General features: G+C 63.0%; 83 protein-coding genes. 37 read left to right on the top strand and 46 right to left on the bottom strand.

Annotated features, from left to right (window positions below):
• Positions 1 to 490: 490 nt before the first annotated feature.
• Together smpB and dapA are read right to left on the bottom strand one after the other, a co-directional pair.
• Positions 491 to 955 carry an SsrA-binding protein SmpB gene (gene smpB, locus AC1DV8_RS14875; protein WP_477151375.1) on the bottom strand — a complete coding sequence of 155 codons (465 nt, stop codon included), beginning with the start codon at positions 953 to 955 and terminating at the stop codon, positions 491 to 493.
• A 33-nt stretch (positions 956 to 988) separates the two neighbouring features.
• On the bottom strand, positions 989 to 1870 hold the full coding sequence (dapA, locus tag AC1DV8_RS14870; RefSeq protein WP_477151214.1) for a 4-hydroxy-tetrahydrodipicolinate synthase: 882 nt from the start codon (positions 1868 to 1870) through the stop codon (positions 989 to 991).
• Between the two features lie 299 nt (positions 1871 to 2169).
• Between dapA and AC1DV8_RS14865 the strand changes: the two genes are divergently transcribed.
• Both AC1DV8_RS14865 and AC1DV8_RS14860 read left to right on the top strand, forming a co-directional pair.
• Positions 2170 to 4275, top strand: coding sequence for a lytic transglycosylase domain-containing protein (locus AC1DV8_RS14865; RefSeq protein ID WP_477157995.1), 2106 nt, complete (start codon positions 2170 to 2172; stop codon positions 4273 to 4275).
• 12 nt (positions 4276 to 4287) lie between these two features.
• Positions 4288 to 5289 (top strand): alpha/beta fold hydrolase, encoded by a 1002-nt coding sequence (locus AC1DV8_RS14860; protein ID WP_477157994.1) that lies wholly within the window; start codon positions 4288 to 4290, stop codon positions 5287 to 5289.
• 2 nt (positions 5290 to 5291) lie between these two features.
• On the opposite strand, the gene AC1DV8_RS14855 is transcribed toward AC1DV8_RS14860, so the two are convergent.
• The 4 genes from AC1DV8_RS14855 to AC1DV8_RS14840 all read right to left on the bottom strand — a co-directional run bounded on the left by AC1DV8_RS14855 (position 5292) and on the right by AC1DV8_RS14840 (position 13719).
• Positions 5292 to 6581: a hypothetical protein gene (locus tag AC1DV8_RS14855; RefSeq protein ID WP_477157993.1), complete on the bottom strand. Its 1290-nt coding sequence runs from the start codon at positions 6579 to 6581 to the stop codon at positions 5292 to 5294.
• A gap of 129 nt (positions 6582 to 6710) precedes the next feature.
• Positions 6711 to 10076: an OmpA family protein gene (locus AC1DV8_RS14850; protein WP_477157992.1), complete on the bottom strand. Its 3366-nt coding sequence runs from the start codon at positions 10074 to 10076 to the stop codon at positions 6711 to 6713.
• 223 nt (positions 10077 to 10299) lie between these two features.
• Positions 10300 to 11646, bottom strand: a complete 1347-nt coding sequence (locus AC1DV8_RS14845) for a porin family protein (RefSeq protein ID WP_477157991.1) — start codon at positions 11644 to 11646, stop codon at positions 10300 to 10302.
• Positions 11647 to 11958: 312 nt separating this feature from the next.
• Positions 11959 to 13719 carry a tetratricopeptide repeat protein gene (locus AC1DV8_RS14840; protein WP_477157990.1) on the bottom strand — a complete coding sequence of 587 codons (1761 nt, stop codon included), beginning with the start codon at positions 13717 to 13719 and terminating at the stop codon, positions 11959 to 11961.
• A 102-nt stretch (positions 13720 to 13821) separates the two neighbouring features.
• On the opposite strand from AC1DV8_RS14840, the gene AC1DV8_RS14835 reads away from it, so the two are divergent.
• Both AC1DV8_RS14835 and AC1DV8_RS14830 read left to right on the top strand, forming a co-directional pair.
• A complete protein-coding gene (locus tag AC1DV8_RS14835; RefSeq protein WP_477151221.1) occupies positions 13822 to 14565 on the top strand; it encodes an SDR family oxidoreductase in 744 nt (247 codons plus the stop codon).
• A gap of 299 nt (positions 14566 to 14864) precedes the next feature.
• Positions 14865 to 15608, top strand: a complete 744-nt coding sequence (locus tag AC1DV8_RS14830; protein ID WP_477157989.1) for an outer membrane protein — start codon at positions 14865 to 14867, stop codon at positions 15606 to 15608.
• 56 nt (positions 15609 to 15664) lie between these two features.
• Here the strand turns inward: AC1DV8_RS14830 and nagA are convergent, their stop codons facing one another.
• The 3 genes from nagA to AC1DV8_RS14815 form a co-directional block, all read right to left on the bottom strand.
• On the bottom strand, positions 15665 to 16822 hold the full coding sequence (gene nagA, locus AC1DV8_RS14825) for an N-acetylglucosamine-6-phosphate deacetylase (protein WP_477157988.1): 1158 nt from the start codon (positions 16820 to 16822) through the stop codon (positions 15665 to 15667).
• Positions 16823 to 16929: 107 nt separating this feature from the next.
• Positions 16930 to 17940 carry an SIS domain-containing protein gene (locus AC1DV8_RS14820; protein WP_477158003.1) on the bottom strand — a complete coding sequence of 337 codons (1011 nt, stop codon included), beginning with the start codon at positions 17938 to 17940 and terminating at the stop codon, positions 16930 to 16932.
• 52 nt (positions 17941 to 17992) lie between these two features.
• A complete protein-coding gene (locus AC1DV8_RS14815; protein ID WP_477151224.1) occupies positions 17993 to 18766 on the bottom strand; it encodes a GntR family transcriptional regulator in 774 nt (257 codons plus the stop codon).
• Between the two features lie 272 nt (positions 18767 to 19038).
• On the opposite strand from AC1DV8_RS14815, the gene AC1DV8_RS14810 reads away from it, so the two are divergent.
• Both AC1DV8_RS14810 and AC1DV8_RS14805 read left to right on the top strand, forming a co-directional pair.
• Positions 19039 to 20313: a neutral/alkaline non-lysosomal ceramidase N-terminal domain-containing protein gene (locus AC1DV8_RS14810; protein ID WP_477157987.1), complete on the top strand. Its 1275-nt coding sequence runs from the start codon at positions 19039 to 19041 to the stop codon at positions 20311 to 20313.
• A 94-nt stretch (positions 20314 to 20407) separates the two neighbouring features.
• A complete protein-coding gene (locus AC1DV8_RS14805; protein WP_477157986.1) occupies positions 20408 to 21457 on the top strand; it encodes a Gfo/Idh/MocA family protein in 1050 nt (349 codons plus the stop codon).
• 1 nt (position 21458) lies between these two features.
• Here the strand turns inward: AC1DV8_RS14805 and AC1DV8_RS14800 are convergent, their stop codons facing one another.
• Complete coding sequence (locus tag AC1DV8_RS14800) at positions 21459 to 22508, bottom strand: acyltransferase family protein (protein WP_477157985.1); 1050 nt, start codon at positions 22506 to 22508, stop codon at positions 21459 to 21461.
• Between the two features lie 130 nt (positions 22509 to 22638).
• On the opposite strand from AC1DV8_RS14800, the gene AC1DV8_RS14795 reads away from it, so the two are divergent.
• The 4 genes from AC1DV8_RS14795 (at position 22639) to AC1DV8_RS14780 (ending at position 28003) form a co-directional block, all read left to right on the top strand.
• The gene (locus tag AC1DV8_RS14795) at positions 22639 to 24627 is read left to right on the top strand and encodes an acyltransferase family protein (protein WP_477157984.1); all 1989 of its coding nucleotides are present in this window, start codon (positions 22639 to 22641) and stop codon (positions 24625 to 24627) included.
• A gap of 59 nt (positions 24628 to 24686) precedes the next feature.
• Positions 24687 to 25172: a hypothetical protein gene (locus AC1DV8_RS14790; RefSeq protein ID WP_477157983.1), complete on the top strand. Its 486-nt coding sequence runs from the start codon at positions 24687 to 24689 to the stop codon at positions 25170 to 25172.
• Positions 25173 to 25263: 91 nt separating this feature from the next.
• Positions 25264 to 26085, top strand: coding sequence for an amidohydrolase family protein (locus tag AC1DV8_RS14785; RefSeq protein ID WP_477157982.1), 822 nt, complete (start codon positions 25264 to 25266; stop codon positions 26083 to 26085).
• Between the two features lie 376 nt (positions 26086 to 26461).
• Positions 26462 to 28003 (top strand): tryptophan halogenase family protein, encoded by a 1542-nt coding sequence (locus AC1DV8_RS14780; protein WP_477157981.1) that lies wholly within the window; start codon positions 26462 to 26464, stop codon positions 28001 to 28003.
• 207 nt (positions 28004 to 28210) lie between these two features.
• Here AC1DV8_RS14780 and AC1DV8_RS14775 read toward each other — a convergent pair whose 3' ends face one another.
• Positions 28211 to 28600 (bottom strand): DUF3224 domain-containing protein, encoded by a 390-nt coding sequence (locus AC1DV8_RS14775; RefSeq protein ID WP_477157980.1) that lies wholly within the window; start codon positions 28598 to 28600, stop codon positions 28211 to 28213.
• Positions 28601 to 28682: 82 nt separating this feature from the next.
• Between AC1DV8_RS14775 and AC1DV8_RS14770 the strand changes: the two genes are divergently transcribed.
• Both AC1DV8_RS14770 and AC1DV8_RS14765 read left to right on the top strand, forming a co-directional pair.
• Positions 28683 to 29006, top strand: coding sequence for a hypothetical protein (locus tag AC1DV8_RS14770; protein ID WP_477151233.1), 324 nt, complete (start codon positions 28683 to 28685; stop codon positions 29004 to 29006).
• 11 nt (positions 29007 to 29017) lie between these two features.
• On the top strand, positions 29018 to 29845 hold the full coding sequence (locus AC1DV8_RS14765) for an AraC family transcriptional regulator (protein WP_477157979.1): 828 nt from the start codon (positions 29018 to 29020) through the stop codon (positions 29843 to 29845).
• Between the two features lie 117 nt (positions 29846 to 29962).
• On the opposite strand, the gene AC1DV8_RS14760 is transcribed toward AC1DV8_RS14765, so the two are convergent.
• The 6 genes from AC1DV8_RS14760 to AC1DV8_RS14735 form a co-directional block, all read right to left on the bottom strand.
• Positions 29963 to 30391, bottom strand: coding sequence for a CBS domain-containing protein (locus AC1DV8_RS14760; RefSeq protein ID WP_477151235.1), 429 nt, complete (start codon positions 30389 to 30391; stop codon positions 29963 to 29965).
• 171 nt (positions 30392 to 30562) lie between these two features.
• Complete coding sequence (gene melA / locus AC1DV8_RS14755; protein ID WP_477151236.1) at positions 30563 to 31930, bottom strand: alpha-galactosidase; 1368 nt, start codon at positions 31928 to 31930, stop codon at positions 30563 to 30565.
• Positions 31931 to 31960: 30 nt separating this feature from the next.
• Positions 31961 to 33631 carry an ABC transporter ATP-binding protein gene (locus AC1DV8_RS14750; protein WP_477157978.1) on the bottom strand — a complete coding sequence of 557 codons (1671 nt, stop codon included), beginning with the start codon at positions 33629 to 33631 and terminating at the stop codon, positions 31961 to 31963.
• A gap of 8 nt (positions 33632 to 33639) precedes the next feature.
• Positions 33640 to 34785, bottom strand: coding sequence for an ABC transporter permease (locus tag AC1DV8_RS14745; RefSeq protein ID WP_477151377.1), 1146 nt, complete (start codon positions 34783 to 34785; stop codon positions 33640 to 33642).
• Between the two features lie 20 nt (positions 34786 to 34805).
• On the bottom strand, positions 34806 to 35819 hold the full coding sequence (locus AC1DV8_RS14740; RefSeq protein ID WP_477151378.1) for an ABC transporter permease: 1014 nt from the start codon (positions 35817 to 35819) through the stop codon (positions 34806 to 34808).
• Positions 35820 to 35925: 106 nt separating this feature from the next.
• A complete protein-coding gene (locus AC1DV8_RS14735; protein ID WP_477151238.1) occupies positions 35926 to 38013 on the bottom strand; it encodes an ABC transporter substrate-binding protein in 2088 nt (695 codons plus the stop codon).
• 162 nt (positions 38014 to 38175) lie between these two features.
• On the opposite strand from AC1DV8_RS14735, the gene AC1DV8_RS14730 reads away from it, so the two are divergent.
• Both AC1DV8_RS14730 and AC1DV8_RS14725 read left to right on the top strand, forming a co-directional pair.
• Entirely contained in the window at positions 38176 to 39102 is a 927-nt protein-coding gene (locus AC1DV8_RS14730) for a helix-turn-helix domain-containing protein (RefSeq protein WP_477157977.1), read from the top strand.
• A 61-nt stretch (positions 39103 to 39163) separates the two neighbouring features.
• On the top strand, positions 39164 to 39733 hold the full coding sequence (locus tag AC1DV8_RS14725; protein WP_477157976.1) for a LysE family translocator: 570 nt from the start codon (positions 39164 to 39166) through the stop codon (positions 39731 to 39733).
• Here AC1DV8_RS14725 and AC1DV8_RS14720 read toward each other — a convergent pair.
• From AC1DV8_RS14720 to AC1DV8_RS14710, 3 genes are all read right to left on the bottom strand, one after another.
• On the bottom strand, positions 39730 to 41460 hold the full coding sequence (locus tag AC1DV8_RS14720) for a PAS domain S-box protein (protein ID WP_477157975.1): 1731 nt from the start codon (positions 41458 to 41460) through the stop codon (positions 39730 to 39732). The two genes, AC1DV8_RS14725 and AC1DV8_RS14720, sit on opposite strands and share 4 nt — an antisense overlap.
• Positions 41461 to 41525: 65 nt before the next feature.
• Positions 41526 to 43376: a DUF5054 domain-containing protein gene (locus AC1DV8_RS14715; protein WP_477157974.1), complete on the bottom strand. Its 1851-nt coding sequence runs from the start codon at positions 43374 to 43376 to the stop codon at positions 41526 to 41528.
• An 11-nt stretch (positions 43377 to 43387) separates the two neighbouring features.
• Positions 43388 to 44425: a LacI family DNA-binding transcriptional regulator gene (locus AC1DV8_RS14710; RefSeq protein ID WP_477151243.1), complete on the bottom strand. Its 1038-nt coding sequence runs from the start codon at positions 44423 to 44425 to the stop codon at positions 43388 to 43390.
• A gap of 318 nt (positions 44426 to 44743) precedes the next feature.
• Between AC1DV8_RS14710 and AC1DV8_RS14705 the strand changes: the two genes are divergently transcribed.
• From AC1DV8_RS14705 to AC1DV8_RS14645, 13 genes are all read left to right on the top strand, one after another.
• Positions 44744 to 46105, top strand: a complete 1362-nt coding sequence (locus AC1DV8_RS14705; RefSeq protein WP_477157973.1) for an extracellular solute-binding protein — start codon at positions 44744 to 44746, stop codon at positions 46103 to 46105.
• A 336-nt stretch (positions 46106 to 46441) separates the two neighbouring features.
• Complete coding sequence (locus AC1DV8_RS14700) at positions 46442 to 47359, top strand: carbohydrate ABC transporter permease (protein WP_477157972.1); 918 nt, start codon at positions 46442 to 46444, stop codon at positions 47357 to 47359.
• A complete protein-coding gene (locus AC1DV8_RS14695) occupies positions 47356 to 48186 on the top strand; it encodes a carbohydrate ABC transporter permease (RefSeq protein WP_477157971.1) in 831 nt (276 codons plus the stop codon). The genes AC1DV8_RS14700 and AC1DV8_RS14695 overlap by 4 nt, the downstream gene beginning before the upstream one ends.
• Positions 48186 to 49298 (top strand): ABC transporter ATP-binding protein, encoded by a 1113-nt coding sequence (locus AC1DV8_RS14690; RefSeq protein ID WP_477157970.1) that lies wholly within the window; start codon positions 48186 to 48188, stop codon positions 49296 to 49298. The genes AC1DV8_RS14695 and AC1DV8_RS14690 overlap by 1 nt, the downstream gene beginning before the upstream one ends.
• Positions 49295 to 50710 (top strand): CehA/McbA family metallohydrolase, encoded by a 1416-nt coding sequence (locus AC1DV8_RS14685; protein ID WP_477157969.1) that lies wholly within the window; start codon positions 49295 to 49297, stop codon positions 50708 to 50710. Before AC1DV8_RS14690 ends, AC1DV8_RS14685 begins: the two co-directional genes overlap by 4 nt.
• Before the next feature lie 3 nt (positions 50711 to 50713).
• Positions 50714 to 51565 carry a sugar phosphate isomerase/epimerase family protein gene (locus AC1DV8_RS14680; RefSeq protein ID WP_477157968.1) on the top strand — a complete coding sequence of 284 codons (852 nt, stop codon included), beginning with the start codon at positions 50714 to 50716 and terminating at the stop codon, positions 51563 to 51565.
• Positions 51565 to 52647, top strand: coding sequence for a Gfo/Idh/MocA family protein (locus AC1DV8_RS14675; RefSeq protein WP_477157967.1), 1083 nt, complete (start codon positions 51565 to 51567; stop codon positions 52645 to 52647). The genes AC1DV8_RS14680 and AC1DV8_RS14675 overlap by 1 nt, the downstream gene beginning before the upstream one ends.
• Positions 52648 to 52884: 237 nt before the next feature.
• Positions 52885 to 54036, top strand: coding sequence for an extracellular solute-binding protein (locus AC1DV8_RS14670; RefSeq protein WP_477157966.1), 1152 nt, complete (start codon positions 52885 to 52887; stop codon positions 54034 to 54036).
• Positions 54033 to 54908, top strand: coding sequence for an ABC transporter permease (locus AC1DV8_RS14665; protein ID WP_477151252.1), 876 nt, complete (start codon positions 54033 to 54035; stop codon positions 54906 to 54908). Before AC1DV8_RS14670 ends, AC1DV8_RS14665 begins: the two co-directional genes overlap by 4 nt.
• A 1-nt stretch (position 54909) precedes the next feature.
• Positions 54910 to 55731: an ABC transporter permease gene (locus AC1DV8_RS14660; protein WP_477151253.1), complete on the top strand. Its 822-nt coding sequence runs from the start codon at positions 54910 to 54912 to the stop codon at positions 55729 to 55731.
• Between the two features lie 12 nt (positions 55732 to 55743).
• A complete protein-coding gene (locus AC1DV8_RS14655; protein ID WP_477157965.1) occupies positions 55744 to 56781 on the top strand; it encodes an ABC transporter ATP-binding protein in 1038 nt (345 codons plus the stop codon).
• 4 nt (positions 56782 to 56785) lie between these two features.
• On the top strand, positions 56786 to 57619 hold the full coding sequence (locus tag AC1DV8_RS14650) for a glycerophosphodiester phosphodiesterase (RefSeq protein WP_477157964.1): 834 nt from the start codon (positions 56786 to 56788) through the stop codon (positions 57617 to 57619).
• A gap of 725 nt (positions 57620 to 58344) precedes the next feature.
• Entirely contained in the window at positions 58345 to 59445 is a 1101-nt protein-coding gene (locus AC1DV8_RS14645) for a hypothetical protein (protein ID WP_477157963.1), read from the top strand.
• Between the two features lie 210 nt (positions 59446 to 59655).
• Here AC1DV8_RS14645 and AC1DV8_RS14640 read toward each other — a convergent pair whose 3' ends face one another.
• Both AC1DV8_RS14640 and AC1DV8_RS14635 read right to left on the bottom strand, forming a co-directional pair.
• Positions 59656 to 59961 (bottom strand): DUF433 domain-containing protein, encoded by a 306-nt coding sequence (locus AC1DV8_RS14640; protein ID WP_477158002.1) that lies wholly within the window; start codon positions 59959 to 59961, stop codon positions 59656 to 59658.
• Between the two features lie 846 nt (positions 59962 to 60807).
• The gene (locus AC1DV8_RS14635) at positions 60808 to 61113 is read right to left on the bottom strand and encodes a helix-turn-helix domain-containing protein (protein WP_477157962.1); all 306 of its coding nucleotides are present in this window, start codon (positions 61111 to 61113) and stop codon (positions 60808 to 60810) included.
• 199 nt (positions 61114 to 61312) lie between these two features.
• On the opposite strand from AC1DV8_RS14635, the gene AC1DV8_RS14630 reads away from it, so the two are divergent.
• Complete coding sequence (locus AC1DV8_RS14630; RefSeq protein ID WP_477157961.1) at positions 61313 to 61678, top strand: DUF6634 family protein; 366 nt, start codon at positions 61313 to 61315, stop codon at positions 61676 to 61678.
• A gap of 126 nt (positions 61679 to 61804) precedes the next feature.
• The gene (locus tag AC1DV8_RS14625) at positions 61805 to 63223 is read left to right on the top strand and encodes an AAA family ATPase (RefSeq protein ID WP_477157960.1); all 1419 of its coding nucleotides are present in this window, start codon (positions 61805 to 61807) and stop codon (positions 63221 to 63223) included.
• Positions 63224 to 63636: 413 nt separating this feature from the next.
• Here the strand turns inward: AC1DV8_RS14625 and AC1DV8_RS14620 are convergent, their stop codons facing one another.
• On the bottom strand, positions 63637 to 63825 hold the full coding sequence (locus tag AC1DV8_RS14620; protein ID WP_477157959.1) for a hypothetical protein: 189 nt from the start codon (positions 63823 to 63825) through the stop codon (positions 63637 to 63639).
• Positions 63826 to 63934: 109 nt separating this feature from the next.
• Here AC1DV8_RS14620 and AC1DV8_RS14615 point away from each other — a divergent pair, with 109 nt between their 5' ends.
• Both AC1DV8_RS14615 and AC1DV8_RS14610 read left to right on the top strand, forming a co-directional pair.
• Positions 63935 to 64321 (top strand): hypothetical protein, encoded by a 387-nt coding sequence (locus AC1DV8_RS14615; RefSeq protein ID WP_477157958.1) that lies wholly within the window; start codon positions 63935 to 63937, stop codon positions 64319 to 64321.
• Positions 64322 to 64399: 78 nt separating this feature from the next.
• On the top strand, positions 64400 to 64798 hold the full coding sequence (locus AC1DV8_RS14610; protein ID WP_477157957.1) for an HNH endonuclease: 399 nt from the start codon (positions 64400 to 64402) through the stop codon (positions 64796 to 64798).
• Positions 64799 to 64810: 12 nt separating this feature from the next.
• On the opposite strand, the gene AC1DV8_RS14605 is transcribed toward AC1DV8_RS14610, so the two are convergent.
• Positions 64811 to 65623, bottom strand: a complete 813-nt coding sequence (locus AC1DV8_RS14605; protein ID WP_477157956.1) for an inositol monophosphatase family protein — start codon at positions 65621 to 65623, stop codon at positions 64811 to 64813.
• A gap of 745 nt (positions 65624 to 66368) precedes the next feature.
• Between AC1DV8_RS14605 and AC1DV8_RS14600 the strand changes: the two genes are divergently transcribed.
• Positions 66369 to 67028, top strand: a complete 660-nt coding sequence (locus AC1DV8_RS14600; protein WP_477157955.1) for a glycosyltransferase family 4 protein — start codon at positions 66369 to 66371, stop codon at positions 67026 to 67028.
• A 129-nt stretch (positions 67029 to 67157) separates the two neighbouring features.
• On the opposite strand, the gene AC1DV8_RS14595 is transcribed toward AC1DV8_RS14600, so the two are convergent.
• The 8 genes from AC1DV8_RS14595 to AC1DV8_RS14560 form a co-directional block, all read right to left on the bottom strand.
• Complete coding sequence (locus AC1DV8_RS14595) at positions 67158 to 68408, bottom strand: O-antigen ligase family protein (protein ID WP_477157954.1); 1251 nt, start codon at positions 68406 to 68408, stop codon at positions 67158 to 67160.
• A 316-nt stretch (positions 68409 to 68724) separates the two neighbouring features.
• Positions 68725 to 69201, bottom strand: coding sequence for an acyltransferase (locus AC1DV8_RS14590; protein WP_477157953.1), 477 nt, complete (start codon positions 69199 to 69201; stop codon positions 68725 to 68727).
• A 68-nt stretch (positions 69202 to 69269) separates the two neighbouring features.
• Positions 69270 to 70454: a CgeB family protein gene (locus AC1DV8_RS14585; protein WP_477157952.1), complete on the bottom strand. Its 1185-nt coding sequence runs from the start codon at positions 70452 to 70454 to the stop codon at positions 69270 to 69272.
• Positions 70455 to 70477: 23 nt separating this feature from the next.
• Positions 70478 to 71539 (bottom strand): Gfo/Idh/MocA family protein, encoded by a 1062-nt coding sequence (locus AC1DV8_RS14580; RefSeq protein WP_439600208.1) that lies wholly within the window; start codon positions 71537 to 71539, stop codon positions 70478 to 70480.
• Between the two features lie 202 nt (positions 71540 to 71741).
• Entirely contained in the window at positions 71742 to 72983 is a 1242-nt protein-coding gene (locus AC1DV8_RS14575; RefSeq protein ID WP_477157951.1) for a hypothetical protein, read from the bottom strand.
• Positions 72984 to 73010: 27 nt separating this feature from the next.
• Positions 73011 to 74117 carry a DegT/DnrJ/EryC1/StrS family aminotransferase gene (locus AC1DV8_RS14570; RefSeq protein WP_477157950.1) on the bottom strand — a complete coding sequence of 369 codons (1107 nt, stop codon included), beginning with the start codon at positions 74115 to 74117 and terminating at the stop codon, positions 73011 to 73013.
• 175 nt (positions 74118 to 74292) lie between these two features.
• Positions 74293 to 75213, bottom strand: a complete 921-nt coding sequence (locus AC1DV8_RS14565; protein ID WP_477157949.1) for a GNAT family N-acetyltransferase — start codon at positions 75211 to 75213, stop codon at positions 74293 to 74295.
• Between the two features lie 224 nt (positions 75214 to 75437).
• Entirely contained in the window at positions 75438 to 76394 is a 957-nt protein-coding gene (locus AC1DV8_RS14560) for a GNAT family N-acetyltransferase (RefSeq protein ID WP_477157948.1), read from the bottom strand.
• A gap of 202 nt (positions 76395 to 76596) precedes the next feature.
• On the opposite strand from AC1DV8_RS14560, the gene AC1DV8_RS14555 reads away from it, so the two are divergent.
• Positions 76597 to 77715 (top strand): GNAT family N-acetyltransferase, encoded by a 1119-nt coding sequence (locus AC1DV8_RS14555; RefSeq protein ID WP_477157947.1) that lies wholly within the window; start codon positions 76597 to 76599, stop codon positions 77713 to 77715.
• Between the two features lie 49 nt (positions 77716 to 77764).
• On the opposite strand, the gene AC1DV8_RS14550 is transcribed toward AC1DV8_RS14555, so the two are convergent.
• The 9 genes from AC1DV8_RS14550 to AC1DV8_RS14510 form a co-directional block, all read right to left on the bottom strand.
• Positions 77765 to 78520 carry a class I SAM-dependent methyltransferase gene (locus AC1DV8_RS14550; protein WP_477157946.1) on the bottom strand — a complete coding sequence of 252 codons (756 nt, stop codon included), beginning with the start codon at positions 78518 to 78520 and terminating at the stop codon, positions 77765 to 77767.
• Positions 78521 to 78568: 48 nt separating this feature from the next.
• Positions 78569 to 79987: an oligosaccharide flippase family protein gene (locus AC1DV8_RS14545; RefSeq protein ID WP_477157945.1), complete on the bottom strand. Its 1419-nt coding sequence runs from the start codon at positions 79985 to 79987 to the stop codon at positions 78569 to 78571.
• A gap of 159 nt (positions 79988 to 80146) precedes the next feature.
• Complete coding sequence (locus AC1DV8_RS14540) at positions 80147 to 81565, bottom strand: lipopolysaccharide biosynthesis protein (RefSeq protein ID WP_477157944.1); 1419 nt, start codon at positions 81563 to 81565, stop codon at positions 80147 to 80149.
• 36 nt (positions 81566 to 81601) lie between these two features.
• Positions 81602 to 82606, bottom strand: a complete 1005-nt coding sequence (locus AC1DV8_RS14535) for a hypothetical protein (RefSeq protein WP_477157943.1) — start codon at positions 82604 to 82606, stop codon at positions 81602 to 81604.
• Between the two features lie 266 nt (positions 82607 to 82872).
• Entirely contained in the window at positions 82873 to 84990 is a 2118-nt protein-coding gene (locus AC1DV8_RS14530; RefSeq protein WP_477157942.1) for a GumC family protein, read from the bottom strand.
• Between the two features lie 43 nt (positions 84991 to 85033).
• Positions 85034 to 85861: a metallophosphoesterase gene (locus AC1DV8_RS14525; RefSeq protein ID WP_477157941.1), complete on the bottom strand. Its 828-nt coding sequence runs from the start codon at positions 85859 to 85861 to the stop codon at positions 85034 to 85036.
• Positions 85858 to 87081, bottom strand: a complete 1224-nt coding sequence (locus AC1DV8_RS14520) for an O-antigen ligase family protein (RefSeq protein ID WP_477157940.1) — start codon at positions 87079 to 87081, stop codon at positions 85858 to 85860. Before AC1DV8_RS14520 ends, AC1DV8_RS14525 begins: the two co-directional genes overlap by 4 nt.
• 188 nt (positions 87082 to 87269) lie before the next feature.
• The gene (locus AC1DV8_RS14515; RefSeq protein ID WP_477157939.1) at positions 87270 to 87962 is read right to left on the bottom strand and encodes a hypothetical protein; all 693 of its coding nucleotides are present in this window, start codon (positions 87960 to 87962) and stop codon (positions 87270 to 87272) included.
• Positions 87963 to 88749: 787 nt separating this feature from the next.
• Entirely contained in the window at positions 88750 to 88989 is a 240-nt protein-coding gene (locus tag AC1DV8_RS14510) for a hypothetical protein (protein WP_477157938.1), read from the bottom strand.
• On the opposite strand from AC1DV8_RS14510, the gene AC1DV8_RS14505 reads away from it, so the two are divergent.
• On the top strand, positions 88982 to 89836 hold the full coding sequence (locus AC1DV8_RS14505; protein ID WP_477157937.1) for a helix-hairpin-helix domain-containing protein: 855 nt from the start codon (positions 88982 to 88984) through the stop codon (positions 89834 to 89836). The genes AC1DV8_RS14510 and AC1DV8_RS14505 overlap by 8 nt on opposite strands.
• A gap of 455 nt (positions 89837 to 90291) precedes the next feature.
• Positions 90292 to 90777: an antitoxin Xre/MbcA/ParS toxin-binding domain-containing protein gene (locus tag AC1DV8_RS14500; protein ID WP_477157936.1), complete on the top strand. Its 486-nt coding sequence runs from the start codon at positions 90292 to 90294 to the stop codon at positions 90775 to 90777.
• Between the two features lie 149 nt (positions 90778 to 90926).
• On the opposite strand, the gene AC1DV8_RS14495 is transcribed toward AC1DV8_RS14500, so the two are convergent.
• On the bottom strand, positions 90927 to 91202 hold the full coding sequence (locus AC1DV8_RS14495; RefSeq protein WP_477157935.1) for a hypothetical protein: 276 nt from the start codon (positions 91200 to 91202) through the stop codon (positions 90927 to 90929).
• A 351-nt stretch (positions 91203 to 91553) separates the two neighbouring features.
• Positions 91554 to 92033: a hypothetical protein gene (locus AC1DV8_RS14490; RefSeq protein ID WP_477157934.1), complete on the bottom strand. Its 480-nt coding sequence runs from the start codon at positions 92031 to 92033 to the stop codon at positions 91554 to 91556.
• Positions 92034 to 92700: 667 nt separating this feature from the next.
• Between AC1DV8_RS14490 and AC1DV8_RS14485 the strand changes: the two genes are divergently transcribed.
• Positions 92701 to 92835, top strand: a complete 135-nt coding sequence (locus AC1DV8_RS14485; RefSeq protein WP_477157933.1) for a hypothetical protein — start codon at positions 92701 to 92703, stop codon at positions 92833 to 92835.
• Positions 92836 to 92873: 38 nt separating this feature from the next.
• Here the strand turns inward: AC1DV8_RS14485 and AC1DV8_RS14480 are convergent, their stop codons facing one another.
• The 3 genes from AC1DV8_RS14480 to AC1DV8_RS14470 all read right to left on the bottom strand — a co-directional run bounded on the left by AC1DV8_RS14480 (position 92874) and on the right by AC1DV8_RS14470 (position 96408).
• On the bottom strand, positions 92874 to 94097 hold the full coding sequence (locus tag AC1DV8_RS14480; RefSeq protein WP_477157932.1) for a glycosyltransferase family 4 protein: 1224 nt from the start codon (positions 94095 to 94097) through the stop codon (positions 92874 to 92876).
• 28 nt (positions 94098 to 94125) lie between these two features.
• Positions 94126 to 95103 carry an NAD-dependent epimerase/dehydratase family protein gene (locus AC1DV8_RS14475; protein ID WP_477157931.1) on the bottom strand — a complete coding sequence of 326 codons (978 nt, stop codon included), beginning with the start codon at positions 95101 to 95103 and terminating at the stop codon, positions 94126 to 94128.
• A gap of 726 nt (positions 95104 to 95829) precedes the next feature.
• Complete coding sequence (locus AC1DV8_RS14470) at positions 95830 to 96408, bottom strand: sugar transferase (protein WP_477158001.1); 579 nt, start codon at positions 96406 to 96408, stop codon at positions 95830 to 95832.
• A 774-nt stretch (positions 96409 to 97182) separates the two neighbouring features.
• Between AC1DV8_RS14470 and AC1DV8_RS14465 the strand changes: the two genes are divergently transcribed.
• A complete protein-coding gene (locus tag AC1DV8_RS14465; protein WP_477151277.1) occupies positions 97183 to 97632 on the top strand; it encodes a hypothetical protein in 450 nt (149 codons plus the stop codon).
• Positions 97633 to 97671 lie beyond the last annotated feature (39 nt).

The following is a 97671-nucleotide window of genomic DNA, read 5'->3' as shown; positions in this document are numbered from 1 at the left end:
AGCCTGGCACGCATGAGCCGGGCGGGAGCAAGGAAACGCGGTGCTGGCATTCCGGCCGCCGACCGAGCTGCCATCGTTCCCGCGATGCGGCAGGGGATGCGCCCCGGCACTGGTGGCATAGGCCCAAAACCCCGGCCGGCCGGCGAGGCATGAGCCTCTTTCATCTGCGGACTACCGCTACGGGGCAAACGCCTCGCCGGTCCCGCTTCGTTCCCCACCGGGAACGGCTCTTTGAAAACTCCGAAGCCCCTGGGGCTGTCGGATGCATCAGTGTGCCTCAGTCACTCTACCGCACCAGCCGTCATCCCGGCGAAAGCCGGGACCCACTGCTCAGACGGCTGGGTTGGTACGGGCCGCGCCGGTCTTTCGCGGCGAGGTGGCAAGGTCGGCGAGTTCCGAGCAATTGGAACGTGCTGTACACTGGGTCCCGGCTTTCGCCGGGATGACGGCCGGTGAAGGTGGGGCTTATGCCCAGGCGCCCGCCCGTCTTCTACCCGCGCCCGCCCTCTTTCATGATGCGCGACTTATCGCGGTTCCAATCCCGATTGCGCTCGGTCTCGCGCTTGTCGAAGCTCTTCTTGCCCTTGCCGACGCCGATCAGCAGCTTCGCCCGGCCCTGCTCGTTAAAGTAGAGCTTCATTGGCACGATGGTGTTGCCGGCACGCTCGACGTCCTGGCTCAGTCGGGCCAGGTCCTTCTTCTTCACCAGCAGTTTCCGCGGCCGCTTCTCCTCATGGTTGAAGCGGTTGGCCTGCAGGTATTCCGGGATATGCGCGTTGATCAGCCACAACTCACCGCGCTCCGGCGAGGCGTAGGCCTCGGTGATCTGGGCCTTGCCGATGCGCAGCGACTTCACCTCGGTGCCGGTCAGGACGATACCGGCCTCGAGCGTGTCGGTGATCTCATAGTCATACCGGGCCCTGCGGTTCTCCGCGATCGGGCCGGTGACGATCATCGCCGGTTTGTTGGGTGTCTTTGCCATAGGGAGTTAGTTGGGGAGCAACCCCGCATGCGACAAGGCGAGATCGATCGCCTTCTCGTTGTCCCTCGACACCGGCACCACTGGCAGGCGGAACTCGTTCTGGCAGAGCCCGAGCTTGAAGGCCGCGTACTTCACGCCGCCGGGATTGTTCTCGAGGAACAGCGCGCGATGCAGCGGCACCAGCTTATCCTGCAGCGCCAGCGCCTCGGCGAAGTTGCCCTGCTGGCAGGCATTCTGGAACAGCGCGCTGAGCCGCGGCGCCACGTTCGAGGTCACCGAAATGCAGCCGTGCCCACCATGCGCGTTAAAGCCGAGCGCCGTCATGTCCTCGCCCGAGAGCAGGATGAAGTCGGCGCCGAGCCGCATTCGCTGCATGCTGGCGCGTTCCATGTTCGCCGTGGCGTCCTTCACCCCGATGATGTTGGGATGAGCTTCGCGCAGGCGGACGATGGTGTCGACGCTCAGGTCGACCACGGTCCGGCCGGGGACGGAGTAGAGAACGATCGGCAGCGAGGTCGCCGAAGCCACGGCGGAGAAGTGCTGGAACATCCCCTCCTGGGTCGGCTTGTTGTAGTACGGCACGACCGAGAGCACCGCATCGGCGCCGACTTCCTCGGCAAAGCGGGCGAGCGACACTGCCTCCGCCGTCGAGTTCGAGCCAGCCCCGGCGATCACCGGAACGCGCTTGGCCGTCACCTCGACGCAGATTTCGATGACCCGGCGGTGCTCCTCGTGACTCACGGTCGGGCTCTCGCCGGTGGTGCCGACCGGCACAAGGCCGTGCGAACCCTCGTTGATTTGCCAGTCGACGAAATGGCTGAAGGCTTTCTCGTCCAGCGCCCCGTTCGCGAACGGAGTGATGAGCGCTGTGATCGAGCCTCGCAACATTTCAGGCAATTCCTCGTCGGTATGGGCGCCGCCCCTGGCGGTCGCGGCTGTGATGAACGGCCAATCGACTACATCGCTGGCCAGAATGTGGCCACATCCCGATCATCGGGGAGCCACAGTCGCGCACCATAGTTTTTCTCGTGCGGCGCGACAAGCAAGCTGTCGACAGAGGGCGCGACGCACACCCACAAGGACCGAGTGGCTAACCAAAAGTTCACGGGCACCGTGCGAACCTATGGCTGCTGCAAGGGTGGGGGCACCTTGTTGGACGTGTACCGAGGACCAACAGGACGGTTACCATGGTCGTTGCGCGGGGCGCTCGTCGCCTAGCCGCCGCAGGTATTCTCGCCGTAGGCGTGATCGGCGCTGCATTGCTGCCGATCCTGTTGTCACGCGCCAATGACAAGCCCACCGCCGACGTCGTCGTGCCGGTTGCGCGCCATGCCCTGCAGCCCGCCGTTGAAGCGTCGCTGCTCGACCCCGTCACCACCGGCTCGATCGAAGCCAAGCTGCCCGCCGCCACCACCGACAGCTCGACCCCGTTCAAGCAGGCCCTCGAACTCCTCGCCGACGGCAAGCATGCCGACGCCTATGAGCTCGCCCGCAGCTTCACCAACACGGCCGAGCGTCACGCCATCCAGTGGGCCGCGATCTATAACGGCGAAGGCGATGTTCCCGCCGCCGCAGTTCAGAGCTTCATTGCCGACGCACCGGATTTCGCCACCGCCCCCGTGTTCAAGACCCGTCTCGAGCAGGCGCTGATCAGGGAAAAGGCCGATAGCGCAACGCTGATCAAGCAACTCGGCGGCGCCATGCCCACCACGCTGTCCGCGCAGATCGCTCTTGCCCAGGCTTATGTCGCCGATGGCCAGAAGGACCGCGCGGCGCGCATCGCCCGCGCTATCTGGACCGAGAACTTCCTCGACAAGGCCACCGAGGCCCGGGTGCTCGACAAGCTCGGCAGCCTCATCGATCGCGATGCGCACTGGGCCCGTGCCGTCCACCTGATGATGCACGACCGCGCCACCGGCGTCGAACGCCTGCTCAAGTTCATGACCCCGGCGCAGAAGTCGCTGGCCCTCGCCCGCAACGCCGTTTCCCGCAACGCCAAGACCGCCAAGAAGCTGCTCGACGCGGTCGATCCGTCGATGCACTCGAACCCGGTCTACCTGTTCAGCCGCGCCCAGCGCGCCCGGCAGTTCGAACTGTGGGACGACGCCATCAAGTGGCTCGACAAGGCCAAGGGGGTCCCACCCGATTCCGAGGAATTCTGGTACGAACGCCGCACCCTGAGCCGCCAGCTGCTGGCGCTGGGCGAAGTGAAGCGGGCCTATCGCGCCGCCGACGGATATCGCGAAGGTCCGGACGGCCGGCTGGTGGAAGCGCATTTCCATGCCGGCTGGATCGCCCTGTCGTTCCTCCGGGACGCCAAGGCCGCCGCCCCGCACTTCGCAGCGATGGCCGAAAATGCGACCCTGCCCGACTCCGTCACCCAGGCCAACTACTGGCTGGGCCGTGCCCTGACGGCGCTCGGCGACGACAAAGGGGCCAAGACCGCCTACGGCAGAGCCGCCGCGTACGGCACCATCTACTACGGCCAGCTGGCCCGCTCCGCGCTCGGCCTCAAGCCCGTCGAGATCCGCGACATGCCAGCCTGGAAGGAAGCCGAGGCCGGCTTCGAGAGCCGCGAGCTGGTGCGCGCGGTCCGCCTCCTTGCCGATAACGGCCACAAGGACATGGCGATCCCGCTACTCGACAGCTTTGCCCCCGGTCTCGAGGACGGCGCCAGCATGCTGCTCGCCGCCCGCCTGGCGCAGGCACTCGGCTCGCATCACGTGGCCATCGCCATCGCGGACGCTGCCGAACGCCGCGGCACGCCGCTGGACCTATTCAACTTCCCCAAGGACGGCCTGCCCAGCACCAAGCTCGCCTCGATAGACCATGCCGCCATCTACGCGATCACCCGCCAGGAAAGCCGCTTCCAGGTCGACGCCATATCGTCAGCTGGCGCCCGCGGCCTTATGCAGCTGATGCCCGCTACCGCCAAGGAAACCGCAGGCAAGCTGGGGGTCAAATACTCAGCGAGCCGCCTCACCAGCGACGGCGAATACAATGCCCTGCTCGGCTCGACCTATCTCAAGGCGCAGCTCGAGCGCTTCGATGGCTCGCTTCTCCTCGCCGCGGCCGCCTACAACGCTGGCGCCGGCAATGCCCGTAAGTGGATCGCCACCTTCGGTGACCCGCGGTCGGATGCCATCGACCCGGTAGTCTGGGTGGAACTGATCCCGGTGCAGGAAACCCGCAAATACGTGCAGCGGGTGCTCGGCAACTACCTGGTCTACCGCGCCCGATTGGGCAAGGACGACCTCGGCATCGATAGCGCGCTCCGGAAGATCCCAGGCTAGCCACAGCAAGACGTGGAAGAGCTCACGACCCTGCTTGGGGTGCCTCGAAAGTCTGCTATCTCTCTGTCGATGATGTTCTCCCGCCCGCGCACCACGCCCGAAGACTACCGCAGCTTCGCGACCCTGCCGGTGACACGCTACGCGGTCGGGCCGGCCGATGAGCTGATGGCGGTGCACGTCTCGGGTCGCCTCGCGACGGGACGCATCCCGCTGGTCTGCGTGCCCGGCTACCAGCGCAACATGACGGACTTCGGCGATTTCGCGAACCATTTCCACCGCGTATTCGGCGACGACTGGCCGGTGGTCTTGGTCGACCTCAAGGGGCGCGGCCGCTCCAGCGATCGCACGGACAAGTCGCGTTACATCTCGACCGTCGATGCGCTCGATCTGATCCAGGTCATGGCTGCCCTCGCCGTCGACGGAGGCATCTATGTCGGCCAGGGCTATGGCGGCCAGGTGGTGATGGCGCTCGCTGCGGAGCGCCCCAACCTGGTCGCAGGCGCCGTGCTGATCGACGCCGGCCCGGTCTCCGATCCGCGCGGCCTGGTTCGACTGCGCAACAACCTCAAGGATTTGCAGGGCAACCGCTCCGAGGCGGGTTTCCGCGCCATGTCTCGCCGCATGCTGGCGCCAGACTACCCGGCGGCTACGGAAGGGCTGCTGGATGTGCTGGCGGCTCGGACCCACTATCTCGACAAGCGCAACCGGGTCCACGCGCTCTTCGATCCGCACCTGATGGGCCTGCTCGAGGCGTTCGAGCACGACGATATCCTCGTGCCGCAGTGGAAGCTCTACGATGCCCTGGGAAGTGCGCCGCTGATGCTGATGCGCACGCAGCTGACGGAGCAGGTGCGGCGTGAAACGTTCGAAGAAATGCTGCGCCGCCGCCGTGATGCCGAGGGCTATGTGATTGAGGGGTCGGGATCCCCTGCCCTGCTCAACACGCCCGAAGATGTCGGGCCGATCGCCGAATTCGTGCGCCGGCTGGTCAAGCGGCGAGCCAAGGCGGCCTGAACCTACCGCCCTGCTGCTTTCTTTGAGGTGGCTGCGGCCACCGCAAGCTCCCGTGACTGCTCGCGCCAGTGCTCGCGGCCTATCCGCCCGGCAATGCCAAGATGCACCTCGATCCAGCCGGCGTTCTCATCGGTCAACTCCGCCACCTGATCGAAGTGGTACAGCCCCAGCCGATTCAGCGCCGTCTCGATGATCGGCAGGATACCGATGACATGAGTCAAATCGTCCTTCACGCCGTGCCGGGGAGCGGCGAGGCCGATTGGCTTGCCCGGCATCTCTTCCGGCTCGGATATGATCGCCGCGCTTACCGCCTGAGTGGCTGCGTCAACGGCAACGCCGGATGCAGCAACCGCTTCATCGCCGGACGTTTCCGGAAGCGCGGCTTTGCGTGCCCTGCCGGCGGTGCTCCGACGTGGCGACCAGTTGCCCTCGATAGCCCGCATAGCCGCCGCCTCATCATCCTCCGCGGCGGCATCCGGCGCGGCAGGCTCAGGGACTGGTTGTTCAACGGAAATGGGCGCAGCAGCCACCGGCTCGGGCTCGGACGGCTCGGCGGCAATCGGCGCAACAACCGCAGGTGCTGGCTCCGCCGTAGTCTCCGGGATCGCCGCGACGACGGCTTGTGCTTGCGTGTCCGGAATCTCAGCGGCATCGGTAGTATCTTGGGCGACCACCACCTCCGGTTCCGCGACGGCATGGACCTGCTCGACCGGAGCTTCGACTTGAGGCTCCGGCTCCGCAGCCACCGAAGCGGACGGCTCTTCTGCCTTCTCGCCGACCTGCTTCTCAACCGGGAACGGGATCACGTCCGCCCCGGCACCGCTGGCTGTCTCCGTGCGCGCAGGCTCAGCCGCCACGTGCGGATGCGCAATCAGACGTCCGGACGTCGTGGCGCCAGCGGCACGCGCCGGCGCCATCTCTGCTACCGGCTTGGCAGCCTCGGAGCCGGGCAACGGTGCGAGCGTCGGCATCCTGATCGCCCGCAGAGGGGCCGCGCTACCGGGTTTGTCTCCGGCCAAGGCCAGCAACGCCTCGGTGAAATCGACCGCCGGGGTGTCAGCTGGTGCGGCCGGGGCTGCTGGCTTCGACATCGGCTCGATCACGGGAGTAGCGACCAGTGCGGGTGCCGCCGCCTCGACGGGGGCGACGCCCACCACCGGCGATGGCACTGCCACCTTGGGGTGGGTCAGCCGCAGAACAGCCAACCGCGCAACGGAGCCGATGCTGGCGCCGAGCAGGAAGGCGACCAGCAGAAGCAACGCGATTTCAAGGATGTGGGCCGGATTCAGCATGCAGCTCAGCCCTTCCGTCCGCCGACAGACAGCCAGCCGGTACCCAGGCCGATCGCCCCCGCCCCGAGGACGAACGGCCAATACACTTCGAGCAGATAGATCAGCGAATCGAGGGTCATCGTGCGGTCGTTACTCGTCAGCGAGAGTGAAGGCGATGCGGCGGTTGGCCTGCTTGCCGGCGCGCGTCTCATTGCTGGCAATCGGCAGGCTCTCGCCATAGCCGATGGCATACAAGCGCTCGGGGCCAATACCGCGCAGGATCAGCGCATCGACCACTGCCTCGGCGCGCGAGACGGAGAGCGCCAGGTTCGCCTCGTCATCGCCGTCGGCGTCAGTGTGTCCTTCGACGTTCACGGTCGCCTTCGGGCAGATGGCCAGATAGCCCGCCAGCTCATCGACAGCCGGCAGCGATTGATCGGCGATCCGGGCGCTGCCCGACTGGAACAGGATGGCGTTGCGAGCGGCAAACGCTCCGACCTTTTCCTGGCAGACGGCGAGCGCCGGTAGCAGCGTCACGTTGGTCTCCCACTGGTCCAGCGTCGGCACGGCAGCCAGGGCACTGAGAGCAGCCTGCCGGTCCGCTTCAGTCTCGGCGCGTCCTGCGAACACCCACTTATCACCGTCCAGCCCGAACTCGCCGTCTGCGAGCAGCGCCAGTGCGCGGCTGCCGGCATCGGCGCTGCCGACGAAATCGGCGGGCAAGCCGCTACCGATAGTGAGAGCCTCAGACGGCTCCCCACCGGTGATCACCGCAAGGTGCCGGCGCATCGGCTCGGCCGGCACGGATCCGGTGAAGGTGATCGGCCCGCCGAGCGGCTTCTTGGCGTCGAATACGAAGTTGCGAACCGTCGGCGCAACCTCGGGCGTGGCCGGAACTGGCTCGGCTGCGGCGACGTCGGTCTCCGCCGGCGCCGCTTCGGGCTCCGGCTCTGCTGCGGGCGCTTGCTCAGCGGGAGCCGCTGCAATTTCGGCCTCGGGCACCGGCTCTACCGCGACCTCGGGTTCCGCGGACTGCTCGGCCTCAGCAGGCGTCTCAGCGACCGCAGGCACCGGCTCGGCCACGGCGGGCTCGGGCTCGGGCAAAGCGGGCTGGGTCGGCTCGGCAAACGCCTGCTTCCATCCGGCACCACCGTTCGAGGTCGTCGCCAGGGCAGCCTTGGCAGCATCAAGGGCAGCAGTCGTCACCGGTTGGCCCGAAATCGACCACGTGCTCCCGTCGTATTTGACCTCGCCGCTTTCGAGGCTCAGCAACGCGTCGAGCCCCGCCAATGCGTCGGCGATGAACCCTTCCGGCTCGCCCGAACCGACCAGCGTGGTGTCCTTGCTGACCTTGCCCGCGCGCACCGTCGCGAAGCTGCGCAGCTGCTCGGTTGGCACATAGCCGGACAGGGTGAAGCTGCCGTCGGCTGCCTTGACCGCCGACCAGACAAACGGCGCGACAACGGGAGCCGCATCCGCGGCCTGGATTGCCACATGCCAAGCAGAAGTATCTGCCGCGCCACGAAGCGACTTCTCGACGCCGTGGCGGTCGGCGGTGGTCGGCACTTTGCCGGTCAGCGACCAGTTGCCGGCGGAAAGTGAGAAAGTCCCCTCGTCCATCGCCAGCAAGGCATCGAGCCCGCCTATCGCGGCGGGAATGAAACCTTCCGGCGCGCCGGCCCCAAGCGCGGTCCCATCGACGACGCTCGTGCCGGCGTGGCCGGCGAGGTAGCGCTTCAGTTGTTCGGTCGGCACGAAGCCTGCAAATGTGATGCTGCCGTTGGCCGACTTCTGGGCACGCCAGACATAAGGATCCACAACCGGAAGCGCGGCAACATCCGCGGCCCCTGGCAGGTTGACGGTGTAGGTCCAGCCTGCGGCGCGCAGTCCGGTGTCGGCAAAGGCCGACTCAGCCGCGAAGGCCTTCTGCGGCGTATCCACTGCGCCGGTCAGGCTCCAGCTTGCCCCGTCGTAGCTGACCTTGCCGCTATCGAGCAGCGGCAGGACGCTGAGCGCCTTGAGCGCCGCCGCCTCGAAATCGGCGGGGTTGCCGTCGGCGATGATCGTCGCATCTTTCGCCGCGGGCAACTTGTCGAGCAGCACCTTGCGAACTGCCGTGCTCGGGACATAGCCTGTCAGGGATAGCTGGCCATCGGCCGACTTCTCGGCCGCAAACGTGAAGGGCGTTGCGAGCGGCGGCTTGACGGTCGCGGTGGCCAGGATCAGGCCTTGCGGCGCTCCGAGCTCGAGCGTGGTTTCGATCGCCGTGAAATCCGCCACGGTCGCCGCCCGGCCTTCGAGCGTGATGATCGTGCCCTGGATCGCGGCATGACCCTCGCTCATTTGCCGAAGCGCATTGATGACGAAATCGACGCCGGACTCGAACCGCTCGGGTGCTCCCCGTCCGAGCTCGAGGCCAGCCGCATCGATGCCGTCCAGCGCCTCGAGCCGGTCACGCATGGCGGCGTCCGGGACAAACCCGTCCAGCACGATGCCACCGGCGCCGCGCTCGGCGCTGAGCCAATACTCCCCGACATGCGGCGGCCCCAGGTTGACCGTGGCGCCCGACGGGGTCATGGCCACACGCACCGCCTCCGCCGTAGCGGGGTCCGCTGGGGAGCCCGAAAGGGTTGACGTGGTATCGGAGATTGTGGCGCTACCACTCTCCAGCTTCAGCAGATTCTCCAACAGCACCTTCGCCGATGGCGCGAACTCGGCCGGCGCCCCGGAGGCCAGGACGAGGCTGGTTGAGACCCCCGTACCCGACGGAACAAGCGCCTCGAGCTCCGCAACGAGCTGCTCGCTGGGCGTGGCACCCGACAGGGTGACGCGCCGCCCGTCATATTCCGCGCGCCACTCGAATGGCGACTGCAGTGCCGGCTGTACATCGCGGAACGACACGTTCACGGCGGGCGGCGCCGCCTTCGCGCCAACTTTCATGAGCGCGTCGTAGGCTTCGCCAGACTTCGCACGTCCAGTAATCGTAAGATCGAGGTCGGCCAGCGCCACCTCGCCTTCGTCGAGCTGCGTGGCATAGCCCAGAGCGTAGTCGACCGCGACGATCCAACTCGCACGATTGGGCGCTCCCGACATAAGCCGGGTCTTGTCGCGAGCACCCTCTCCCGCTGCAGCCAGGAGTTCGGCGCGCGCCTCTTCGTCGGGCAAACCGCCGGACAGGGTAATCGTGCCGCCTTCTACCGTGGCGATGAAGGGAAATGGGCTAACATACTCAGCCAAAACAACATTCGAGGTGACTGCGCGGACACCATGCACGGCCGCGACCCTCGTGACCACCTCATCTATCATAGCCTGGGTGGTCGCCGTGCCGGCGACCGTCGCATCGCGCATGTCGAAACTGAGCTTGGCCCAGTCGTATTCGGGCGCGGCGATGACAGCTGCGGTACGGGTGGCGAGATCCGGCGGGATGGCGCTGCCGCTCGTCGCGATGGCGGCGACCGTGCCGCCGATCACCGTGACGAAAGCTGGAACACCCCAGCGCAGAAAGATGCCGCTCATGCCGCCCCCGGAAGAAGAATAGCGCCGGCGCCATGCCGACGATGAGCCATAGCGTCAATCAGTGAATCGGAGAAGTGCGACAACGCCACTGACGATTTCAGAATGCTCAGATGAACGGATAATTGAGGCCAGATGAACGGGGGCTGACCACATTGTGAACGTCTCAAAAAGCAGAAAGGCCCGGCTGACGCCGGGCCTTTCCATTCCGATTGGGCCGTAAGGCTTACTCGAAGGTCTTCTTGAACTCGGACTCGATCTTGTAGCCGTCTTCCGAAGTGACGGTGCCCTTGATCGAGGAGGTGTAACCACCGCCCGGAGCCCAAGCCAGCTTGGCCGAACCGTAGAACAGATCGTCCACCGGGCCATCGCTCGTGTCGTCGTTCAGGTAGCCGACTTCGCCGGTAAGCGTGATCGTCTCGGTGACGGCGGCAGCGACAGAAGCTGCAACCTGGTAGTTGTCGTCGCCGGTCGCGTCTTCGTGGTACCAGCGAGCGCCGAGGTTCAGGGTCACGCCATCGGTGACAGCAGCGCTGAGCGAGGCGCCCGCACCGTAGTCCGTGTTGACGCCGTTATCGACGGCTTCGAACGAGGCCGCGATGGTGAACATGTCGAACGTCGCCGAAGCCGACGCCAGAACGTTCCAGTAGTCTTCGTTGGTAGCGTAGTCGTCGTGACCGTAGGCGCCGGCGAGAACAACCTTGAAGTTGTCGAACGTGCCAGCAAAGCCGGCATGTGCACCCCAAGCTTCGATGTCGCCGTCGAGCACGCCAGCAGCAGCAACGGTCAAGTGAGCCGAGATGCCCTCACCAGCGTAGGAGACAACGCCAACAGCAGTGCCTTCGTGATCTGCGACAGAGCTATCATAGTCGAGCTTCTCGAGACCCGCACCAACGGAGAAGCCGTTGCCGAGATCGGAGACAACCTGAATGACGTGGCCGCCATCCGGAAGAACCGCACCGTCGTTCAGATCGCCGTCGGACTTCCAGTTGACACCAAGGTCGACCTTCTCAGAATTGAACAGGCCAAGCCAGTTCAGCGGCTCGTCGTCGCCCTTCTTCATGATCGAGCCCTTCTTGCCGGCCATGATCACGGTCGAGTCGCCGATCGAGACATAAGCCTCGTCGAGAACCACACCACCGGTATCCGAGCTACCGGTGAATTCGCTGCCTTCGTTGTCCACGCGAGCGTGGTCGACTTCCTTGAGCTTCAGGACGGCCTTGGCCGGACCAAAGTCGGAGTCGGCGGTCGCGACAAACTTGATCCAAGCGTCAAAGCGCGACTGCCAGTCGTTGAGGCCGTTGCCCTCGGGCAGGTTGAAGTCGCCAGCCATCGTCTCGACGTCGACGCGGTAGCCCGGGAAGCCGAGGCGGTAGTCACCCCAGGTGAACTTGTACTTCACTTCACCGGTGATCTGCAGGCAGTTGGTGTCGGACGAGATCGTCAGACCCGACAGGCCCAGAGCGTCGCAAACGTCAAGCGACGTCAGAACGCCGAGATCGGCCGCGTAGGCACCGCCGGTCGAGAGACCCGCAACCGCCAAAGAACCCAGAAGAAGGCTCCTGATTTTCATTATTGACCTCCAAAGTCAGTCATTCGTTTTTGCCAGTTGCCCGGCGGTTTGTCGAAACGCGACCACACTCTTGTGTGTGTTGTCGTCGCGTTTGCGACCGACAAACGATCCCATGCATGGATTCGCATTACCCACTCTACGCAGGAGTTTGGGAGGCGCAATCGCAGAATGGCTGAATTGGGGCAGCGCCAAGGTGGTTGCAGACTGGCTGTTGCAGATTCAGCACAGCTTTGGAAACCAACCCTTAACTCTTGTGAACCGGAGGCGCCGGGCGCAGTCCCCAGGCCCGTTGCGGAGAGGTTCGAAAGGGTCTCAACCCCAGAGCTGCGGACGAACCTCGCGCCACGCCGCCATGTGTTCGGCTCGATTGGCGGCGATGCGGTCACGGGACCAGTCGCGGTATTGAGGCTCGGAACGCGCCTCGGCCATGCACGCGTCATTCCAGGGAAGCCCGCAGAATTCCAGCAGTTTGCGGATTTCGCCCTGGCGATCGTGCGACAGGTTGCCCAGGTCGATATCATAGATGCCGCCCGGGAAGCGCGCGTGCCACCTGTCCATCATGTCCCGGAAGGCAGCATGGTACGATTGGAGTTCATCCATATCGCTCGAGTACTCATACCCGTTGCCGGTCAGGTGCTTTTCGAAGATCGCGACGCTGTGGTCGGCGGGCGGCCGCACGCAGCGGATGATCCGGGCATACGGCATGGCGAGGCGGATGAAGCCGATGTGGCGGTAGTTTGACGGCATGGTGTCCACCACCGTCTTCCCCGGCGGCACGAGGCTCTGAGCCTCGCGCATGTAGGCGCGCCCGAGTTCGGTGAAGCGGTCGGGCGGGATATCAGCCACCGCCACGTCGGGCTGCTGGAGCAGAAGCTCGCGCACCAGCCGAGTCATGGTTGGCAGCTCCCCTGCTCCCGCCACCGACGGATGGCGAGAGAGAATCGTCTCGACCGTGGTCTTGCCGGCACGCGGCAGGCCAACGACGAAGATCGGCATCGCTTCGCGAAACCCGCCATTGTTATGCGGACCCGCCACGCCGTCGAACCGATCGACATCGCGCTTCAGGTCGCCGATGGCCCGATCGAGCGAGAATGTGAGGCTCTGCCGGTTCATCCGGTTGGCTTCGGTGAACACGGTGATGGCCTGGTGGTGCTCGCCCAGATCGCTGAGTGCCTTGCCGAGGCCAAACCCCGCAAACACGCGATCCTCAACCGGAGCGCTGTCGGCGTGAAAGAGGGCCTGCATGGCGTCTACAGAAGCGTCGTGCGTTTCGTGACGAACGACATATGAGCGATGTAGGTGTGCCTCGCCGAAGGCCGGGTTCAGGGAGATAGTCTGGTCGAAGCTCTCGACGGCGTCCTCGAGGCGGTTCTGATGGTAGAGGGCACGGGCGCGCCGGAGGTGGAGCTGTGCGTCCTTCGGCTGGACGCGCAACGCGTCCTCGACCAGGCTCAGAGCCTCGCTTGCCCGCCCTTGGCCATCCAGCATGACGGCGAGGCCATTGATCGCGGCGCTGTAGTTCGGCCGCAGATGGACAGCGCGGCGGTAAGCGGATTCGGCGTCGAACAAATAGCCGGCGTCGCGCAGCGAGTTTGCGAGGTTGAAATGGAAGCCGGCCTCGTTCGGCTTCAGACGGACGGCGCGACGATAGACTGTCACCGCGTCGTCAAACCGGCCGAGGTTTCGGAAGGCCATGCCGAGATTGGAAAAGGCTTCGGCAAACTCGATGTTCTTCATAATGGCGCGTTGCAGCACATCGACAGCCTCGGCGCTCCGGCCGGCAGCATTCAGCGCGACGCCGAGGTTACCGAGATACTGCGCGTCATCGGGGCGGGCCTTTACGGCGCGCGAAATCCGCTGCACCGCGTCGGCCGCGCGTCCCTGTTGAAGATGGAACAGACCCAGCAGGTGGTTGGCCGCCGGCTGCTTCGAGTCGCGGGCCAGTACCTGCTCATAGAGCTTGGCAGCCTCGCCAGCGCGGCCGGACTGGTGCAGCGCCAGCCCCTTCTGCAGCAAATCCGAGATCGCCTGATTCTGCCCGCCTTTCGGCGAGGGCTGACGCGGTGAGGACATTGGGGGCCGTCTAGATGGTGGGCGGGTGTCGGCACATGGCTGCCTTGCCTATGCCGCAAGTAGTCGCCCATATGAGCGCAAACAAGGGCGGGTAACACTAAAATGACAGACGGCAAGGTGGCGGTGGTGACCGGCGCGACGTCGGGGATTGGGCGCGCGACGGCGATCGGGTTGGGGAAAGCCGGGTATCGGGTGGCGATTCTGGGGCGGCGCGAGGTGGAGCTGGCCGAGACAGCGCGGCTCAGCGGCGCCCGGTATAGCGGCACTTGCGACGTCACTGACCCGGCGGCGGTGCACCGCTACTTCACTGATCTCAAAGCGAAATTGGGTCGCGTCGATGTGGTGTTCAACAATGCCGGACGGTTCGCGCCACAGGCGAGTTTTGGGGATACCGACATCGGGACCTGGCAGGGCATGGTGGATGTGAACCTCAACGGGGCGTTCTATGTGGCCCGGGAGGCGTTCCGGGCGATGCGGGACCAGACGCCGCAGGGCGGGCGGATCATCAATAACGGCTCGATCTCAGCCTATGTGCCGCGACCGGGGGCGGCGGCCTACAGCGCCACCAAGCATGCGATCACCGGGCTGACAAAGGCGATTTCGCTGGACGGACGGGCCTTTAGCATCGCTTGCGGGCAGATAGATATCGGCAATACGGCCACCGACATGACGGCCAGGATGACCACCGGATCGCTGCAGGCCAACGGCACGATGGAGCCGGAGCCGACGTTCGACGTGCAGCATGTGGTGGATGCGATTCTCTATATGGCCGGGCTGCCGCTCGAGGCGAATGTGCAGTTCATGACGGTGATGGCAACGACGATGCCTTACATTGGCCGCGGGTAAGCCACGCCGATGAACGGAAGGTGAACCGCCGTTCGTGTGGATTGCGGCCGAGTTGAAGTGCCTGCTCGCGAACTTCTGTTGCTGGCATGTGCGGGCGTGGACGGTCGCGTGCGGAAGCAGTGTGGCTTTCACCGTCACGTGATAGGCGGATGCCTAGGTGATTGATTTCGGCGAGCCACTTGCTACGCACTATTGCGCTGTGTGGCAGTCACGCACCAGCCCGTGACAATTGATCCGTCGATATTGCTGTGTTTGTCGTGGTCGACGATATTGTCCTCAGCAATTTGAGGGGGACAACAATGAAAATTACTAGCGCACTACTGGTTGCCGTTTCGACGCTTGCCTTGGCGGGGGCCGCACACGCAGCCGACCTGGTCGTGATCGATGAGCCCGTGGCGGTAGCGCCGGCGGCGCACGACTGGAGCGGCGCCTATGTAGGCGGCTCGCTCGGCTTTGGCACCGGCACGGTCGACTGGACTGGAGACTTTTACGACGCCGGCACCGACGCCTTCCTTTTCGGTACTGACGGCAGCTTCGATATCAGCGGCTGGACCGTGGGCGTCCAAGCGGGCGCCAATGTTCAGCTCGATATGTTCGTCCTGGGCGTCGAAGGAGACATCTCGTGGGCAAACATTGCAGGCGAGGGCGCTGAAATTGACCCGCAGAACGCGCCCTTCGCGTCTGTCCCGAGTTCCCAGCTTGACTGGCTCGGCACGCTGCGTGGTCGCGCAGGCGTGGCGGTGGACCAGGTGCTGCTCTACGGCACCGCCGGTTTCGCGTTCGCGGGCGGCAGCATGGCGATTACCAATCTCGATGGCCCAGGCGACGACGTGAGCGCCGATATCACGGCGACGGGCTGGACGGCTGGTGTTGGCGCCGAAGTAGCGCTCGACGACAACATCTCGGTAAAGGCGGAGTATCTCTACACGTCGCTCACCTCCGACGAGCAGCGGTTCGATATCCCGGCCGATACTCAGTACCTCCTGACGAACTCGGATATCGCTCTGCACACCTTCAAGGTCGGCCTGAACTTCTCGTTCTAGTGGCCGCCCGACCTGACTGCGAACCGGCCGTCCACTGGGCGGCCGGTTTCGTTTCGCTACGCGCCGAACACCTTCTCACCGGCGATCCAGGTGGAGCGGACTTTGAGGTCGTCGGTCAGCACAGCGAAGTCGCCGCGAGCGCCCTTGGTCAGATGGCCGCGGTCGGATTCGGCGTGGATGGCGCGGGCGGGGTAGAGGCTCGCCATGCGCAACGTCTCGTCGAGCGGGACGCCGATGGTCTGGTGGACGTAGCGGATGGCGTCGATCATCGCGAGGTCGGCGCCGGCGAGGGTGCCGTCGGCGAGGCGGAGGGCGCCGTCCTTGCGATAGACGGTGCGGCCGGTGAGCTCGAACTCAGTCCAGTCGGTGCCGGTGATCGACATGGCGTCCGAGACGAGGAAGATCTGGCCCGGGCCGCGCTTTGAACGGAGCGCGATGCCGATCGATGTCGGGTGGACGTGGATGCCGTCGGCGATGAGGCCGGCATCGAGGCCCGGCAGGTCGAGCACAGCGCCGACGACGCCCGGCTCGCGGTTGCCGATCTGGCTCTGGGCGTTGAACAGGTGTGTAGCCATCGACGCGCCGGCTGCTGCGGCGGCGGCGACCTGCACGTAGTTGGCGTCGGAATGGCCGATGCTGACGATGATGCCGGCTGCCGCGAGGCGGGAAATCTGTTCCGGACCAACGGTTTCGGCGGCGACGGTGATGAGGAGAGTCGGGAGCGCACGCTTGGCGGCGAGCAGCCGCTGCAGGTCCGACTCGTCCATCGGGCGGATCAGGTTGGGATCATGGGCGCCCTTGCGCGCCACCGACAGGTGCGGGCCTTCGAGGTGGAGGCCGAGGAAGCCGGGAACGTGCCGCTCGGTCGCCGTGGTCCCGGCGGCGATGACGGCTTCGTTCTTGGGCACAGTGTCGGTGATCAGCGTCGGCAGGCACGCGGTGCAACCGAACTGCGTCAGGGTTGCGCAGATGGTGCGAATGGCATCGAGCGTCGGCGTATCGTTGAGCAGCGCGCCGCCGGCGCCGTTGACCTGCAGGTCGAGAAAGCCCGGGACGAGCATGGCCCCATCGACGGGGACGCGGATGGCATCGGTGGGCGAGTCGGCGGCGATCAGGCCCTCGACCTTGCCGTCGGCGACAACCAGCGCCATGTGGTCGTGCCACTCGGCGCCGTCGAAGATGCGGGCTCCGGTGAAGGCTTGTTTGGTGGTCATTGGGCGATTCCTGACATTACGAACTCGACGGCTGGTGGCTGTGGCCCCCACCCCTGTCCCCTCCCCGCAAGGGGGAGGGAGACGAAAGCACCTGCTTCGGCGTGGACCTAGATCGTCTCCGTCACCTTCTTCAGGTGCGGCGGGCGGTCGGGGTCGAAGCCGCGGCGGCGGCTTAGGGCCTCGACGAAGCCATAGAAGCTGACGATCAGGGCCAAGGCGTCGGTGATGGCGTGGCCGGAGGCGGCGAAGGGGAGGCGTTCGGCGCTTTGGGCGTTGACCGAGGTGATGAAGACGCGGGCGCCCTGCCCCGCCAGCCGCTCGGCGACCTCGGCGACAGACGCTTCGGCGGCGTCGCGGGCGGCGAGCGCCAGCACCGGGAAGTGGTGCTCGACGATGCGGGCCGGGCCGTGGATGACCTCGGCGGCGCTATATGCCTCGGCGTGGATGCCACAGGTTTCCTTGAACTTCAGCGCCGCCTCGTTGGCGATGGCGAGTGCCGGGCCGCGACCCAGGACATAGAGCGACTGGTGCTTGTCGAGAGCGCCAAGCAGCGGTGACCAATCGCAGTGGACGGCCACTTCGAGTACCTCAGGAAGTGATTCCAGGGCCGCGAGCAGCGCCTTGTCTTCCAACCAGTTTCCGACGAGGCCGAGGCCGGCGACGACCGAGGCGACGAAGGTCTTGGTGGCGGCGACGGATTTCTCTTCACCCGAGCGGAGCGCGATGGTCTGGTCGGAGGCCTGCGCCAGTGGCGAATCCGGCGTGTTGGTCAGCGCGAAGGTGAGCGCGCCATTCCTCTTGGCCGACTGAGTCATGCCGACGATGTCTGGGCTCTTGCCCGACTGGGAGATGGCGATGGCGGCTGTGCCCTTGAGCTTCAACTCGCGGCCGTAGATCGAGATGATCGAGGGACCGACGGAAGCGACCGGCACGCCGGCGAGCAACTCGATGGCGTACTTGAGGAACGACGAGGCGTGGTCGGAGGAACCGCGGGCGATGGTGACGATGGCCGTCGGGTCGGCGGCGCGGAGGGCCTTGCCGGCGGCGGCGAAATCGGCTTTGCCCTCGGAGAGCAGACGGGCGATGGCGGCCGGGGTCTCCTCCACTTCCTGGCGCATGTAGCTGGCGTTGGCGTCGGGTCTGGTCACGGTTCCACTCACGGCTTCGGGTTCACTTGCGGGGGGACTCCCCCACTCTCAATTCGGCGACGAAATCGTAGGTGTCGCCGCGATAGACCGAGCGCGTGAGTTCCACAACCTTTCCGGAGGGGAGGTAGGCGATACGCTCGATGTGGAGCGCGGCGGCGCCCACGGGGATTTCGAGGAGACGCGCGTCGGCTTCCTCGAGATTGGCGGCGCGGATGCGCTGTATGGCTCGGACCGGGCGGTTGCCGGTCTTGTCGAGATGAGAATAGAGCGACGAGCCGACCATGCCGGGATCGGGCAGCGTTTCCGACGAGAGGGCCGCCCGTTCGATTGCTAGCGGCATGTCGCCGGAGAGGCGGAGGCGCGCGACCCGGGCGACGCGCTCGCCGGGTGACAGGCCGAGGATCACGGTTTCGTCCGGCGATGGATCGTAAATGCCGCGATCGAGCCAGATGGCGCGGACGGCCATGCCGCGGCGCGCCATATCCTCGGTGAAGGAGGTGAGCTGGCTCAGCGACTGCTCGACACGGCTCTGCTGCGGAGCGACGAATGTGCCCGAGCCGTGGCGCTGGATCAGCACGCCGTCGCGCACCAGGTGCTGCACGGCCTTCCGCACGGTGACGCGGGAGACCTCGACCTTGGCGGCGAGATCGCGCTCGGATGGCAGCGCATCGCCGGGCTTGATGACGCCACGGGCGACGGCGTTCTCGATCCAGCGCTTCAGCTGCAGGTAAAGCGGCCCGCCCTGCGGCAGGATGATGGTTTCGGCGCTGAAAATGGCGTTGCTGTTGCTGCTCAATTGCCTGTCCCGGACCAACCCAATGCTGATCGATCAGCGCCGAGCCCTTGGCGTCCCATAATCGTCGTATAATACCAATAAAAGACCATTTACCAAGCTGATTCTCGTAACCTCCGCAAGGTCAACCCCAAGAGCTGCAAGCTACTTCCCTGCCCACCTTGCCCAACTGACTTCAACCCGTCGACTTTCGCAGGGTCTCGCTCGACAAGTGGTATGTTTTTGGCATTAATGGCGATCGCCAGACGATCCCACCACACGCAGGGCAGAAACAAATGACGGATATGCCCCAGTTGCTGGCCGGTGCAGCGATCGTCGACATCACGCCGCCTGCCGGGCTGATGATGTCGGGCTACGCCGCGCGGACAGAGCCGGCGACAGGCAGCCATGATCCGCTGACGGCGCGGGCCATCGCGGTCGGCGACACGGCCATCGTGGTGGTCGACGTGATCGGCCTGCACGAGGACAGCTGTGCGCGCATCCGGTCACGCTGCGTGCTGCCGGACGACCGGGTTTCGGTGATCGCTACGCATACCCATGGCGGGCCGGTCAGCATGGCTGGTCGCGGCGGGACGGACTTCGATGCGGGCTACCTGGCGCGGCTGGAGGACGGCTGCGTTGAGGCGATCGACCGGGCCGTCGCGGCGCAGCGGCCCGCTGTCCTCTCGGCTGGGGTTGGGGACAATCCCGGGATTGCGTTCAACCGGCGGCACGAAGGCGGGGTGATCGATCCGGCGGTGCCGGTGCTGCGGATCGATGGGGTGGATGGGCGGCCGATCGCCATTCTCACCTCGCATGCGTGCCACCCAGTGGTGCTGGCCGCATACAACCGGCAGTACACGGCCGACTTTCCACACTATGTGCGCGAGGCGCTGGAGGTGGCCGAGCCGGGTATCGTAGCGGTGTTCATGACCGGGTGTGCAGGTGATATCAGCACCGGGCATTCGCCGCATTCCTCGATCAGCACAACGCCGACGCCGGACCGTACCTATGCCGAAGCAGAGCGGCTAGGCCGGCGGATCGCCGAGAGTGCCGCGGCGGCGAAGCTCATGCGGCTGGACGGGCCGGTTCACGCGGCGAGCGGGACGGTGAGCCTCGATCTTGTGCGCAACGAGACGGCGCCCCTCCCGCAGCTGGCGGCGGAATGGCGGGCTAAGGCGAGGGAATCGGACCCCGCCTGGGCGACGCTCTACGACTGCTGGGCCGACTGGGCGCAAACGATTGCGTTGGAGCCTGCCTCGCCGTGGAGCGGGCGGGTGACGGTGCTGGACTGGGCTGGTGTACGGCTCAGCTTCATGCCGGGCGAGATGTTCGCGCAATCGGCGCTGAACGTGCGCGGGGACGGCAAGCGCGTGCATTTCGTCAACAGCTTTGCCGATGGGGTGCCTGGGTATATTCCGCCGGCGGCCGAGTATCCGTTCGGGGGATACGAGGTGCTGGAGGCGCACCGGTATTATGGGATGCCGGCGGCCTTTGCGGCTGGATCGGCGGAGCGGATCGAGGGTTTGGCGGTGGAGTTGAATGCCGGGCTGGATGGCGTGAGATCGTGAGTCTGGCTGCCCCCTCCACCATGCTTCGCATGGTCCCTCTCCCCCGCCACGCGGGGGAGGATCGCCGAGATAGCTGTGTTTGGAGCCAAGAAGAATGACTGTGCGTGTTCTCGTCGCCGGGTTGGGCAACATGGGGCGCAGTCATGCGCTGGCTTATCATCGGCATCCGGGGTTCGAGATTGTCGGGCTGGTGAACCGGCGGGCGCCGAAGCTCGAGTCGGAGCTGGCGGGTTACGCAGTTCGGCCGGACTTTGACGGAGCGCTGCGGGAGCTGAAGCCGGACCTGGTTTCGGTCAACACCTATACCGACACGCATGCCGACTACGCGGTGATGGCGCTGGAACAGGGCGCGCACGTGTTCGTCGAAAAGCCGCTGGCGATGACGGTGGCGGATGCCGAGCGGGTGGTGGCGGCGGCCAAGGCCAACGGGCGGAAGCTGGTGGTGGGCTATATCCTCCGGCATCACCCGAGCTGGATCCGGTTCATCGAGGAGGCGAGGAAACTCGGCGGGCCGTACGCGTTCCGGCTGAATCTCAACCAGCAATCGAGCGGGGAGAACTGGCGGACGCACAAGACGCTGATGGAGACGACATCGCCGATCGTCGACTGCGGCGTGCACTATGTGGATGTGATGTGCCAGATCACCGATGCGCGGCCGGTCGAGGTGCGCGGCATGGGGGTGCGGCTGTCGGACGAGATTGCGCCGGACATGTACAACTATGGGGCGCTGCAGGTGCTGTTCGAGGATGGCTCGCGTGGCTGGTACGAGGCGGCTTGGGGACCGATGGTCTCGGAGACGGCGTTCTTCATCAAGGACGTGATGACCCCGAATGGCGCGGTGTCGATCGTCATGGAGCCGGGCGCGAAATCGGACGATCTCGATACCCATACCCGGACCGACCAGATCCGCGTGCACCGGGCGGAGCTGGGCGCCGACGGGGCATTTGCGCGGGCCGACGAGTACATCTCGATGCAGGGCGAGCCGCATCATGATGCGCTCTGCGCGCGGGAGCAGGATTTTGTCTACCGCGCGATCACCGAGGACATCGACCTCAGCCGGCACATGAACGATGCAGTGCAGTCGCTGCGCATTTGTATCGCGGCGGACGAGAGCATCCGGACGGGGCTGGCGGTCAAGCTGTAGGTCAGGCGGTCGTGACGGGTGCCTGGTCCGGGTGGGCGGGTTTGCGCAGCCGGTGCCACAGGCCGATGCCGAGCCAGGGCAACGCGACGCCGAGGGTGGTGTAGACAAGCCAGGTCGTGGGCAGGTTGAACTTGGTGTAGACGCCGGTGATCTGCTCGAGCGTCATGAGGCCGGCCGCCACGAAGGCGAAGTTCACCAGGGCGAAGACGAACAGGTGGTGCATCATCACGTGTTTGCTGGCCCGCCCCAGCGAGGCCAGTACTGGGGCCTTCAGAGCGGCGGCCAATTGCAGGGTACAGGCGACGCCCAGCGTGCTGAAGAGCACGAACAGCCCGAGCCCGAGTGGATAATCGCTGAAAACCATGGTCGGGACGCGCGGTGTCACGAGGATGACAGCAGCGGTGAATGCCACCGCCGTAGCCACCAGCGCGACTGGGTGGAACAGCAGCTTCAGCAGGCGGTCGGCGCGCTGCAGCAGGTAGCCGACCAGCATGAATGCCGACCCGACGCAATATTGCGAGAGCTGATTGAAGTACCAGCTCTCCGGATTGTTGCGGAACTGCGGCGCCAGCACCTCGATCCCGACCACCAGCAGCGCGATGGCGGCGATGGGCAGCAGGCGGGTTTCAAGGCGTGGTGGGACGAGGCGGATGAGCAGCTCGGTGAGCAGCGTCGCTCCGGCATAGGCGACGAGGAACCAGGCGGTCAGCGCGAATTTCACATGATGGCCGGTATAGACGAGGATGTCGGTGGTGAAGGTGCTCAGTTGGAGACCCTCAAAGCGGTGGTAGACGGGCACGAGCGGATCGAGAGCGAGCGCTACCAGCTGGTAGAACAGGGTCGCGGCGGCGGCGAACAGCAACATGTCGACGAGGACAAAGCGCAGCACCTGCCGCCACGAGCGCTCGCGGCTGATGGTCAAGCCGCCGAGCAGGAAGAACAAGGGCATATGGAAGAGGTAGACCGGAATCCAGTATCCGGGGGCAGCGTGGCCGTAGACGACCGCGATAATGCCGATCCCTCGCGCCCTCGCAATTGCTGACTTGTCCACCGCGACTACCCCTTTGGTGGCGGCATAGCAGTAAAGCCAACAACGATTGGTAAGCGCCGACCCCACACATCAACAGAATCGCAAGCAACTGCTGGCACGTTGCAGCCCACCCGCACTCCGGTTGGAAGCGATGAGCGCATCTCTTGCAGAGGGCAGAACGGTGCTGGCTGAGCGGCCGGCGCGAGGGATTGCCGCTTACCGGCCGGACATCGACGGGCTGCGGGCGTTCGCTGTGCTCGCCGTGATCGTGCATCACTTCAGTCGCGACTTGCTGCCGAGCGGATTTCTCGGGGTCGACATCTTCTTCGTCATTTCCGGATACGTGATCAGCGGCTCGCTGGCTGCCTATGGCGGGGCCAGATTATCGGGGTTCCTGCGGGACTTTTATGTGCGGCGGGTGAAGCGGATCCTGCCCGCGCTCATTGCCTGCGTGTTGCTGACGGGCATCGTTGTGCTTGCCGTCGACGCGACGCCGATGAGTTCGCTGAGCACTGGCGGCGCGGCGCTGTTCGGCATCTCCAACATCACGCTCGCACTGGAGGAGACCGACTATTTCTCGCGATCGACGGACCTCAATGCCTTCGCTCAGACCTGGTCGCTGGGCGTGGAGGAGCAGTTCTATCTGGTGTTTCCGGTGCTGTTCTGGATCGGCTTGAGGTCCAGGTGGGCCGGGACGCGGATCTATCCAGTCGCGATGTTGCTGCTGTCCGCCGCTTCGCTGGCCGCATTCGTCGTTGGCACGAACTCTCCGGCGGCGAAGCTGACCTATTTTTCTATGCCGGCTCGGTTTTGGGAACTGGCGGCGGGTGCGCTGCTCTATGAATGGATGAGTAGCCGCAAGCAGGGCGCCGTCGAGGCGCCCCTGCCGCTGGCGCCGGTTTTTCTCGGGGCAGCGCTGGCGCTGCTGTTCGCGCCACGCGACCAGCAGGCGCTGGTGACGATCAGCGTGGTAGGTACGACCCTCGGGCTTATGGCATCTGTGCGTCCGGGCGCGAAAGCCTACTCGGTGCTCTCCCACCCTGCGGCGGTCTATGTCGGCAAGATCTCGTACTCGCTCTATCTCTGGCACTGGAGCGTGCTCAGCCTGAGCCGATGGGTCGTGGGCGTCCACCCGTGGACGGTGCCCTTCCAGATCCTCGCCATCTTCGGGTTGTCGGTGCTGTCGTACACACTAATCGAACGGCCGCTGCGGCACGCGCCCTGGGGCGGGATGAAGTGGCGTACCGTCGGAGCCGGCCTGGCGGCCTCGGGTGTTTGCGCGACGCTGCTGCTGGGATTGCTGGTGGCGAGAAATACGCTTGGCATCGAGACGCTAGGGGCCAGAAACATACCCGCGGCCTTCGTCGCGCTGGCGGGTTCCGATGGGTCTGACTGCGTCGTGGATGCCAAGAAACGGCCGTTGACCGCCGACATGTTCGAGCGGTGCACGGTACCGCCGACGGCGGCCGGCCTGCCAACGATCTGGACACTGGGGGACAGCCACGCGGGTCATCTACGGGGGCTGTTGCGCAGCCTGCATAAGAGGACCGGCGTCGGGGTTCACCTGATCGAGACGGTGGATGTCGCCTTCCCGATGACCCGCGGCAACGAGTTCGAGCCGCGACAGCGCATCTACAATGAGATTCTCAACCGGCTCCAGCCGGGAGACATCCTGCTGGTCTCGCGGCTGATGCTCAACCGGCAGGGCGAGCATGCCCCGCTGCCTGGACTGAACCGATGGGTGGACGATGTAGGCGCCCTTGCGCAGCAGGTGGCGGTGCGCGGTGCGAAGGTCGTGGTGATGGGACCGCCGCCAATGTTCGGCTTCGACGTGATCAATGCGTGCGTCCTGTTATCCCCCTGTGACGTCAATCGGGAGCAACTTGCGGGACATGTGGACGAGGTCCTGGGCATGCTGCGACCGGCAGCGGCGGCTCACGACAACCTGTTTGTGTACGACAGCTTCGAGGTGCTTTGTCCGCCAGCGCAGGATGTTTGCTCGCCCAAGCGCGACGGGCTGGCTCTGTTCCGCGATAGGGACCACCTGAACCCGGTTGGTGCCGCGGCGCTCGCCGACGACTTCGCCAGCTTTCTCGACAGGAACGGCCTGCTTGTTGCCGGACAATCCGACGAACTGTGAGCAGCCATGGGGAACGGAACGCTGAGGGGCGATGGCTCGTTCTTCATGGGGAGGATGACATGCCTGTGTTGCGCGCCATTGCGCTGCTCATTTTGGTCTTTTGCGCGGTTCCGGCCCAGGCGCAAAGCTGGCGGCGCTATGTTCATCCTCAGTCGGGGTTCTCGGTTTCGCTGCCGATCGGTTTGTTCGAGGTGGACGAGAACGCGACGGACCGGTTGGAACTGTCGGAGGTGGGCGGCGAGGCTCAGCTCGACGTGTTCGGCGTGAAGAATCCGGAGGCGCTTTCGGCGGGGGAGTTCCGGGCAATGATGGAAACGGCGGACCCGTCGCGCCGCATAACCTATCGAGCGGGTGGTCGGTCGTGGTTCGTGCTTTCGGGCTATCTCGAGAACGAGGGGGTACCCACGATTTTCTACGCCAAATTCATGCTGAGCCGGGATGGAACGGCGGTTTCGGCTTTCGAGATCAGCTATCCGGAAGCTGAGCGAGCGCGGTTCGACGACCTGGTCGAGCGCATCGAGGACAGCCTGACGGCGCCGCGCTAGCCACAGTTGCCATATCGCCCTTGGTACTAGCGTTCCGTCGCCGGCCCCGTGCTAGCTTGCGGCCGCAAACACTCATTCCTCATGGCGATTCATGCGCATTATCGATACGCACCTGCACCTCATTTATCCTGACAGATTCTCCTATCCGTGGCTCAGCGGGGCGCCAGCGATCGACAGGCCGTGGCATGTCGAGAGCTATTGGCAGGAAGCGGCGCCGCTTGGGATCGAGGCGGCGTTACATATGGAGGTGGACGTCGCCGAGCCGCAGATCGCTAATGAGACCGAGTTCGTGCTGGGGCTCGACCGGGTGGTCGGGGCGATTGCCAGTGGACGGCCCGAGCATTCGGGGTTCGAAGCGCATCTCGAGAGGATGCAGGCGCTCCGGAGGGTGAAAGGCATCCGGCGTCTGCTGCAGGGGCAGCCGGCGGAGCTCAGCCAAACGCAGACCTTCATCGACAATGTGCGGCTGCTGCCGCGCTACGGCATGACCTTTGACATCTGCGTGAAGTCGCATGAGCTGATGCTGGCGCCGCCGCTGATCCAGGCGTGTCCCGGGACGCAGTTCGTGCTCGACCACTGCGGCAACCCCAAGATTGCCGAGGCGGAATGGGAGAGCTGGACCACGAGGCTCGAGCGGGTGGCCGAGCTGCCGAACGTGGTGTGCAAGGTTTCGGGGATTCTGGCCAACGTGGACGACACTTGGACGGTGGATACGATCCGGCCGTATGTCGAGTTCGTCATCGAAACGTTCGGCTGGGATCGCGTGGTGTGGGGGAGCGACCATCCCGTGGTGACGTTATTCGCGGACTTGACGAAGTGGGTGAACGCCACGACGGAGATCGTAAGCGGAGCGAGCATGGCTGAGCAGGAGAAGCTGTTCTGGCGCAACGCGGAGCGGGTCTACCGGCTTTAACGGCTTACCCACTCGAACGTATTACTGTGATTTGACGTTCACTGCGGCACGGTGGTCCAGTGTTCGTCGAGGGGACTATGACGCCTAGCAGTCGACTGCCTGCCGACGCCATACACCGGCGCCGCATCTTCATCGCAGCGTTGGTCCTGGTAGGCGCGTGTCTTGTAATCCTGACGGTGGTCGCGTCGATTTACGTGCCGCTCGAGGATGACAGCGACATCGGGGTCGGCCAACAACAGAGCGGCGCACCACGATAACTTGCCGATGGCGTTAGGGGTCGACGCGCCGACCTGTAGTTTCCGGACTTTCGTCTGAACTCAGCCCCTTGCTCGCCTCTCTCGCATCGTCTTTCCTGCGGCCAGGGAGGACTACAATCATGGCGGGGCAACCGCATTTCGTTATCGTGGGCGGCGGCACGGCGGGGTGGATCGCGGCCTTCATCATTCAGGACTCGATCAAGCGGCTGAAGCTCGATGCGAAGCTCAGCGTTGTCGAGTCCAGCAAGATCCCGACCGTGGGGGTGGGTGAGGCGACGACGGCCGCCTTCCACGTGTTCCTGACGCATTTCGGCATTGATATCTTCGAGTTCTTCAGGAAGACCGAGGCGACCTACAAGCTCGGCATCCGGCACGAGGACTGGCGGCGGAAGGGCTTCACCTATTACGGGCCGATCGATGACCCGCACGCGGTCGTGAGGCCCCCGCCAGGAGCGCCGTCGGATTATCTCAACGTCTATGCGGTGTCGGTGAACGAGCCGGTGCAGGACATGCATCTGTTCGGGCCGCTGCTGAAGCAGAAGAAGGCGCCGTGGGCGCAGAAGGCGGACGGATCGCTGCAGCCGCTGGGACCGTTCCTGCCGGCCTATCACTTCGACCAGTCGCTGGTGGGGAAGTTCCTCAAAGAGAAGTCGCAGGGCGTCGAGATCGTCGACAACGTGCTGACGGGCGTTGAGCGGAACGGCGAGACCGGGGACGTCACGGCGCTGGTGTTCGAGGACGGGGAAAAGCTCGAGGGCGATTTCTTCATCGACGCGACGGGGTTCCGGAAGCGCCTGATCGTCGGCGAGATGCAGGCGCCGTGGATTTCGTATCAGCACGAGTTGCCGGTGAACCGGGCCCTGCCCTTCTGGCTACCGGTGGAGCCGGGCGAGGAGATCGCCAACTACACCCGCGCCTGGGCGCAGGAAGCCGGGTGGATGTGGCAGATCCCAACGCAGTACCGGTATGGCTGCGGTTACGTGTACTCGGACGAGTTCCGGACGCCCGATGAGGCACATGCCGAGGTGGAGCGGGTGCTGGGCCGCAAGATCGAGGTGCGCGGCGACATCCAGTTCAAGATCGGGCGGCTCGAGAAGGCCTGGATCAACAATGTCGTGGCCGTGGGACTGAGCTCGAGCTTCCTCGAGCCGCTCGAGTCGACCTCGATCCACGGCACAATCGTCCAGATGATGATGTTCGCGGGGCAGTACCTGCGCGAGCCCGGAAAGATGACCCAGGCGCTGCGCGACGACTACAACAAGCGGGTCGGGCGGCAGGTCGATGACTTCCGCACGTTCGTCAACACGCACTACATGACCGAGCGGGACGACACGCCGTTCTGGCGCGAGGTGCGGGAGCACCGGATTCATCCGGAGACGAAGGAGCGGCTGGCGCGGTGGCGGACGGAAATGCCGCGGCGCGAGCATTTCCCGGACTATCTGTTCGGGCTGCCGCACGTAGAGACGCAACTGCACTATCCGGTGCTGGACGGGCTCGGGCTGCTCGATCCGGCGGTCGCTAAGGCGGAGATGGCGCGCGATCCGAAATTGCGGAAGTTCGCGCGGGAGACGCATGAGGGGCTGGTGAAGGAATACAAGCAGGCGGCCAGCAAGGCGCTGGGGCATGCGGAGTTTTTGGAGATTGTGCGGGGGATGGGGTGATGCCCACCTTCATCTCTCCCCCTGCGGGAGGAAAGCGATTTCTTGGGCTTAGCCCTTCGCTAAGCCTTAGAAATCGCAAGAGAGGGGATACTGGGAGGCACGATGGCTCCGCACCCCCTCTCTTGCGAAAACTAAGGACTTAGCTGCGCTAAGCCCAAGTTTTCGCTTTCTCCCCCGCCGAGGGGGAGATGTCCGAGAGGCTGGTGCTTAGAGCGCGTAGTTCAGCTCGTAATGCACGGTCTTGTCGTGTTCGGCGGCGTAGCTGCCCTGCCCTGTGATGCCCTTCAACTCGCCGGTGCCGGAGCCTTCGACGATCTGCCATTTGCTGGCGGCGATGCCGTTGGTCCAGTCGCCGACCTCGTAGATGATGAACTGGCCGGCCTTGCCGTCGAGCGCGCCGTCCATGACCAGGTAGCCGGAATAATGGCAGGTCTCGGCGGTGGGGTATTGCATCAGGTAGCGACCAGGGCCGGTGGCTTCGATGGCGCCGTGCATGATGATGTCGATCTTCGCCTCGGTCGATTTCAGTGGGGCGGCTTCGTGATAGGGCTTCTCGTCCCAGTTGTTGTGGAGAATCGTGCCTTTGGCGGTCTTCATAGCGGTTCCTTCCGATGATGGGAGGAGCGTAGCGGCCGGGCGGTTCGGGCAATTGTAGTTTCGCGACAGAGGAGATCGGCGGATGATCCTGCGGCAATGGTCGGCCCGTATCCGCACCGCGGACGAGGCGCGCTATGTGGCCTATATCGAGGAAACCGGCGGGGCTCATTACGCCGCGACTGAAGGCAATCTCGGCTTTCAGATCCTGACGAGCGCAGAGCCCGGCGGCCTCAGCACGGTCACGACGCTCAGTTGGTGGACCGACATCGAGGCGGTAAAGCGCTTTGCCGGCGAGGACTATCAGCGGGCTCAATACTACCCCGAGGACGACGAGTTCCTGGTGGAGCGGACGGAGTTCGTACAGCACCATGTAGTGCGGACGTCGCAGATGGGCGGCGTGAGCTGACGCGGGCCGACATGAGACGTAGCGATCCCAAGCCGATCGACCCGGCGATGAAGCCGGCGCGCGGGCTGCTGCACAAGAAAACCAGCTTCGAGCATTTCGAGCTGACGCGGTTCGAGCCGTCGGAGGACCTCAGGGACTGGATCGAGCACCATTGGATGGTTCTCTACGATCTCGGTGGGCGGCCGCCCTACACGCAGCGCAACCTCAGCCATCCGAACCAGCATGTGGTGATCGACTCGCGGGGCGAGACCGGGATCTTCGGGGCAGCGACTGGGGTTTTCGAGACGACGCTCGACGGGTCGGGGCGGGTGTTCGCGACGAAGTTCTGGCCGGGGGCGTTCCGGCCATTCTTCGGGCGAGCGGTGAGTGCGCTCACGGATGCGTCGCTGCCGGTCGAGACGGTGTTTTCGCGGACGTCGGGCGAACTGGAGGAGGAGTTCCTGAGGCTCAACGATCCGGTGGGGATGGCGGAGCGGATGGAGGAGATGTTCAGGGCGCAACTGCCGGAGCCGGACGAGAAGGCCGGGCTGACGCGGCGGATCGTGAGATTTGCCGAAGCCAATCTCGAACTGGCGTCGGCGTCGGCGCTGGCCGAGGCTTTCGGGATGGGCATCAGGGCGCTGCAGCGGTTGTTCGATGAGTATGTCGGGGTGTCGCCCAAGTGGGTGATCGACCGCTACAGGATGCTCGAGGCGGTCGAAACGCTAAATGCCGGGGCACCGGACTCGCTGACCGAGTTGGCGCACCGGCTGGGCTATTTCGACCAGGCGGCGTTCAATCATGCGTTCGAGAAGCTGACCGGAGCGGCGCCGGGGGCGTTTCGAGTGGATAGCCGATAGAGACACCCCTCCTATCCCCCACGAGGGGAGAGGTGCTTCGCCGGTTCGTTGGGCACGATCAGGCAACAGCCTCGACTCGTCACTTCCCTTGGGAGGGGGCCGTCTGCCTCAGTCGCTCTAGTGCTGGCTGTGCATGCCGCCGGGCTCGGAGATTTCCTTCAGCGCCTCGCCGCTGGTGGAGCCGTCGGCGAGCGAGACGTCGCCGAGCGAGATCATGCCGACGAGACGCTTTTCGCGGTTGAGCACCGGGAGGCGGCGGATCTTGTATTCGGCCATCTGCTCGGAGACTTCGTCGATCTCCTCGTCCTCGTAGCACCAGCGCACGTCCTGGCTCATCACCTGCCGAACGCGCGTCTCGGGGCCCATGCCCTCGGCGATGGCGCGGATGGCGATGTCGCGGTCGGTGATGACGCCGACAAGGCGATCGTTTTCGCCGACCGGCATGCAGCCGGCGTCGATCTCGCGCATGGTGCGCGCGACGTCGCGGATCGAGTTATCCGGCGAGGCGATCTCGACGCCGGTGCTCATGCATTCGCTGACCCTCATGTCCGTTCTCCCGTACTGGCGGGACGGCAAAGGGGGCGCCGCCCCTGACAAAAAGGAAACCCGCGGTGACGCCCGCGGGTTCAGTTAGGGAGGAGAAATAGTTTTGCGTGGCGCTCGTTGGGTGGATCCTCCCCCGCCGTGCGGGGGAGGATCCGAAGATCGAGTCCAGCCTTAGGCGACGCGCTGCTTCTTGGCCGGGCGCGCCCATTCCGGGAGCCAGTCGCCGTGGGCGGCGAGGAGGTCGTCGGTGAGGTTCCAGATCTGCTCGAGATCGAGCTCGGCAGCGGTGTGGGGGTCCATCATCGCGGCGTGGTAGATGTGCTCCTTGTTCTCGGTCATCAGCGCCGCAACGGTCAGTTCCTGAACGTTGATGTTGGTGCGGATGAGGGCCGTGAGCTGGGGCGGCAGGTCGCCGATATAGGTCGGCTGGATGCCCGAGCTATCGACGAGGCACGGGACCTCGACGGCGGCGTTGTAGGGCAGATTGGTGATGACGCCGTTGTTGCGCACGTTCCCGTAGATGACGCCGGGCTCGCCGGTCCAGACCGAGTTGACGATCTCGGAGGCATATTCCTTACTCTGCTTGACCTCGATGGTGTTGGCCTTGCGGTACTCCTCGGAGGTGGTCTTCCACTTGGCGATCTGCTCGACGCAGCGCTTGGGGTACTCATCGAGGGGGATGCCGAACTTCTCGATGATGTCCTCGCGGCCTTCCTTGATGAAGTACGGCGTGTACTCGGCGAAGTGCTCGGAGCTCTCGGTGACGAAGTAGCCGAGGCGGGTGAGCATCTCGTAGCGCACCTTGTTGGGGCAGCGCGGGTTCCAGGTGGGCTTGGGCGCCCTGCCCTCGCGGTAGGCGCGAACGAGGTCCGGGTAGAGATCGCGATAGGAGCCGTCGGCCTGGCGGTGCTCGAACTTCAGGTAGAAGGCCATGTGGTTGATGCCGGCCGAGCGGTAGCGGATCTCGGAGTACGGGATGTCGAGGTCGTGGGCGAGCTCCATCGCGGTGCCCTGCACCGAGTGGCAGAGGCCGACCTGCTTGATGGTGGGGTACTTCTCGGCGATGGCCCAGGTGTTGATGGCCATCGGGTTGACGTACTGCAGCATCACCGCCTCGGGGGCGACTTCGAGCATGTCCTCGCAGATCGACCAGAGGTGCGGCACGGTGCGGAGGCCGCGCATGATGCCGCCAACGCCGAGAGTGTCGGCGATGGTCTGGCGCAGGTTGTACTTCTTGGGGACCTCGAAATCGACGACGGTCGAGGGCTCGTACCCGCCGATCTGGAAGCAGACGACGACGAAATTGGTGCCGTCGAGGGCTTCGCGCTGGTTCGAATAGGTGGTCACGGTGGCGGGGACGCCGAGGGTGTTCACCAGCTTGCCGGCGATGATGGCGCTTTCTTCGAGGCGCTGCGGATTGATGTCCATCAGGCGGATCTCGGCGCCGGTCAACGCCTCGCGCTGCAGGATGTCGCCGACAATGTTCTTCATGAACACGGACGAGCCGGCGCCGATGAAGGTGATCTTTGGGTTGGCCATGAAATGAGTCTCCGTAAGGCTGTCGGCGGGCTAGGCCGCGATTTCAAACGCGGCCCTAACGAGCCGCGAGGTGTATTCGGTTTGCGGGTTTTCGAGCACCTGGCTCACCGGCCCCTCTTCGACGATCTTGCCGTACTGCATGACCATCACCCTGTGGCAGAGGGCTTTGACGACCTTGAGGTCGTGCGAAATGAAGAGGTAGCTCAAACCCTTCTCGTCCTGCAGCTTGCGCAGCAGCTCGATGATCTGGGCCTGCACCGAAAGGTCGAGTGCCGAAGTCGGCTCGTCGAGCAGGATAAACTCGGGTTCAAGCGCTATGGCCCGGGCGATGGCGAGGCGCTGGCGCTGGCCGCCCGAGAACTCATGCGGGAAGCGGTTGAGAATGGTGTCGGGCATTCCGGCATCGCGCAGGGCCTGACGGACGCGTTCGCCGCGCTCGCGGCTGTTGCCGCCGAGGTTGTTGACGATCAACCCTTCCTCGATGATCTGGCGCACCGACATGCGGGGGTTCAGCGAAGCGAAGGGGTCCTGGAAGACGATCTGCATGCGGGATCGCAGCGGGCGCATGGCCTGCCGATCCTTGGTGTCGATCCGCTCCCCATCGAACAGGATCTCGCCGCCCTGGTTGGCGATGAGGCGGATGAGGGCCTGGCCGAAGGTGGTCTTGCCCGAGCCGGATTCGCCGACGAGGCCGAGGGTCTCGTGCTTTTTCAAGTTGAGCGACAGCTTGTCGACGGCGACCAACTCGAAGAAATCGGGATTGAAGAAGCCGCCCCGCTTGAGCGTGAAGGCGACCTTCACGTCCTTGCCTTCGAGCACGGTCGGCGAGTCGGCCTCAATCGGTTTCGCCGCGCCCTTCGGCTCGGAGGCGAGCAGGTGCTTGGTGTAGCTGTGGCGCGGATTGGCGAACAGTGCCTCGGTGGTGTTGTGCTCCTGCACCCGGCCGTTCTGCATGACATAGACGTAGTCTGAGAACTGTTTGACGATCGTCAGGTCGTGGGTGATCAGGATCACGGCCATGCCGTACTTCGACTTCAGATCCTTGATCAGGTTCAGGATCTGGGCCTGCACGGTAACGTCGAGCGCGGTGGTCGGCTCGTCGGCGATCAGCACGTCGGGGCGATTGGCGAGGGCCATGGCGATCATGACGCGCTGGCGCTGGCCGCCGGAGAGCTGGTGCGGATATTGGCGGAGGCGCGCGCCGGGCTCGGGGATCTGCACTTCCTCGAGCAGCGCGCGGGCGCGGTCCATGGCTTCGCGACGGCTGATGCGGTTGTGCAGATGGAGGATTTCGCAGAGCTGCTGGCCGATGGTGTAGACCGGGTTCAGCGAGCTCATCGGCTCCTGGAAGATCATCGACAGGTCGTTGCCGCGCAGCTTGCGCATCTGCGGATCGCTGAGGCTGACGATGTCCTTGCCGGCGAGGCTGATGCGGGTCTGCTTGCCGATCTTGGCGCGCCGGGTCAGGAGGCGCATGACGGTGCGGGCAGTGACCGATTTGCCCGAGCCGCTTTCGCCGACCAGCGCGATGGTCTCACCCTTGTGGAGCTGGAAGGAGACGTCGCGGACGGCGTTGACGATGCCGCCCTCGACCTTGAAGTCGACGGCGATGTTGCGGGCATCGAGGATCAACTCGCGGCCGTGGCTGCCGAGGTCATAGCGCTCGGGGGGAGCGAGATCGACGTTCGAGGTGTTGCTCATGGCCATACTCAATAGGGGTCGATCGCGTCGCGCAGGCCATCGCCCAGCGCGTTGAAGGCGAAGACCGTAATCAGGACGAAGACGACGGGGCTGAGGATCCAGGGATAGGAGCCGATCACCGAGAAGGTACCGGTATCCTGCAGCATCAGGCCCCAGGAGATCAGCGGCGGCTTCACGGCGAAGCCGAGGAAGCCGAGGAAGCTCTCGAGCAGCACCACGCTGGGGATCGCGATGGTGACCGCGACGATCAGGTGGCTGGAGACGTTAGGCAGGATATGCCGGCCGATAATCCGCATGTCGGACGAGCCGACGGCAATGGCGGCGCGGACATATTCGATGCGGGCCAGCGCCAAGGTCTTGGAGCGTACTTCACGGCTGAGCTGGGCCCAGCCGAGCGCCGCCATGACCCCGATGACGAAGGCGATAAAGACATTGGACGGGGCGGTGACCGGGATCAGCGAGGTGAGCGCGAGGTAGAGCGGGAGCTGCGGGAAAGCCAGCACCAGTTCGACGAAGCGTTGCACCCAGGTATCGAGCTTGCCGCCGAGATAGCCTGAGGCAATGCCGACGAACGTGCCGAGCGTCGTGGTCAGGAGCACCACCACCAGCGCGATGGTCAGCGAAATCTGGGAGCCGACGATACCGCGCGACAGGATATCGCGGCCGAACTTGTCGGTGCCGAGGAAGTGGATCGGCCGGCCATCGACGGCGCCGAAGAAGTGGATATCGGTCGGGATCAGGCCGAGCAGATTGTAGCGGTGCCCCCGGACGAAGAAACCGAGCTCGGTGGGGTTGGACTTGTCCGGGCCGGTCATCGGCTGGAAGGTGACCGGGTCGAACTCGCCGGTCTCGATGATCGGGTAGACGAACGGGATCGGGCTGAAGCTGCCATCGGGCGCACTGAACTCGACATGGTCGGGTGGCGCGAAACCGATCTCGGCCCGCTTGGGGTCCATCGGGGCGAAGAAATCGCCGAAGATAGCCATCAACAGCAGCGCCACGGTCAGGGTCAGGCCCATCATCCCCATGGTAGAGCGGCGGAAGCGACGCCAGACCAGCGTGATGTAGGTCTCGTTGCCATGGGCGAAACGGGCGGCGATGACCGGCTCTGCCGGCGGCGTGACGGCGGGAGGGGTGACGGTATCGGCCAGGATGGGTTTGTGGGTGATATCGGTCATTCGCGGTTCTCCCCGCCGAGCCGTACGCGCGGATCGACCGCAGCGAGCAGCAGATCAGACAGGATGTTGCCCACCATCAGGGTGACGGCCAGCACGAGGACGAAGGTGGCGGTGACGTACACGTCGCCCACGGCCATCGAGCCGGTGATCGCCGGGCCGACGGTGGCGAGGCCGAAGACGATGGCAACTTCGATTTCGCCGGTGAGCATGTAGGGCAGCGCCACGCCCTGGTAGGCGATAAGCGGATGCAGGGCATTGGGGACGGCATGCTTCATGATCACCGCGCCTTCAGACATGCCCTTGGCTCGCGCCGTCTCGACATATTGCGAGTTCAGCACATCGAGCAGATTGGCGCGCATGACGCGCATGTTGTAGGCGAGCCCGCCGAAGGTGGCGATAAAGACCACCGGCCAGACGTGCGAGACGAGGTTGACGAATTTGTCCCAACTCCACGGCGCGCCGCCGTATCTCGACGAGAAGAAGCTGCCGATCTCCTGCACGTTCAGCTTGAAGGCGAGGATGTAGATGATGATCAGCGCCAGGAGGAAGCGTGGCACGGTCATGCCGAGGAACGAGATGATGCCGAAGGCGGTATCGACCCAGCTATATTGTCGCGTGGCTGCGATGATGCCCATGCCGATGCCGATGACGGACGCGAACAGGTGACAAGTCAGCGCCAGCATAATGGTGCGCGGCAGGCGCTCGGCCACCACGTCGCCGACCGGCTTGTTGTAATACAGCGAGTGGCCGAAATCGAAGCGGGTGACGATGCCGCCCATCCAGTTGATGTACTGGACCGGGAGCGGGTCGTTGAGACCGTTCTGCTCGCGGTAGATCTCCGCCTGCTTTTCAGCCTCTTCCATCGTAGCGCCACCCTGATTGATCAGCATGGAGCGGATGTAGTCGCCGTAGTCGCCCGGCGGGGCCTGGATGATGGCGAAGGTGACAACGCTCAGCACCAGAAGGATCGGCACGGCTGCCAGTATCCGCATCACCAGGAAGCGCAGCAATTGCAGCATGTTCGAAACTCCTAAGGCCGGGCCAGCCTCCACTTCGTGAGGCGGGAGGTGGCGAGGGAGCCAGAGCCCCCTCGCTTTTGGTCTGCAGTTGCGGGCGTTACAAGGATTCCGCGCCGGCAGAACCAGGGGCACCCGGGAGGGTGTCAGGATGCAGCTCGTAAGCCTGCTGCTTGTCAGCCGGAACGTAGACGCGCTCGCGGATGATGTTGTCTTCAGCCCAGTTGAACATGAAGATCGGAGCACCCGGCGGGATGTTGGCGAAGCGCTTGTTGATGATGAGCGCACCAGGGTACTGCGTCAGGCCGATACCGAAGAGGTTCTCGGTATAGATCTTCTGGTACGTCTTCATCAGATCGAGGCGCTTGGCGGAATCATCGGTAGCGATGAACGCGTTGACGGTGTCGACCAGGTCCTTCTCCCACGGCAGCAGATCCAGCGTGCCGTCAGTGCCGGCGCGGTGCGAACCGCTGACCTGCGGACCAGTCGGCGCGAGCGCCGTCGTATTCTGGACCACGGAGATCAGTTCCGAACCGTTACGGGCAACACGCCAGTCGAACTTGCCGGACTGGTAGGTTGCATCGTGCTGCGTACCGGTCAGGAAGTTGGCGATGACACGGATGCCAAGCGGCTCCATCATCGCGATGACGCCTTCCGCCAGGTTCTTGTCGGTCTGGTAGTCGGCGTTGGCGAGCAGCGTGATCTCGACGTCGCCACCACCAGCGGTGCCCGCGGGGAAGTTCACGACGCCGTTGCCGTCCGTATCCACGAGGCCGGCCTTGGCCAGCAGTTCCTTAGCAGACTCGAGCGAGTACGGGTAGTAAACGGTCGAGTCCTTGTCGTAGTACGTCGTGCCGGCATAGAGGCCGCCCGGGTAGATGGCGGTGAACGGGCCCTTCACCAGAGCTTCGCCCAGACGCTGCCGATCAATCGCGTAGGTGACCGCCTTGCGGAAGTCTTCGTTGCGGTTGAGCTCGCGGACCGCCTGCTGACGCGCATCCGGTTCGCCCCAGCCATTGCCAGAGAGGTTCGGATAGAGCGTGTAGCCGATGGTGCGGGCACCGAAGGCAAGACGGGCGGGAGCATTGGGATCGGCAGAGCGCTTCAGCGCCTCGACATAGCTTTCGGCCTGTTCGAGGTTGGAGAAGTCGCCGGTGCCGGCCACGGCCTGCACGTCACGGTCGGCCCAGGTGCTCAGGCGATACTGGACTTCATTGAGGTAGGGCAGCTGGTTGCCCTGATCGTCGACCTTCCAGTAGTACGGGTTGCGGCGCAGCACGACGATGTCGTCAGGCCGATACTCGACCGGGACCCAGGCGCCCATCACCGGGATGTTCATGTACTCGGGCTTGATGGCGTTCTTGTACTCGTCGTACGTGGCGCCGGCCTTGTACTTGGGATGCAGCGGCTTGAAGATGTGCGCCGGGCCGGGGCAGAAGTTGCCGTAGGCCATCTGGTACAGGTACTGGCGCGGGAACGCTTCCTTGAAGGTCCAGACCAGCGTGTACTTGTCGGGGGCCTCGAGCGTGGTGCCCTCGCCGAACATTTCCGGCGACGCGCCGTTAAGCGGCGTCACGTTCGGGTCGACGACGTTGTCTTCCCAGTAGAACATGGCGTCTTCCGAGGTGAACTCGACACCATCCGACCACTTGGCGCCTTCGACGAGGTGCATGGTCAGCTTGTGGCCGTCTTCGCTCCATTCCCAGCTCTTGGCGAGGTTGGGCATGGGCGCCAGGTCTTCGGCCTTGACCTCATACAGCAGCGCCGTACGCGTCAGGCACTCCATGGTGCCGATATCGATGCCGCCCCAGCCCTGCGACTGGCCGGCCATATAGTTCCAGCCTTCCGGCCGGCCGCCGATCACATGGCGCATGACGTCGCCATAGACGCCGATGCCATCGGGCATGTTGGCCGACTTGAAGACCATCGGCTCCTTGGGCAGGCGATCGACCAGCGGCGGCAGTTTGCCTGCAGCCTCGAAGGCCTTCACATACTCCGGCTCGTTGTAAGCCGGCAGCGCCTTGTACTCATAGATGTCACCGATGCCGACGAAGTTGGGCGTGCCCTGGGCATCGAACTTCGGCGGATCGGGCGGCGTGGTGGGCGGAACGATCTGGGCCTGTGCGGCGATGATCGAGACGCCAAGCAGAAGCCCTGCCCCGCCAAGGGCAAATAGGTGTTTACGCATGTTTCCTCCCTAGGCTCGAGGCCGACACAACACGTGTCCGGCGGCAGGCCTCCAACCCACCGTCACTTGCCCCAGCCTCAAAATGGTAGACCTTGCGCGGGACCGTACAATCCGATTATCTGAATGAGTATTTCCGGTTTTTACAGATTGTCACAGAGACCGATGACCGAGCAGCCCCAGCACTTTTCGCCGAACAAGCCACGGGAGAAGGCGACCGCCCCGGTGCCGCGGCCTGACCGGCGATTCTATGCGCAGATGCAAGCCTTTGGCCGCTTCGGCATCCGCTGGTTCGACCCACAGATCATGCCGGAAGAACACTTCCACGGGCATATCGAGCTCAACTGGCTGACCGCCGGCAGCATGGATTACGTCATCGACGGGCGACCGCTCAAGATTCCGCCACAGCGACTAGTGCTGTTTTGGGCCGGCATCCCGCACCAGACGGTCGGGCTGGATACGGGGCCTCACGCCGACAGTCGCCAGTGCAATGTATACCTGCCGCTCGACAGCTTCCTGCACATGCCCAACCTCGGAAAGCTGACCGAAACCATGATGGGTGGCGGCGTGGTGATGCTCCCCCCCGAGACGATCGGCGACGACACGCTCCGACGCTGGTACCACGACTATCGCTCGGGCGATGCGGAGCGGACCGACATCCTCAAGGAAGAGATCGCGCTGATGCTGCGGCGCGCCGCGGTGACGGGCTGGGACGTGCTGATGGAGCCGTGGATCGAGAGCGTCGGATCGTCGACCCGCGCTGCCTCGCCGCTGCGTTATGTCGTGGCGATGATCCGGCACATTCTCGAGAACCTGTCGGAGCCGCTACGGGCGGAGGACGTGGCGAAGGTCGTGGGGCTGCACCCGAACTATGCGCTCAACCTGTTCACCGAGGTGATGCGGGTGCCGATGCACAAGTTCGTCGTGCGGATGCGGCTTATCCGGGCGCGCTCGCTGCTGTTCGAGGGGAGCCTGTCGATCGAGAACGTGGCGTTCGAGAGCGGATTTACGGCGCTGAGCCAGTTCTACGTGCAGTTCCGGAACGCCTATGGGCTGACGCCGCGGCAGATGCGGGCGCACTACCTCCGCTGAGGGTCTTGCACCCCGGTCGCCGATCGGCTGGACTCACGCGTGACGCGAGGGCGACTATCGAATGACTGATCCGATCCTGTTCTTGCTGGCCGTGCTGACGATCCTGGGCACACCCGGGCCGACCAATACGCTGCTGGCAACGTCTGGCGCGATGGTGGGCGTGCGGCGCTCGCTGCCGCTACTCGTCGGGGAACTTGCCGGTTACCTGATTGCGATTGCGGCGATCCGCATCGTGCTGGGGCCGGTGATCCATGCTTATCCGTTGGTCGGGGTCGGGTTGAAGATCGCGGTGGTGCTGTACCTGGGCTGGGTGGCGATCCGGCTGTGGCGGGACAATGAAGCGCTGACCGGGGCGCAGACGGTCGGCGTGCGCAGCGTGTTCATCACCACGCTGCTCAACCCCAAGGCACTGATCTTTGCGCTGAGCATCCTCCCGGCCGAGCACCCTGCGCTTGCCTGGTTCATCGTGGCGTTCGCTGTGGCAGTACCGAGTGTGGGGTTCGCCTGGATCCTGGTGGGCCGCGCCATTGGGGCGGCGTCAGGCGAGCGAAATGCGGGGATCGTCCGGCGGGTGGCTTCGGTGGCACTGGTCGGATTTGCCGGGGTTATCGCGGCGTCCGTGCTCGGTTAGGACGCTGCTTCGTACACTACCACCCTGCCCCGACCCAGCGCCTTGGCGGTGTAGCAGGCCTCGTCGGCTCGTCGCATGAGTTCGTCGGTGGGAGGAGAGTTTTCGTCGACGCAGGTGATGCCGATGCTGGCGCCGATCCCGTAGGCCGCACCGCCCGCCTGGAAGTCGATGTCGGCGATCGCGGCGGCGATCTTTTCGGCGACGCGGCTGGCGGCATCGAGCGGGCAGTCGGAGAGCAGGATCGTGAACTCGTCGCCGCCGATGCGAGCGGCGAAATCCTGCCGGCGGCAGCTGCTGCCGATCACCGCTGCCACCTTGCGCAGCAGCGCGTCGCCCGCGGCATGTCCGGCACCGTCGTTGACCGGTTTGAAGTGATCGAGGTCGATGAAGCACAGCGCGTGCTGGCGGCGCTCGCGGGCGGCTTCCGCGGCTACCGTTCCGAGCGCTTTTTCGAACGCGACCCGATTTGGCAGGCCGGTCAGACCATCGTGGGTGGCCGAGTGGGCAAGCTGGCGCTGCAGGGCACGGCTCGAGCTGACGTCCTGGAACACCAGCACGGCGCCAATCACGGCGCCCTCGGGGGTGCGCAGCGGCGCGGCCGAGCAACGGATATCGCGGCGAGCCCCATCGCGCGACTCGAGCACGACGTCCTCGTCGACATAGGTGACGTCGCCGGTGAGGAGGCACCGGGCGACCGGGCTGGCGGCGATGCGACCGGTCCGCTCCTCGGCCATGGGAATGATCTGATCGACCGGGCGGCCGATCGCCTCGTCGACGGTCCACCCGGTCATCGTTTCGGCGACGGTATTCATGAAGGTGACGCGGCGCTTGTCGTCGGTGGAGATGACGCCGTCGCCGATCGACTGGAGCGTGACCTTGAGCCGCTCCTTTTCCTCGGCGAGCTCAGCCTCGATGGTCTTGAGGCGCGTGATGTCGGTGTCTGTGCCGATGGTGCGGGTGGAGACGCCGTTTTCGTCCCACTCGACCGGACGGCCGCGGCTCAGGATCCAGATCCAGTGGCCGTCGCGATGGCGCTCCCGGTACTCGAGGGTTTCGAAGCCCTCCTCGCCGAGATCCTGCTTGTCGACATTGGCGCGGATGCGCGGCACGTCGTCGGGGTGGACGCGCGCCAGCCAGGCTTCCTGGTCGGGATCGACCCACTCGTCGGGGCGGTAGCCGCGCATGGTTCGCCAGGTGCGCGAATAGAACATGTCGTCGTTGGGCTTATCGTGATCCCATACGCCCTGCCCCGCCGCCTCGAGGGCGAAGCTCCAGCGGCTTTCGGCATGGACGAGTGCAGCCTCGGCGCGTTTCTGGCGATCGATATTGGTGGTCTGGAGGATGACGTAGAGCGGCCTGCCGGTCGTATCCGAGCGCAGGACCGAGGCGACGGCGAGGACCCAGATGGCGCTGCCGTCGGCGTGCTTCAGGCGGCACTCGGCGCGATGTTCCTCGGCCTCGCCATCGACCAGCCGGCCGAGGTGAAGCGGCAGCGCGGCGTCGCAGTCGGGATGGGCGAAATCGGCTAGCTGCGCACCTGTGAAATCGTCAACGCTGCCGCCGACCATCTCAGCGAAGGCGCTGTTGAGATAGAGTAGCCGGCCATCGACGCCGACCAGCGCCATGCCGACGGCGGCGCTCTCGATGACCTTGCGAAGCAGCGCGCCGCCTTGATCGAAGCGGAGCAGCTTCGGCTCATCTTCCGGCAGGTTCTGGATGCGTCCCATCGGAGTACAATAGTCGCCCGATCGTTAACATCGGCTTCAGCGGACGTCGCGGGACTGCGCGGAAACTACTTAAGCTCCAGCACGAACCGGGCCGCAAAGCGGTCGGTGCCCCACCACATGGGGAAGTTGGTACCCCACTTGTTGTTGTGGAGGTTGAAGCGCAGACCGGCGGAGAAATCCGGTGGGTTGGGGTTGAAGGGCATGAACACGGTCGCCGCGGGGGCGACAAGCGGGGTGTCGAGAGGGCGGAGTTCGATGCCGGGCGCGCGGACGGCAGCGACGGCCTGCAATTGGCCACCGCCCTTGGGGGCGACATGGCTGGAGTTCAGCCATTGGCCGGTTTTGAGGAACTGCCAGTCGTGCGGGCCTGCGGGCGTGAAGGTGACGAAGCTCGCTTCCGGCATGCGATTGGCGGGCTTGTCGATGAGCTCGACTGAAATCTCGAGATGGCGGTCGTCGAGCGCGCGGAAGCGGTAGACGACGCGGGCTGGCGCGCCGAGTTGGGCGTGGGCGGCCGGGTCGAGTTCGAGCTGGCCGTTGGGGGCGAAGCTCTGCGAGCGGGCGGTGGCGGCGCGGTCGAGGCCGGGCTTGATGTGGTCGAGGATGGCCCACTCGGCGCGGTGCGTCAGGTAGGTGTCCATGTGGGCCGCGATGTCGGCGGCGTCGTAGCTCTCGTAACGGTAGCCGAGGAGGCTGTGGTTCTCGCCGCGCAGTTCGACGCCGGCGGGGGAGCGGATGAGGATGACGTCTCCGGTGGCGGGATCGGTTTCGACGAACCAGCCGCTGCCTTCGATGGACGGATCCTCGGGGGCCTCAGCGAGGGCGCGGTCGGCGGGGTCGAGTTCGGCGACGGCGGCGTCGAGATAGGCGCGTTGCTCGGCCCACGAAGCTTCTGAGTACTGGAAGCGGTGATCAGTCTTGCGGGCGGCTTCGAAGGCCGGGCGGTCCCAGGCCTTGTCGTCGCGCAGGTAGGACTTGATATCGACGCCCCAGGTGTGTTCGGCGACCATGGTGAGGCCGCGGCCGAAGGCGAGGCGGCTGGGGGTGAGCTCGGTCTCGGCGAAGCGATCGTAGAGGCGCTGCAGGTGCAGGAAGCGCTTGATCTTGTCGGGGTCGGTGCCGGCGCCAAAAATCCAGTTGTCGCCGAGTTCGAGGTCGACGACCGGGAATTCCTCGCGGCGGGCCCAGAGGATTTCGCCATAGGCGTCGAGGGTCGAGGCGACGATCTCGGCATCGGGGTAGTGGCGCTGCAGTTCCCGCCAGGCGTCGGCGGTCTGCGGGACGCTCTGCGGGCCCATGTTGTCGTTGGTGTGGGCGAAGCCTAGGCCGGTATCGAACCCTTCCGGGAAGGAGGTTTCGCCGTAGGTCTTCTGGTACATGACGACGACTTCGCTGCCATCGGGGGCGCGCCAGCGGAATACGTCCGGGACGTCGGGCGGCGGCGAGGCTGAGTTGACGCCGAGATGCAGGAATTTGACGCCGGCCTCGGCGAGCAGCGGCACGATGCCGATGGTGTGGCCGGGGACGTCGGTCATCTTCGAGGCAATCGTCTCTTTGCCGAAGCGCTTGTCGAGCTCCTGGCTGTAGCTGAGGCCAGCTCGGAACACCGCCGGGGACATCAGCTCGGAATGGGTGGTGAAGGGCAGCGCGTGCCAGCGGATGAGGCCGCGATCGATGGCGCGCTCGAGGCGCTCCACGCGCTCGGGTGACTGCGAGTTGAGATGGTCCCAGATCAGCCAGGCGCCGGTGGTCCAGATGAATTTCGGGTTCGCCGGATCCTCGGCGAAGAAGTGCTCGCCGGTGTCGATCGCCTGCGGGATGAAGCGGTCGTGATACTGGGCGCGGACTTTCGCCGCGTGGTCGGTGAAGCCGATGTCGAGGTGGGTCTTGAAGACCAGGTGGATCTTTTTGGTCATAACTCTGGCGATCAGCCCACGGTGCCGCGGACGACCAGGCGGGTCGATACGGTTTCGGTGAGCGAGGGTGAGGTGGGGTTCTTGAGGCGGCGGAGGATCAGGCGCAGCAGGGCCTGGGTGCGCTCGGGCAGATCGAGGTGCACGGTGGTGAGGTTGTAGCTTTTCCAGTGCGACTGGTGGATGTCGTCGAAGCCGACGACCTTGACGTCCTGCGGGACACGCAGGCCGAGTTCGTGGCGCAGCGCGTCGATGGCGCCGAACGCACCGACGTCATTAGCGGCGAAGATGGCATCGACCGGCTCGCCGACGCGGAACTGGTTGATCGTCTCACGATAGGCGGTGTCGTAGGTGTAATCGCCCGGGATGCGGATGGGCGGCGGCAGGCCCCGCTCGGCGAGGACCTTGCGGACCATTCGCTCGCGCGAGTGGGTGGCGAGCGAGTTGGTCTTGCCGGCGAGGAAGGCGAACTTCCTGGCGCCGTAGCCCTGCATCAGCGCGACAGCCTGCTCGATGCCCTCGCGCTGCAGCACGTCCAGCCGGTCGAACAGTGGGGCGGCTTCGGCCTCGCCGCCCTCCTCGTCGGGGTAGCCGATGTAGATCGGCACGGCGCGATCGAGCACGCGGGCGAGCGTGGTGGGGCGGACGTTCTCGGCATAGGCGATGACCGAGTCCGGGTTGAAGCCCTTCATGTAGGTGAGCAGTGTTTCGTCGAGCGACAGGTCATCGCGGGTGCGGAACAGCAGGGTCGCAAAACCCTCGGCCTGCAGCGCCGTGGTCATGGCGTCGAGCTCCTGGCTTTCCCACGGCCCGGAAATATCGGGCACGATGATGCCAACGAGGTGCGAGCGGCCGGTGACCATCGAGCGGGCGGCCATGTCCGGGGTGTAGTTCAGCTCCTGCGCCACCTTCAAAATCAGGTCGCGCTTTTCCGGCTTGATCGAGGCGTGCGGGTTGAAGGCACGGCTGACGGCGACGCGGGAAACATTGGCCGTGCGGGCCACCATATCGGCGGTGGCGCGGCTGCGGTTGCGGGTTGCCGGATCGCTCAAAAAGGTCTGCCTTGCTGCCCTAGATTGAAATCGTGTGCAAAACTGTTCTGCCGGTTCGTTTCGGCCGCTGTCAAGCCGATCCAGCGCACGAATAGGCTAAACCAATGATGTTACGGAACAATGACCGACGCCACCGCGAATGGAACAAACATTCTACTGACGCGTCATATCGCTGTCATTCGCAACAGGCATTCTACGGCTTGACGATGAATGAAAGCGTGTTCATTCTGAGATCGTGAGCTGCGGCGGGGAGGATTGACCGTCGCTATCGCCAATTCGGCGCCCGAAAAGCGGCGCCACATGGGAGGAATTTAAGCGATGAGCAATCGTCTGCGCGCCCTGTATTTGGGCCTAGCTACTGCCACTACGATGATCACGCCCGCATTCGCGGTCGACCTAACGGTGATCTGCCGCTGCGTCGTCGGCGGCGTGAACAGCGAGACCGCGACCTGGATCAAGGAAAGCGTGATCCCCGGCTTCACCGCGAAGATGAAGGCCGACGGCAAGGACGTCACCGTGTCGCTGAACGAGTTCGGCGGCAAGGACGAGCAGATGACCCAGCAGCTGGCGCTCGATTTCTCGACCGGCGCGGGCGCTGACGTTGCGGCGTTCGATGGCTTTCTGATCCCCTCGTTCGTCGAAGGCGGGCTGTTGAAGCCGCTCGACGAAGTGGCCGGCGCTGATGTCAACAGCTGGGAAGGCTGGAGCCACATCTCGGAAGGCGCCAAGTCGCTGATGAGCTATGGCGGCAAAGCCTATGGCCTGGCGCTCGGCACCGACGTGCGCGCCATTTTCGTGCGGAAGGAGTTGCTGAAGTCGGCCGGGCTCGACCCGGACACCTTCCAGCCGAAGTCGTGGGCCGAACTGCTCGACGCCGCCCGCGCCATCAAGAAGGCCAACCCCGACTCGTTTCCGCTGCAGCTCAATGCCGGCGTGAACATGGGCGAGGCCACCACTATGCAGGGCTACTACATGGCGATCCTCGGGACGGGCGAAAGCGTCGTCGATGAGAGCGGCAAGTACATCGTTTCAAGCCAGGGCATCCTCGATACTCTCAACCTCTACAAGACCATCTATGTCGACGAGCAGCTGGGCGACCAGCGTGCGCAACTGCTCGGTGACGGCCGCAACCGCACTTTCACCAACTTCCGCGACGGCAAGACCGCACTGCTGGTCGAAGGCGACTGGTTCTTCAACTCGGTGATGGCGCCCGGCGCCGAATTCGGGCTCGAGAACCGCGACGCCGAAGTGACCTGGGCCTCGATGCCGGCGCAGGAGCCGGGCAAGGGCTATCGCGGGCAAGACTATGTGACCGTGTCGGGCGGCACGGGGTTTGTGCTCAACCCCGCGACCAAGAACCCGGCGGAAGCCTGGGCGCTGCTGAGCTACATGAACAGCCAGGAATCGCTCACCGCGTTCCAGGGCTACCGTGAGGCCCGCCGCATTCGCGACGACGTGGCGACGCCGAACAACGTGTACCTGCAGAAGACACAGGAATCGCTGCTGCCGATCACGACGGCCCGGCCGAACGACCCGAACTACAACAAGGTCTCGGCCGAGATCCAGCGCATGACCGAGAGCGTGGTTTCGGGCGAAGCGAGCCCCGAGGACGCAATGGCTGCGTACAAGGCGGCGGTGATCGCAATCGTTGGCGAAGCCAACACGGTCTCGAAGCTCTGAGTTCGGCCGGCCGCCTCCCCGCGGCCCGTCCTCCCACGCCTGGCCCTCCCTGAGCCGGGCGCTCCTTGGGAACGCCTCCCCGGCTTACTGTCTGCGGCCGGGGAGGTCTTTTTCGATTGGGGTTGTCATATTGAGACGGTTGGCTGAGATGCACGGCGAGACGCTGCCGGCGGTGCGGGAAACGCTCCCCCCACCCTGTCCCTCCCCCGCAAGGGGGGAGGAGACCCTCCCGAGCAGTCTTCGTAACCTCATGCTCGGCGCCAGCGTTGGCGTCTCCCTCCCTCTTGTGGGGAGGGGACAGGGGTGGGGGTATCTTTTGCGCTCCGAGTTATCCGCATGAAGAAGCGCAACTTCTCCCTGCTCTCCCACCGCGCTGGCGCAGCATTCCTCGCGCCCGCTGCGGCCCTGGTTGGCGTGTTTGTGCTGCTGCCGTTCTTCTGGGTGATCTTTGTTTCGTTCACCAATCGGACGCTGCTGGGCAAGACCGCGCTCAGTCCCGAGTTCGTCGGCTTGGGGAATTATCTGCAGCTGTTCGACCCGGCGACGTTCTTCACGCGCGGGCAGTTCGGCTTCTCGCTGATCCTCACCACGCAGTTCGTGCTGCTGTCGGCGCTGGTCGGGCAGGCGCTGCTCGGCTTGCTGCTGGCGTGGCTGATGCAGACCATCCCCCGTGCCCTCAAGCGGATCGTCGAGGCCTGCGTGATCGCAGCGTGGATTTTGCCCGAGGTGGTGATCGGCTTCGCGTGGTTCGCGTTCCTCGACTACGACAACGGCACGCTGAACATGATCCTCAGGGGGCTCGGACTGCCGGCGGGGGATTTCCTGCTGCAGCAGCCGTTCTGGGTGATCGTGATCTTCAACACGTGGCGCGGCGCCGCGTTCTCGATGATGCTGTTCAACTCGGCCTTCGCGTCGATCCCGCCGAGCTACTTCCAGGCGGCTGACGTGGCTGGCGCCTCGAGCTGGCAGAAGTTCCGCGATATCGGGCTGCCGCTGATCCGCGGGCACGTCGTGACCGACCTGATCCTCATCACCATGTGGACGTTCAACGTGTTCACGCCGTTCATCCTGACCAATGGCGGGCCGAGCTACCGGACGGAGCTGCTGTCGATCTACAACTATCGCATCGCCTTCCGGGAGTTCGACTTCGGCAAGGGCGCGGCCGTGGGCGTGATCATCATGCTGATCAACCTGGTGTTCGCGCTGATCTACCTGTCGTTCGGGCGCAAGAAAGCCAAGGCGGTGCAGGAATGAGGCTCAGCTTCCCGCAACTGCTGGCCCGGATCGGCTTTTCGGCGCTCGCCGCGATCATCGGCATCCTGTTCGCGCTGCCATTGATCTGGTTCATCTTCGCGCCGTTCAACGCACGGGCAGAGCTGGGCATCGCGGTGCCCGATCCGTGGACGTTGCAGAACTTCCTGACCGTGTTCGGCAATGGCTTTGCCATGCGCGGGCTGCTGAACAGCCTGATCCAGAGCGTCGGCGGAGTGATCCTCGTCGCGGCTGCGGCGACGCTGGCGGCCTATGCGCTCAGCCGTTCGTCGGTGCCGGGCAAGGGCGTCGTCACCTATGTGCTGCTGCTGTTTTCGTCAGTGGTGTCGGGGACCGCGGCGATGGTGCCGATCTTCCTCATCATCTCGTCGGTCGGGCTGATGGACACGCATATCGCGGTGATCCTGGTGTTCGCCGGCGGGCTGCTGCCCACTGCGATGTTCATCCTCCGCGATTTCATCGATGGGATCCCGAAGACCTACGAGGAGAGCGCGATGGTGGCGGGTGCGTCGCCGGTGCAGGCGTTCTTCGACGTGGCACTGCCGGTGATCCGGCCGGGCATCGTGGTCGTCGTGGTGTGGGCGTTCGTCAACATCTGGGGCTCGTTCCTGATCCCCTTCATCCTGCTCCGCTCGGACGACCTGATGCCGTCCTCGGTCGCGATCTACTCGTTTTACTCCGAGGCGGGGACGCCGATCGTGACGCTGCTCGCGGCGTACTCGCTGATCTACTCCCTGCCCGTCGTCGCCCTCTATCTCTTCGTCAGCTGGAAGTTCGGCTTCCGCTTTTTCGGTGGAATCAAAGCGTAATGGCCTCGGTCGAATTCCAGAACGTCACCAAGAGTTTCGGCACGTTCAGTGCCGTCTCGGACATCAGCTTCAAGGTCGCAGATGGCGAGTTCATCTGCCTGCTCGGCCCATCGGGCTGCGGCAAGACCACCAGCCTCAGGATGATCGCCGGGCTGGAGACCCCGAGCTCGGGCAAGATCATGATCGGGCCGGATGATGTGACGCACCTGCACCCGAAGGATCGGCAGATCTCTATGGTGTTCCAGGACTATGCGCTCTACCCGCACATGAACCTCGCCGACAACATCGCCTACCCGCTGAAGGTGCGCGGCGAGAGCGTCGAGAAGCGGCACAAGCGGGCCAAGGAAGTGGCCGATGTGCTGAAGATCGGCGACCTTTTGCAACGGCTGCCGAGCCAGATTTCGGGCGGGCAGCAGCAGCGCACCTCGCTGGCGCGGGCGCTGGTTTACCCGAGCCGGGTGTATCTGTTCGACGAGCCGCTCTCGAACCTCGATGCCAAGCTGCGGCTGGAGGCGCGCGGTTTCCTCAACCACCTGCAGCGCGACATGGGGATGACGGCGGTCTACGTGACGCACGACCAGGCGGAGGCTATGGCGCTGGCGACGCGGATCGCGGTGATGGATCGCGGGCGGATCGTGCAGTTCGCGCCGCCGATCGAGATCTATCGTCGGCCGGCGACGACGTTCGTGGCGAACTTCGTGGGCAACCCGCCGATGAACATGATCCCGGTCGACGGGACGATCGAGGGCGAGGTGCTGACGCTGCGCGCGCATGGCGTGCTGGTGCGGGATGTGCCGCTATCGTCCGGGATCAAGGCGGCGCTGGGCAAGGGCGCGGGCGTGACGCTGGGCGTACGGCCCGAGCATCTGAGCATGGGCACGATCAATGATGTGAACATGGTCAGCGGCAAGCTGTTCGCGAACGAAAACATGGGGCCGGAAAAGCTGGTGACGTTCGAGCGCCAGGATGGCGGGCGGGTGACGGCGCGGATTTTCACCGACGATGTGGTGGAAACGACGGAGAACGTGGCGTTCACGTTCGATGGAGCGCACGCGACGTTGTTCGATGCGGAGGGGAAGCGGATCGCGGCGGATGGGGAGAAGCCGCTGTGACACAGTTGGTCCGGGTTTCGATCACCCAGGCCGATCAGGCGCGGGACCCGTATTTCTACATTCCGGTGAGCGTGCCGGAGGGGACGACGCGGATCGACGTGACGCTGGCTTACCCCAAGGCGGATGACTGCGTGATCGACCTCGGGATGTTCGATCCGCGGATGACGCCCTACCCGTCGGAGGAGGGTTTTCGAGGCTGGTCGGGCGGGTTTCGGGACCGGTTCTTCGTTGCCACCGACAATGCGACGCCGGGCTACATTCACGGGCCGATCCAGGCGGGTGAGTGGAACGTTATCCTTGGGCTGTACAAGGTGCCGGCCGATGGCGCCGAGGTGACGGTGACTGTGACGCTCGACAGCGCCGAGCGGCCGACCAATCCGCAGCCGGAGCGGACGTTTCCGGTGCGGACGGGGGCTGGGTGGTACAAAGGCGATCTGCACTGCCACACGTTCCATTCGGACGCGGCGGGATCGCCGGAGACGCTGCACCGGGCGGCAGTGCAGGCGGGGCTCGATTTTCTCGCGATCGCCGACCACAACACGATTTCGCAGCGGCGGTATTTCCATCCGGCGTCGTCGCCGGACCTGGTGTTCGTGCGCGGCATGGAGGTGACCACCGCGGTTGGCCACGCCAATGTCTATGGGGCGGACGAGTGGATCGACTTCCGCATGACCAAGCCGTCGGACGCGCATGTGCTGGCGGAGATGGTGCACCGGAAGGGCGGGCTGCTGTCGATCAACCACGACAAGCCGACCATCCCCTGGGACTACGAGTTCCCGGCCGCCGACTGCCAGGAGGTCTGGCAATCGACCTGGATGGCGTGGAACTGGGTGTCGCTGGCGCGCTGGCAGGAACGGCTGGCGGCTGGGCTTCGCATCTCGGCGATCGGCGGCAGCGACTATCACCAACCGGCCAAGCTGCAGCCGGAGGGCCCGCTCGTGTTGGCGCGGCCGACCACGGTGCTGTGGCTGCCGGAGCTGAGCGAGGACGCAGTGCTCGCGGCGATGAAGGCTGGGCGCGGCTATGTCACGGAAGGGCCGAAGGGGCCGCATCTAGAGATTAGCGTCAATGGCGCGCCGATGGGTTCGTCGGTGACGGCGCCGCTGCATTGCGAAGCGCTGGTGCGAGGCGCGCGGGGCGATGTGCTGGCGTGGATCGATGCGCGCGGGACGATCACCGAGCAGGAGATCACCAGCGGCGAATGGCGGGGCGAACTGGCGCTGCTGGATGGCGCAGAGAGGTTCGTGCGGGCCGAGATCATCGCGAAAGCGAGCCGGTCTTGGCTGGTCGAAGAGTTCACCAAGGCGGCGAGTGAACGCGGCGAATTGCCGTGGCAGCTCAAGGGGTCACACCTCACGGACGAGCCGATCCGGCGCGCCATTTCCAGCCCAATCTACATCGATCAGGACTAGCTCATGTTTATCGGCAATGCCCCGTGCTCCTGGGGCATCAACTATCCCACCGGCAACGCCTACACGTGGCAGGAGTATCTCGACCAGGTGGCGGCGTCGGGCTATCGCGGCACGGAACTGGGGCCGTTCGGGTTCCTGCCCAAGGACAAGGCGGTGCTCGGGCCGGAGCTCGAAAAGCGCGGGCTGACGCTGATCGGGGCGACGCATGTTCACACGTTCGGCGACCGGGCCTCGGCGCCAGTGCTGATGGCGACGCTGCGGGAACTGGCGCCTCTGCTGAAGGATCTTGGCGCCAGGCACCTCGTCATCATGGACGAGAGCAACTGGTACCCCGAGGGCCAGGAAGGTGTGCTGGATCGCGACGGCTGGAACGGGCTCGTCGCCACGGTGCGCGAGGCGCAGGCGGTGATCGAGGGTGAGTTCGGGCTGAAGGCGAGTTTTCATCCGCATATCGGGACGGCGGTGGAGTTCGAGCGACAGATCGACCGGTTGCTCGAGGAGACGGAAATCGACCTCTGCTTCGACACCGGGCACCACGCTTTCTGGAGCCAAGACCCACTCGCCTACATGGAGAAGGTGTGGGGGCGGATCGCTTACATGCACCTGAAGAATGTCGACGCGGTCGTGCGGCAGCGCGTGCTGGACGGCCAGCTTTCGGTGGCGGCGTCGTATGGCGCGGGGGTGATGGCTCCCCTGCCCGATGGCGCGGTCGATATCCAGGCGGTGATGCAGTTCCTCGATGCCAAGGGCTTTGATGGCCCGATCGTGGTCGAGCAGGATATCGCCGAGAACGCTGCGGAGACGCCGCTGCAGCTGGCAAAGCGGAACTATGTGTACATGCAGGCGATCGCGTGATGGTGGACAGGATCAAGGTTGGGCTGATCGGGCTCGGTGAAGTCGCGCAGTTGATGCACCTGCCGCTGCTGGCGGACGATCAGCGTTTCGAGATCGCGGCGGTCACGGATGTGTCGCCGAGCCTCGTGGCGCATGTGGCGGAGCGGTATGGGGTGAAGACGCGACATGCGACGGCGGAGGCGTTGATCGCCGATCCCGGGCTGGATGCGGTGTTCATCCTGACGCCTGATTTCCTCCATGCGCCGTTGCTCGAGCAATCGATCCGGGCGGGCAAGCACGTGTTCATCGAGAAGCCGGCGGCGTTGACGGCGGCGGAGCTGCGGCCGCTGCTGGAGCTGGAGGCTCGGAACACCAAGACGGTGTTCGTCGGCTACATGCGGCGGTTTGCGCCGGCGTTCACAGCGCTGAAGGAACGGCTGCCGCCGCGCGAGGAAATCCGGCACGTGCGGATACGCGACCTGATCCGCGAGAGCCAGTTCTTCGTCGATCAGTCCCGCAACATCTTCCGGCCCGATGACGTGCCGGCGGACGTCATCGCGGACGGGCGGACGAAGACGCAGGCGCTGCTGAAATCGGTGATGGGTGAGGCGGCGCCAGACCAGTTGCGGGCGTATCAGGTGCTGACCGGGCTTTCCTCACATAGCTTTTCGGCGATGCGCGAGTTGTTCGGCGCGCCGAAATCGGTCGCGGCGGCGCGCCAGCACCGGGGCGAGAACGTGCTGGTGATGTTCGACTACGGGACGTTCACGGCGCTCTATGAGGCGGTGATCCACGACGTGGCGCGGTTCGATGCGGGGATCGAAGTGCTGACCATGAACCAGCACTTCAAAATCAACTACGACACGCCGTATGTGCGGAACCTCCCTACTCGGTTGGAGATCACCACGTCGGATCTGCACTCGACTGGGACCGAGATCATCGGGCCATTCTATGAGGATGCTTTCCGGGTCGAGCTCGGCGCCTTCCATCACTCTGTCACGACCGGCGAAAAGCCGAAGACATTGCTGACAGACTCGCTTGCCGACCTCGAATTGTTCGCGGAAGTCGGCCGCCATTTCTTGCTGCAGGAACGATCCCAATAGGGGCCACAAGCCCCGGAAATCGGACCGATATCGATGTCATCTGAGTGTCACCGGAGTAGGCTTTAAGCGGGGCAGAAAGCCTCGCGGAATAAAACGGACGCGACGCTGTCACAATGGAATTTCCATTCCATTTTTTGCTTGCCAGCGGGCCCGCCGAGATTAGTCTGGGCTCCTACGGTCGGCGTCAGATTGACCTGCCGCGGGGATAATCCCGCAGGCGAACCCAGGGAGAAAACGATGAAACGTCGTGCGTTTATGCTTTCGGTCGGCGGTGCTGCCGCCGGCATGGTGTTGCTGCCGCGTATGGCCTTCGCCGAAGCGGGCCGGATCGACTGGTACACTTCGTCGGACCAGAACATCCTCGACTTCTGGACCAACATCGTGAAGCCGAAGTTCGAGGCCGCCAATCCGGGCGTCACCCTGAACCTGGTGGACGCCGGCGACGCTGCCGGGCAGACCGCGATCGGCGAGCGCGCGCTGGCCGCGATGCAGACCAAGACCGACCCGCAGGCCGACTATTTCGAATCCGCCGACTGGCGGCTGCCGGCCGGTGCGGCAGATGCCGGGCTTTATGTGAACATCAAGGAAGCCGGGCTCTCCAACTATTCGAAGATCAACCCGCTGGCTTTCGACGGCGACTTCTCGGTGCCGTATCGCGGGTCGCAGGTGCTGCTCGCCTATGACACCACCAAGCTCGACCCGGCAAATGCGCCTAAGACCTTTGCCGACCTCGTCACCTGGATCAAGGCGAACCCGGGCCAGTTCATCTACAACCGGCCGGACAAGGGCGGTTCGGGCGGCAACTTCGTGCGCCGCGCGATCCTCGAGGCCAACGGCAAAGACCTCGGCAAGTTCAAGATCGACAACTACACGCAGGAAGCCGGCGACGCCGCGCTGAACCCGGCCTGGGACATCCTCAAGGACCTCTCCGGTTCGCTGTTCGACAACGGCGCCTACACCTCGGGCAACACCCAGTCGATCCAGTTGCTCGGCCAGTCGGCGGTCACCATGATCCCGGCCTGGTCGGACCAGGCGATCCAGGCGATCAACACCGGCGTGCTGCCGGAGACCACCGGCCTCGTTCAGTTGCAGGATCTGGCGCTGCCGGGTGGCTTCTCGCGATCGGTCGTGCTCTCGAACGGCGTCAACAAGGATGCGGCGCTAAAGCTCGCCGACTTCATCCTCACCGAGGAAGTGCAGTCGGCCGTGCTGAGCGAGCTCGGCGGCTTCCCGGGCGTGGCGTGGGACTATGTCAGCCAGGACCTGCGCGAGAAGTACAAGGACGTGATCCCGACCACTATCCCGGCCTTCCCGGGCGGTGACTGGGAGAAGGCGATCAACGACGGCTGGTACCGCAACGTAGCACCGAACGTGGACCGCAGCGCGTGACGATCACGCCGGCGAGCGACATCGTCGGAACGAAAAAGAGCGGGAGGCCGGTTGGCCTCCTGCTCGTAGCTGTTCCGGTCTTGCTGGTGTGCTGGATGGTGATCTGGCCGATCATCTCGGCGATCACCCGCACCGTGTGGCTGCCCAATGAAGGCAGCGGGCGGAGCTTCTCGCTCGACACCTACAAGTTCTTCTTTTCCGATCAGTACAGCCTGAACAACCTGAATGTGACGCTGTGGACGACAACGGTCACGGCGCTGCTGCTGCTGCTCGTCTGCCTGCCCATCGCGCTGTACCTGCGCTTTGCCAAAGGGCGGCTTGCCGCCTATGTGCAGGGGCTGGCGATCTTTCCGATGTTCGTGCCGTCGATCATCCTGAGCTACGCGATCATCCGTGTGCTGGGGCCGAACGGCACGGTGGACCTGCTGTTCAATGCCGTCGGGCTGCCGCATATCCGCTCGCCCTACCTCACCCCCTGGGGGCCCGTGATCGGGCTGGTGTGGGACAATATTCCACTGACCGTGCTGATCCTGCTCTCGGGACTGGGGAACGTTTCCAACCAGTCGATCGAGGCGGCGCGGGATGTCGGCGCGGGGCGGCTTGCGCTGCTGTGGCACATCATCCTGCCGCGCATTTCCAATTCCATTCTCGTGGCGGTCAGCTTCACCGTTCTCGGGATTTTTTCAGCCTTCACCCTGCCTTACGTGCTGGGACCGGCGGCGCCGGAGATGATGGGGCCGTTCATGCAGCGGACGTTCCGCGACCTGAACGATCCGACCAACGCCATCACGCAGGCGGTGATCGCCTTCTGCTTCTGCCTCGTGTTCGGGCTGTTCTACGTCCGCTCCGTCGCCAAGAACCGGGCACCCTGAGATGGCGCGCGCACTCGTTGAACGGCGAACCGACTGGACCGGCATCTTCTTTGCCGTGGTGCTGACTGTTGTCATCGTATTTCCGCTGCTGGTGGTGGGCACCTGGGCCTTCACCAATGTGTGGCGCTACCCCTCGGTGATCCCCCAGGAATTCGGGCTGAAGTTCTGGCAGCAGACGCTGGCGCGCGCCGACGTGTGGAGCGCCATCACCACGAGCCTCAGCCTCGCGACGATGGTGACGCTGCTCTCGGCGATCATTTGCCTGCCGGCGGCCTATGCCTTTGCGCGGCTGGATTTTCCGGGGCGGAACATCCTGTTCTTCTCGTTTCTCGCCGGGCATGCCTTCCCGAAGTTTGGGCTACTGGTGGCGATCGCCGGCATTTTCCTCAGCCTCAACCTGATCGGGACGTTCTGGGGCGTGGTGCTGATCCAGCTCGTCGGCACGCTGCTGTTCATGATCTGGATTCCGGTGGCGGCGTTCCAGTCGGTCGACCGACGGATGGAAGAGGCAGCGCGCGATGTGGGCGCCGGGCCGTTCCGGGTGTTCTGGTCGATCACCCTGCCCCAGGCTGGGCCGACCATCGCGGCGGCTGTGCTGCTGAGCTTTGTCGGGACGTTCTATGAGACGGAGGGCGCCTGGCTGATCGGCGCGCCGCAGATCCGCACCCTGCCGGTGCTGATGATCAGCTTCATCAACAACCAGCCGGTGATCCAGTATGGCGCGGTGCTTTCCGTGCTGCTCTGGGTGCCGAGCTTCATCGCGCTGCTGTTCGCGCGCCGCGTCATCAGCTCGGGCAGCTTTGCCCGCGGCTTTGGCGGTTAGGAAAGTCCCCGCATGTCCGTGCTCGAGATCAAGAACGTCACCAAGAGCTTCTCGACCACCAAGGCGGTGGACGATTTCACGCTGACGGTAGGCGATGGTGAGCTGGTGTGCCTGCTCGGGCCGTCGGGGTCCGGCAAGTCGACGCTCCTGCGGATGATCGGCGGGTTCGAAACCCCGACCTCAGGACTTGTCGCGATCGACGGCGAGGACGTGACGCGGGTGCCGCCGGAGAAGCGGCCGACCGGCATGGTGTTCCAGAGCCATGCGCTGTGGACGCATATGAACGTGTTCAAGAACCTGGCGTTCGGGCTGAAGTTGCGGCGATTGCCGGAGGCCGAGATCAGGCGCAAGGTCGAAGCCGTGCTGGAGCTGGTCGGGCTCGGCGGCTTTGGCCACCGGGCGACGACGCAGCTTTCGGGCGGGCAGCAGCAGCGCGTGGCGTTGGCGCGCTCGCTGGTGCTGGAGCCGAAGATTTTGCTGCTCGACGAGCCGTTCGCGAGTCTCGACCAGCACTTGCGCGAACGGCTTCGCGAAGAGGTTCGGGATATCCAGCAGCGGCTGAAGATCACCACACTGTTCGTGACGCATGGGCAGGACGAGGCGCTGGCGCTGGCCGACCGGATCGTGGTGATGCGCGACGGGCGAACCGAGCAGGCGGCGGCGCCGGACGTGGTCTATCGCGAACCGGCGACGCCGTTCGTCGCGGGCTTCATCGGGACGATGAACCTGGTGGAGGGGACGGTCTCCAATGGCACGTTTGCACATTCCGGCTTTGTCGTGCCGGTGCCGGTGGGCGATGGGGCGGCAACGCTGGCAGTTCGGCCCGAGGCGTTGGAGATCGTGCCGGCGAATGGCGCGGGCATGGCGAAGATCCACCGCGTTACCGACTACGGCACGCACGCCATCGTCGATATCGAGCTGCCGGACGGGGCGCGGCTGAAGTCGATGACCAGCGAGGCGCGGGACTGGTCGCATGGGCAGTCGATCGACCTGAGGCCCAAGGCCTTCGCGGCCTATCGCGACAACGCGGCGATCCACCGGAGCAACTGACGATATGGCCGATGCGATTTCGGTGACCCGCGAGGGTCATCGCACGTTCTTCAAGTGGCACCGCGGACGGCGGAGGGCGACCGATCCGGTGTTCACCGGGCGGCGGATCATCGAGGGGATGAAGCTGGGCGCTAGCGTCGAGGTGGACCTTGTGATCCACGCCGACGACGGCATGGCGGTGCTGCATAACCTGTCGCTGGAGCGGGAGACGACTGGGTCCGGGCTGGTGCGAGAGACGTCGGCCGAAGTGCTGCGGGGGCTGCACTTGCGCGACAATGCCGGGCAGCCGATCGACGACAAGGTGATGCTGCTGGAGGATCTCGCGGCGCTGATTGCACGGGACGGGGCGCATCCCGAGGGGTTGCTGCAGCTCGACTACAAGGAAGATGCAGCGGCGCTCAATCCGGCGGTGGTCGCGAACTTTGCTGGGGCGTTGGGCCCGGTGGCGCGCCATTTCATCCTGTCGTCGGGGGATGCGGAGTCGGTGCGGGTGCTGACCGACAGCACGCCCGGGCTGCGGATTGGGTACGATCCCTGCCACAAGGGCGCGATGGAGCGGTTGATGGCAACGCGCGATTACGCGGCGTTCGTCGCCGATGCCGTGGCGGCGTCGCCGAAGTCGGAGCTGGACTATCTCGAGTACCGGCTGGTGCTGGAAGCGGACCGGGATGGGTTCGACATCATCGGGGCGTTCCACGCGCATGGGCGGCGGATCGATGCGTATACGGTGAGGCGGGCGGATGATGAGGGGATGGCAGTGATCGAGCGGTTGCTGGAGTTGCGGGTAGACCAGATCACGACAGACGATCCGGAGGACGTGGCGGCAAAGCTCGGGTAGCAGGAGCCGCGTTGGCGGGCGAGCTACTTCGAACGATTGGAGGAGACCTGCGCGATCTGCGTCTGGACGCTGTGCCCCTTTAGAACGTGGCTGGTCTGCTGAACGTGCCCCTGCGAGCCCGGCACGGGCAGCGAATCGTGGCCAAGGACGCCCACCTCCCAGAAGGCGGTTCACAGGTACAATCAAACTGGATGCAGTGCCGTGCCTGGAGATCGACCGGCCGGATGAAACTTCAATCGAGCAAGTCCGTGCTCATGTCCGAGCTGTCGTGGAGAGCGACGAAGAGAGCGTCGGAAGACGCAGCGAACCTCCAAAGGATCCGGCGAATGCCCTGCGACCGTGCCGCAACGAGCTTGCCAGGAGTTCGCCGGAACTCCGCCAGAACTCACGCATCCATTTTTAGTAGCATAAACAATATGTTGCGGCCAACCTAAGACCACGTTGCCATTGGGCCCAGCAGCATCCACGGACGTAGCGCATCCAACCTCCAACGGCGTGGGTGGAACGCCTGAATTGTCCAAAGGGGTGGACGAATTACGGCGAGACCCCAGCCGAGTAACGGCAATCCTCTATTTGGTAACGCCGATCCAGATCCTGTGGATCGGCGTTACTATCTGTCGAATCCGCGCCGCCCTGAACGCATCCCTTGATCCGCCAGCTTCCATGTTGCTACCGCAATTTTCGTGGAGTAATGAAAATATACCGTGGAGTAATGGGTTTCGAAAGTGGCGAGTAAGAAGACACAGGCGGCTTACCTTGCCGCCGGTATGAGCTTCCTGAACCGGGCGCGGGAACGGTTTGCCGGAATGGCAGATGTCGAGGCCCTGTGCGCTCACGCAGAGGCCCGAACACAGACCCTCAGGCCGTCAACGGTCAATTTGTTTCGGCAGCAATATCGTTCCGTTCTCAAGGAATTGGCCGAGGCCGAACAGCTGGACCAGGCGACTATCGAGGCATCTCAACGGCGGATCGAGCATGCGCTCGCGAGAGTCCGCGGCAAGCCCGCGGTGAAGAATACGGCTTCAAAGAAGGTGAAGGACGCACGGGCGTGGATGGTGAAGGAGGTCTTCGGCCACCTTAGGCTGGCCGCAATTCGTCATGAGCGAGTTCGGTTGGCGGCGACGGCGCTGTACTGCCTGCTGATACCTCTACTGGGGACACGTCCGTTCGAGCTTCAGGGCGCGCATATCGATGGCGACTTCCTGATTATTCGCAACGCTAAGCGAAATGATGGTAGCACGCGCTCGCTACCCCTTTCAGGCCTTCATCCCAGCCGCCGTATGGCCTTGTGGGTGATGCTCGAAATCACACGTTCTGAAATGGCCCATGTTGGCTATCAGAGGTGGCTGAGGATTTTGGCCGAGAACTTGGCTCGAGCCTGTATCTCAGCAAGCCGAGAAGGCTATCCGATACCAAGATTGTCACCAAGCAGCTTCAGACACACCGCCATCAGTACCTGGGCTGCTGCAGGCTATACCGTGGAAGAGATCGCCGAGATGGCAGGTCATCTCTCACTGTTTTCGGCTCGTCGCAGTTACATTCATAGAGGCGCAGCTTGGGCACAGCGAGCGGGTGAAATCATCCTTCCCACAGCACCGCCTACGGCCGCCGCGACCCCGATCGATCCAGCTTCGATCGACGAGATCGCGTTGATGGTGGATGATTTTCCGACACCCGCAGCCAAACCGACGCCAGCCCAAACAGGTGCGAGTGGAAATCATCTCTGGGCGGAATTCAGGGCTAGGCTCAATCGGGAGCACGATCGCGGGCGCGAGGTACCGTTGACAAGTCAGGATTTGCCTTCTCCGCCTCGCAGAAGGAGCTAGCTATAGGAGGGGTGCCGGTGGAAGGGCGCCAATCAGCCATGGCCACCGCCTACGGGACAGAGGGACCACCACATGGGAGGCGCCTCGCTCCACTGCCGCGCCCAAGCGCCCGGACGAACTGGATGACTGCGCGTCACTGGCTACATCGCGCAGAAGCTCGATATCCGCGGCACTTACCGACGCGGTCAGAGCGACTGCGTAGACGTCTCCTTAGCGCCAAAGCGAACGCCGGGCCTCATCGACACGTGTTAGGCCTATGCCTGAGCTCACATGAGGTCGTCGAGAGACGGCCCAGGTCGGCACCCTGTATCGCCGATTTTTCCGTGACTGGGGGGAACGGTCGGCCGCCCGTCCTCGGATGTGCCGCAGCGTAAGCTTGGACCGCCGAGACTCGCTTCTCCAAAGCGAGGGATAGTCGCGGCGAACATCGTCCACGCTCATGCCACCGTTGAGCAGCGCAGCGATCCGATGGGCCTCGATCCTCGTTCCCTTGATGAGGGCGTCGCTGCCGATCATGTGAATGCTGTCCTCAAAGTCGGTCGCCACAGTGGTCCTCGAGCCGACCATCTTTCGCGTCTCCCAATTCCCCGCAACGTTAGGGGTGCATCTAACGGGGGTTCAAGTCGGCGATCGAGCAGGTGATTGCCTCTTTCGGCATAGGACTCGAACACACGCACAAAGTCGATGATGTTCGAAGGCTCCTCCAGGACGAGCGCCGCCGGCGTGGGCTGACGCAGGCCCGAACTCGCGAACCTTGCTGGTACGTCGCAGAAATGGATCAGCGATTTTGAACGAGGAGGCGCGTAGACCCGCCGCTCTCGATCGTCCTCAAGGTCCTGAAGTTGCTCGGCATCGCGATCGAGGCACGCCGAGCATCATAACTGTTCCTAAAGTTGAAGCCGATGAGGGATCAGAGTCTAGGTGCCAGTTTGGGCCGATGCATTGGATCATAGCTGGGAAGTGTAGTGTGCCAATCCCCGATGAACGGCCTCATCGAGCTCGATCTCGGCTTCTATGTAGGCACGCATCAGCTCGACGATGACAGCCGGTGTGTCGATTCCCGCGATCCTGTTGTCCGAAAGCGCCTCGCGGACGATGTTCTCACGCTGCGCCCTGGTTAGCGCGCCAGCCTTCCCGATTCCTGACGCTTGGCACATGTGCGCCCTCCCACAGAAACAACAGGCATTCTAGCGACCGCGATACATACGAGCCAGATACATCCCGTCGAGATTCTCCGCCTCGGTGAGCAGGAACGGCGGCGCCCGGAAGGTCCGCCGGGGCCGGCGACTGCCCGCTGATGCCACAGCATGCGGTCTTGGTTGGGAAGAAGACGCGTAGTCCTGTTGAGCGCAAGATCCGCGCCTAGTGGTCTTGATTGGGCGTCGAACGCTTCCCTCTGTGGATCTTTCGAGGAACTACTAAAGCCTGCCCCATCCAATTGCTGGGAAGGAGGAAGCCTGGCCCGTGCTCGTCATCTCGCGGAACAAAGATCACGCCAGCCTGCTCGAGCGCGGCGCGGACAAGCAGATAACTCTCCAGCGAACCACGCCGGCCGGTCTCGAGGTCTGCCAGTGTCCGAGAGTGCACGCCCGCCCGTTCCGCTAGGGCGTCCCGGCTGAGGCCGAGGGATTGGCGAGCTGCCAGCAGGAGTTCCGGATGTAGGTCCATGTGACGTGGATGCCACGCACCCAAAGCTCAGGCGAGTCAAGAATTGTCTCCTCAATCCTTGCCGTCCGTTATTCCATTTTTGGCATCCAAATTTGCCGAATCGTACACAACCGGCTACGAGCTGCGGACGTCGGACACGGCATGGGCCGAGACTCGATTCGCGCCCCTCCCCCGACACGATCGAACAGCGAGGACCCAAGTGCTGAAATTCTCCGAATGCGGCTTTGAGAACGAGGGAAACGAATTAGAGGTCTTGGTCGACAAACTGGCTCTACTAAGAACTGATCTTCGCAACCTGGACCGCGGCCAACTTCCGTCGGCGGCTGCGCTTGCGAATGCGCCCTACATGACAAACTGGAGGGTCATGCTGGATCTCCGTGCCTGCCTTTATGGCGACGTCACCGGCCATCCGATATTGTCCGACGGGCGTCATGTGATGACGTCCGAGCTTATTGTGGACGCGCGGAGTCTCGGTTGGATGCGAACTGCTTCGCGGCTTTACCGCTTGGGCAGGCCAATGTCCCCTGAGGCATTCTTCGATGACGACGGCACGGCCCAACGGTAGGGGCTCTGAGTTATGGCCCCGCCTCGCAGTTCAAACTTCCGCTCCGCAATAAGACACTTTGAACGGCGCAACAAAGCAGCTGTCGCCGGAGAGCACCTACCCAGTGAAGAGGACCTGCTCCTGGGGATGGCCTTCATCGGTCGAAGTCTCGAGTCTGACGTCCGGGAGTACGCGATACGGCTCGATCGCCGACTTCGTCGCAAGGGAGTGCATCTGGCTATCCTTCAGGAGGTGATTTCCGCTCCAAACCTCAGCGGCCTCCAAGAGTTGGAGCGGCAATTCGAGTTCCCAGCGGGCGAGGAACGAGGGGAGGAAGTGGTTCGAGTGAAGGTGCGGCTCCGAATCTATCGCATGTGCTGGGGCGACGCCGATGCCGCCTCCGCACTAGCGGGAGACATCCTTCACATCGCCCTAGTCAATAAAGTCGACGAGGAGGTCTTTGTGCGCCTGACCGGCCGGGCACTCGATCTGCTGTCCTCGTCGGCGTACCTGGGCCAGCGGCCCCCCTTTGCAGGCGGTCAACGTGCGTTCTACTCCTCGCCCCCCGACTCTCGAATGGAGCAATCCTTCGACGTGATCGGCGACATTGAGATCGCTAAGGCGTCGCTCGAGAAGCAGAGCGAGCCTACACCTGACCAAGCCGTTGCTGATAACGAACAGGTCAATGAAGCACCAGCCGACTTCGACGGAGTTGTGGTAATCGCCGACGTTGGAACTCCCTATACAAGCGAGGGGCGCAAGACTGCAGACGCCGTCCGCAAGTTGATCGGCGTAAAGCTTCCAACCAACATCCCGAATGATTTGCAGGAAGCCTGGCGCATCCTGGTGAGCGAGTTTCCTTATGCCACGGATGTCGTGGACCGAATCTTCCTGCGAGTGGCGTCCAGGCGCGACAGGATCGAGCCGACGATCCTGGTGGGAGCTCAGGGAAGTGGAAAATCCCGGTTTACTCGCCGACTTGGCCAAGTCCTTGGTCTCGGAACCGACATTGTTCCGTTCGCGGGACTGGCCGACTCGACGATTGCCGGCACGTCTCGCCACTGGGCCACTGGCGGCCCTTCGATCGCACTTGCAGCAGTCATGCGCCACAACATCGCAAATCCCCTGATTGTGGTCGATGAACTAGACAAGACCTCGGATGGAGGCCACAACGGCAACGCACTGCACGCTCTGCTTCCGTTCCTAGAAACGGAAACATCGGTTGCGCTGCGCGATCCTTGGCTTCAGGCACCTGTGGACCTGAGCAAGGTGTCCTGGCTAATGACGGCGAACACGACCGATGGGCTGTCCGCGCCACTGCGCGACAGGTGCAGCATCATGCGGTTCCCATCTCCCGAACAAAGGCACCTCGATGCGTTGCTTCCGACACTCATTGCCGAGTTAGCGGTCGAACGCGGGGATCCGTTCGTCGCCGCACTACCGCTTGATGGTGGCGAAAGGAGAGCGCTAAGGTTCTGGACCGACGGATCCCTGCGTACTCTCAGGAGGATGGTCTCGCAGATCCTTGACGATCGCGAGCGTCGAATGCGCGTGATGGTGACGTGAGCACAGTCGCGAAGTGTTTCGGAGCTGGCATAGCATTAGTCTCTCGGATCGAGTCCGCACTACAATGGGTGATCCGACTATTCTGTGCTACCAATTTACCATACGGAAGTGGGACATCGCTCCGCGAGAACCTCTTCGTTTTCGTATCGCGTACCGGTGCTTTGCCTCCGTTTTGATCGCCGCGCCTCGTGGACGGTGATTTTGACACACCACCCTTCCGGGACCGGAACTCTGCCAAGAGTTCGCTGGAACTCCGCGAGAACTCGCGTATCGCTTTTTTGCAAGTGTCAATGTGCTGAGATGGTAGGCGACCACGAGCACACATCTTTCCAGTCTCTGCGTGGGCGCCAAGGAGAGTGCCTACGCTCTGAGAAAGACCAAAAGCCTGTGGTCTGCGGGGAAGGATCGTTGCCTCATTCGTTAACCTTATTCGCGGCCGACAGGCCATCGGCGTTGACGTCGATCTCTGTTTGTTCTTCCATCAACGTGCCGCTCAACAAGCGGCGCCAGATTCGGCGGCCGTTCAAAGAGCGGCCGCCACCGCGGCGGCAACCGCGGCAGCGACCTGGCCATCCCAACCCCTGATACAGCAGGAGCCACAATGGTTAGCTTTCCTGATACGGTGCTTCGGCGCCTTCTCCTAGACATGTCGGTGTCGTTTGCAGCGCCGATCGGTCGTCTTCCTGCCCTCCGTCTAGCGGTGGTGCAGCAATGAGAATCTTCTGCGTATTCCTGGACGGCAATGACGCGCTACGCGCCTTGAGCGATCCACATCCGACCTACGCAGGTCGCTACATCGTTGCGGAGACCGGAGGAGCAAAGCTCCTGTGGTGCTCACCGATGATCGCAGGCGTTGGTCCGTCACGGTTGGTCACGCTGTTCGAGACCAACCTTGCCGAAAAACTTCGCCATGCCAGTTGTACCCGCATTTATCTGACCCTTACCTGGGTGGCTGTTCTCCGCCCGCTTTTCCGCGCTGCTATCAGGGATGTGCTTAAGGCACCGGGTCGTGCTTGGCGCCTGTTCGTGTTCCGGATGGGGCCCGGGAAGACCCTCAAGGGTTCGCGGGTCTTCCTGCGCAAACCGCGCAAGCGCTGATCAAGGATAAGAGGCTTGGCAGTGCCGCTTCGGAGTCACCGGAGCGGTCTTGTCGGCGCGCCGATAGGAACACACCACATGAAACGTCGAGAGTTTTCGCTCAAGACTAGACGATTGGCCTATCAACGAGCAGGTGGTCGCTGCGAAGCAACCGGGTGGACATACGGGCTACCAAGCGGTACGCGATGCAACGCTGGCCTCGAGAAGGCAGTCGAGTTCGACCATTATCCCGTGCGCGCGGCAGATGGTGGAAGCAATGATCTCGACAATTGCGTCGCAGTTTGCCCTGTCTGCCACAAGGTCAAGACCTACCAATTCGACTTCCCCCAGATCGCCAAGCAGATACGGGTCCGTGACCGGCACCAAGGTATCCTGCTACGCAATGGTTTTGCCACCAACCGAAGGGGCCGCTTCAAGAAGAAGCTTTCGGGAGAGATTGTCGCCCGGCGGTTACAGCCATTTCGTCAACCGGGCTGATGTGCCGCACTATCAGCGAGGGTCTTTCATCGGAACGTCCCTGAGCCTCTCAATAAGGAAGGCGTGCGTTGCCTGGTTAGCGACGATTATGGCGCCGGTATGCTCGTAGTACTCGGGCCCCCTGCCCCACCAGTCGGTCACAATACCGCCGGCCTCTTCAACAAGGAGGATGCCGGCGGCAGTGTCGACGAAACCGGTTTCCTCAAAATATCCGGTGAGACGGCCCATCGCGACATAGGCGCACGAATTGGCGGCGCTGCCGACTATGCGGACGGCGCCGACCGGCGCGCGGATGGCGTCGAGACGTTCGTAGGCACCTGGATAGAGCGAGAGGCCGGGGCTGGGCAGGCCGGTGCCGATGTTCATCAAGCCGATGTCGGTCTGCTCGGAGACCTTCAGGCGCTCGCCGTTCAAGAAGCTGCCCTGCCCCGCGATGGCGGTGAATATCTCGTCGGCGGGCGGGTTGAATAGCACGCCGGTTACCGTCTGGCTGCCGCGGCGCAGCGCGATCGAGATGGTATAGTGCATGCCATTGACGAAGTTGGTGGTGCCGTCGATGGGATCGACGAGCCAGCGATATTCTTGGTCGTCCTTGTCGACGGGCGGGAATTCCTCGCCAGTAAAGCTCCAATCCGGATAGCGTTCGAACAGGAACTTGCGGATCAGTAGCTCGGACTCCTTGTCGGCGTCGGAAACGAAATCGGCTGGCCCCTTGATGCCGATCTCAAGCTCGCGAAAGCGCTTGAAATAGCCCTGGGTGAGGGCGCCGGCCTGCCGCGCCACGGTGACCATGTCGGCAAGGACGGGATCGTAGGAAAAGCTCATCTGAATCACTCTCTGCTTGAGGTACGAGCTTACAGCGAGAATGAACGGGCCACATGTCCAATTGGCGCGATATCTGATTGAGCCCCACTCCGCTGCTCGGCTAGTATGAATTGTGCGCCGGGGCGCTCTGGCGGGGCTGGCCGCCGGCGGCACAGGAGAGCTGGTGGGCATCCACAACGCAATGCTGTTTTCAATGGCGTTGGCTTCGACAGGAGCTGGGCGACGGTCAGCCTCGTCGCGCAGACTCTTTTGAAAGCACATTCAGCATGATTGTGTATTTGATGTGTATGAGTGAACCGCGCCGATAAGATGCAGACCACCTTCTCAGAGGGGCTCAACGACGCTGATGACGCAGGTGCGCTCACCCAGCCTATTGGCCATTGGACCATTCCCTCCCCCCGTGCATGGGCAGTCGCTCGCGACCGAGCACTTGGTCGAGGGGTTTGCCACTGCTGGCATCTCGGTGCTTCGCGTCGATGTCAGCGGTTCGCTTGGACGCAAGCTCATTGCCCACGTCCTAGCCCTGTTCCGCGTCCTGGCCGGGCGAGGCCCGTGCTACATTTCGCTCAATTCAAACAGCGGTATCTGGCTAAGCCTCGCTTTGCTGGCTGTCGCTCGCATCAGAGGCAGGCCCACGCTTCTCCACTACCACAGCTATGCTCTCGTTCGCAGGCGCAGTGCGGCGGTAGCCCTGTTGGTCCAGCTGTCGGGGAAGCGGTCCAAGCACATCGTGCTCGGACCCAGAATGGCAGCGGCACTGCAAGAGCATTATCCGCATCTGGCGGGTCGGACCTTGGTGCTGAACAACTCAGGGCTGATCGACCCGGCGGGATCGCCGCGCAGGCGAGAAATGGGACCCCGATTGAGACTTGGCTTCCTGGGAAATCTCACGCTTGAGAAGGGCATCGACACGGCGGTGGAGGTGACCAGGCGATTGGTCGACGCCGGCCATACCTGTACCTTGATCGTCGCCGGCCCGGTCTCCTCACCGGGGGCAGCAGAGGCATTGCAATCGGCCCGCACCAGCCTTGGTGAGCATCTGGTTTATCGGGGGGCCGTCTACGGTTTGGCCAAGAAGGAGTTCTTTGAGGAGGTCGATATCCTGCTCTTTCCGTCGCGTTATCGAAATGAGGCGTCGCCGCTTGTCCTGATGGAGGCGATGGCGAACGGCATCCCCGCGGTCGCGACGGCCGTTGGCTGCATCCCCGACGACCTTGCCGACAAGGGCGGACGTACTGTCGACAATTTTGTTTCTGAAGCCCCGGCAGTCATCAGCGCCATCGGGGCCAGACTGGGCCACCACTCCTTGCAAGCCCGCCAGCGCTTCGAGGAGTTGCTCGGCGAGCATAAGGTGAGCCTCACCGCCCTTCGTCAGTCCCTGCTGGCCGGCCTGCATCGTGACTAGAGCACTTCACCGTTTCGTTGATCGGTGAAAGCTCGGACCGACCGGACGCTGTTCCAGACTGGTCCGCTGCCGCTTGTGCATCGACTTTGCGGCCTTGCGCGGCGCATATCCAGGCCAGGATCTCACTGATCATGTTCGCGCGGACTTAACCGATGCCATTAATTCGACAGCCGACATTGACGCGCCAGTTGCCGAGCCGGTCCCTCCTCCCCGTAGCAGAGGCACATAAGCGGAAAAGAAGCCGATCAGGAAGATGGTCTTACCTATGGGCAGGGAAAATGACACCTGCTGTTGCATGAACCCAGCTGCAACAAGTGCAACAATTATTGTGGTCTCGTGAAACGACCGGGTCGCTACCGCCTGCCGACGAATAAATAAGATGGCGACAAAAATGAAGAGAAAAATTCCGATTGCACCGGACTGAGACCATATCTCCAGGAACACATTGTGCGGGTAGTCGTACCCGGCGTAGTACGCAAATGACCCGAGTCCACTGCCAAAAAGTGGACTATTGCTGATCAGGAACCAAGCCTGTTCATAACCAATTAGCCGGTCCAGACTTGAGGCGTCCCTTGCGCTTCCATAGCTCTCCAACTCAAGTACTCTCAACGTCGTTTCGGCGCCAATCCCCATCATTATGAAACATGCTCCACCTACAACTGCTGCCAATACGCCGATCATAACAGTAATGAGTTTTTGGCGATGCGAGGCAAAGAGGAAGAAGGTGATCATTCCGGCGGCGAGCGCAAGAACGGCGCCGCGCGTCCCGCTGATTATTGACGTGTATAGCAGTACGATGAAGCACACGAAGGCGATGGATTTGTATGTTGGCTTGGCGGCGCCAAACACGAGAAACAGGGCTGCCAACGCTGCCAAAGGAAAAGGTTGCGCCAGTCCAACAGCGGATGCATCTCCCAAGCGGAGCCGACCGTCGACAAACGATCCCTGAGTTGTCAAGAGGACAGCCATGCTGCAGCCTAGCAATGCAAGACCCCATGCAACTTCATTGGCTCGATCGGACGGACCCGGAAGTCGGCCGAGCAGCCGTGCCGCCACGTAAACGCTCAGTGTCGACATCAGTAGGTTGGGAATTTGGCTGGCACCGTAGTTAGCGTTCGGCATCCATGTGGCCGAGATACTGTGCCAGACAAGAAAGGCGAGCACGGCCAGATCGAGAGCGGTGAACCTCATCGACGCCAATGAACGCCACTGTCTAATGACCAAGATCGCGGTGGCCGATGCGCTGACAATAGCGGTGCTCATCCCACCCGGCGCACCGAGCACATCGGCGGTATAGCCGTAAAACAATGGGGCGATCAGGAAACCCGGACGGCGCCATCCAACTGCAATACAAATCAGTAGTAGGCCGAATGCGAGCATTCTCTGTTCATAGCAGCAATCAGAGCCTGAGCCTATTGACGCAGGGGTCCAAGGCAATTGCCTCATACGTCAGGGTTAATGCTGCACTGGGCTCGGCGGCTGGGTGATAGGGGCGATTACATCTGGGATTGCCTTTGAGCTTTGAGCCGGGCGCTTTCTCGTCCGCCGGCATCGACAGCCCTGCTCCACGTGAGCATTTCGGCGCTGACAGGTGCCTCGACGTTCCTCGGTACTCGAGCAAAGCCAAGCCAATCCCTCGATCGCCGGACAGCGCAATCCAGCGCATCTACCGTCGCACACCCGGCAGGCCTGCCGGTCAGTCCGTGAGTCTACGGGCGGGGTTTCCGGCGTAGACCCCGGGTTGGACGATGTCGCGCGTTACGACAGCGCCGGCCCCGATCACCACGTCATCACACACATCGACCGGCAACAGAGTGGCGTTCGATCCGATCGACACCCGATTGCCGATGCTGGTCGGCTTCCACAGGTCCTTGTTCCCCCTGGCCGGGCCTCCCGTCGAGAAGGTGTCGTTGATGAACATCACACCATGCCCAACGAAACAGTCTTCACCGATGGTCACCAGTTCGCAGACGAAAGTGTGTGATTGTATCCGAGTCCGGGTGCCAATCACCGCACCACGCTGAATCTCGACAAACGGACCTATGAAACAGCCATCGTCGATCGTGCAGCCGTAAAGATTGACCGGCTTAACGACCTTTACGCCGACGCCAAACTGCACCGAGCGAATGCCCGCCTGATAGATCTCAGGACGATTTCCGTCGTCCGATGTCATCGGTCCTCACTCCAAAGGTTGCAGCGTGTTCCCGGGGGCAGACTGTTCGAGCCATCCGGCGGGGTCACTCAGCGCCCATACTTCGCAACCAGCCCGAGAATTTGTTCTGTACGTTGTCGGTAGCTGTGTTGCCCCAACGTCGTTGCCTGGCCGCGACGTGCGATCTCCTCGCGGTCGCCGTCGTTCTTCAGGAAATGCTCAATTCCCCGCAGGCAGTCATCGACGGAATCGTAGGCCGCAACATCTTCGCCCGGCCGGAAGAGCGTTGCCAGATTGCTCTTGTTGTCGGTCATCAGGAAGCTGCCCACGCCCGTCGCCTCGAACAATCGCATGTTTCCGGCAAAATCGCGGGCGTCATCGATATGCGAGTTCCAGACGATTCTGGACCGGCGAAGCACGTCGTACATGCCACGTCCCCAAGCCTGGCCCCGATGATACTTGCGCAGCGGGGAGTCCGCAGGCAAACCGCTGAGTGAGGGAAGCCAAAGGGCGATTGGAAATCTCTCGGCGATCTGCTCCAGCAGCTTTATGCGAGTCCCGTGGCTCGCCGCGATGTTGCCGACGAAGCTCACCTCGATATCTTTGGCAGGGGCAGGACCGAGGCGGTCGAGCACACTGGTCTCAAAGGCAAGATGAACTTGCTCGCCCTGAATCCCCTGCTCTCGGAAGCGGTCCACTACCCACGGCAGCATCGAGACGCCAAAATCATATGGACTGACGTCCGCGCCATTCGGCAGCGCCACGCCCTGCTGGACGACAAGCGTGCGATCATTTGCTTTCATCAACCGCATCGTGTCCGCATCGATGACGGATGTGGTTTGGTTGATGATGACATCGGGCCGCATCTCTTCGACTTGCGCCAGCAGGATGGATTTGACGAAACTGGGTGTCGTCCTGACGAGACCCAGGCCCTTACCGATCGGCATCAAAGTCGACTTGTAGCGGCGAAGCACCCGCTTGATGCGCGACACCAGGTGGCTGTCCTCGCGCAGTATGGAAGTTGGCAGCGACGGGGTCGCGAGCCCATGTTCGCGTGCCCAGGCCGATTGAAGCCAGATATTGCTGGTGAAGATCTCGCGAGCTTCGTGGCCGAGCGCAGCGAAATTCCGCGAGTAAAAGTCCGAGAAGCCATACAGCGTCTCGTGCCGAGCAGCCAGCTGCGTATCATATGATGTGTGTTCGAGGCCGGGCGAGGAGCGATAGAACCAACGCAGGAACTCATCCGTGTCTGCGTTCAGTATGAGTATCTTCATTACGGTGTCACTCTAGCGGCGGCTTACCCTTGCTGTCCCAGCCGGCTGAACGACGGGCGGAACTGCAGCGACACTTCTCGTTCAGTCTCAATCGACTCATAGATCGCCGTGATAAACTCCAGGCTGCGGCGACCCTCAAGCCCATCGACCAGCATTGGCATCCCTTGTTCAATGCATTGCGCTACGTGCTTGTAGTACTCGTAGTGCCCATATCCGTATACATCTGGTGGGTTAACGGAAAAGTTTGCGAGGATGTCCTCGTCGCCGGGGCGCTTGTCGACGAAATTCCACACCTTCATTTCGTTGACCGCGAAGCCGCCGATCTCGACGGTGCCCTTCTCACCCAGGATGGAGATGGACCCCTCCAGATCCTTTGGCCGCGTGGCGGTCGTTGCCTCGATCACGCCAAGTGCGCCGTTGGTGAACTTGACCGTTACCACCGCCGTGTCCTCGGCTTCGATCTTGGCAAGCGCCCGGATGCTTCGGCCGAACACGCTTTGTACGTCTCCCATCATCCACTCGAGCAGGTCGAGATGGTGGCTGGCCTGGTTCGACAGCACCCCCCCGTCCAACGCCCAGGTGCCACGCCAGTCATCCTGGTCGTAGTAGGCCTGGTCGCGGCACCACCTCACCCTGACGGTGCCAAGGATGAGCTTGCCAAAGCGGCCGGAGACCAGGGCCTCGCGAAGTTTGACAACCGGGACGTTGAAGCGGTTCTGCTTCACCACGAACAGCCGGACGCCGTAGCGGTCGCATGCCTTGATCATGGCGTCGGCGTCCGTCAGGGTCAGCGCCATCGGTTTTTCGACTAGGATGTGCTTGCGGTACGGGGCCAGTTCCAGCACGTGCGCGGCGTGCATGCCGCTCGGAGTGAGCACGGCTACGACATCGGCGTCGACCGTCCGCATCATGTCGTGCATGTTGGAAAAGTACGGAACCTCGTAAAGGTCGTGAAGCTCGCGGGCTCGATCTTCGCGGGTGTCGCAGACTGCGACGAGGCGGGCGCAGTCAAGTTGCGATCCGCCCAAGAGTTCTGCGTGCCGCCGAGCGATGCGCCCTGCACCGACCAATGCAACTTTCAGCATCCGAGAACTCCCCCACCCAATCAGCAGAAGTTCTCGTGCGTCACCAAGCGCGCGTAAGCCCTTTTGCTAGCAAAAAGAGTAGCATGCCGAAATCTCCCACTCCAGAGTGCGCTTTGGAAGTCTGCAGAATGGGTTAAGCGAGGTTCGCCGGCTGTCGCAAGCAACTGGCTGGCGGGCCGCCGAAAGTTGCCGGGCACCCACATCAGACGATGAGCGATCCTCGCACGGACATCGGCTCGAACTCTCGCTGGACCCGAGCCTCGATGTCACGTCGAAAGCGACCCGAAACACCGAACTGCCTTCGAAAGCCGGTAACTTCATAGCCTCCCTGAGCCACCATCTCATTGGTCGGGAGGTAGCAGGGAACGTCATCGATACAGCCGACAGCAATGACTGTCGTCCCAGGTCGCGCAGCCTCGAGCATGCCGACATAGGCGTTCACCGGCTCCGCCGAAATGCCAAACACGTCCAGGCTGTCGCCCAGCGCGACTTCGTGGATGGTGACGCCGCGGTCGCCGCCGCGCAAGCCGAGCTCCGGCAGGGGAATCTGCCTACGGGCGACAGCTATCCTGCCGGCAATCGTACGTGCGGGCGCCTCCATCGCGGAGAGTACGCTCGCTGCAACACCCTTCGACCATTCCCCCCACTGAGTGGTCGTGAACGGGCCGAAGCTGGGCAACGCCGAGACCGCAAGCGCCCTTGGCCGCACGTCGCCGGCAAAGCCTTGCCAGAACAGCACTGGCACATTTCCCAGCCGAGCTCTGATTGCCTCGCGCACAACTCCCGGAAAGTCTGCACTGATATGCATCTTGTCGGGGTAGGATACCGGGTGGCACGCATAGGACCAGCAAATGGCAATCGGTTGACCGTTACCATCCTCGATCGAAACGACGTGGATTCGGTTGTCGATGGCCACGTCCTCGTTGGGCCGCATTTCCCATCGCGTTCCCCATGGTGGCAGGCGCAAACGCAGGCGCTCCACCGGCAGTCGACGGTGGATCGCAGAATTCGCACTACCCAACCGTTGGTGAACGGTGACTGCCGGTAGCGCTGCTTGCAGCAGTGACCGCACCATCGCCGCTATTTGCTGCGCGACCCGTTCGACATACTCCGGCGAGACGCGCCCAAGCATCAGCATGGGTGCATCAGTAGCGGGGGCGAAATGCGTGTGCGTGGCGCTGATGAAGAGGCGCTCGGGCGGGATGTCGCTCAATAGCGCCTCGAGCCGCTGACGAAGCGCGCGCCCGACAAACAGCAGGTCACAGCCTACGAATACAATGAAACCGTCGTTCTGCCGCAGCACAACGGCGTTCGCTTCGAGGCGATCGGCGACGTGCGTGTATGGCCCGTGGCGATTCCGGTAACCCGCCAGTGGCAACGGCTTGGAGGGGGTAATGTCAACAAAGGCCGCTCCGGCGCGAAAGGCCTCGGGGTGGGTGATCACTTCGTGTCTCTCTGCCACGACGAGTTCTCAGCTCTTCTGAAAGAACGCGATGCAGGCCGCTGCGACCTCCCGCACATCGTCAGGGGACATATGTTCGCCGATCGGCAGACTGAGCAGTTGGCTGTCTGCCCGATTGGCGAAAAACGGCTCGGAAGCCTGACCGTAATGGGCGTAAGCCTGCAGTTTCGGCAGCGCTTTTGGATAATGGATACCGGTCTCAATGCCGCGATCGCTCAGGTGGCTGCGCAATGCGTCGCGCTGGGACGTCCGCAGCACAAACAGATGATAGACATGCCGTGTCCCCTGGCGCCTCGCTGGCAATACCAGGTCGCCAACTCCGGAAAGCAGGTCGTAGTATGCTTCAGCGACAGCAATACGCTTTGAAATCCAGTCATCCAGGCGGCTCAGTTTGACCGACAGAATCGCGGCCTGCATCCCATCCAGCCGCGAGTTGCGCCCCTCGAACTCATGATCGTATTTGCTGATGCGGCCGTGGTTGCCGAGCATGCGTACCCTCGATGCAAGGCGCTCGTCGCCAGTGACCATGACCCCGGCGTCGCCGTATGCGCCGAGGTTCTTGCCTGGGTAGAAGCTGAACGTTCCGAAATCACCGAACGTCCCGACGCGTTGCCCACGGAACTCGGCGCCGTGAGCCTGGGCCGAGTCTTCGATCACCTTCAGGCCATGCTGGCTGGCGATCTGCATCACAGCTTCCATATCGCAAGGCTGTCCGTAGAGGTGCACCGGGATGACTGCAGACGTCTTCGAGGTGATCTTGCCCTGCAATCCTTCGATCGAGATCGTGTAGTCCCCCGGATCGCAGTCGCAGAACACGACCTTCAGGCCAGCTCGGGTCACCGCTTCCGAGGTCGATATGAAGGTGTTGGCCGGAACGATGACCTCCGAACCCTTCGGCAGGTCGAGTGCCTCCAGCGCCATTTCGATGGCATCGGTTCCGTTGGCACAGCCGATGCAGTAACGCGCCCGCTGATATGCGGCAAATTCCGCCTCAAACTGCTCGGCGTGCGGCCCCCTGATGAAGGTACCATCGGCGATCACCGACGCAATCGCGGCGTCGATCTCGGCCTTCATTGTCAAATACTGCTTGTTGAGATCCAGAAAACTAACGGCCATCCCAAGGTCTTCCCTTTGTGCTTACAACGGGCGGGGCCCGTTGGTGGTGGGCCACTCATCGCCTCTCGGCAGTTGCAGCTTGGCGACTGAGGCGCTTTCGCTACTCTGCGACAGACCGCCATTCGAAATCGAAGGACGCATCAGGATCGGCGGCCTTACGGGGGTGGCAGCAAGATTACCCAAAACCGATAGCCTCCAGCACCTTGATTGCGGCTCGCGAGCGGGATGCAGTAAACCGCGGTACCTGACGTGGTCCGAAACCTCGTACGAAGGTTTCGATGTTGCGAACCATCGAGCCCTCGAAGTCAAACACGCGGGATCGGCCGGCAGTATCCTTGATGGCATACCACAGGGTAAGCGCATGGGCTCCGCTGTTTCTGAGTTCCGGGTCACCGCCGCCGCAAAGATAAAAAGAATGGCGATCGTCGTAAGCAATGTACACGGCGGCGTGGATGCGGCCCTGGGCGTCTTCCGCGGCATAGATGGCGCGCTGGTTTCGCCGCCCCATGGTCTCGTCGATCCGCTCTAGTGTCGGAAACAATCCCGACATGTCCATTCCCTGCCGCTTGAAGGTCTTCTCCATCGCTGCGATGACTGTGCCCACATCACGCTCACGATTGATCACAGTGAGCTTTTCGGCCTTTCTGCAGATGCGACGAACGTTTTCTCGCATGTCGTCCCAAAGGCGTTGGCTGTCATCGAGGTCGGCGAGCCGGTAGGTGTAACCCAGCTTCAGGCCGTACCCTGCCCAATGGAATGCCATAAGGTTCTGGAACTCCGGCGCGCACGAGATCGTGACACGGTCGACTTGCGGCAGGCCCTGGATCAGCTTTTCCAGTATCTCGTGCTGGTGCCCCAGCTCGTTGGCGGGTTTTGCACCGGCGGGTCTGATCCACGGCCCACCCCAAGGGGTCAGCCCGGGGGTCGTTAAGGCCGACAAGCCAAGACGTCGCTTCGTCACATAAGGAAGCCGCCCGATGACTTGCCCGTCCTGCTTGACCTCGACGGCATGCCACTGGCCGGGCGCCACCGCGTCAAGCCAGTACGGCTCCTCGAACAGCGTCCAGCTGCTTCGCTGCTCGTCGTTGTCAGGCACGTCGCACCTTGCAGAAACTGAACCCTATGGACGGGAGCAACAAACCATAAAGCGTTGGTTCGACTGAGGCAATAAAGTCGATGTTGCTGTGGTTACCAGCGGCCCGGAGTGGTTGCCAAGCAGTCGCTCAGTCTACAGCCTCGGCCAGCCGCGTGTAGTCTTGCGAGCACGTCGGGCACCTGCCCGCTGTGAGATCGTCCGATCGGCCGCAGACCGCGAGGTGGCTACATCTGGTGTGGGGTGCCACCGGAAAAAGCGATCAGCCCATCGCGCACGTGTCTCGCCAACCCAAATAAGCCTCGCTGCTTGTAAATGCGATTAAGCGGCGTTAACTGCGGACTGAACTTCCTGCGGAAGAACTGTTCAATGCCCCGATCCATCGATCCTTCGAAATCGAAGATTAAGGACCATTTTGCGGCAAATTGAATTGCATCCCAAATCAGCAGCGTAGGCGCTCCGCTGTCTCTGAACTGTCTATCCGATCCGCCAACCAGGTAGTACGTCGCTCGCTCATCGTAAACGATAAAGTTGACGGCATGGACATTTCGCTTCTCATCCTGCGCAAAGGCGAAGCGTGCATGCCCGCTTCGAAGCGCGCCGTCCACGATCTTGAACAGTACGTCGCGTCGGTAAGGCATCGGTTGGCCGCGTTGTTGGTAGGTCAGTTCGTGCATGTCGCAGAGCCGGTCGACATCGTCTGATACGACGATCTCCAGTTCCTTTTGCGCCTTTTTGATGAGGCGCCATGAATCCCGATGGAACCCTGACCACACCGCGTCAAGGTCAGTGAGGTCATTCAGCCGGTAGGTGTAGTGCGTCTGTTGTGAGAAGCCGGCCCAGTGAAACGGTAGCCAATTGTCCCATTCAGGGCAGCAATTCTGCCGGAAGACATCGAAGGGGGGCAGCTTGGCAATCAGCTCGGCGGCAAGCTCGTACTGCTCCGAATACTGGCTGGAGCCATTTTCTCTGGAAGGTCGAAACCATGGTCCCAAGCGAGGCGTAAGATGTGGCTGGGCAAGAATTTTGAAGCCGTAGCGTTGCTTGACGTAATAAGGCAGCCGTGCCGAGACCCCGCCGTTCTCGACCACCACCTCGTCCCAGTTGCCGCCGCTCGCCAGATTTAGCCACCAAGGCTCTTGAAATAGGCTGTAGCTGGTATTCGTGGCGGCTTGATCAACCAAGTCGTAACTCCCCTTGCGTCAGCGCGTAGCGGCTGCGATCGCACGCTCTGCTCGATGTTGGGCAGGCCAGGCAGATTAACGCTTGAGCGCCAAAATAATAGACGAAGAGGCAATTTTCGTCGTACTTTCACTGAAGTTTCGGACAGCGGTCGACATTGGCCTGCGATGTTCGATGTCCTGCTGACACTGCGACGATGCCCCCATGCTCACTGTTGACATCGTTTCGGACCCTGCAGCATTCGTCGCCCTTAAAGACGACTGGAATGCGCTTGCCGAGCGGTTCGCCACTCCATTGCACAGTTTCGAATGGTTTGACGCGGGTTGGAACGCCTTTGGTGAAGGGCGCAAGCTTGCCACGTTTGTGGTGCGGGAAAGCGGCACGCTGCGCGCGATCGCGCCCCTGATGGTCGAGCGGACTTTTGGAATTCCGCGGTTGGTCGTCATCGGCCGCGAGACTGCGGAGCCGAACGCGATCCTCTACGCCGACGATGCTTCCTTGGCGGCGTTGGTTGAGGGCATCGTGCGGCATCCCGTGCCGCTGTGGCTCAATCGCCTGCGCGACGAATCCCCTGAGATGCGGTCGCTTCAATCCGCAACGAGCGCTCGCAGTGGCCCGTTTTTCTCAAATCCACGGAACACCGCCACAGCGAGTGTTTCGATTGTGGGGACCTGGGCTGAGTTCGAGCAGCGCATGACATCCCAAAACCGGCAAACCCTGCGCCGAAAAACACGGCTGGCGGAGCGATCCGGCCCCGTCCGCCTTGAGGTCATTTCACCGGATCTCTCAAACGTCGACGACGCATTGCACCGGGTGTTTCTGGTGGAAGGCGGGGGGTGGAAGGGTCGCAACGGCACGGCGATCCTATCCGATCCGCGCATACTCAAATTTTACACTGATTACGGACGGAAGGCGGCGGAGCTCGGCATCCTACGATTGCACCTGCTGCGCGTCGGAGATGCGATCGCAGCAGTCCGCATGGCCGTCGAGTTCGCAAACTCGCTTTGGGAACTGAAGATCGGATATGATGAACAGTTTGCCAAATGGTCTCCCGGCGCCGTCCTGGCACATGAGACCATACGTCACGCCTTCGAGCAGGGGCTCTCGGGCCTCGAATTTCTCGGTAGAGCCGAATACTGGCAAAAGCACTGGCCGGTGGTGACGCATCCGTACTCGGCGATTCGCTATTATCCTCTCTCGGTCACCAGCATCCTTGCTCTCGGCTATGACGGCTGCGATCTGCTCGCCCGGCGTGTCGGAGGCAAATGGTTCCCACAGCGTCGTCGCTTCCTGCAAAAGGAAGAGTTCGCCAGCCCCTCCTGACCCGCGGCCCGTGTATCCCACATTGGGACGCCACCGTTGGTCTGACGGCTCAGTGCTTCTGCGCGACAATGTAGACCCACTCGTCGTCTTTGTCGTACCCCGCTGCCGCCTTAAGGGAGCCGATTGTCTCGACAGAAAAGAGCCCATACGTCTTCAGCTTATTGAGCTCCTTCTCGATTTCGACATAGGCGTGAACAAAACTGAAGCCGTGCCCCTGCTCGTTTACAAAGGCTATTCCCAGGTCCTCGTCGATTGATTGCTTCCAGAAATTCCGGATTCGGTTCGGGATGGCGCGGAACGGCGACTTCCAGCTCAGAAATATCGCTGGATGCCAGAAACTATTCTTCCATTCCGGCATCTTCCAGTATCGTATGTTTTTGGTCGAGTAGATAAAGTATCCGCCTGATTTCAGAACTCGAGCGATTTCTTTGAATATCTTGTGCCGATCCTCGTAGCTGCCAACACTATCGATGCCATTGAATGAGAACACGACGCAATCAAACTCGCCGTCGCCGAACTGTAGCTCGCGAGCGTCCATGACACGCAGATCCCTGCCTGGATGGATGTTCTTTGCCGCGTCGATCATCGCAGCCGAATAGTCAACTCCGACGTACCGTTCGAACTGAGCCGAAATCGCACCGGTTGTTCTGCCGCCACCAATTCCAATGTCGAGCACAGAGCTGCGAGAACTCGCCGGCACCAGCTCTAGGCAGAATTCTTCCGGCGTCGTAAGACCTTGCGCGGCCTCTTCCGCGTACTTCCGTACGATGCGGGAGCGATAGTAGACCGCCTGATTGGATTCCATTGCCAGTTACCCCTTTCCGTGGATGGTAACTATGTTTTCGTCATCAATCTACATTGCGCGCAACAGACGCACCACGAGTGCTGCTCCGATCGGGCCGGCAATGACGGCTGAGGCCACGATTGCAACCAGACCACCGAACTGGAGGTTCGTCGTCGCCGCAACCCCCAGGCTCGCCGCGCCTGCCGCGAAGAGCCAGACAAAGGCGAGCCCAGTGTCGCGCCAACTGAAGGAAGCACTTTTCAAAGCGACCAGGATGAAGACTGCATTTCCGATGAACAGCGCCAAGCTATAGAGCGCCACGAAGTCGTCGACCGGCAGCTTCACGAAGTAAGCAACAGCGACCGAGGCGACGACCAGCCCATAGTACGCCATGTTCGTGTAGGTGGAGAGCGCAACGCGGCGAGCGACATCATACAGTCGATCGATCCATGTGCTGACCAAGAGCAAAGCCATGCCGAGCACGAGCCAGTGCGAATAGTCGGCGGCCATTGCGAACCGGTCGCCCAGCAGAACAGGGATAATGATCGGGACGAGAACCCAGCCGAGGCCAATGGCAATTCCGGCCAGCGCCATGGCGGTCTCGAGAATGGGCAGGACGAATGCTATCCGCTGAGCCGGGTTCGGAATTCGCGCCAGATTGGCGAAAACCACCTGTTGCAGCGGCGTGGTCAGGGCGGAGATCGGAGATGACAAGATCTGGCGTACCAGAAAAAGCACCCCCAGTGCCTCCAGTGAATAGGCACTTGCCATCCACAATTGCACTAGGCGTTCGCTGCCGACAGCGACCAGTGAAAGGGGCACGGAGTAGATGGGATAGGCCTTGTAAATCCGGATTGAACTCCAGATCGAACCGGCCGAGAGGGAGATCGGCCCCTTGAACAATCCGGTCCGCACCGCAGCAAAGGACATGGCCGCAAACGGGGCCATCAGGCCACACAGATAGGCGGCCACGAAGCTCCCTGCATTGGCGCCGAAAGCGTATCCGAACCCGATCAGGGCGACGACCGTCACCAGCGGCGTGCTGGCATTGGCGATTGTTATCGCGGCGATGGATTTGCTGCGCAGCAACCACGCCTGAAGGATGACCGTGAGGTTGGTGAATACGATAAAGAGCGGGCACGCATAGAGGATCGGGCCGCTCCCCTCTACGCCCATGACCTGCGAAGAGATTGTCGGGAAAAACGCAATCAAAAAGGCGATCACCAGCGCCACGCTCAGGGTGAGTGCCGATGTGAAGAAGACCAGCGTCTGCGCACGTCGCGTATAGTGAGTGATCGTGATTGCAGCATCCAGGCGAAGCGTTCCCAGAATTGCAACGATCGCGGCTACTGCGGTGACGAGCGGCCAACTCCCGACATCCGAAGGCGAGTAAAGGCGTGCGACCACGGGGACGGCCAGAAGCCAGATCAGACGGGACGTCATGGATCCAAGACCGCCCACCAGCAGGTCGCGTCTCGACTTAGACATTCACAAACTCAGGTCGACCAACGTCCTGGCGCGGACTCACCGGCCAATCGAGGCGGAAACTCCCTCCAGCTCCGCTGCTGTTCCGGACCACCCTTAGGTGACTCGATTGGCGTCCATTGTGGGGACCCCTTTGCTGCCCAGATACGCGAGTGTACATCATTACATCGCCCGTAGGAGCCGCACTGTCAGTGCGATCCCAGCCGACCCGGCGAATACGGCTGAGACGGCGACGGCCGCCAGCCCCCCGAACAGCGCGTTAGCCGCCGCCGCCAATCCGAGGTTCGCTGCAATTGTCGCGAACAGCCAGACGAAGGCGAGGCCAATGGTGCCCCAGCTAAACGAGGCGACTTTCAAAGCGACGAGGATGAAGATTGCATAGCCGACGAACAGCGCGACGCCGTAGAGAGCAACGAAGTCGTGCAACTGCAACTCAAGGACGTACGCGACGATTACGGAGACGACGACCAGTCCATAATAGGCGACGTTCATGTACGAGGAGAGCGGGATGCGACGGGCGACGTCGTAAAGCCGAGCTGTCCAGATCGTGACCACGAGTAAGGATATTCCGAGCATAATCCAGTGTGAAAAGTCGGCAGCCGCTGCGAACCGCTCGCCGAGGAGAGCCGGGATGAGCACGGGGACGAGAGTGAAGCCGAGGCCAATGGCAATGCCAGCGAGGGCCATTGCGGTCTCGAGAATCGGCTGGATGAAAGCTCTCCGTTCGGCGGGCGAAGGAATTCGGGCCAGATTGGCGAACACCACCTGTTGCAACGGAGCCGTTGCGGCGTAGATCGGTGACAGCAAAACCTGGCGCACAAGGAAAAATACGCCCAAGGCTTCCAGTGAGTAGGCATTTGCTATCCACAATTGCACGAGGCGTTCGCTTCCGACTGCTACCAGTGAAAGGGGTACGGTGTAGATCGGGTAGGCTCTGTAGAGCCTTATCGAGCTCCAGACTGCACCGCTCGAGAGCGCGATCGGGCCCTTGAACAATCCATTGCGCACCGCCGCGTAAGCCATGGTCGCAAGGGGCGCCATCAGGCCGCACAGATAAGCGGCCACGAAGCTGCCTGCGCTGGGACCGAAAACGAACCCGAACACGAGCAGAGCGGCGACTGTCACCAGCGGCGCACTGGCATTGGCGATTGTTATCGCGGCAATCGATTTGCTCCGCAGCAACCAGGCCTGGAGGATGGTCGCGAGGTTGGTGAACATGATGAAGAGAGGACACGCGTAGAGGATCGGGCCGCTCCCCTCCACGCCCATGACCTGCGAAGAGACTACCGGAAAGAGCGAAATCAAGAGTGCCATCACCAGCGCCACGGTCAGGGTTAGCGCCGATGTGGCAAACACCAGCGTCTGCGCACGCCGCGTATAGTGTGTAATCGTGATAGCAAGATCCAGGCGAAGCGTTCCCAGAACCGCAACGATCGCAGCTAGCGCGGTGACGAGGGGCCAGCTTCCGACGTCCGATGGTGAATAGAGGCGTGCGACAACCGGGACGGCGGCGAGCCAGATCAGACGGGACGTCACGGAGCCGATACCGCCCACCAGCAGGTCACGTCTCGACTTAGACATTCACCTACTCAAGTCGATCGAAGGGCTGGCACCGCCTCACCGGCCAATCGAGGCGGAAACTATCTTCAGCTGACTGTTCACCTCGGTGCCCTCGGGATAGATCATCTGGATAAAGGCCGCGACGAACTCGGTGCGGTCGGGCGCCACGCCGGAAAAGACGAACGGACCGTCTCCCACCAAGGGGATGCCCTTGCCGAGCTCCGAAATGTACGTTCCATCTGCCAGATGGGCAGCCATGCGCACGACTGCCGTTCCGGCGTTTGCCTCGGATGTGAACGAAGCGTCGACCTTAAAGGTCCAGGCGCTCCCCGGTTTTGCTTCGATGTAGGGACTGGCATAGGCATTGACCCAGCCTTTCCCCGTCGCCACGCCGTCGATTGAGAATGTCACGCCGGTGTCACCGGACGCGACTGGAGTTGCTGTCAGCCCGTTCTCCGTGCCTCCATACCAGTCGCTGCTGGAAACGGGCGTTCCGTCAGACGGCTGCGCAGGAGCGGCAGGAACTTCCTCGGGTGCCGCTGCGGCGGCTGGAGCTTCCTCTGGAGCGTCTGCGGCGGCTGGAGCCTCCTCTGGAGCGGCAGGAGCAGTTGGGGCAGGAGTGGCTGGAGCCTCTGCTGCCGGAGCGGGAGCGGCCGGCGCCTCTGCGGGGGCGGGAGCATCTGTCGCGTTTGTGGGGTTAGCTGCTTCCGCCGGTTCAACGGGAGCCGCGGCAGCAGCCTGAGATGCCTTTGCGGCGGTGAGCGCACTGACCACTGCGTCAGCACCAACCGGGGAAAGTGGTCCGGCCTGGCACTTGGCGAGCACATCTGCCTTGCGGCACAGCGCATTGATGGCGGCAATCGTAGAACTGTCCAACATCCCATGCTGCGGGAGATCAGGGTAGCCCAGACCAGCCAGCTCAGACTGCACAGTCTTGACGAAACCGTTTGGGTTCTCTGCCGCCAGGGTGACCAGATCAACTCCATCCTGTGCCACGGAGCAGATCGGCGTCGCCACCAGAGCGAGAGCGATATTCGCGGCCAGCACAATCCGATAACGCATGCGCACCCTCGTGTGGATTCTGCCACCAGCAGCGGCCCTTGCACGCTCGAGCGTGACAACTACACCACCCATGGGGCCGAATTCTTTTCCTAGCATGGATACTTCACCGACAAAAGGGCGGGGAAACCCGACTTCTGCTGGAACGGCAACCGGATAGAAGGTCGGTACCCCAGCCGACCGTGGACCTGCGTCAGCCAATGCCGACCGGCGCCAGGGACGCCCAACACTGGCCAGCCTGTCGGTGTGGACCTATGCTGCAGCGATGCTCAGCCATTCGAGTAATAGCCGGCGTATTTTGATTTATTGTAGTAGCCGCGGATACCCGAGCGTTGCTGGCTGAGAATGGCCACCAACTCAGTCCCTGGCGGCTTGGCGTCTCGTATCGCCTGCATCGCCTCCTTGACGTCCTGCTGGGGAGTAGCGGCCCACCGCACCACAAATGCAACCACGTCGGCATGTGGCACAATGTAGAGGCTATCGACGACCGGGCCGACCGGCGCTGTGTCCAGGATCACGACGTCGAAGGTCCGCCGCGCCGCTTTGATCAACCGCGCAAAGCTCGCGCTCGCCACCAACTGGTCGGTTGGGATGTCGCTGCGTCGAGAGCCAGGGACAATCTGCGCGCCGCTTTCATCGTCCGTGACGATGATGGAGGTGAGGTCCGGGGCATCGTCGCCCTTTCCAAGATAGTCCAACAGACCGGACAAAGGGGAGAGGCCCAACTGCTGATGAATGCCAGGCTTGCGAAGGTCGCAATCGATGAGCAGCGTTGGCACGCCCGAAAGGGCGTAGGTGCGGGCGAGTGACAACGCCAAGGTGGTCTTGCCTTCCCCGGGGGCCGACGAGGCGACCATGATCACCGCGCCTCCCTCTGGTGACGTCCCGCGATGGCGCCGAAGCGCCTGATCGACGCCGATGCGCGCACGCCGCACGGTCTCGGCGAACACCGACAACGGCGCATGTGGCACATAAGACGACACGCTCGCTTCGTGCTCATTGTGCCGCATCGGACGCAGACGCGGAACGGCGGCCACAACCTTGGCGCCACTTACGGCTTCAAGCTGACGCTCGTCGGTAAACCCGCCGATGAAATTTTCCAGCAAGAACGCCAGTGCCAGCCCGAGTCCCAGCCCGATCGCGGCCGCCAGCGCCACGATCACCCTGACATTCGGAAACGATGCCTCGCTGGGCGGCACTGCGGGAGATGCGATCCGGCTGTCGGGGACCTGTAAGGAAGTTCTCGTGCCGAAGTCTTTCTGATTTGAGAGGAGCGCGTCGTACTGGCTTTTCGCGATTTCCCCCTCGCGGAGCAACCTGTAGAGATCGGTCCGCAGGCCTGCCGGCAGATCACTGTCCTGAACAGTCGTGCGCAGTTCGGAACGCAGGTCGGCTGACCGAGCCTGCGCCTCGGCGATGTCGTTCCGCAGGCCGGCGACCGCCTGACGTGCTTCGGCAGCAAACTGCTCCTCAACCTTGGCAAGTTCAGCTCGCAGGTTCACTGCGCCGAGCGAGCCGTCGGCGGCTCCCGCCAGTGCTGTCTGCAGCTCTTGTCGCCTGAGCTCGTACTGTCGCACCGCTTCGCTGGCTAGTGCGTCACTGACCGTCGTCCAGTCACCACGATCGAGTGCACCTGACGCCAGTGATACCTTAGACCGCAGCTGATCCGCCGTTGCGACGCTCGACGAGAGCTGGCGCCGAATGTCTACCAGCTTTGTGCTACCTGTAGCGGTTGCGATTGCATCCAGGTTGCTGTCGATGAACCCGTCAAACGCCCTCTCCGCCCCCTCAAGTGAGGTCTGTGCAGAGGCAATTCGTGCGGTGACAACGTCATATGCAGTCTGAACGCTCGCGATTTTCCCCTCGAGCTGCATTCTGATGTAGGTTTCCGCGAGAGCGTTCGCGAGTGTGGCAGACTTTTCGGGCGATTGGGTGGTCGCCTGGAAGGCCATCACATAAGTCAGGCCGTTGCGGCGGACGCTGACTGCGTTGCTCACCTGATTGGTGACGTTCTTAACCAGTGCATCTGGGCCGGGCATCGTAGGCTCGGCGATGCGGAAGAACGCAAGCAGTTTGTCCCATAGAGAAATCTGCACTCCGAACTCGTCGTCCTTGACGAGCCCATAGTCCTCGACCAACCGGCTGATCGTCGCCTCCGACCGGGCGAGTTCGACTTCGCTGTCAACGCGCGAAGAGTCTGACAAAGTTGTCATCTGCGTACTGTCAGCGAGCAGATCCTTGCTGCTCGGATCGAACAGAACGAGGGCGGACGCCGCATAAACTTTCTTCAAGTTAGCCGCAACGCCGCCGGCCACGCCAACCACAACGAGCGTGGTGATGATGATCAGCCACATCCGTCGGCGCAGCATGCCAAGGATGCTTCGCACATCGACTCCCGGCTCGGGCACTGCGATCCTCTCGATCGGTGGGTCAGCGACGCGAATGATTGCCTCCTTCAGACGCTGTCGGACCGACCGTCAGCACGAGCGGCCCGTTACCTGCCACCAACTTCACCGCCGTCAACCGACCCGTTGCATACGCCCCCGTATCGACACAGATGCGATGTTTCGAAAGCAGCGGCTCCATAACCGGGGTATGGCCATGGACGATAGTCTTGCCAAACTCCGCATAGTCTGACGAAAAACCGTCTCGAAACCAGACCAAATCGGAATCATGCTGAATTTCGATAGGGGTGCCCGGCCGCAGGCCGGCATGCACAAATATGTGCTGACGCGTTTCGAGCAGAACCGGCAGCTCATCTAGGAACTGCCGATGATCGCCCGGTATATGACTATCGACCAAGGCTCGGAGACGATCGACCCTGCCGAGGGCCTGGTGGAGGGCAGTTTCCTCGATCCCGTAAGACAGCAAAGTCTCAAGCCCACCGAAGTCCAGCCACTCGTGGCGTCGGCGGGGGGCGCGCAAGAACGCCGCCATTGCCAACTCATGATTGCCGGCAAGACAGATCCGGTCGAAGTCGGGCGTAGTGGTCAACAAATGGTCGATGACCTGGGCTGACGCCGGGCCGCGATCGACAACATCGCCAAGCATGACCACCAGCGGACGATGGGAGTGGCTCCTCGCGTCAGCGGTAATCTTCGCCTCAAGTGCACGGAGCGCGGCGAGACAACCGTGAACGTCGCCGATCGCGTAGATCGGTCGTTCTCCGACATCGATCTGGAGGCGTCCTCTGGGTTCGACCTTTGCCGGTGCCGGCCGAACCAGGTCCTTCAGGATGGCCAGCTTGCTCCAGATCATTGGCCCGTTCCGATGCGCTTCTGCGCGACACCGAGCGCCAGCAGGACCACGAATAGTACTGCGACGGCTTGGATCTCTATGCTGAAGTCGACCAACGAATGTATCGCAACGACAGCGATGGCGCCCAACCCCGCCGCGGACGGAGACCAGTACTCCTCGCTTCGCTTCAGCGACGACACCAGTTGGATCGCAATGATCGCGATAGCCAGTAACGGAAGCGACCCGCCGACAAGACCGAGTTCGGTCCACAGCGTGAGGTAGGTCGAATGCGCCTTGTCCCAGAGCACGTCAGTGCTGAGAGGCAGATGATGGTATAGTGGGAAAGCCTGCTCAAACGTGCCAGCGCCGAAACCAACGAACGGACGGTCGCGGATCATGTCCAACACCTGGGAATAGAGTACGGCGCGACCGTCGGCAGTGTCCTCCCCGACGGTGATGATGCGCTCGAGGACCCCGCTCCCGAACGCCCACGCCATAGCGGCCGCACAGGCCACCGTCGTCACCCCGACAGCGAGCCAGCGGAGCAACCCCCATCTCGCCCGAGTGCCTCCGGCAAGCAAGGAGACCAGGATACCGATAGCGGCGGATGCGGCGCCCATCCGGGACCTAGTGGCGAGTATTGCTGTACCAACAATCAATAGACCTGCCAGGACAAGCGCAAGGCGCATCCAGCGAGATTGAGGAAGGAGGCGCGTGTTTGCGCAAGTGAGGAGCGCCGCTCCGACCGCTGCGCCCATAGCCAGGAAAGTCGCGAAGGAGTTACGGTTGACGAATGGGCCGGTTGCCGAGCCTTGGTATGCCCACTTTGGGAGGCCGAGCAGCGTGTCGCCCTCGGCAAGCAGTACCAGCCCGAGAAGCGCGTAGGCAGCAACGCCAAAAAAGATCAGTTCGAGCAGTGACTGAGCTCGCGCTCGATTGGCGGCCACCTGCATGATCAAGGCGAAGCAGGCGCCGTACGTCAGGACTTGGAGCAGCACAAGCCAGCTTGTGTCGGGAGCAACGCTGATGGCGGGCCAAGCCAAATGAAGGCCATCCGCGAGCGAGATAGCGGGCGCGAAGCCCAGCGGCAGCGCCTGGACAGCGATCCAAACGATCAGAAGCAGGTAGATCAGCGCCGCGATAGGAACCGAGCGCAACCCGAAGCGCACTCCCGCACCCAACCTCGCAAGCGACCACCAGTACCACAAACCGATGGCACCAACGGCCGCGGCATTGATCAACCAGTATGCGGGGCGAGCACTGCCAAGGGGGAGGGGCATGAGAAGAAGCCAGCAGGCTATCACGACCCCTAGGGCAGCGTTCAGGCCATGCTCGTGCGACGCCCGTCCACGACCTGATATCGCGGCTGAAGGCACCGGTCTCGCCCCCAACGACAAGGTTTTCGGCCTTGAAGGCTCTCCCGCAGAAGTCATGGGGTAACCCGGTTGCTGGAGCGCACCTGGCTTAAAAAGGCCGATTGCATGGCTGCTGGAAGCTGCTCGACGGCTGCGGTGATCATCTGGCGTTGCCCCGCATACCTGCGATACGCAGCCACGACAGACGATAGGCTTCCGCTACTCGAGGCCGCGGCCGTCAGGTCCGATTTGTAGGCGGTCTGCGCTGGTTCGGGCAGCAGATCAAAATAGCGCGCAGCGAGTTCGATACGCAATCCCGCGAGCCATGCCTCCCAGGGGGCGGTGCGCTGGGAGGCCAGCAGACTATCGGCGAGTTCTGCTTCTCGCCCAGATGATACCGCCGCGAGCGCCTGGACGTATCGGGCATACGAATTGAGGGGCGACCGATCGGCAACAAAACGCGAGACGACCGCGCAGTGGCCCGCCAACGGCGCTTTGTCCGAGGCCGCCATCACCCGCACCCGAACGGCGGTCAGGACCTGCCGACAGTCGTCAAGCACCAGAGTTTGCGAATTGAACGACAGCCCCGGCTCCAACTGGCCGGTGGAGACGGCGGCAATCTTCTGATCCAGCCTGAGCCCGGAGGTGAAATACGGCCGCGCCTCAAACACAAGGAGGGCAAGGGAAGCCACGAGCATCAACAAACCGACGCAGGCAGCACACCAAGCGCCCAAATTTGACGATCTCCAGCTGCGCTCCGGTTCCATCACCGGCTTCCGCCGCGAGCGGTTGCTACGCCGGACCGATGGAAGGTGCCCGAATAGCCGCCGTCTGCGGCGTCGGATCAATTGCCGCAGTCTCCTGGGCAATTGCGGCAGAGATGAGCAGGACCATGGCAATCGTACCTAACAGGCGCACCATTTGCATCATCCTCAAAAACGATACCGCTCCAAACGCTAGCTGGCTGTTGAGCTTTAGTCAAATATCGTGGGCTTACTCAGGCCCGAGCGAACTCAGCGCGAGAGCGCAATAGACGGTACTGGCGGCGGTTGTACAACTGGCGTTTCAGTTGATACCGCGATCGAACCTGAGGCCGGGACAAAGTAACTCCGCAACGAAGCCGGCCATAGCGCCCGACGCGCTGAAAAAAGTAGAACTGTTCAGAATCCGCTCCGAAATCCAGGGCGATCTGGCCTAGACCGAGGCACAGCCACGAACACAGACTCGACAGATGCGAAAGCTCAGCTTCTCTGGCGTGCCGATCGTCACTTCATTGCCGAGGCAGCGATCTTTGGCTTGGTGTCGACCGTCATGCTCAGCCATCCGCGCCGAGTATCCATCGGCCGTGACGCCTAAACCCGCGCGTGAGCCACGGCGAGATCTGGTTTGGGTAGCTCAGTTAAGAGATGTCGACCGGTGACTGCGCCCGGCTGCTTGCACTTCCGAAATAGCCTGCACCGCCCACAACCGCGACGCGCATGATCAGGCGGCCAGCAGGTTGCGGAAGTAGGCGATGGTGCGGATCATTCCGGCTTCGAGGTCGACGCTTGGGGCCTATCCGAGCTTCTCACGCGCCAGTGTGATGTCGCTGTCGCTGACGCGGATCGTCGGCGGAATGAGAAGAAATACCATCTCCGAGCGGCTGCCGGTCAGGCGGGCGGCCTTTCGGCAAGTGCGCGCACTGTGAACTTGCCCGGATTGCCGATGTTGACCGGTCCGGGGAAGTCCGGGGCCAGTTTCCATCAGCCGGACCATCCCCTCGATGAGATCGTCTTCGGTTGGAAACGTGGACATCAACCGGTCCGATCTGGTGTCGGTCCTGGAATCCGGGACACTGGGTGCCGACCGCATCTGGCGACAACATGCGGATATGCGCGAGGACATTCGCTCGATCCAGGCCATCAGGCTCGGTCTCGGCTTTGTCAAAGGACTTAGCGACGAAGAGGCGAACCTGATCGTCGCGCGACGCGGACGCGGCTACGACAGCGTTCGCGATCTGTGGCTACGAACTGGCCTGGGACAGTCGACCCTCGAGAAGCTTGCCGACGCAGACGCCTTCCGATCCCTTGGTCTCGAGAGGCAGGACGCCAGGTGGGCCGTCGGCGGCTTAAGGGGCGGCGACGGCGCCGAGAACCTGCCGTTGTTCGTCGCCGCCGGGCGACCCGAACAGCACCCCGAAATCGATGCCAATCTGCCGCCGATGCCCATAGGCGAGCAGATCATCCATGATTTCCGAACCTTGAGCCTGTCGCAAAAGGGACACCCTCTGACGTTCCTACGCGAAACCCTGACTGCCAGGCGCACAATCTCCGCCGGCGAGCTCCGCGAAGTTCCGGCTGGACGCGTCGTCACCGTCGCCGGTCTCGTGCTGGTCCGCCAGCGGCCAGGGACGGCAAGCGGGGTCATCTTCATGAGTTTGGAGGACGAGACGGGGCTCGCCAACATCATCGTCTGGCCGAAGGTATTCGAAGCCAATCGTGCCGTTGTGCTGGGCTCGCGGATGATGGCAGTAACCGGCGAGGTTCAGAAGGAAGGTCTCGTGTCCACCTCATCGCCAGAAAGGTGTTCGACCAAACTCCCTGGCCCCCGACCTAGCTGGTGGCACCGACATCGGCGAGGCCATGATCGCCAATGCCGATGAAGGGAAGACCGGCCCGAACCCTGCGGCAATTTCTGGAGGCGACCAGGTCATCGACTGCGACTGCTCGAACTATTGGATCTGCTCCCATCGCGGACCGTTGCGCATCGAGTTGGCCATTCAACGCCTTGGGTGGGAATTCGACTTTTACGAGCGGAGGGCCGAACTCGCGTCCCGCGTCTACTGCTCGCTATGCGGCAAGTACCATCCGACCTTTCGACTGGGTTGGAAGACCCGCCCTGGCAGCTACACGGGTGGTCACGGAGCCGGCGCCGTGATGAAGGGCGTCATAGCACCTCCGCAACCGATGCCGGACTGGCGGGCCTACCGACTGGTTGGTGGGCGGGGTTAACGTTCGCCGCTTCGGCCCCAGACGGTGAGCGGGCTCGTTCGGCTAGTTTTCAAGCGCCCCAGGCTGTCGCATGCTAGTCTCTGATCCTGAATGAAACGGAGAGAAAATGGGCGGTTCCGGAGGAGATCCACCGCTGGACGAGGTGCCGGTGACGTTGAGACCGCTCATCGAGATGCTCGGTGGGCAGCGGGTTCTTGGCTACCGGCTCGAGAGTCAGCTTGACGCCCATCAACTCCTTCTCGACGGCCTACCGGCGGCCGCATTGCTTGCTCTGCTTGGCAACCTGACGGAGATCGAAGACAAGGCTTCCGTCGAGGCGGCACTAGGTGTGAGCATGCGCCGGTTGCGGCGCCGCAAACATGGACCGCCAACCGTGCTGAGCGCCGATCAGAGCGCTCGAGCCTGGAAAGTCGCCTCTATCCTGGCGAAAGCGTCTTCCCTTCTTGGGTCTCGCCGGGCAGCGCAGCGGTGGCTTGAAAGCCAAGCGATTGGCCTCAACCGTTACCGTCCGATTGACCTGATCGCCACCCCGGTTGGCATGGAAATCGTTGAGACCTACCTGCGTCAGCTCGAGTACGGCGTTTATGCTTGATCTCCTCCCCTGCCCTTGAGGCAAGACGTTCGCCAGAGGCACCTCCAGACCGATCCCGACTTGCCGGTTGCTGCGCTCTCCAGCCGCGTTTAGTTTTCACCGACCCATGAGCCTGGCGCCAACGCCCCCGCACCGCTTCGCGCGGTAATTCACGCCAGCTTCAAGCCATCGATGGTCGTCTGGAGGCGAGGAAGCAACTGCCGCTCCACCTCCTCGGCTGCAATCCGGCCGGCCTGGTAGACGTAGGCGACGTCCGGAGCTGGCATATCGAGCCGCCCGGCCCTGTCGAGTTCATGCACCCACGTCGCAAGGGTGATAGTGACACAGTGGCTCAGATCGATCACATCGACGTCCGGGAATGCCGCCTCGATTTGCGCCTCGATCATCCGGACGCAATCCAGCATCGCCGTTGGAAACAGCTGCACGACGATCTCCAGGGGAGTTTCGTCGTTGTCTTCAACGGGAGAGCTTTCCATGGCGCGGCGAATAATGGCGGAGCACGGGAACCATGCCGAGCACTGTGAAGCATAGCAATAGCTCCCACGTGCGCAGACAATTGTTGACACAACCTCAAGACCGTCAGCCCTCCCCCCGCTGCCCGAGCGTCCAGTATGCGCCGCCATAATCGGCCTGTGGAGGTATGCCGGGCGCCGATCATCTCGAGCAATGCGGTGGGAGGGCAATGGCGAGGTCATCGCCATGAATAGACCTGAACATTTGCCCGGCCGTGCATCACCCTGGAACAAGGGATCGCTTGTAGGGGCAGAAGCGGCCACTCACACCCCGGCACGTATGGTCAATCCGCGTAAAGCTGGAAATCGGCCGCTCGGCCCGCGACCTCGTGCTCTTTCAACCTCGCGATCGATAGCAACCGCATGACGATTTAGGCTGACAAGCTCCGCGACCTCACCTGGGAAGTGCAGGTTGGTGGCCCATATCCTGCCGTCATCCGCCGCGAACTGCACAAGTCCGTTGTCAACAAAGACGTCGATATAGAACTCGTCGAGGTCTCCGAGCGGCACGCTGTAGCCATGGGCAAAGTCCTGCATATCCGCCACAGGGCCCCGCCACAGTCGTAGGGAGACTTCTCCGTTCGCGGTACGCTCGAAGCTGAGCTGCGGCCTTGCCTCGCCGAAGAGGGTGAGGTTGGCCGACTGGCCCGGCTGCAGGCGGATGGTGCCGCTGAGGCGGTAGGTGCCGGTGCGCGGGACGACCGGAGCATCCTCGAGCCGGAAGTGGTCGAACTTGCTGGCCACCTGCTCGGGTACCGACGCAGCGAGCCGTAACTGGCTACTGCGTAGTTCATCGCAGGGTATGCGCCTACCTTGAGTTTGTGACCGGCCACGAACCGGTCGGGGACGGTGCCGACACGATCGCGGCGGCGCGGTTCAGTTCTGACATCGGCCTCGCCTTCAGCAGCTCGGCCGCCTCGTCTGGCAGGGCGTCAGCGTAGATGGGTCAGGGCGCCCCCCCGCGAACGTAGTCGCGCGCGAATGACAGCAGGTCGCGACGCTTGGGTCGCCAGTCGAAAGTTCCGGAAAGCACAAGCTCCGGCAGGAAGCCCGCACCCGCCTCAAGCTCCACTACAGCGGGCAACCCAGGCGGAGCGTAGATGACGCGTGTGGAGGGAGCCACCGAGTGCCCGTAGGCCACGTCGGCCGGCGACAGTACCGCAACGGCGGGAAACCGCCCACTGCCGTAGGCGCGACGCTGCCACGCCGCGGCACCTGATGCGAGCAGGTGCTACCGGTGGGCCGGAAACATCGAGGGCAGCGAGACTGGTAATGTTGTGGAGGATCGGCACGGTCGGGATCGGCATGTGCCAGGCCAGCATGTCGAACGGCTCCCACGAGCAGATCGCCATCGCATGCCCGCATCAGCAAGCAGCTGCAGGTTGGCTCGCGACATATACTGAGCGCGATAGTGCGGAAAGCCGCACGCCAGGTTGGCAATTTCCTGCGTCTTGGCGACGCGCAGCGGGTGGGCAACCGTGACGTCGATACCCTGTTGCAGCAGCGCGACAATCATCCTGCGGTCATAGACCTCGTCGCAGGCTGACCCGTCACCGGGGGCCTTGCCAATCCACAGCAGCGTGCTCACCGCGTCGACGGTGGGGAGGACTGGGCCACGCTGGCAATGATCTTGGCGAACCGCGCGGCAACACCTTCCACCCGGAACGTTCGTTCCGCATACAGACGCCCGTTTCGCCCCATCGCCTCGCGTTCGGCGTCGTTAGAAAGCAGCCCGGACGCGGCGGCGAGCAAGCCGGGAACATCGCCCGGAGCCACCATCTTGCCGGCATGGGCGCGAAGCACCGTCTCGCTCGCGAGGTTCTCCGGAGTAATGGAACCCAGGACGGCCCGGCCCGCCGCCAGATAGCTCAGCACCTTGGAGGGCACCGAGAACACGCTCGCGTCGGGCTCGATCATGGCGTAGAGCACGTCGGCAGCTGCCAGCACCTTTGGCAGGTCCTCCACCGTCGCCCAAGGGCGTACGAAGACGTTGTCGAGGCCCTCGGCCGCAGCCTTTTGCTTTACGTAGTCCGGCGCCGATCCCTGGGAGAAGAGATGCACGTCGGCGTCCAAGTGCCTGGCCAGTTCAAGCAGCAGGTCCGGGTTGTGCTTGCGCGCCAAGGTCCCGGTATAGACGATGCGTTTGCGGCCCGGCCGCATGTTGGCAAGTGACCAGTCGTTGTCGCGGGGATATTGCGGGACTTCGTCGAGCGGTGCGATGTTTTCGATCACATGGATGTCGCGACGCTTGACGTTCCAGGGTGCGGCCCGGATGACGTGGGCGAAGCCCTCTGCAATCAACACGAGCGCATCGCTGCGCTCGAGCAGCCGACGCTCCTTGCGCCGGTAGTGCCATCCCGCCACCCTGCCCAACAACGCGTTCTTCTTTCCCAGCAACCGGCTGATGGCCTCGCTGTTGATGTCCTGGCACCAGAAGACGAACGCCGCGCCATGCGTATGGCAGTAGTGGAGCAGCCGCTCCTGGACTGCGATCGGGGAGTTTGACGAGACGATGACATCCGGCTTCTCGGCAGTAACGTGCTGCTCAAGGACAGAGGCATATTCCAGTTCCTGCACCAGCCGGCGCAGGAGATTGTCCTTGTCGAAGGGCCGACTGATGTTCAACTGCGTGGCGTTGAAGGCGCCGGGGACCCCGCCTTCGCCATCGACTTTTCCCTTCGGAGTTGGAAAGCCTGCAAACGATACGTATGAAACCTGCTGCCCCAGTTCCGACACGGCACGAGCCAGACGCACGGAGTGCGCATGGCCGCTATAGTCGTGTAACAACACTTTGAGAGGCCTGTTCACCAAGGCGAGCTCCAGCTCCAGGCCAATATCAGGCGACTCTCTCGTAGTTGGCGTGCGCTTGCCGCTCGATCCACTCGTATGTCCTTTCGAGCCCCGCCTTAAGGGACTGCGAGGGGCGCCAGCCGAGCTTTTCCTCGATTAAGTGGTTGTCGGAGTTGCGGCCACGAACGCCCGTCGGTCCGGCTATGTGGTTCTTATGCAGCTTCTTACCGGCGATCTCGGAAACGTAGTCAACCAGCTGGTTGATGGTCACCATCTCATCTGAACCAATGTTGACGGGCCCCTCGAAGGCCGACCGGGTGAGTCGAATTGTCCCCTCGAGGCACTCGTCGATAAAGAGAAACGAACGGGTCTGGTTGCCGTCGCCCCAGATCTCGATCTCGCCGCCATTGGTTGCCATCGCGACCTTTCGGCAGACGGCGGCCGGCGCCTTTTCCTTGCCCCCCTGCCAAGTGCCCTCTGGCCCAAAAATGTTGTGGTAGCGCGCCACCCGGTTGGTCATGCCGTAATTGCGGTTGTAGGCAAGGAACAGTCGCTCGGAGAACAGTTTCTCCCAGCCGTATTCGCTGTCGGGGGCGGCCGGATAAGCCGATGACTCCGCGCAATTCGGAGTGTCTGGATCTTCCTGGTTGTAGGCCGGGTACATGCAGGCTGATGAGGAGTAGAATACTTTTTTGATATTCCGCTTCAAGGCCCGGTCGGCGACGTTGAGGTTGATCGTTGCCGAATTGTGCATGATGTCGGCGTCGTGCTCGCCGGTGAAGATGTACCCTGCGCCGCCCATGTCGGCGGCCAACTGGTAGACCTCGTCGAACCCCCGATCGATCACGCCGGTCACCACGCTCTGTTCACGCAGGTCACCCACGACAAAATCGTCGGCCTCAGTCTCGGAAAATGCGGGGAACTTGAGGTCCACGCCCCGGACCCAGAACCCTTCACGCTTGAGGCGCTTCACCAGATGGCTACCGATAAATCCGCCAGCACCCAGCACCAGAGCAGTCTTCATCAATGTGCTCCTTACAACAATAGCGTGAAGTTCTTCAGTTAGAGGAGGCCGAGTGCTCCCGTCGAATTCTGCCGCGCTCCCGTTTAACAGTATTTCACCCTCGGATGAGGAGCAAGCACGGTTCACAGATGTCAGTACTCCACTCGGCGGGCGCCATCGAGGTCAAACCTGACCGCTCCGACCGCTGCCCCCATAGCCAGGAAAGTCGCGAAGGAGTTACGGTTGACGAATGGGCCGGTTGCCGAGCCTTGGTATGCCCACTTTGGGAGGCCGAGCAGCGTGTCGCCCTCGCCCAGGTCGACGGTACTAGCGGCAGTTGTACAACTCGCCCGATGTGCTGAAAGAACTGGTTCAGAACCGCCCAGGAGTCAGCGGCGATCCGGCTTAAACCGAGGCACAGACACCAGGACGCAGCGGACGCGAAAGCTCAGTTTCTCTGGCGTGCCGAGCGCTACTTCATTTTCGCCCCTGAACTGTTGGGCACCGAACCGGTCGAGAATGTGGTCCACAAGAGCAACAGCAACCCACTGGTTGATGAGACCCGCGAGACCGCCATCACCGGTCAGCTTGGAAGGTTAACGTCGAAAGCCAGAGCCGATGTCGCAGGCCTACTGAAGGCGGGCAGCAAGCTCGATGCCTTGATTAACCACTGCGCCGACCGGACCGAGCAACCGTCACCGACTGCAAAGGGCCCGACTAGCATGGTCACACGCCTGGGTTAAGGACCTAGCTACCGCCGCCCGAGATGAACTCGTCGCGGGCCGTCAAGAAGATTATTCGCAAATCGAGCACAAGCGATGCGTTCTGGATGTATGCCATGTCGTGCTCCACGCGTTCGCGTGCCTTGGTCGGATCTTCGGTCGGCCCTCGCAGCCCGTTCGCCTGCGCCCAGCCGGTTAACCCGGGTCGAACGCTGCGCCGCATGTCGTAGTAGACGACGAGTGCCCGGTACGGCCTGCCGCCGGCCAGCTGCCCGGCAACGTGCGGACGAGGGCCGACGAACGACATGTCGCCCCGCAGGATGTTGAAGAGCTGAGGAAGCTCGTCGAGGCTCGAGCAACGCAGCCAACGGCCTATGGGGGTTACGCGCTCGTCGTCGAGCACTGTTTGCGCAACACCGGAGTGGTCGCACACCTCTTGGCGCATGGTTCTGAATTTGTAGAGCTGGAACAGCGTGTCGTCCCGCCCCGCGCGCACTTGCCGGAACAGCACGGGCCCCGGGCTCGTCAGCCTTATCGCCAGTGCCACGCCCAGCAGCAACGGAGTGAGAACTACTATCGCTGCGATCGCCATTACAATATCCATCGCGCGCTTCAGCACCGCATAACAATCGTCAGAGTACGTTGGAGATGCGACGATCGGCATCCCGTCGCGCCACCGCAGCGGCAGTCCGCTGTGACTAGTGACGATGGGCGGGCTTACTGGATGTACCGAAGCAATCTGGAAAGTTGCATCCCGACGCGGCGGCTGCCTGGGATTCTGGCCAAATGATATCTCTGCCATGGGCGGCACCTCGCACCCCGGACGTCAGAAGAACCGTCCGCACTCACAGTACTTAAGGCTCCGCAACCCGTATGATCTTAACGATATATTAACCGCAAGCGCAAGGACGTAATTACAGCGCCTTGGAACGGCTTTCAAAAAGGCGATCCAGCCGGTTGCCGCTCACGCGCCCGGCACCCAGGCTTTGCCGAGGGTTGGCGTGATCACGAACGATTTACATCGCGCCGCCGCGACAAGACTCGAGGGCTGCAGGGCTTGGCTGGGATAATCGGAGTCCATAGTTCAGCTTTTCTCGACGACAGTTGTCGCGAGGGCCGAAAAGCAGCCCAACGTGTCGTCGAACCGGAGGTTCGCACTGCAATACTCTACCGACCCGCGCAGGTTGCTCTATTGCCGAGACTGCACAACTTGGTGTGGTTGCTGTCGCTTCTTCCCCTACCGTAGTTTCTCCTCGGCGCGGGCTCGGCGATTAACCGTGTCCCGAATTGATTGCCGGGCACGCCCAGATTTGTTGACTTTCCGCGGTGCGAGGCGCTTACTTAATGAGGTATTAATGCACCATGTAAGGAAAGCGCTATGAGATGGCTTATTACAGCTGCGGCGGCGCTGGTGTTGTCTCTCCCAGTGGCCGTGCCGCTTCCGGCCCTCGCCCAGAGCAGCACCATAGATGAAGTGATGACGGTCTGTACTGACGTCATCAATCTCCAGTACGAGGACGACCACAGCCGGGATGGCCAGTGCATCAAGGCCGTGGCCGACTTTCTTGGCGTAATCGGGGCCCCCTCGGCGGAGGCTGACCCGCAGATCACTGAACTGATCCTAAAGCTGGTGGAACTGTACCGCGACGATCCGGACTGCAAGATTGCCGAGACTGAATTGCCCGAGGCAATCTCGACAGCGGCCGGCAAGGTGCTGGATGCAGACGTCAAGGCCGAATACATCCTGATAGGCCAGCAGATCGACAGCTGCGATTTCTCACCGACGTCAGCGATCAACCCAATACCCGAGCCGGCCAGCAACAGCTAGGCTGCCAAGCAACGCGGTTCGCGAAAAGGCAAAGGGCCC

Source organism: Devosia sp. P3_B2 (genome assembly GCF_056402875.1).
This window is presented reverse-complemented; position numbering and strand designations above follow the sequence as displayed.

Bases quoted from the DNA above. Each gene is read 5' to 3' on its own strand.
- smpB (WP_477151375.1), bottom strand. From the start codon at position 955: ATGATCGTCACCGGCCCGATCGCGGAGAACCGCAGGGCCCGGTATGAC.
- dapA (WP_477151214.1), bottom strand. From the start codon at position 1,870: ATGTTGCGAGGCTCGATCACAGCGCTCATCACTCCGTTCGCGAACGGG.
- AC1DV8_RS14865 (WP_477157995.1), top strand. From the start codon at position 2,170: ATGGTCGTTGCGCGGGGCGCTCGTCGCCTAGCCGCCGCAGGTATTCTC.
- AC1DV8_RS14855 (WP_477157993.1), bottom strand. From the start codon at position 6,581: ATGCTGAATCCGGCCCACATCCTTGAAATCGCGTTGCTTCTGCTGGTC.
- AC1DV8_RS14850 (WP_477157992.1), bottom strand. From the start codon at position 10,076: ATGAGCGGCATCTTTCTGCGCTGGGGTGTTCCAGCTTTCGTCACGGTG.
- AC1DV8_RS14845 (WP_477157991.1), bottom strand. From the start codon at position 11,646: ATGAAAATCAGGAGCCTTCTTCTGGGTTCTTTGGCGGTTGCGGGTCTC.
- AC1DV8_RS14840 (WP_477157990.1), bottom strand. From the start codon at position 13,719: ATGTCCTCACCGCGTCAGCCCTCGCCGAAAGGCGGGCAGAATCAGGCG.
- AC1DV8_RS14835 (WP_477151221.1), top strand. From the start codon at position 13,822: ATGACAGACGGCAAGGTGGCGGTGGTGACCGGCGCGACGTCGGGGATT.
- AC1DV8_RS14830 (WP_477157989.1), top strand. From the start codon at position 14,865: ATGAAAATTACTAGCGCACTACTGGTTGCCGTTTCGACGCTTGCCTTG.
- nagA (WP_477157988.1), bottom strand. From the start codon at position 16,822: ATGACCACCAAACAAGCCTTCACCGGAGCCCGCATCTTCGACGGCGCC.
- AC1DV8_RS14820 (WP_477158003.1), bottom strand. From the start codon at position 17,940: ATGCGCCAGGAAGTGGAGGAGACCCCGGCCGCCATCGCCCGTCTGCTC.
- AC1DV8_RS14810 (WP_477157987.1), top strand. From the start codon at position 19,039: ATGACGGATATGCCCCAGTTGCTGGCCGGTGCAGCGATCGTCGACATC.
- AC1DV8_RS14805 (WP_477157986.1), top strand. From the start codon at position 20,408: ATGACTGTGCGTGTTCTCGTCGCCGGGTTGGGCAACATGGGGCGCAGT.
- AC1DV8_RS14795 (WP_477157984.1), top strand. From the start codon at position 22,639: ATGAGCGCATCTCTTGCAGAGGGCAGAACGGTGCTGGCTGAGCGGCCG.
- AC1DV8_RS14790 (WP_477157983.1), top strand. From the start codon at position 24,687: ATGCCTGTGTTGCGCGCCATTGCGCTGCTCATTTTGGTCTTTTGCGCG.
- AC1DV8_RS14785 (WP_477157982.1), top strand. From the start codon at position 25,264: ATGCGCATTATCGATACGCACCTGCACCTCATTTATCCTGACAGATTC.
- AC1DV8_RS14780 (WP_477157981.1), top strand. From the start codon at position 26,462: ATGGCGGGGCAACCGCATTTCGTTATCGTGGGCGGCGGCACGGCGGGG.
- AC1DV8_RS14775 (WP_477157980.1), bottom strand. From the start codon at position 28,600: ATGAAGACCGCCAAAGGCACGATTCTCCACAACAACTGGGACGAGAAG.
- AC1DV8_RS14770 (WP_477151233.1), top strand. From the start codon at position 28,683: ATGATCCTGCGGCAATGGTCGGCCCGTATCCGCACCGCGGACGAGGCG.
- AC1DV8_RS14765 (WP_477157979.1), top strand. From the start codon at position 29,018: ATGAGACGTAGCGATCCCAAGCCGATCGACCCGGCGATGAAGCCGGCG.
- AC1DV8_RS14760 (WP_477151235.1), bottom strand. From the start codon at position 30,391: ATGAGGGTCAGCGAATGCATGAGCACCGGCGTCGAGATCGCCTCGCCG.
- melA (WP_477151236.1), bottom strand. From the start codon at position 31,930: ATGGCCAACCCAAAGATCACCTTCATCGGCGCCGGCTCGTCCGTGTTC.
- AC1DV8_RS14750 (WP_477157978.1), bottom strand. From the start codon at position 33,631: ATGAGCAACACCTCGAACGTCGATCTCGCTCCCCCCGAGCGCTATGAC.
- AC1DV8_RS14735 (WP_477151238.1), bottom strand. From the start codon at position 38,013: ATGCGTAAACACCTATTTGCCCTTGGCGGGGCAGGGCTTCTGCTTGGC.
- AC1DV8_RS14730 (WP_477157977.1), top strand. From the start codon at position 38,176: ATGACCGAGCAGCCCCAGCACTTTTCGCCGAACAAGCCACGGGAGAAG.
- AC1DV8_RS14725 (WP_477157976.1), top strand. From the start codon at position 39,164: ATGACTGATCCGATCCTGTTCTTGCTGGCCGTGCTGACGATCCTGGGC.
- AC1DV8_RS14720 (WP_477157975.1), bottom strand. From the start codon at position 41,460: ATGGGACGCATCCAGAACCTGCCGGAAGATGAGCCGAAGCTGCTCCGC.
- AC1DV8_RS14715 (WP_477157974.1), bottom strand. From the start codon at position 43,376: ATGACCAAAAAGATCCACCTGGTCTTCAAGACCCACCTCGACATCGGC.
- AC1DV8_RS14705 (WP_477157973.1), top strand. From the start codon at position 44,744: ATGAGCAATCGTCTGCGCGCCCTGTATTTGGGCCTAGCTACTGCCACT.
- AC1DV8_RS14700 (WP_477157972.1), top strand. From the start codon at position 46,442: ATGAAGAAGCGCAACTTCTCCCTGCTCTCCCACCGCGCTGGCGCAGCA.
- AC1DV8_RS14695 (WP_477157971.1), top strand. From the start codon at position 47,356: ATGAGGCTCAGCTTCCCGCAACTGCTGGCCCGGATCGGCTTTTCGGCG.
- AC1DV8_RS14690 (WP_477157970.1), top strand. From the start codon at position 48,186: ATGGCCTCGGTCGAATTCCAGAACGTCACCAAGAGTTTCGGCACGTTC.
- AC1DV8_RS14680 (WP_477157968.1), top strand. From the start codon at position 50,714: ATGTTTATCGGCAATGCCCCGTGCTCCTGGGGCATCAACTATCCCACC.
- AC1DV8_RS14675 (WP_477157967.1), top strand. From the start codon at position 51,565: ATGGTGGACAGGATCAAGGTTGGGCTGATCGGGCTCGGTGAAGTCGCG.
- AC1DV8_RS14670 (WP_477157966.1), top strand. From the start codon at position 52,885: ATGAAACGTCGTGCGTTTATGCTTTCGGTCGGCGGTGCTGCCGCCGGC.
- AC1DV8_RS14660 (WP_477151253.1), top strand. From the start codon at position 54,910: ATGGCGCGCGCACTCGTTGAACGGCGAACCGACTGGACCGGCATCTTC.
- AC1DV8_RS14655 (WP_477157965.1), top strand. From the start codon at position 55,744: ATGTCCGTGCTCGAGATCAAGAACGTCACCAAGAGCTTCTCGACCACC.
- AC1DV8_RS14650 (WP_477157964.1), top strand. From the start codon at position 56,786: ATGGCCGATGCGATTTCGGTGACCCGCGAGGGTCATCGCACGTTCTTC.
- AC1DV8_RS14640 (WP_477158002.1), bottom strand. From the start codon at position 59,961: ATGATCGGCAGCGACGCCCTCATCAAGGGAACGAGGATCGAGGCCCAT.
- AC1DV8_RS14635 (WP_477157962.1), bottom strand. From the start codon at position 61,113: ATGGACCTACATCCGGAACTCCTGCTGGCAGCTCGCCAATCCCTCGGC.
- AC1DV8_RS14625 (WP_477157960.1), top strand. From the start codon at position 61,805: ATGGCCTTCATCGGTCGAAGTCTCGAGTCTGACGTCCGGGAGTACGCG.
- AC1DV8_RS14615 (WP_477157958.1), top strand. From the start codon at position 63,935: ATGAGAATCTTCTGCGTATTCCTGGACGGCAATGACGCGCTACGCGCC.
- AC1DV8_RS14610 (WP_477157957.1), top strand. From the start codon at position 64,400: ATGAAACGTCGAGAGTTTTCGCTCAAGACTAGACGATTGGCCTATCAA.
- AC1DV8_RS14605 (WP_477157956.1), bottom strand. From the start codon at position 65,623: ATGAGCTTTTCCTACGATCCCGTCCTTGCCGACATGGTCACCGTGGCG.
- AC1DV8_RS14600 (WP_477157955.1), top strand. From the start codon at position 66,369: ATGGCAGCGGCACTGCAAGAGCATTATCCGCATCTGGCGGGTCGGACC.
- AC1DV8_RS14595 (WP_477157954.1), bottom strand. From the start codon at position 68,408: ATGCTCGCATTCGGCCTACTACTGATTTGTATTGCAGTTGGATGGCGC.
- AC1DV8_RS14590 (WP_477157953.1), bottom strand. From the start codon at position 69,201: ATGACATCGGACGACGGAAATCGTCCTGAGATCTATCAGGCGGGCATT.
- AC1DV8_RS14585 (WP_477157952.1), bottom strand. From the start codon at position 70,454: ATGAAGATACTCATACTGAACGCAGACACGGATGAGTTCCTGCGTTGG.
- AC1DV8_RS14580 (WP_439600208.1), bottom strand. From the start codon at position 71,539: ATGCTGAAAGTTGCATTGGTCGGTGCAGGGCGCATCGCTCGGCGGCAC.
- AC1DV8_RS14570 (WP_477157950.1), bottom strand. From the start codon at position 74,117: ATGGCCGTTAGTTTTCTGGATCTCAACAAGCAGTATTTGACAATGAAG.
- AC1DV8_RS14555 (WP_477157947.1), top strand. From the start codon at position 76,597: ATGCTCACTGTTGACATCGTTTCGGACCCTGCAGCATTCGTCGCCCTT.
- AC1DV8_RS14550 (WP_477157946.1), bottom strand. From the start codon at position 78,520: ATGGAATCCAATCAGGCGGTCTACTATCGCTCCCGCATCGTACGGAAG.
- AC1DV8_RS14545 (WP_477157945.1), bottom strand. From the start codon at position 79,987: ATGTCTAAGTCGAGACGCGACCTGCTGGTGGGCGGTCTTGGATCCATG.
- AC1DV8_RS14540 (WP_477157944.1), bottom strand. From the start codon at position 81,565: ATGTCTAAGTCGAGACGTGACCTGCTGGTGGGCGGTATCGGCTCCGTG.
- AC1DV8_RS14535 (WP_477157943.1), bottom strand. From the start codon at position 82,606: ATGCGTTATCGGATTGTGCTGGCCGCGAATATCGCTCTCGCTCTGGTG.
- AC1DV8_RS14525 (WP_477157941.1), bottom strand. From the start codon at position 85,861: ATGATCTGGAGCAAGCTGGCCATCCTGAAGGACCTGGTTCGGCCGGCA.
- AC1DV8_RS14515 (WP_477157939.1), bottom strand. From the start codon at position 87,962: ATGGAACCGGAGCGCAGCTGGAGATCGTCAAATTTGGGCGCTTGGTGT.
- AC1DV8_RS14510 (WP_477157938.1), bottom strand. From the start codon at position 88,989: ATGTCCACGTTTCCAACCGAAGACGATCTCATCGAGGGGATGGTCCGG.
- AC1DV8_RS14500 (WP_477157936.1), top strand. From the start codon at position 90,292: ATGGGCGGTTCCGGAGGAGATCCACCGCTGGACGAGGTGCCGGTGACG.
- AC1DV8_RS14475 (WP_477157931.1), bottom strand. From the start codon at position 95,103: ATGAAGACTGCTCTGGTGCTGGGTGCTGGCGGATTTATCGGTAGCCAT.
- AC1DV8_RS14470 (WP_477158001.1), bottom strand. From the start codon at position 96,408: ATGGATATTGTAATGGCGATCGCAGCGATAGTAGTTCTCACTCCGTTG.
- AC1DV8_RS14465 (WP_477151277.1), top strand. From the start codon at position 97,183: ATGAGATGGCTTATTACAGCTGCGGCGGCGCTGGTGTTGTCTCTCCCA.